The 112,227-nt window shown below is 30.4% G+C and carries 138 protein-coding genes, 4 tRNA genes and 1 other RNA gene (1 of these 143 only partly in view); 81 read left to right on the forward strand and 62 right to left on the reverse strand.

The window, feature by feature from the left end; translation table 11 throughout:
• The 5 genes in view from hisH to wecB are tightly spaced (at most 43 nt apart) and all read left to right on the forward strand, a layout consistent with a single transcriptional unit that may run on beyond the window.
• Positions 1-73, forward strand: partial view of an imidazole glycerol phosphate synthase subunit HisH gene (gene hisH / locus HA145_RS07255; RefSeq protein WP_209128526.1) — the end only. The gene continues 575 nt to the left of window position 1, outside the view; the window shows 73 of its 648 coding nt (coding positions 576-648); its start codon lies off the left edge, out of view; it ends in the stop codon at positions 71-73.
• Complete coding sequence (locus HA145_RS07260; RefSeq protein WP_209128527.1) at positions 73-843, forward strand: AglZ/HisF2 family acetamidino modification protein; 771 nt, start codon at positions 73-75, stop codon at positions 841-843. The genes hisH and HA145_RS07260 overlap by 1 nt, the downstream gene beginning before the upstream one ends.
• A gap of 43 nt (positions 844-886) precedes the next feature.
• A complete protein-coding gene (locus HA145_RS07265) occupies positions 887-1,771 on the forward strand; it encodes a dTDP-4-dehydrorhamnose reductase family protein (protein ID WP_209128528.1) in 885 nt (294 codons plus the stop codon).
• Positions 1,772-1,774: 3 nt separating this feature from the next.
• On the forward strand, positions 1,775-2,791 hold the full coding sequence (locus HA145_RS07270) for a polysaccharide biosynthesis protein (protein ID WP_245151825.1): 1,017 nt from the start codon (positions 1,775-1,777) through the stop codon (positions 2,789-2,791).
• Positions 2,785-3,933 (forward strand): non-hydrolyzing UDP-N-acetylglucosamine 2-epimerase, encoded by a 1,149-nt coding sequence (gene wecB, locus HA145_RS07275; protein ID WP_209128529.1) that lies wholly within the window; start codon positions 2,785-2,787, stop codon positions 3,931-3,933. Before HA145_RS07270 ends, wecB begins: the two co-directional genes overlap by 7 nt.
• A 40-nt stretch (positions 3,934-3,973) precedes the next feature.
• Here the strand turns inward: wecB and HA145_RS07280 are convergent, their stop codons facing one another.
• From HA145_RS07280 to HA145_RS07315, 8 genes are all read right to left on the reverse strand, one after another.
• On the reverse strand, positions 3,974-5,461 hold the full coding sequence (locus HA145_RS07280) for a polysaccharide biosynthesis protein (RefSeq protein WP_245151826.1): 1,488 nt from the start codon (positions 5,459-5,461) through the stop codon (positions 3,974-3,976).
• A gap of 486 nt (positions 5,462-5,947) precedes the next feature.
• Complete coding sequence (locus HA145_RS07285; RefSeq protein ID WP_209128530.1) at positions 5,948-6,619, reverse strand: PIG-L deacetylase family protein; 672 nt, start codon at positions 6,617-6,619, stop codon at positions 5,948-5,950.
• Positions 6,616-7,872 carry a class I SAM-dependent methyltransferase gene (locus tag HA145_RS07290; protein WP_209128531.1) on the reverse strand — a complete coding sequence of 419 codons (1,257 nt, stop codon included), beginning with the start codon at positions 7,870-7,872 and terminating at the stop codon, positions 6,616-6,618. Before HA145_RS07290 ends, HA145_RS07285 begins: the two co-directional genes overlap by 4 nt.
• On the reverse strand, positions 7,856-8,293 hold the full coding sequence (locus tag HA145_RS07295; protein WP_209128532.1) for a hypothetical protein: 438 nt from the start codon (positions 8,291-8,293) through the stop codon (positions 7,856-7,858). The genes HA145_RS07290 and HA145_RS07295 overlap by 17 nt, the downstream gene beginning before the upstream one ends.
• 74 nt (positions 8,294-8,367) lie before the next feature.
• A complete protein-coding gene (locus HA145_RS07300; protein WP_209128533.1) occupies positions 8,368-9,312 on the reverse strand; it encodes a Gfo/Idh/MocA family oxidoreductase in 945 nt (314 codons plus the stop codon).
• A gap of 1 nt (position 9,313) precedes the next feature.
• Entirely contained in the window at positions 9,314-10,345 is a 1,032-nt protein-coding gene (locus tag HA145_RS07305; RefSeq protein WP_209128534.1) for a hypothetical protein, read from the reverse strand.
• Positions 10,314-10,949: a DapH/DapD/GlmU-related protein gene (locus tag HA145_RS07310; RefSeq protein ID WP_209128535.1), complete on the reverse strand. Its 636-nt coding sequence runs from the start codon at positions 10,947-10,949 to the stop codon at positions 10,314-10,316. Before HA145_RS07310 ends, HA145_RS07305 begins: the two co-directional genes overlap by 32 nt.
• A 38-nt stretch (positions 10,950-10,987) precedes the next feature.
• On the reverse strand, positions 10,988-12,199 hold the full coding sequence (locus HA145_RS07315) for a glycosyltransferase family 4 protein (RefSeq protein WP_209128536.1): 1,212 nt from the start codon (positions 12,197-12,199) through the stop codon (positions 10,988-10,990).
• A 159-nt stretch (positions 12,200-12,358) separates the two neighbouring features.
• Between HA145_RS07315 and mnmA the strand changes: the two genes are divergently transcribed.
• A complete protein-coding gene (mnmA, locus tag HA145_RS07320) occupies positions 12,359-13,516 on the forward strand; it encodes a tRNA 2-thiouridine(34) synthase MnmA (RefSeq protein ID WP_209128537.1) in 1,158 nt (385 codons plus the stop codon).
• Here mnmA and HA145_RS07325 read toward each other — a convergent pair.
• Positions 13,513-15,000 carry an acyltransferase gene (locus HA145_RS07325; protein WP_209128538.1) on the reverse strand — a complete coding sequence of 496 codons (1,488 nt, stop codon included), beginning with the start codon at positions 14,998-15,000 and terminating at the stop codon, positions 13,513-13,515. The two genes, mnmA and HA145_RS07325, sit on opposite strands and share 4 nt — an antisense overlap.
• 85 nt (positions 15,001-15,085) lie before the next feature.
• Between HA145_RS07325 and HA145_RS09640 the strand changes: the two genes are divergently transcribed.
• The 3 genes from HA145_RS09640 to sodX all read left to right on the forward strand — a co-directional run bounded on the left by HA145_RS09640 (position 15,086) and on the right by sodX (position 16,612).
• A complete protein-coding gene (locus tag HA145_RS09640; RefSeq protein WP_209128539.1) occupies positions 15,086-15,658 on the forward strand; it encodes an FKBP-type peptidyl-prolyl cis-trans isomerase in 573 nt (190 codons plus the stop codon).
• 78 nt (positions 15,659-15,736) lie between these two features.
• Positions 15,737-16,210 carry a superoxide dismutase, Ni gene (gene sodN / locus HA145_RS07335; protein WP_209128540.1) on the forward strand — a complete coding sequence of 158 codons (474 nt, stop codon included), beginning with the start codon at positions 15,737-15,739 and terminating at the stop codon, positions 16,208-16,210.
• A 9-nt stretch (positions 16,211-16,219) separates the two neighbouring features.
• A complete protein-coding gene (gene sodX, locus HA145_RS07340; RefSeq protein WP_209128655.1) occupies positions 16,220-16,612 on the forward strand; it encodes a nickel-type superoxide dismutase maturation protease in 393 nt (130 codons plus the stop codon).
• Here sodX and HA145_RS07345 read toward each other — a convergent pair.
• From HA145_RS07345 to HA145_RS07360, 4 genes are read right to left on the reverse strand one after another with little or no spacing between them, the layout of a single operon-like run.
• Positions 16,571-17,242: a hydantoin utilization protein A gene (locus tag HA145_RS07345; RefSeq protein WP_209128541.1), complete on the reverse strand. Its 672-nt coding sequence runs from the start codon at positions 17,240-17,242 to the stop codon at positions 16,571-16,573. The genes sodX and HA145_RS07345 overlap by 42 nt on opposite strands.
• A gap of 55 nt (positions 17,243-17,297) precedes the next feature.
• Positions 17,298-18,185, reverse strand: a complete 888-nt coding sequence (gene trpC, locus HA145_RS07350; RefSeq protein ID WP_209128542.1) for an indole-3-glycerol phosphate synthase TrpC — start codon at positions 18,183-18,185, stop codon at positions 17,298-17,300.
• A gap of 12 nt (positions 18,186-18,197) precedes the next feature.
• Positions 18,198-19,637 carry a dihydrolipoyl dehydrogenase gene (gene lpdA / locus HA145_RS07355; protein ID WP_209128543.1) on the reverse strand — a complete coding sequence of 480 codons (1,440 nt, stop codon included), beginning with the start codon at positions 19,635-19,637 and terminating at the stop codon, positions 18,198-18,200.
• Positions 19,630-20,517 (reverse strand): TrmH family RNA methyltransferase, encoded by an 888-nt coding sequence (locus HA145_RS07360; protein ID WP_308789011.1) that lies wholly within the window; start codon positions 20,515-20,517, stop codon positions 19,630-19,632. Before HA145_RS07360 ends, lpdA begins: the two co-directional genes overlap by 8 nt.
• Before the next feature lie 163 nt (positions 20,518-20,680).
• Between HA145_RS07360 and murA the strand changes: the two genes are divergently transcribed.
• The 4 genes from murA (at position 20,681) to HA145_RS07380 (ending at position 25,084) form a co-directional block, all read left to right on the forward strand.
• Positions 20,681-22,051: a UDP-N-acetylglucosamine 1-carboxyvinyltransferase gene (gene murA, locus HA145_RS07365; protein WP_209128547.1), complete on the forward strand. Its 1,371-nt coding sequence runs from the start codon at positions 20,681-20,683 to the stop codon at positions 22,049-22,051.
• Between the two features lie 526 nt (positions 22,052-22,577).
• A tRNA-Leu gene (locus tag HA145_RS07370) sits at positions 22,578-22,659 on the forward strand.
• Between the two features lie 5 nt (positions 22,660-22,664).
• Positions 22,665-23,840 (forward strand): aspartate aminotransferase family protein, encoded by a 1,176-nt coding sequence (locus HA145_RS07375; RefSeq protein ID WP_209128548.1) that lies wholly within the window; start codon positions 22,665-22,667, stop codon positions 23,838-23,840.
• 11 nt (positions 23,841-23,851) lie between these two features.
• On the forward strand, positions 23,852-25,084 hold the full coding sequence (locus HA145_RS07380; RefSeq protein ID WP_209128549.1) for a bifunctional folylpolyglutamate synthase/dihydrofolate synthase: 1,233 nt from the start codon (positions 23,852-23,854) through the stop codon (positions 25,082-25,084).
• Here HA145_RS07380 and HA145_RS07385 read toward each other — a convergent pair.
• Positions 25,081-26,436, reverse strand: coding sequence for an FAD-binding oxidoreductase (locus HA145_RS07385; RefSeq protein ID WP_209128550.1), 1,356 nt, complete (start codon positions 26,434-26,436; stop codon positions 25,081-25,083). The genes HA145_RS07380 and HA145_RS07385 overlap by 4 nt on opposite strands.
• A 39-nt stretch (positions 26,437-26,475) precedes the next feature.
• Positions 26,476-27,711 (reverse strand): amidohydrolase family protein, encoded by a 1,236-nt coding sequence (locus tag HA145_RS07390; protein WP_209128551.1) that lies wholly within the window; start codon positions 27,709-27,711, stop codon positions 26,476-26,478.
• A gap of 130 nt (positions 27,712-27,841) precedes the next feature.
• On the opposite strand from HA145_RS07390, the gene HA145_RS07395 reads away from it, so the two are divergent.
• The 6 genes from HA145_RS07395 (at position 27,842) to ftsZ (ending at position 32,894) form a co-directional block, all read left to right on the forward strand.
• Positions 27,842-27,914, forward strand: a tRNA-His gene (locus tag HA145_RS07395).
• Between the two features lie 72 nt (positions 27,915-27,986).
• Positions 27,987-29,381, forward strand: coding sequence for a tRNA (N6-isopentenyl adenosine(37)-C2)-methylthiotransferase MiaB (gene miaB, locus HA145_RS07400; protein WP_209128552.1), 1,395 nt, complete (start codon positions 27,987-27,989; stop codon positions 29,379-29,381).
• 12 nt (positions 29,382-29,393) lie between these two features.
• Positions 29,394-30,461, forward strand: a complete 1,068-nt coding sequence (locus HA145_RS07405; protein ID WP_209128553.1) for a D-alanine--D-alanine ligase family protein — start codon at positions 29,394-29,396, stop codon at positions 30,459-30,461.
• A gap of 10 nt (positions 30,462-30,471) precedes the next feature.
• Positions 30,472-30,882: a hypothetical protein gene (locus HA145_RS07410; protein WP_209128554.1), complete on the forward strand. Its 411-nt coding sequence runs from the start codon at positions 30,472-30,474 to the stop codon at positions 30,880-30,882.
• Positions 30,879-31,598: a cell division protein FtsQ/DivIB gene (locus HA145_RS07415; protein ID WP_209128555.1), complete on the forward strand. Its 720-nt coding sequence runs from the start codon at positions 30,879-30,881 to the stop codon at positions 31,596-31,598. Before HA145_RS07410 ends, HA145_RS07415 begins: the two co-directional genes overlap by 4 nt.
• Positions 31,599-31,778: 180 nt before the next feature.
• On the forward strand, positions 31,779-32,894 hold the full coding sequence (gene ftsZ, locus HA145_RS07420) for a cell division protein FtsZ (RefSeq protein ID WP_209128556.1): 1,116 nt from the start codon (positions 31,779-31,781) through the stop codon (positions 32,892-32,894).
• 17 nt (positions 32,895-32,911) lie between these two features.
• Here the strand turns inward: ftsZ and ffs are convergent.
• Positions 32,912-33,008: signal recognition particle sRNA small type (ffs, locus tag HA145_RS07425), an RNA gene on the reverse strand.
• Between the two features lie 46 nt (positions 33,009-33,054).
• Here ffs and panB point away from each other — a divergent pair.
• A complete protein-coding gene (gene panB, locus HA145_RS07430) occupies positions 33,055-33,828 on the forward strand; it encodes a 3-methyl-2-oxobutanoate hydroxymethyltransferase (RefSeq protein ID WP_209128557.1) in 774 nt (257 codons plus the stop codon).
• Here the strand turns inward: panB and hemW are convergent.
• Entirely contained in the window at positions 33,821-35,044 is a 1,224-nt protein-coding gene (gene hemW, locus HA145_RS07435) for a radical SAM family heme chaperone HemW (protein WP_209128558.1), read from the reverse strand. The genes panB and hemW overlap by 8 nt on opposite strands.
• A gap of 95 nt (positions 35,045-35,139) precedes the next feature.
• On the opposite strand from hemW, the gene HA145_RS07440 reads away from it, so the two are divergent.
• The 7 genes from HA145_RS07440 to HA145_RS07470 all read left to right on the forward strand — a co-directional run bounded on the left by HA145_RS07440 (position 35,140) and on the right by HA145_RS07470 (position 40,212).
• Positions 35,140-36,249, forward strand: a complete 1,110-nt coding sequence (locus tag HA145_RS07440; RefSeq protein WP_209128559.1) for a PIN/TRAM domain-containing protein — start codon at positions 35,140-35,142, stop codon at positions 36,247-36,249.
• Between the two features lie 40 nt (positions 36,250-36,289).
• Positions 36,290-36,952 carry an ATP-dependent Clp protease proteolytic subunit gene (locus tag HA145_RS07445; protein ID WP_011376956.1) on the forward strand — a complete coding sequence of 221 codons (663 nt, stop codon included), beginning with the start codon at positions 36,290-36,292 and terminating at the stop codon, positions 36,950-36,952.
• A 26-nt stretch (positions 36,953-36,978) separates the two neighbouring features.
• Positions 36,979-37,590 carry an ATP-dependent Clp protease proteolytic subunit gene (locus HA145_RS07450; protein WP_002807795.1) on the forward strand — a complete coding sequence of 204 codons (612 nt, stop codon included), beginning with the start codon at positions 36,979-36,981 and terminating at the stop codon, positions 37,588-37,590.
• Positions 37,591-37,700: 110 nt separating this feature from the next.
• Positions 37,701-38,690, forward strand: coding sequence for a ketol-acid reductoisomerase (gene ilvC, locus HA145_RS07455; protein ID WP_209128560.1), 990 nt, complete (start codon positions 37,701-37,703; stop codon positions 38,688-38,690).
• Positions 38,678-39,700: an adenosylcobinamide-phosphate synthase CbiB gene (gene cbiB, locus HA145_RS07460; protein ID WP_209128561.1), complete on the forward strand. Its 1,023-nt coding sequence runs from the start codon at positions 38,678-38,680 to the stop codon at positions 39,698-39,700. Before ilvC ends, cbiB begins: the two co-directional genes overlap by 13 nt.
• A 51-nt stretch (positions 39,701-39,751) precedes the next feature.
• Positions 39,752-39,997: a chlorophyll a/b-binding protein gene (locus tag HA145_RS07465; RefSeq protein ID WP_209128562.1), complete on the forward strand. Its 246-nt coding sequence runs from the start codon at positions 39,752-39,754 to the stop codon at positions 39,995-39,997.
• A gap of 2 nt (positions 39,998-39,999) precedes the next feature.
• Positions 40,000-40,212, forward strand: coding sequence for a hypothetical protein (locus HA145_RS07470; RefSeq protein ID WP_209128563.1), 213 nt, complete (start codon positions 40,000-40,002; stop codon positions 40,210-40,212).
• On the opposite strand, the gene HA145_RS07475 is transcribed toward HA145_RS07470, so the two are convergent.
• From HA145_RS07475 to HA145_RS07490, 4 genes are all read right to left on the reverse strand, one after another.
• Entirely contained in the window at positions 40,207-40,464 is a 258-nt protein-coding gene (locus tag HA145_RS07475; protein WP_209128564.1) for a hypothetical protein, read from the reverse strand. The genes HA145_RS07470 and HA145_RS07475 overlap by 6 nt on opposite strands.
• 56 nt (positions 40,465-40,520) lie before the next feature.
• The gene (locus HA145_RS07480; protein ID WP_209128565.1) at positions 40,521-40,766 is read right to left on the reverse strand and encodes a hypothetical protein; all 246 of its coding nucleotides are present in this window, start codon (positions 40,764-40,766) and stop codon (positions 40,521-40,523) included.
• Positions 40,767-40,820: 54 nt separating this feature from the next.
• Complete coding sequence (locus tag HA145_RS07485; RefSeq protein ID WP_209128566.1) at positions 40,821-41,132, reverse strand: hypothetical protein; 312 nt, start codon at positions 41,130-41,132, stop codon at positions 40,821-40,823.
• Between the two features lie 138 nt (positions 41,133-41,270).
• A complete protein-coding gene (locus tag HA145_RS07490) occupies positions 41,271-41,546 on the reverse strand; it encodes an HU family DNA-binding protein (RefSeq protein ID WP_011132955.1) in 276 nt (91 codons plus the stop codon).
• 628 nt (positions 41,547-42,174) lie between these two features.
• Here HA145_RS07490 and HA145_RS07495 point away from each other — a divergent pair.
• Positions 42,175-44,208 (forward strand): glycogen debranching protein, encoded by a 2,034-nt coding sequence (locus HA145_RS07495; protein WP_209128567.1) that lies wholly within the window; start codon positions 42,175-42,177, stop codon positions 44,206-44,208.
• Between the two features lies 1 nt (position 44,209).
• Here the strand turns inward: HA145_RS07495 and HA145_RS07500 are convergent.
• Positions 44,210-44,280, reverse strand: a tRNA-Gly gene (locus HA145_RS07500).
• Between the two features lie 112 nt (positions 44,281-44,392).
• On the opposite strand from HA145_RS07500, the gene HA145_RS07505 reads away from it, so the two are divergent.
• From HA145_RS07505 to plsY, 5 genes are read left to right on the forward strand one after another with little or no spacing between them, the layout of a single operon-like run.
• Entirely contained in the window at positions 44,393-45,739 is a 1,347-nt protein-coding gene (locus tag HA145_RS07505; protein ID WP_209128657.1) for an MFS transporter, read from the forward strand.
• A gap of 9 nt (positions 45,740-45,748) precedes the next feature.
• The gene (locus HA145_RS07510) at positions 45,749-46,504 is read left to right on the forward strand and encodes an MlaE family ABC transporter permease (RefSeq protein ID WP_209128568.1); all 756 of its coding nucleotides are present in this window, start codon (positions 45,749-45,751) and stop codon (positions 46,502-46,504) included.
• Positions 46,505-46,508: 4 nt separating this feature from the next.
• The gene (locus HA145_RS07515) at positions 46,509-46,913 is read left to right on the forward strand and encodes a DUF3119 family protein (protein WP_209128569.1); all 405 of its coding nucleotides are present in this window, start codon (positions 46,509-46,511) and stop codon (positions 46,911-46,913) included.
• Positions 46,914-46,948: 35 nt separating this feature from the next.
• Positions 46,949-47,965 (forward strand): DUF3086 domain-containing protein, encoded by a 1,017-nt coding sequence (locus HA145_RS07520; protein WP_209128570.1) that lies wholly within the window; start codon positions 46,949-46,951, stop codon positions 47,963-47,965.
• Positions 47,966-47,970: 5 nt separating this feature from the next.
• Positions 47,971-48,564, forward strand: a complete 594-nt coding sequence (gene plsY / locus HA145_RS07525) for a glycerol-3-phosphate 1-O-acyltransferase PlsY (RefSeq protein ID WP_209128571.1) — start codon at positions 47,971-47,973, stop codon at positions 48,562-48,564.
• Here the strand turns inward: plsY and pyrF are convergent.
• The 3 genes from pyrF to HA145_RS07540 are packed head-to-tail and all read right to left on the reverse strand — an operon-like array spanning position 48,548 to position 50,864.
• Positions 48,548-49,276 (reverse strand): orotidine-5'-phosphate decarboxylase, encoded by a 729-nt coding sequence (gene pyrF / locus HA145_RS07530; RefSeq protein ID WP_209128572.1) that lies wholly within the window; start codon positions 49,274-49,276, stop codon positions 48,548-48,550. The genes plsY and pyrF overlap by 17 nt on opposite strands.
• A gap of 6 nt (positions 49,277-49,282) precedes the next feature.
• A complete protein-coding gene (tyrS, locus tag HA145_RS07535; protein ID WP_209128573.1) occupies positions 49,283-50,521 on the reverse strand; it encodes a tyrosine--tRNA ligase in 1,239 nt (412 codons plus the stop codon).
• 19 nt (positions 50,522-50,540) lie between these two features.
• Positions 50,541-50,864 (reverse strand): DUF1825 family protein, encoded by a 324-nt coding sequence (locus HA145_RS07540; RefSeq protein WP_002807348.1) that lies wholly within the window; start codon positions 50,862-50,864, stop codon positions 50,541-50,543.
• 150 nt (positions 50,865-51,014) lie between these two features.
• On the opposite strand from HA145_RS07540, the gene HA145_RS07545 reads away from it, so the two are divergent.
• Both HA145_RS07545 and HA145_RS07550 read left to right on the forward strand, forming a co-directional pair.
• Positions 51,015-51,626: a hypothetical protein gene (locus tag HA145_RS07545; protein ID WP_209128574.1), complete on the forward strand. Its 612-nt coding sequence runs from the start codon at positions 51,015-51,017 to the stop codon at positions 51,624-51,626.
• 24 nt (positions 51,627-51,650) lie between these two features.
• Positions 51,651-53,123 carry a leucyl aminopeptidase gene (locus HA145_RS07550; protein WP_209128575.1) on the forward strand — a complete coding sequence of 491 codons (1,473 nt, stop codon included), beginning with the start codon at positions 51,651-51,653 and terminating at the stop codon, positions 53,121-53,123.
• A gap of 11 nt (positions 53,124-53,134) precedes the next feature.
• Here HA145_RS07550 and msrA read toward each other — a convergent pair whose 3' ends face one another.
• From msrA to purC, 7 genes are read right to left on the reverse strand one after another with little or no spacing between them, the layout of a single operon-like run.
• The gene (gene msrA / locus HA145_RS07555; protein WP_209128576.1) at positions 53,135-53,737 is read right to left on the reverse strand and encodes a peptide-methionine (S)-S-oxide reductase MsrA; all 603 of its coding nucleotides are present in this window, start codon (positions 53,735-53,737) and stop codon (positions 53,135-53,137) included.
• A gap of 16 nt (positions 53,738-53,753) precedes the next feature.
• Positions 53,754-54,932: a lipid-A-disaccharide synthase gene (lpxB, locus tag HA145_RS07560; RefSeq protein WP_209128577.1), complete on the reverse strand. Its 1,179-nt coding sequence runs from the start codon at positions 54,930-54,932 to the stop codon at positions 53,754-53,756.
• A complete protein-coding gene (gene lpxA, locus HA145_RS07565) occupies positions 54,929-55,771 on the reverse strand; it encodes an acyl-ACP--UDP-N-acetylglucosamine O-acyltransferase (protein ID WP_209128578.1) in 843 nt (280 codons plus the stop codon). Before lpxA ends, lpxB begins: the two co-directional genes overlap by 4 nt.
• Positions 55,772-55,775: 4 nt before the next feature.
• Entirely contained in the window at positions 55,776-56,234 is a 459-nt protein-coding gene (gene fabZ / locus HA145_RS07570) for a 3-hydroxyacyl-ACP dehydratase FabZ (protein ID WP_025923447.1), read from the reverse strand.
• 17 nt (positions 56,235-56,251) lie between these two features.
• Positions 56,252-57,088 carry a UDP-3-O-acyl-N-acetylglucosamine deacetylase gene (lpxC, locus tag HA145_RS07575; protein WP_209128579.1) on the reverse strand — a complete coding sequence of 279 codons (837 nt, stop codon included), beginning with the start codon at positions 57,086-57,088 and terminating at the stop codon, positions 56,252-56,254.
• Positions 57,089-59,227, reverse strand: coding sequence for a BamA/TamA family outer membrane protein (locus HA145_RS07580; protein WP_209128580.1), 2,139 nt, complete (start codon positions 59,225-59,227; stop codon positions 57,089-57,091).
• A 46-nt stretch (positions 59,228-59,273) separates the two neighbouring features.
• Positions 59,274-60,002, reverse strand: coding sequence for a phosphoribosylaminoimidazolesuccinocarboxamide synthase (purC, locus tag HA145_RS07585; protein WP_209128581.1), 729 nt, complete (start codon positions 60,000-60,002; stop codon positions 59,274-59,276).
• 136 nt (positions 60,003-60,138) lie between these two features.
• Here purC and purD point away from each other — a divergent pair, with 136 nt between their 5' ends.
• Both purD and HA145_RS07595 read left to right on the forward strand, forming a co-directional pair.
• Positions 60,139-61,470: a phosphoribosylamine--glycine ligase gene (gene purD, locus HA145_RS07590; protein ID WP_209128582.1), complete on the forward strand. Its 1,332-nt coding sequence runs from the start codon at positions 60,139-60,141 to the stop codon at positions 61,468-61,470.
• 4 nt (positions 61,471-61,474) lie between these two features.
• Positions 61,475-63,541, forward strand: coding sequence for a HAMP domain-containing sensor histidine kinase (locus HA145_RS07595; protein WP_209128583.1), 2,067 nt, complete (start codon positions 61,475-61,477; stop codon positions 63,539-63,541).
• Here HA145_RS07595 and kaiC read toward each other — a convergent pair.
• The gene (gene kaiC / locus HA145_RS07600) at positions 63,538-65,067 is read right to left on the reverse strand and encodes a circadian clock protein KaiC (protein WP_209128584.1); all 1,530 of its coding nucleotides are present in this window, start codon (positions 65,065-65,067) and stop codon (positions 63,538-63,540) included. The genes HA145_RS07595 and kaiC overlap by 4 nt on opposite strands.
• 69 nt (positions 65,068-65,136) lie before the next feature.
• Positions 65,137-65,454: a circadian clock protein KaiB gene (gene kaiB, locus HA145_RS07605; protein ID WP_011376985.1), complete on the reverse strand. Its 318-nt coding sequence runs from the start codon at positions 65,452-65,454 to the stop codon at positions 65,137-65,139.
• Between the two features lie 143 nt (positions 65,455-65,597).
• Between kaiB and rplU the strand changes: the two genes are divergently transcribed.
• Together rplU and rpmA are read left to right on the forward strand one after the other, a co-directional pair.
• Positions 65,598-66,035 (forward strand): 50S ribosomal protein L21, encoded by a 438-nt coding sequence (gene rplU, locus HA145_RS07610; protein ID WP_209128585.1) that lies wholly within the window; start codon positions 65,598-65,600, stop codon positions 66,033-66,035.
• A gap of 9 nt (positions 66,036-66,044) precedes the next feature.
• A complete protein-coding gene (rpmA, locus tag HA145_RS07615; RefSeq protein ID WP_209128586.1) occupies positions 66,045-66,305 on the forward strand; it encodes a 50S ribosomal protein L27 in 261 nt (86 codons plus the stop codon).
• Here the strand turns inward: rpmA and HA145_RS07620 are convergent.
• A complete protein-coding gene (locus HA145_RS07620; protein ID WP_209128658.1) occupies positions 66,298-66,972 on the reverse strand; it encodes a class I SAM-dependent methyltransferase in 675 nt (224 codons plus the stop codon). The two genes, rpmA and HA145_RS07620, sit on opposite strands and share 8 nt — an antisense overlap.
• 142 nt (positions 66,973-67,114) lie before the next feature.
• On the opposite strand from HA145_RS07620, the gene truB reads away from it, so the two are divergent.
• Positions 67,115-68,038, forward strand: a complete 924-nt coding sequence (truB, locus tag HA145_RS07625) for a tRNA pseudouridine(55) synthase TruB (protein WP_209128587.1) — start codon at positions 67,115-67,117, stop codon at positions 68,036-68,038.
• 3 nt (positions 68,039-68,041) lie between these two features.
• On the opposite strand, the gene HA145_RS07630 is transcribed toward truB, so the two are convergent.
• Positions 68,042-69,217, reverse strand: coding sequence for a SpoIID/LytB domain-containing protein (locus HA145_RS07630; protein ID WP_209128588.1), 1,176 nt, complete (start codon positions 69,215-69,217; stop codon positions 68,042-68,044).
• A gap of 88 nt (positions 69,218-69,305) precedes the next feature.
• On the opposite strand from HA145_RS07630, the gene rnz reads away from it, so the two are divergent.
• A complete protein-coding gene (gene rnz, locus HA145_RS07635; protein ID WP_209128589.1) occupies positions 69,306-70,244 on the forward strand; it encodes a ribonuclease Z in 939 nt (312 codons plus the stop codon).
• A 74-nt stretch (positions 70,245-70,318) separates the two neighbouring features.
• Complete coding sequence (locus HA145_RS07640; protein ID WP_209128659.1) at positions 70,319-70,879, forward strand: pentapeptide repeat-containing protein; 561 nt, start codon at positions 70,319-70,321, stop codon at positions 70,877-70,879.
• A gap of 9 nt (positions 70,880-70,888) precedes the next feature.
• On the opposite strand, the gene HA145_RS07645 is transcribed toward HA145_RS07640, so the two are convergent.
• From HA145_RS07645 to serA, 4 genes are all read right to left on the reverse strand, one after another.
• A complete protein-coding gene (locus tag HA145_RS07645; RefSeq protein WP_209128590.1) occupies positions 70,889-71,257 on the reverse strand; it encodes a hypothetical protein in 369 nt (122 codons plus the stop codon).
• Positions 71,258-71,334: 77 nt separating this feature from the next.
• Positions 71,335-71,634 (reverse strand): ferredoxin, encoded by a 300-nt coding sequence (locus HA145_RS07650; protein WP_011376994.1) that lies wholly within the window; start codon positions 71,632-71,634, stop codon positions 71,335-71,337.
• Positions 71,635-71,762: 128 nt separating this feature from the next.
• Positions 71,763-72,680: a 50S ribosomal protein L11 methyltransferase gene (gene prmA / locus HA145_RS07655; RefSeq protein WP_209128591.1), complete on the reverse strand. Its 918-nt coding sequence runs from the start codon at positions 72,678-72,680 to the stop codon at positions 71,763-71,765.
• Between the two features lie 17 nt (positions 72,681-72,697).
• The gene (serA, locus tag HA145_RS07660) at positions 72,698-74,284 is read right to left on the reverse strand and encodes a phosphoglycerate dehydrogenase (RefSeq protein WP_209128592.1); all 1,587 of its coding nucleotides are present in this window, start codon (positions 74,282-74,284) and stop codon (positions 72,698-72,700) included.
• 99 nt (positions 74,285-74,383) lie between these two features.
• Here serA and HA145_RS07665 point away from each other — a divergent pair, with 99 nt between their 5' ends.
• From HA145_RS07665 to HA145_RS07690, 6 genes are all read left to right on the forward strand, one after another.
• Positions 74,384-74,950 (forward strand): hypothetical protein, encoded by a 567-nt coding sequence (locus HA145_RS07665; RefSeq protein ID WP_209128593.1) that lies wholly within the window; start codon positions 74,384-74,386, stop codon positions 74,948-74,950.
• Positions 74,951-75,742 (forward strand): photosystem II S4 domain protein, encoded by a 792-nt coding sequence (locus tag HA145_RS07670; RefSeq protein WP_209128594.1) that lies wholly within the window; start codon positions 74,951-74,953, stop codon positions 75,740-75,742.
• A 49-nt stretch (positions 75,743-75,791) separates the two neighbouring features.
• A tRNA-Val gene (locus HA145_RS07675) sits at positions 75,792-75,863 on the forward strand.
• 67 nt (positions 75,864-75,930) lie between these two features.
• Entirely contained in the window at positions 75,931-76,548 is a 618-nt protein-coding gene (locus HA145_RS07680) for a methyltransferase family protein (protein WP_209128595.1), read from the forward strand.
• Entirely contained in the window at positions 76,541-77,092 is a 552-nt protein-coding gene (locus HA145_RS07685; protein WP_209128596.1) for a pyridoxamine 5'-phosphate oxidase family protein, read from the forward strand. Before HA145_RS07680 ends, HA145_RS07685 begins: the two co-directional genes overlap by 8 nt.
• A 74-nt stretch (positions 77,093-77,166) precedes the next feature.
• Positions 77,167-77,340 carry a hypothetical protein gene (locus tag HA145_RS07690; RefSeq protein WP_179852410.1) on the forward strand — a complete coding sequence of 58 codons (174 nt, stop codon included), beginning with the start codon at positions 77,167-77,169 and terminating at the stop codon, positions 77,338-77,340.
• Here the strand turns inward: HA145_RS07690 and HA145_RS07695 are convergent.
• Positions 77,332-77,883, reverse strand: a complete 552-nt coding sequence (locus HA145_RS07695) for a DoxX family protein (RefSeq protein ID WP_209128597.1) — start codon at positions 77,881-77,883, stop codon at positions 77,332-77,334. The genes HA145_RS07690 and HA145_RS07695 overlap by 9 nt on opposite strands.
• Before the next feature lie 135 nt (positions 77,884-78,018).
• On the reverse strand, positions 78,019-79,173 hold the full coding sequence (locus HA145_RS07700) for an FAD-binding domain-containing protein (RefSeq protein ID WP_209128598.1): 1,155 nt from the start codon (positions 79,171-79,173) through the stop codon (positions 78,019-78,021).
• A gap of 276 nt (positions 79,174-79,449) precedes the next feature.
• Here HA145_RS07700 and HA145_RS07705 point away from each other — a divergent pair, with 276 nt between their 5' ends.
• Both HA145_RS07705 and HA145_RS07710 read left to right on the forward strand, forming a co-directional pair.
• A complete protein-coding gene (locus HA145_RS07705; protein WP_209128599.1) occupies positions 79,450-80,199 on the forward strand; it encodes an NAD-dependent DNA ligase in 750 nt (249 codons plus the stop codon).
• Positions 80,200-80,307: 108 nt separating this feature from the next.
• Positions 80,308-81,237, forward strand: a complete 930-nt coding sequence (locus HA145_RS07710; RefSeq protein WP_209128600.1) for an oxidoreductase — start codon at positions 80,308-80,310, stop codon at positions 81,235-81,237.
• On the opposite strand, the gene HA145_RS07715 is transcribed toward HA145_RS07710, so the two are convergent.
• Entirely contained in the window at positions 81,232-81,498 is a 267-nt protein-coding gene (locus HA145_RS07715; protein ID WP_209128601.1) for a hypothetical protein, read from the reverse strand. The genes HA145_RS07710 and HA145_RS07715 overlap by 6 nt on opposite strands.
• A gap of 52 nt (positions 81,499-81,550) precedes the next feature.
• Between HA145_RS07715 and murD the strand changes: the two genes are divergently transcribed.
• Together murD and HA145_RS07725 are read left to right on the forward strand one after the other, a co-directional pair.
• The gene (murD, locus tag HA145_RS07720; protein ID WP_245151828.1) at positions 81,551-82,996 is read left to right on the forward strand and encodes a UDP-N-acetylmuramoyl-L-alanine--D-glutamate ligase; all 1,446 of its coding nucleotides are present in this window, start codon (positions 81,551-81,553) and stop codon (positions 82,994-82,996) included.
• 120 nt (positions 82,997-83,116) lie between these two features.
• Entirely contained in the window at positions 83,117-83,431 is a 315-nt protein-coding gene (locus HA145_RS07725) for an MATH domain-containing protein (RefSeq protein WP_209128602.1), read from the forward strand.
• 14 nt (positions 83,432-83,445) lie between these two features.
• Here the strand turns inward: HA145_RS07725 and HA145_RS07730 are convergent, their stop codons facing one another.
• The 6 genes from HA145_RS07730 to HA145_RS07750 form a co-directional block, all read right to left on the reverse strand.
• Entirely contained in the window at positions 83,446-84,177 is a 732-nt protein-coding gene (locus tag HA145_RS07730) for a pirin family protein (RefSeq protein ID WP_209128603.1), read from the reverse strand.
• Between the two features lie 87 nt (positions 84,178-84,264).
• Positions 84,265-84,393: a hypothetical protein gene (locus HA145_RS09645; protein WP_011863480.1), complete on the reverse strand. Its 129-nt coding sequence runs from the start codon at positions 84,391-84,393 to the stop codon at positions 84,265-84,267.
• An 83-nt stretch (positions 84,394-84,476) separates the two neighbouring features.
• Positions 84,477-85,013 carry a DUF1643 domain-containing protein gene (locus tag HA145_RS07735; protein ID WP_209128604.1) on the reverse strand — a complete coding sequence of 179 codons (537 nt, stop codon included), beginning with the start codon at positions 85,011-85,013 and terminating at the stop codon, positions 84,477-84,479.
• Positions 85,010-85,495 carry a DUF2214 family protein gene (locus HA145_RS07740; RefSeq protein WP_011863482.1) on the reverse strand — a complete coding sequence of 162 codons (486 nt, stop codon included), beginning with the start codon at positions 85,493-85,495 and terminating at the stop codon, positions 85,010-85,012. The genes HA145_RS07735 and HA145_RS07740 overlap by 4 nt, the downstream gene beginning before the upstream one ends.
• Positions 85,496-85,582: 87 nt before the next feature.
• Complete coding sequence (locus HA145_RS07745; protein ID WP_012008249.1) at positions 85,583-86,332, reverse strand: GAF domain-containing protein; 750 nt, start codon at positions 86,330-86,332, stop codon at positions 85,583-85,585.
• Positions 86,333-86,448: 116 nt separating this feature from the next.
• Complete coding sequence (locus HA145_RS07750; RefSeq protein WP_209128605.1) at positions 86,449-87,681, reverse strand: NAD(P)/FAD-dependent oxidoreductase; 1,233 nt, start codon at positions 87,679-87,681, stop codon at positions 86,449-86,451.
• A gap of 184 nt (positions 87,682-87,865) precedes the next feature.
• On the opposite strand from HA145_RS07750, the gene HA145_RS07755 reads away from it, so the two are divergent.
• A complete protein-coding gene (locus HA145_RS07755) occupies positions 87,866-88,102 on the forward strand; it encodes a hypothetical protein (RefSeq protein ID WP_025946337.1) in 237 nt (78 codons plus the stop codon).
• A gap of 140 nt (positions 88,103-88,242) precedes the next feature.
• Positions 88,243-89,115 carry an EamA family transporter gene (locus HA145_RS07760; protein ID WP_209128606.1) on the forward strand — a complete coding sequence of 291 codons (873 nt, stop codon included), beginning with the start codon at positions 88,243-88,245 and terminating at the stop codon, positions 89,113-89,115.
• Between the two features lie 197 nt (positions 89,116-89,312).
• Here the strand turns inward: HA145_RS07760 and HA145_RS09650 are convergent, their stop codons facing one another.
• A complete protein-coding gene (locus HA145_RS09650; RefSeq protein ID WP_012008254.1) occupies positions 89,313-89,447 on the reverse strand; it encodes a hypothetical protein in 135 nt (44 codons plus the stop codon).
• Positions 89,448-89,567: 120 nt separating this feature from the next.
• Between HA145_RS09650 and HA145_RS09590 the strand changes: the two genes are divergently transcribed.
• Together HA145_RS09590 and HA145_RS07770 are read left to right on the forward strand one after the other, a co-directional pair.
• Positions 89,568-89,843, forward strand: a complete 276-nt coding sequence (locus HA145_RS09590; protein ID WP_209128607.1) for a cupin domain-containing protein — start codon at positions 89,568-89,570, stop codon at positions 89,841-89,843.
• Between the two features lie 91 nt (positions 89,844-89,934).
• A complete protein-coding gene (locus HA145_RS07770; protein WP_011863490.1) occupies positions 89,935-90,105 on the forward strand; it encodes a hypothetical protein in 171 nt (56 codons plus the stop codon).
• Positions 90,106-90,168: 63 nt separating this feature from the next.
• On the opposite strand, the gene HA145_RS09655 is transcribed toward HA145_RS07770, so the two are convergent.
• Entirely contained in the window at positions 90,169-90,300 is a 132-nt protein-coding gene (locus HA145_RS09655) for a hypothetical protein (protein ID WP_257008698.1), read from the reverse strand.
• A 281-nt stretch (positions 90,301-90,581) separates the two neighbouring features.
• Between HA145_RS09655 and HA145_RS07780 the strand changes: the two genes are divergently transcribed.
• The 3 genes from HA145_RS07780 (at position 90,582) to HA145_RS07790 (ending at position 91,954) form a co-directional block, all read left to right on the forward strand.
• A complete protein-coding gene (locus HA145_RS07780) occupies positions 90,582-90,764 on the forward strand; it encodes a hypothetical protein (protein ID WP_209128608.1) in 183 nt (60 codons plus the stop codon).
• A 620-nt stretch (positions 90,765-91,384) separates the two neighbouring features.
• Positions 91,385-91,549, forward strand: a complete 165-nt coding sequence (locus HA145_RS07785) for a hypothetical protein (protein ID WP_209128609.1) — start codon at positions 91,385-91,387, stop codon at positions 91,547-91,549.
• Between the two features lie 69 nt (positions 91,550-91,618).
• Positions 91,619-91,954: a DUF805 domain-containing protein gene (locus HA145_RS07790; RefSeq protein WP_209128610.1), complete on the forward strand. Its 336-nt coding sequence runs from the start codon at positions 91,619-91,621 to the stop codon at positions 91,952-91,954.
• An 11-nt stretch (positions 91,955-91,965) separates the two neighbouring features.
• Here HA145_RS07790 and HA145_RS07795 read toward each other — a convergent pair whose 3' ends face one another.
• Positions 91,966-92,283 carry a restriction endonuclease subunit S gene (locus HA145_RS07795; protein ID WP_209128611.1) on the reverse strand — a complete coding sequence of 106 codons (318 nt, stop codon included), beginning with the start codon at positions 92,281-92,283 and terminating at the stop codon, positions 91,966-91,968.
• 210 nt (positions 92,284-92,493) lie between these two features.
• Between HA145_RS07795 and HA145_RS07800 the strand changes: the two genes are divergently transcribed.
• From HA145_RS07800 to HA145_RS07810, 3 genes are all read left to right on the forward strand, one after another.
• Entirely contained in the window at positions 92,494-92,631 is a 138-nt protein-coding gene (locus HA145_RS07800) for a hypothetical protein (protein WP_209128663.1), read from the forward strand.
• A 161-nt stretch (positions 92,632-92,792) separates the two neighbouring features.
• Positions 92,793-92,948, forward strand: a complete 156-nt coding sequence (locus tag HA145_RS07805; protein ID WP_209128612.1) for a hypothetical protein — start codon at positions 92,793-92,795, stop codon at positions 92,946-92,948.
• 83 nt (positions 92,949-93,031) lie between these two features.
• On the forward strand, positions 93,032-94,138 hold the full coding sequence (locus HA145_RS07810; protein WP_209128613.1) for a fatty acid desaturase: 1,107 nt from the start codon (positions 93,032-93,034) through the stop codon (positions 94,136-94,138).
• A gap of 3 nt (positions 94,139-94,141) precedes the next feature.
• On the opposite strand, the gene HA145_RS07815 is transcribed toward HA145_RS07810, so the two are convergent.
• Positions 94,142-94,294: a hypothetical protein gene (locus HA145_RS07815; protein ID WP_209128614.1), complete on the reverse strand. Its 153-nt coding sequence runs from the start codon at positions 94,292-94,294 to the stop codon at positions 94,142-94,144.
• Between the two features lie 429 nt (positions 94,295-94,723).
• Between HA145_RS07815 and HA145_RS07820 the strand changes: the two genes are divergently transcribed.
• On the forward strand, positions 94,724-94,885 hold the full coding sequence (locus tag HA145_RS07820; RefSeq protein WP_209128664.1) for a hypothetical protein: 162 nt from the start codon (positions 94,724-94,726) through the stop codon (positions 94,883-94,885).
• 123 nt (positions 94,886-95,008) lie between these two features.
• Here HA145_RS07820 and HA145_RS07825 read toward each other — a convergent pair whose 3' ends face one another.
• The gene (locus HA145_RS07825) at positions 95,009-95,149 is read right to left on the reverse strand and encodes a hypothetical protein (protein WP_209128615.1); all 141 of its coding nucleotides are present in this window, start codon (positions 95,147-95,149) and stop codon (positions 95,009-95,011) included.
• Between the two features lie 564 nt (positions 95,150-95,713).
• On the opposite strand from HA145_RS07825, the gene HA145_RS07830 reads away from it, so the two are divergent.
• A complete protein-coding gene (locus HA145_RS07830) occupies positions 95,714-96,880 on the forward strand; it encodes a fatty acid desaturase (RefSeq protein ID WP_209128616.1) in 1,167 nt (388 codons plus the stop codon).
• 117 nt (positions 96,881-96,997) lie between these two features.
• Positions 96,998-97,159: a hypothetical protein gene (locus tag HA145_RS07835; protein ID WP_209128617.1), complete on the forward strand. Its 162-nt coding sequence runs from the start codon at positions 96,998-97,000 to the stop codon at positions 97,157-97,159.
• A 51-nt stretch (positions 97,160-97,210) separates the two neighbouring features.
• On the opposite strand, the gene HA145_RS07840 is transcribed toward HA145_RS07835, so the two are convergent.
• Positions 97,211-97,828, reverse strand: a complete 618-nt coding sequence (locus tag HA145_RS07840; protein ID WP_209128618.1) for a DUF938 domain-containing protein — start codon at positions 97,826-97,828, stop codon at positions 97,211-97,213.
• A gap of 576 nt (positions 97,829-98,404) precedes the next feature.
• Between HA145_RS07840 and HA145_RS07845 the strand changes: the two genes are divergently transcribed.
• A complete protein-coding gene (locus HA145_RS07845; protein WP_011132751.1) occupies positions 98,405-98,512 on the forward strand; it encodes a high light inducible protein in 108 nt (35 codons plus the stop codon).
• Positions 98,512-98,652, forward strand: coding sequence for a high light inducible protein (locus HA145_RS07850; protein WP_209128619.1), 141 nt, complete (start codon positions 98,512-98,514; stop codon positions 98,650-98,652). Before HA145_RS07845 ends, HA145_RS07850 begins: the two co-directional genes overlap by 1 nt.
• A gap of 614 nt (positions 98,653-99,266) precedes the next feature.
• Here the strand turns inward: HA145_RS07850 and HA145_RS07855 are convergent.
• On the reverse strand, positions 99,267-99,473 hold the full coding sequence (locus tag HA145_RS07855) for a high light inducible protein (protein ID WP_025900842.1): 207 nt from the start codon (positions 99,471-99,473) through the stop codon (positions 99,267-99,269).
• Between the two features lie 1,000 nt (positions 99,474-100,473).
• Here HA145_RS07855 and HA145_RS07860 point away from each other — a divergent pair.
• Positions 100,474-101,679 (forward strand): LptF/LptG family permease, encoded by a 1,206-nt coding sequence (locus tag HA145_RS07860; protein WP_209128661.1) that lies wholly within the window; start codon positions 100,474-100,476, stop codon positions 101,677-101,679.
• A gap of 71 nt (positions 101,680-101,750) precedes the next feature.
• On the opposite strand, the gene HA145_RS07865 is transcribed toward HA145_RS07860, so the two are convergent.
• The 3 genes from HA145_RS07865 to HA145_RS07875 all read right to left on the reverse strand — a co-directional run bounded on the left by HA145_RS07865 (position 101,751) and on the right by HA145_RS07875 (position 103,731).
• On the reverse strand, positions 101,751-102,335 hold the full coding sequence (locus HA145_RS07865) for a DUF1543 domain-containing protein (RefSeq protein WP_209128620.1): 585 nt from the start codon (positions 102,333-102,335) through the stop codon (positions 101,751-101,753).
• Positions 102,336-102,420: 85 nt separating this feature from the next.
• A complete protein-coding gene (locus HA145_RS07870) occupies positions 102,421-102,564 on the reverse strand; it encodes a hypothetical protein (protein WP_209128621.1) in 144 nt (47 codons plus the stop codon).
• Between the two features lie 690 nt (positions 102,565-103,254).
• Positions 103,255-103,731, reverse strand: a complete 477-nt coding sequence (locus tag HA145_RS07875; protein ID WP_209128622.1) for a carbon storage regulator CsrA — start codon at positions 103,729-103,731, stop codon at positions 103,255-103,257.
• Between the two features lie 198 nt (positions 103,732-103,929).
• On the opposite strand from HA145_RS07875, the gene HA145_RS07880 reads away from it, so the two are divergent.
• Positions 103,930-104,310 carry a DoxX family protein gene (locus HA145_RS07880; protein ID WP_209128623.1) on the forward strand — a complete coding sequence of 127 codons (381 nt, stop codon included), beginning with the start codon at positions 103,930-103,932 and terminating at the stop codon, positions 104,308-104,310.
• Between the two features lie 32 nt (positions 104,311-104,342).
• Here the strand turns inward: HA145_RS07880 and HA145_RS07885 are convergent, their stop codons facing one another.
• Complete coding sequence (locus tag HA145_RS07885; RefSeq protein ID WP_209128624.1) at positions 104,343-104,537, reverse strand: hypothetical protein; 195 nt, start codon at positions 104,535-104,537, stop codon at positions 104,343-104,345.
• A 285-nt stretch (positions 104,538-104,822) separates the two neighbouring features.
• Between HA145_RS07885 and HA145_RS07890 the strand changes: the two genes are divergently transcribed.
• The 9 genes from HA145_RS07890 (at position 104,823) to HA145_RS07925 (ending at position 110,651) form a co-directional block, all read left to right on the forward strand.
• Entirely contained in the window at positions 104,823-105,209 is a 387-nt protein-coding gene (locus HA145_RS07890) for a DUF3804 family protein (RefSeq protein WP_209128625.1), read from the forward strand.
• A 2,178-nt stretch (positions 105,210-107,387) separates the two neighbouring features.
• Entirely contained in the window at positions 107,388-107,591 is a 204-nt protein-coding gene (locus HA145_RS07895; RefSeq protein WP_209128626.1) for a hypothetical protein, read from the forward strand.
• 76 nt (positions 107,592-107,667) lie between these two features.
• Complete coding sequence (locus HA145_RS07900; protein WP_179852253.1) at positions 107,668-107,823, forward strand: hypothetical protein; 156 nt, start codon at positions 107,668-107,670, stop codon at positions 107,821-107,823.
• Between the two features lie 263 nt (positions 107,824-108,086).
• Positions 108,087-108,227 carry a hypothetical protein gene (locus tag HA145_RS07905; protein ID WP_002806251.1) on the forward strand — a complete coding sequence of 47 codons (141 nt, stop codon included), beginning with the start codon at positions 108,087-108,089 and terminating at the stop codon, positions 108,225-108,227.
• A gap of 97 nt (positions 108,228-108,324) precedes the next feature.
• Positions 108,325-108,450, forward strand: coding sequence for a hypothetical protein (locus HA145_RS09660; RefSeq protein ID WP_257469990.1), 126 nt, complete (start codon positions 108,325-108,327; stop codon positions 108,448-108,450).
• A 238-nt stretch (positions 108,451-108,688) separates the two neighbouring features.
• Entirely contained in the window at positions 108,689-108,841 is a 153-nt protein-coding gene (locus HA145_RS07910) for a hypothetical protein (protein WP_209128627.1), read from the forward strand.
• A gap of 202 nt (positions 108,842-109,043) precedes the next feature.
• Entirely contained in the window at positions 109,044-109,190 is a 147-nt protein-coding gene (locus HA145_RS07915) for a hypothetical protein (protein ID WP_209128628.1), read from the forward strand.
• Positions 109,191-109,267: 77 nt separating this feature from the next.
• Positions 109,268-109,786, forward strand: a complete 519-nt coding sequence (locus HA145_RS07920) for a hemagglutinin (protein ID WP_209128629.1) — start codon at positions 109,268-109,270, stop codon at positions 109,784-109,786.
• 22 nt (positions 109,787-109,808) lie between these two features.
• A complete protein-coding gene (locus tag HA145_RS07925; protein ID WP_245151829.1) occupies positions 109,809-110,651 on the forward strand; it encodes an LOG family protein in 843 nt (280 codons plus the stop codon).
• On the opposite strand, the gene HA145_RS07930 is transcribed toward HA145_RS07925, so the two are convergent.
• Both HA145_RS07930 and HA145_RS07935 read right to left on the reverse strand, forming a co-directional pair.
• Positions 110,644-110,787: a high light inducible protein gene (locus HA145_RS07930; protein ID WP_209128631.1), complete on the reverse strand. Its 144-nt coding sequence runs from the start codon at positions 110,785-110,787 to the stop codon at positions 110,644-110,646. The genes HA145_RS07925 and HA145_RS07930 overlap by 8 nt on opposite strands.
• Entirely contained in the window at positions 110,787-110,903 is a 117-nt protein-coding gene (locus tag HA145_RS07935; RefSeq protein WP_308789012.1) for a high light inducible protein, read from the reverse strand. Before HA145_RS07935 ends, HA145_RS07930 begins: the two co-directional genes overlap by 1 nt.
• Positions 110,904-111,222: 319 nt before the next feature.
• On the opposite strand from HA145_RS07935, the gene HA145_RS09665 reads away from it, so the two are divergent.
• From HA145_RS09665 to HA145_RS07945, 3 genes are all read left to right on the forward strand, one after another.
• Positions 111,223-111,345, forward strand: coding sequence for a hypothetical protein (locus HA145_RS09665; protein ID WP_280634270.1), 123 nt, complete (start codon positions 111,223-111,225; stop codon positions 111,343-111,345).
• A 108-nt stretch (positions 111,346-111,453) separates the two neighbouring features.
• Positions 111,454-111,720, forward strand: coding sequence for a hypothetical protein (locus HA145_RS07940; RefSeq protein ID WP_209128632.1), 267 nt, complete (start codon positions 111,454-111,456; stop codon positions 111,718-111,720).
• A gap of 61 nt (positions 111,721-111,781) precedes the next feature.
• Entirely contained in the window at positions 111,782-112,042 is a 261-nt protein-coding gene (locus HA145_RS07945) for a hypothetical protein (protein ID WP_025932146.1), read from the forward strand.
• Positions 112,043-112,227 lie beyond the last annotated feature (185 nt).

A 112,227-nucleotide genomic window follows, 5' to 3' on the forward strand; every position in this document is an offset into this window, starting at 1 on the left:
AGTACAATTTCACCCAGAGAAAAGTCATCATTCAGGAGAAAAACTATTAGAAAATTTTGCTAAATTAGTTTAATGCTTAAGTCTCGAATAATACCTGTCTTATTAATTCATCGTGGAGGATTATATAAATCTATCAACTTTAAGGATCATAAATATATAGGGGATCCACTAAATGCGGTAAAGATATTTAATGAAATGTACGTTGATGAATTAGTAATATTAGATATTGATGCTACTAAATTGGAGAAACCTCCAAATTACAAATTAATTCAGAATCTTGCAAAAGAATGCAGGATGCCAATTTGTTACGGCGGAGGGATAAATAATACTCAACAAGTAGAAAGAATCATCCAATTAGGGGTAGAAAAGGTTGCGATTAGTAATGCTTTAATTAATAACCCTAGACTAATTTGTGAAGCTAAAGATAAAGTCGGGAGTCAAAGCCTGGTAGCAGTTCTTGATATCAAAAGACATGGTTTATTAAATAAAAAATATTACATATACAAAAACAATGGTTCAATAAAGACAAACTTAGATATTTTAGAATTCTCGAAAAAACTAGAATCCTATGGTATTGGTGAAATAATATTAAATTCTATCGATAATGATGGTAAACAAATAGGATACGATTTCGAAATGAGCGACTCAATCATACCGCATTTAAATATACCAATTACCCTACTTGGTGGGGCAGGTAACTTCTCTCACCTTCATCAAGCTAACAAAAAATACGGTATTATTGGTCTTGGTGGTGGAAGTATTTTTGTGTTTAAAGGAAAATATAGAGCAGTTTTAATTCAATATCCTAATGAGGAAGAAAAAGATTTAATATTAACTAATTAAATAAATCATCTTAAATTTGATCTACCGAAAATATAAATAAAAAATGTCAATATCTAATAGTATAAAAAAAGAGGGGAAAACTATATTAGTACTTGGTGCGACAGGAATGTTAGGGAATGTAGTTTTTAGATATTTATCAAGTAAAGAATCATATAAAGTTTATGGTTCAGTTAGATCGGCCACATCAAAACTATTATTTAAAAAAATTCTTAGAAAAAATTTAATTTCTGATATTCATGTTAATTCTGATAAGAAAATTGCTGATTTATTTTCATTAGTTAATCCTGATATAGTTATCAATTGTATTGGTGTTATAAAACAATTAGATCACAGTTCTAATGTTCTTGAAGTAGTTCCTATAAACTCATTGTTACCCCATAGATTAGCTATCTTATGCAAAAAGAAGTCTATAAGATTAATTCACTTTAGTACTGACTGTGTATTTTCTGGAGAAAAAGGTAATTACATAGAATCTGATAATCCTGATCCTAAAGATTTATATGGAAGGAGTAAACTAATTGGAGAAATAGATTATCCTAATTGCCTAACTTTAAGAACATCTATAATTGGGCCTGAGTTAAACGCTTCAAAAAGTCTTCTTTGTTGGTTTCTTAAAGAAAGTGGAACAATCAAAGGATATGTCAAAGCAATATTTTCTGGTTTACCCACTGTAGAAATAGCTAGAATCCTTTGTGAATATATAATTGAAAATAACTTATCAGGGATATATCACTTGTCAGGAAATTCAATAGATAAATATAGCCTGCTTAATCTCATTGCAAAAACATATAATCACAAAGTCAAGATCGTACCAGATAATAGAATAGTTATTGATCGTTCATTAAATTGTGAGAAATTTAGAAAAATTACTGGATATGAACCTAAGACATGGGATGATCTTATAGAGTCTATGAGAGAATTTAATTAAAAATTGGAAATATTTACTGAAAAAAAATTTTTAATAACTGGTGGAACAGGTTCATTTGGATCTATAGTAACCAAAGAATTATTAAAATATCCAGTAAAAGAAATTGTAGTTTTCAGTAGAGATGAATTGAAGCAAGAACGTTTACGCCTAGCTTTAAAAAATGACAAAATTAAATATTTTATTGGCGATATAAGAGATTACTCATCTATTGACTTAGCAATGAAAAATATAGATTATGTTTTTCATGCTGCTGCTTTAAAACAGGTGCCTTCTTGCGAGTTTTTCCCAATGGAAGCAGTAAAAACAAACATAATCGGCACTGAAAATGTTCTAAACGCAGCCTTACAAAATAATGTATCAAAAGTTGTTAATTTAAGCACAGATAAAGCAGTTTACCCTATTAATGCGATGGGATTAACAAAAGGAATTATGGAAAAAATAATGATGGCTAAAGCAAGAAGCTCTTCTGGAAATTTGCCATTATTTTGTGCAACTCGTTATGGGAATATAATGGCCTCACGAGGTTCAGTAATTCCTCTTTTTGTGGAATGTATCAAGGCCAAGAAGCCTATCACAATTACTGATCCATCTATGACCAGATTTCTAATGTCATTAGATGATTCTGTTGATTTAGTCTTTGAAGCTTTCAAAAACGCAAAACAAGGAGATATATATATTCAAAAATCTCCAGCTTCAACTATTGGAGATTTAGCCAAGGCCTTACTAGAGATTTTTGACGTTGATTTACCAATCAAGATTATTGGAACTAGACATGGTGAAAAATTATATGAATCATTGCTTTCTAGAGAAGAAATGGCTAAATCAATTGACTTAGGAAAATATTACAGAATACCGCTTGATAATAGAGACCTAAACTACGAAAAATATTTTATAAAAGGTCAAGAATCTTTTAGTGTTTCAGAAGATTATACCTCTCATAACACTGATAGGCTAAGCATTGAAGAAATTAAAAAAATTTTACTTAATCTAAGTTTCATTCAACAAGAAATTAAATGCTAAAAGTTATAACAGTTGTAGGTACTAGACCAGAAATTATCAGATTATCTAGAATAATCCCAATTTTGGATAAATATTGCGATCACACTTTAGTGCATACAGGTCAGAATTATGATTACGAATTAAATCAGATTTTTTTTGATGAATTGCAAATTAGAAAGCCAGATACATTTTTAAATATAAGTAATAAATCTTTAGGGCAAGCAATAGGAGATTTAATAATAAAATCCGAACAACTATTTAAAGATGTAAAACCTAACGCATTATTAGTCCTTGGAGATACAAATAGTTCATTAGTAACAATAATTTCGAAAAGGATGAAGATCCCTATTTACCATATGGAAGCAGGTAATAGATGTTTTGACTCTAATGTCCCTGAAGAAATAAATAGAAAAATAGTAGATCACTTATCAGATTTTAACTTGGTTTACACTGAACATGCCCGAAGAAATCTATTAAGGGAAGGGGTTCATCCGAGGTTTATATACTTAACTGGATCTCCAATGAGAGAGATTATAGATTATAACCTTCAAAGAATTGTATCCTCAGATATTTTAAATCAACTTGAGCTAAAGGTAGGAGAATACTTTCTTGTGAGCCTACATAGAGAAGAGAATGTTGATAATCAGAAAACCTTGCAAAAACTTATTATGTTACTTGAAGAAATAGAAAAAATATTTAAATTAAAAATTATAGTTTCAACCCATCCACGAACAAATAAAAGAATGGATTCTTTAGGTTTTAATAATAAAAATAAAAATATTCATTTTCTTAAGCCCTTCGGTTACTTTGACTATAGTAATTTGCAATTAAATTCTCAATGCGTTCTATCAGATAGTGGAACAGTTAGTGAAGAGTCAGCTATCTTAGGTTTTCCTGCAATAACTCTCAGAAATTCTATGGAAAGACCAGAGGCTTTGGATTCGGGAACTATATCTCTAACTTCATATGATGTTGAAGAGGTTGTTCAAAATATAAAAATTGCTATTCAACATCATTCAGAAAATAAAAAAAGAATAACTACTGTACCCCATGAGTATCAAATAAAAAATACTTCCCAAATTGTACTAAAACTTATCCTGGGAACTGCAAAAATAAGCAGCAAATGGTTAAATATTGATGATTTCAATAGATATGACTTCTAAGTTAATTTTTAGTTTTCAAATATAATACTTACAAGGTGCATTAATTATCGATGATATTTACATTTTTCCATTCTTTAACTAAGTCGGACAGTACTATCAGAGAATTTTCTAAATCCTGTTTCTTTATTGAGTCTTCTAATATATCTAACTTACTAAATAAGAATTCATTTTCTAAATAATAGTCATTAGCAATAAAAATTAAAGGATTTTCAGTCGAAATAGAATCTCCATTGATTAGCAATTCTTCATACAATTTCTCACCTTTTCTAAGACCAGTGCATACTATTTCAATATCACCATTTGGATTATTATTATCCTTTATTTTTAATCCAGCCAATTCAATCATTAATTTAGCTAAATCTTTTATCTTGATTGGATCTCCCATATCTAATAAAAATATTTCACCTCCATCTTTTGTTAGGGTTGAAGCCTGAAGGACAAGCTCAACAGCCTCAGAGATAGACATGAAATAACGAATTATATCTGGATGAGTTAAGGTAATTGGCCCACCTTCAGAGATTTGTTTTTTAAATAAAGGCATTACAGATCCTGACGATCCTAAAACATTACCAAATCTAACCATTGAAAATTTTGTATATTTTTTTTCGTCGGATCCTAAATTTTTTAATTTATTTGCGTATCCCTGCACAATAAGTTCAGATAATCTTTTAGATGCACCCATTACATTTGTAGGTCTTACTGCTTTATCAGTTGAAACAAAAATAAATTTTCGTACTCTAAAATTTAAACATGCTTCACATAATAATTTTGTAGAAAAGACATTGTTAAAAATTCCTTGAAGAGGATTGATCTCTACAAGAGGTACATGTTTATATGCAGCAGCATGAAAAACAATTTTTATTTTATTAAGTAAAAATAATTTATCCAAAAGAGATTTATCAGTTGCACAACCAAGAATAGAAGAGATTTCAACACTAGTATTAAATTTATTTTTTAACTCTTGATCTATTTCATAAAGACTTGATTCATTTCTTTCCAAAAGTAATAATTTTTTTGGGGATAATCTTAAAACTTGTCTACAAAGCTCTGAACCAATTGAACCGCCTGCTCCGGTAATTAAAACTACAGAATCACGAATATCAGTACCGATAATTTCTTTACTTATTGGGATTAAATCTCTACCTAAAACATCTTCAATTGCAATATTCTTTAATCTGCTAATACTATATTTACCGGTTGTTAAATCCTTTATTGAGGGTACAGATAAAACTCTTAAACCTTTATTTTTTAGAAAGTCAATTTTTTCTCTTAAAACAGATTTACTTAAAGAGGGAATAGCTATTAATATTTGATCAATATCTACCTTAAAGTTATCTATTTTTGATGGAGGTAAAATATTTTTTCCATTAATCTGTCTTTTCCAAAGGTGATCTGCATCGTCTAAGAAAAAACAAATTTTATAATTTGGATCCTCACTTAAATAATTTGACAATTTAACACCTGCTCTACCAGCACCGTAGATTGCTACATTAGTAACTTTTTTATTTTTTTCGCTATTTATTAACAAATCGCTTATTAAAAACCTACAAGAAAAAGTTAATATACTAATTAAAATGACCATCAAAAGCCATACATTAATAGATGGATTTGGGAATCTAAAAATATAATTTAAAGTACAAGTTATTAATATAATAAAAATGTTCCTTTTTACATATGTATAAGGAGTTCTTCTATTTAAATATCTACTTATACTTTTATATTGTCCTGAGAACAGATAAACAAAAATACCTATAACTGGTAATGTATAAATAATTGCCTTATATTCGATTAACAAATATGTAAAGGATTTAGAATCGCTAATATAAAAACTAAGGCTGAAAATAACTGAGAATACTAATAATATAAAATCTATAAAAACAATCAATATCCTTCTTTCTAAAAAACCGATCGAATAAATTCTTTCTAAAGGGTTAATATACAAAATTCATCGTATTTTTTCGTTATTTTAATATAGATGACGCGTTAACATGGGATTTTAAACCTTAAAAAATATTCATATTATCATCCTAACAATCTTAAATGCCTCAGCATATTCACATCCATTTTGGCTTCCTCTAAAACGTGCAAGTGATTTACAAGCATCAGTAGATCTTGAGTCAACATTAGTTAATTGTGATTTATAAGCAGATAAGGCCTGAATTTTTTTTTCAATATGATCACTTATGTCTATAAAAACTTCAGGGCAAAATTGAGGTTCGATTCCGGGGACATTCCAATGAGTTTCCGATAAGGTTTCATAGCTAAAAACTAACTTAGGAAAATATTCTCCAACTGGTCTACAAGCCACAACAGAAGCATCAAATATAACCCTATGATCAATATGCCTATCAGGATAAGGAATAAAAACAACATCTGATTTACTATCAGATATAAAGCTTGCAATCAACTTATTTAGTTCTGAGACTGGTTTTTGATGAACAAACGTAGCAGGTATAGATCCAAATTGATATTCATCTACTCCCAATAATTTAAATGCTATTTTGGCTTCTTCAACTGTTCTTTCGTAAGATTCCTTAGGATAAAGAGGTGGCAAATGTCCTGATACAACCAATATTCTTACTTTACATCCGTAATTCGAAAATCTTGCAATCGTCCCACCTAAAGCTATAGTTTCGTCATCTGGGTGTGGCGCTATTACAGAAATTATTGAATTAGAATTTATCACAATACTTTCTCCTTGTATTCAGGCAAAGGGACAATACATTTTAATTTCCAATCAACTATTTCTTTTAGCTTCTTAATAATATCATCAGCAAAATTCCAAGCAAATATTATTATAATGTCTGGCTTTCTAGATTTCAGTTCATCTAAAGAAAAAATAGGAATAGAAGCTCTTGGAGTATATCTTCCTACTTTCAGTATATTATCTTCAATTAAGTAAGAAACTTCATTTTTAGTTAGCTTTGATAAGTGAAGTAATAAAGTGACTTTTGTGGGAGCTCCATATCCAGCAATTTCACAACCTTCTTTTGAATATAATAAAACTTTTTGATTTAATAATTTCATGGTTTTATCTACATTTCTTCTCCAAGAATTAAGAAAATCACTGTGATAAAGGATTGATTTATTTTCTAAAGATATAAATTCTAAAGCTTCTTTGGTAATAGAGCCTTTTCCTGTTTTTCTTGTCTCAATACGGAGACTACCCCCTTGCATTTTATTTGTAGTGATATTTACAATTTCAAAACCTAACTTAGTTAAGTAATTAACTAATGGGCTGGCATGATGATAATCTAGGTGTTCATGATAAATAGTATCAAAAAGCTTATTTTCAAGAACATTTCTAAAATATCCTATCTCAAATACAAAACTGGAAGAATCCTTTAATAACTTATAAATGTTCTTAAATACACTATCAATCTCATCGATATGAGCTAATACATTATGAGATGTAATAAAATCCACCTGTCCATAATTCTTCAGTATTTCATTAGTAACCTCATCAGTAAAGAATGAATTTATAGTATTAATATTATTTTTATTAGCTATCTCAGCCGCATAGCTAGCGGGATCAACCCCCAAAACATTACAGCCTAACTTTTTAAAATATTGCAACCCTAAACCATCATTAGATCCAACATCTAAGACAAGTGAGTTTTTGCCCAAAGAAAACCTTTTTACAGCCCATTCAGCATATTGCTTAATATGTTCAATAAAAGAGATTCCTACACTACTTAAGTAAGTGTAGTTTGTTGCGTATAACTTTTTTGGATTAACTGATGTACTTAATTGAAAATGATTACATCGCGAACACCTTTTAATACTTAATGGATAAGCATCGGCACTAGCCGCATCTTCACTATTTTCGAGAAGATTATTGCCTAGAGGTATTAATCCAAAGTCAACAAAATTATCCAAATTAGTTGAATTGCATAATCTACAATTCTTTATTTCAACAAACTTATCTGCTTCGAGCATACTTTTCAAGAAATTCCTGTATGTTCGAATCATTTAAAAAACTTACTCGTGTAGTATCTGCTTCATAAGTTTCCTGATCTCTAGGGAAGCCACTACTTACAACAAGAGATGTAAACTCTGGGAAATAACATCCATGAATTTCATTTGCTGGGCTCAAAATTGTATCTCCTTTTAAAACTTTAAAATATCTAACTTCTTTCGAACCTATAGGTTTAAAAAAATAATCAATAGAACCCTCTAATACATACATAAAATGAAAATCAACTTTATGAAAATGATTTGATCTTATCGATCCTTTGACACTATCTATAATAGAAACATTCTGTACTGGATAATCAACTATTGAAGTTATATTTCCTCTTGCATCACTATCTCGTTCTACACTTTTGAATAACTTTGATTCATTAGGAAGTTCAAGCACAGTTAATGATTTTTTTTTTAATTTTACAGAACTAATCTTTCAAAAAATATAAATGTGTAATCATTTTAATATAGTTAATTTGAAGGTAAGTTAACTTGTTTTGATAGTTTTTGCAGAGTTTCTGTAACTTGTATCATGTTATGGAATCTAGTATTTTGTGTCTTACACCATTGATTTCTTGAGATTAAAAAAATTTTTTTAAAACAATTCTCTTCTATTACATTTCTAATTTTAATATTATTATTCATATTAATAGTTAATTCCCTTTTACCCTTTCTTCCATAATAAAAAGGACTTAGTTGAATAAAATTATCATTTTTATAAATTATTTTAATGTAATTAGAATAATTGTTACCCAAACCAAACTCACAACTAAAAGAAGTATGATTATCATTTAATTTTTTAGAATAAAAAAAATATTTATTTAGATTTTTATCGGTCTCAATTTCAACTTCTCTGAGATCAAAACCTGATTCTGAAAGAAAGTTCAGTGGGTAACAGCCTATATCAGCCAACAATGAGGAAGATAGAGATTTTTCATTTCTAAAAGTCCCTAAAGGAATACTTGGAATAATAAATTGTGATCTTATTGATTTAATTTTATTAATATCAAATCGTAAATTATTAATGAAAATATTCACTATTTTATTTTGCAAATACATCATCATCTCAATTAACAATACTTTTTTTGATTTAGCAATCTGAATTAGGTCTTGTAATTCAGAAGAATCTATAAAACATGGCTTTTCTACCATTACATCAAATCCAGCTAAGAGAGCAGCCTTAGCTTGAGAATAATGATATTTTGGGGGCGAAGATAAAATATATAAACAATTAGACTTATTGTGGGGAAAAGATTCACTAATAGAATAAAAATTATTTTTTATGTTATTTGCATTATTGATTTGCGATGATACCGTTGAAATTTGGTTTAAATCATAAAGTTCAACAAGAATTGGGAGCAATTTAGTTTTTGCATGATTTCCTAAACCTACCAAGCATACCTTTGGCCATGGCATATTAACCTTCATGCTTTTTGCCATCTCCAAAAAAGTATTCTTTCTCTACAAAGAAAAACCTTAAAAGCAAGTAATTTATGGGAGTGATAAAAATAATAGAAATATACATAGCTACGTAATCATTCATAAAATTTCTTAGTAGAGACCTACTTAATAAAACAACAAATAAATTAACTGGGACAGGTAAGAGGTAACTATAGTTTTGATTACAAATTTCCATTCTTTGATATAAATGAAGGTAATTTCTAATTAATAAATTATGCGAACATTTTATTCTTAAACAAATTACATAAAAAACGTCAAATACTGGTAAAGCTATTAACGCAAACAAAGAAAAAAATATTTCAGGAGAAATAACATAAGAGAACATTAAAAGCGTCAAGAATAAAAATGCAAATAAAAAACTTCCCGAATCTCCGATATATATACAATTAGGTCTGCAATTTAAAATGGCAAACCCAATTGATATTCCTAATAAACAAGAGCCGATTATATCGAAAGCTCTTAAATTTTGTTCATTAAATATAATTAGAATTAAGCCCATTAAAAATATTAAAGAAGACATATTTAAATTAGAACCATCGTAAAAATTACTAACATTAACTAAAACCAATGAGGAGATCATTAAAATACAAAAAACAATTAGATAAAAAGATGGGAATTTATTTAAGAAGTCCAAACCAATAGGCATATTTATAAGTAGAGTTATCGTTATTGAAGTTATAACCATTCGAATAAAAGGACTCAATTCAAATAAATCGTCCAAATAATATATTAAGGTCATTAATACAATTACTATTAGGCTTGGAAGAAAAAGGGAAATATAATTATCAGTTTTATAAGTATAAATAGATATAAAAAATATAATACTTGCAATTGATCCAAAACCTTTTGGTACTCCATTTTTCCTAGTAAATTTATGTATTCGTGTATAAGCTAAAGAACATAAGAAGGTAAATAATATATTTAACGGAATAAGTTTAAAAGCCAAGTCCATTAATTTATCTTCTACGTTGAATAAAAAGTTGATCATTAGCCAAATTTTTTGTAACTACGCTAGCAGCAGCTATTTTAGAGTTTTTACCTATTTTTATTGGACTGATTATCATAGTGCCAGAACCTAACAATACGTTTTCTTCGACAATAGAATTTCGATGAGTATTTCCGTCGTAATTACAAAATACAACTCCAGCTCCAATAATAACGTTATCTTTTACATGCACATCACCAAGAAAAGCTTGATGAGAAATTTTTACATTATTACCAATTTTACTTCTTGCCATTTCAACGTGGCTACCAATAATACAATCATTCGCAACTATAGAATTATCCCGTAAGAAACAAAAAGGTCCAATAATATTTTTCTTACCAAGAGAACAGTTTCTTATAATAGAGTAGGGTCTAATATTAGTTTCCTTATTAACAAATACATTTTCAAGAACAGATCCACATTCAATAATCACTCCGTTAAAAATACTTGATTCACCCTGAAAGTATGTATTTGGAGATAATGTAACCTCACCTAATAATCTAACAACGGCATTATTATGAAGGTAAATTGAGTCTAATTGAAATTTATTTCGAATAGAAATTGAATCATAAAAAATTTCTTCTCTATCAAAATAAATTGTTTTCATAAAAAATAATATGTGATCACATAATATCCAAAGGTTATTTATTTGCAACGATAGTTCAATATGACATCTGACCACTTTTGTAATATTATTTCTGGAGAGAAGTTCTCATTGTAAGCATTTATTGCAGCCTTCTTATAACTTTTTTTCCAAGATTGATCACTATATAATTTTTCTATTAAGTTAGCTAGCTTCTTGTGCTCTTTAAGAGAAACGACAAATCCACATTTTTTACTATTAATAATTTTAGCTAAATCACTTTCTTTTTCTATAAGCGCAATAATAGGAACTCCCTGCTCCAAGTATGTCATTGTTTTACTAGGGTATGCATATTTATACAAATTTTCTGAAAGAGGTACTAAACCAATATCAGCTTCCCTAATTAGTTCTTTAGCAGATTGATGATCTATCTGATTTATAAATGTGACGTTAGTATTCAATTTTTTGCTTAATTTAAGAAGTTTACTTTTTAATATCCCGTCACCAAGCAGGATAAGTTCCACATCTGAACTTTTAATCAAAGAAAAAGCTCTTAAAACATTTTCAAGTCCCTGAAATCTTCCAATATTTCCAGCATAAATAATCTTAAAAGTACTTGGGTTCAATTTTTTTGAAAGATTATTTTCAGAATTAAAATCTTTAATGGTAAGACTATTAATGATAGTGAAATTTAACTTTTTCTTACTACTAAACCTTTTAATTATTGATTGCTTCATAGATTCTGAATGCACAATCACAGGAGAGGCCTGGGAACATGTCCACTTATCTAATAAAAACATGGTTTTCACAACAATTGGATTGGATAAAATACCAGTTAAAATTCCAATCTCTGGATTTATATCCATGCAATAGTATATGAATCTTGAACCTATTATTTTTGATGCTATTGCGGAAAAGAATGCTGTTACAACAGGAGGAGTAGTCGTACAGATGACAATATCATATTTTTTAAATATAGATTTTAAAGTTACAACTGCTCCCATAAAAAAAGCATTAAATATTCTTGGCAAACCAGAATAACTCTCTTTTATTAGAGTTAATCTATGAATGTTTAAATTAGTATTTCCGTCAAAAAGTTTAAGTTTTTCTCTTGAAATTTTAAATTGATATCGCTGAGGATAACTAGTTACAATATCAACCTCATCAATTCTACTTGATAAGAAACGAGCTAAATTATATAAAATTTCTGAGCATGAAGATTTATCAGGGGAGAAATACCGATGGACAATTAATATTTTTTTTACTTTTCCCATTTAACTTTAAATATTCTGTAGTGATTAATAAAAATGAAAGATGATTCTTTAACTTTATAAAAATATCTCTTATTTATTTAATATTCTAATTGTTGGACATCCAAAATCATTCATAATTAGTACAAAGCAATTGAAGTACTGTTCAAAAATTAAACTTCCATGTTAAAGACACAAAAGAAAAAAAATTTAGAGAACTTTTTTTCTTCTAATAATAAAACTAAAAAGAAGAAAAATATTATTGTAGGTCTTTCTGGTGGTGTAGATAGTTCCCTTTCAGCTGCTCTTCTTGTAGAAGGGGGCTGGAATGTTGAGGGACTAACTCTTTGGCTAATGAAAGGACAAGGCTCCTGTTGTTCTGAAGGATTAGTAGATGCTGCTGGTCTTTGTGAAGATTTGGGAATTAATCATAAAATAATAGACTCAAGAGAAATTTTCGAAAGAGAGGTAATCAAAAAAACTACTGAAAGCTATGAGAAAGGATTCACTCCACTTCCATGTTCGATGTGTAACAAGAATGTGAAGTTTGAAGAGATGCTTAATTACGCAATAAGCAAAAAAGACTTTACTCATATTGCGACCGGACATTACGCAAGGATAAAAAAATCATCTTATGCTGAAAATCTTGATTGCAAAAGCTTTGTATTTAAAGACATCCTTCTTCTCAGAGGTGCTGACGAAAACAAAGACCAAAGTTATTTTCTTTATTCTCTTTCTCAAGAAGTACTAAACAGATTAGAATTTCCTCTTGGGGAAATGAAAAAAGAAGAAACAAGAAGGGAAGCCCTCAGATTAGGCCTTAGAACTGCTCAAAAACCAGAAAGTCAAGATTTATGTTTAGTGGAGCATTATGGATCAATGCAAAATTTTATCGATAAACATATTGAACCCAAAGAAGGAGAAATTATTCATGTAAATGGTAAAGTCCTTGGAAATCACAATGGAATACAGCACTTTACGGTAGGCCAAAGAAAAGGTTTAGGCATTGCTTGGCCTGAACCACTATATGTAAAAAGTTTAGACAGGGTGAAAAACATAGTTTATGTAGCAGATAAAAGTGATCTATTTAATAGAGAAGCAATAATTAGTAAGGTTAACTGGGTTTCAATCGAAGAACCTAAGCAAGAGATAGAAGTAGAAGCTCAAATCAGATATAGAAGTCATCCAGTAAAAGCAACTTTAATTCCTTTAAAAAATTCAGATAATCCAACTAAAACATTTAAATTAATTTTTGAAGAAAGTCAAAGTTCGGTAACGCCTGGACAAGCTGCAGTTTTTTATAAAGGAGAAATTTTATTAGGTGGTGGATTAATTAATTAATTAATTTTCCAAAAGATATTTAATCCCATAAACAATATAAACAAAAACAAAATAGGTTTATCTCCAAATTTTGTATAGAAAGTCTCTTCGGATGAAAAATTAGGGAAAACTAATTCATTTTGCTCAACATTTAAATCTAGCATTTGAATTATTTTTCCATCATCCTGAACTAAACCCGAAGGGCCTGTGTTTGATACAAGTAAATTATCTTTCTTATTTTCAATACTTCTTAATCTAGCCAAAGAAAGGAATTGATAATACAGCTTAGTTGGATAGGGATCTAAATTTGCTGCAGTTATTATAAGTTTTGCACCGCTATTAATAGCCTTTCTTATTTTCAATCCATCACTAATTTCGTAACAAATCGCTACTGCTAACGGCGGTGTAAATTTAGGATCAAAAAATCTTGACTCAGAACCTGGTTGAATTCCTCCTACTGCAGATAATCCTTTTGAAAAGCTATCTAGGAATCTAGGCATTTTTTCACCTAATGGAACAAGTCTATTTTTATCTACAAAAGAGGTAAAAGATTTATCTCCAACTTGAAATCCGAGTAAAGAACTTCTCAACCCATTGTTGGAATTTCTGAAACCTCCTGCCAAGGTATTAATCTTAATGCCTTTAGATAAATAAAAATTATTAGATAGAGTTCCTTCAGGAGCAACAAGAAGTTTTGCTTGATTGGCTAAAGCATATTCTTGAGCGATAGATTGTTTTTCTTTAATAAACTCATCATCTATTTTTAATTTTTCTCTTGTTGGGATATTTGTTTGCCAAATAGCCACAGGAAATTCAGGATTTCTCTTTATGGGATTTGTAAGACCCCCAAATAAATGTAAGAAAATAATTATCAAAAGTCCAGAAATAAATATTTTTTTAAAATGAAGTTTTCTTATCCATCTACCGTGAATAAAAAAAATCCAAAATCCAATCAATATTTGTAATACGCATAAACCACTTGCACCAATCCATCTTGCCAAACCAGCAAGATAAATATCACCCGGGACTAGACTTTCACCTAAACCTATCCAGAAAAAAGGTGTTTGAGAAAGTATCAATTCACCAATCCCCCAAGTCAAAGATAAAAAAAATACTTTTAAGGTTAAAGGCATAATTTTCATTTTAAAAATATCCTCTTTCCAGAGAATCATTTCAACTAACAGCCCCCATAAATAAACTAATAACCCGCCGCAAAAAGCACAAAATAACAATACTGAAATAGCAATTATTAAACTTGCAAACCATGAAAAGCCTAGCCATGTCAATGGATGAAGATCATATAACCATGAATGACTTATCAAAACAAAGAAAAAACCCCACCAAAAGTTTGCTATTTTCCTTTCACTTCCCTCCCATAAAATAAATAAAGAAATAGGCATAAAAATCAGCCAAAAGTGAGTTGAGACTGAAATTCCTCCTAAAATTCCACCTAAACAAGGGTTAAAATATTTTCTTAAACTTTTAATTTGAATCGGGATTAACAATCTAAAATTACGAAATTAAATTTATAATCACGCATATATTCTACCTTTATTCTGTAAACTTAGTTTAGTAACTTTCAAAATTTAAGTGAGAGAAGTCTTTATTAGTTTTGCAGTTTTCGTTTTTTGTGTTTCATTAACTATTTTCAGTCAATTTAATTCACCACAAGTTGTTAATGCTGCAGAATCAGAAACTGAGTTAATTCAAAAAACACCTTTTGCAAAATCATCAAATGTTTCAAATAATAATTTATTTGAGCTAGACCCATCAGATCCAAATCCTATTCTTTTCGCTATGGCAGAAGAAACACAATCAGAAAGCAATTCAAGGACTACAGAAAGTGGTCTTATAATTTCGGATATCGTAAATGGGGAAGGAGATGAAGCTATTGCTGGACAAACAGTTACTGTGAATTATACAGGAACCCTAGAAGATGGAACACAATTTGATACCAGTATTGGTAGAGCTCCATTCAGCTTTCCCTTAGGTGCTGGACGAGTAATAAAAGGTTGGGACGAAGGTGTCTCTGGAATGAAAGTTGGAGGTAAAAGAAAATTAACAATACCTCCGGAACTCGGATATGGATCAAGAGGGGCAGGAAACGTTATTCCCGCCAATGCAACTTTGATATTTGAAGTTGAATTATTAAAAGTCAATTAAATTAAGTAAGAAAAATATTTAAGACTTTTCAATTTAGTTAATCTCCAAGTAATATATATACATCACCAATTATTTGAAATGTTAAGTAAATTCATCAATTCTTTTCTAGATAAAAAATCCCCAATACCAGTCCATGCTCACTGCGATGGCCCTTGTGGTGTTTATGATCCAGCATCTACTAGAGTTGCTGCTGAAGCAGTTTTATCAATGACAAAAAAACTTATTGCATTAGAAGCTCCTTCTAGCACTGATTCAGCAGAGTGGGCCACTTACAGTAATACATTTTCTAGATATGTTGCAGTTAAAGAGGAGCAAGCAAAAGAAACAAAGAAAGAAATTCTAATTTTGTGGACAGATTACTTTAAACCAGTTCACCTAGAAACTTATCCAGACTTACATGAAACCATTTGGAAGGCTGCCAAATTATGCAGTGCATGCAAAGTTAATATTGATTTAGCTCAAGCCGAAGAACTAATGAGTTATGTAGAAAAGATACATAATATTTTCTGGGCTTCAAAAGGAAGAACAGACGCTTTTGTAAAAGCTAGTTAATTTAGAATTATTTTCAAAAGTTTTTTTGATTTTATTTTATTTTTTTTAGGCTTAAGAAAAACCGCGATTGTTAGTGGTGAATCGATGTTTCCTAACCTAAAAGAAGGAGATATTGTATTTTTTAAAAAATATAAAAAGAATAAATCAATACTTAAAAATCGACAAATAGTTATTTTTAATCATCCAATTAAAAATAAAAACCTAATAAAAAGGATAAATTCAGTAAATCAAAATAACGTTGAGGTTATTGGCGACAATATTGCATTTAGCGAAGATAGTAATAAATTTGGATTAATCAATAAAGAAAAAATAATTGGGATTGTCACCTCTAAATTAATTATTCCTAAATTAAATAATTTTTTAATTCAAAAAAACAGAAGCACTTCTTTGAATCCAAAATAATCCCAAAGAAAAGGAAAGCCCTCCTGCTAAAGCTATTAATCTTTTAATAAATTTTTGACTTGCTTTAAAGGTGGTAAAAGATATTAAACAAGTAAAAAGATTCATACTTATGAGTGAACCAATCAAATATGAAATCAAATATAAGCAAGCGCTTGTTAAAGGTAGTGCTAAAGCAGGAAGAACTGCAAGAAAATGTGAACCTCCAGCTATACCGTGCAGCAAGCCTAAACCAGTCAAAGCATGTGAGTGCTTATTATTATTTTTTTGTTCCTTAACATGAAAGTGAAAGTGACGATGGGCAATTCCATTCTCATGCTTATGGGAATGCGAGTGGATACTTAATTGAAAAGAATTTTTTATAGCAAATACTCCAACAATTAGAAGTGAAATTCCAACTAGGAATTCGGCAATACTAGAAAATTTGTTTAATGGCGTAATATCCTTAATAAAAATCGCTAGAAAAGCTAACAAGAGGACTCCTGAAGAATGTCCCAAGCCCCATGAGAAACTATTTTTAAGAGCTTTTTGGGGATTATTAATAGCTGCTGGTGCCATTGCAATTAGATGATCAGCGCCACTAACTACATGCACAAATCCTGCTACTATACCTGTTAAAATTACAGCCTGCATATATATTCAGTACAACTCTTTTTATTCAATTTTATAGCACGATTTGAAGTCAATATTAAATTGAGTTAAATAATTTCTTGAACGATTGTTCAATATCACTTTCTCTCATAAAAGTTTCACCAATTAATACTCCCTTGATTCCAATAGATCTAAGCGATTCTAAATCTTCGGCACAATTAATTCCGGATTCACTTATGGGAATAATATTTTGTTTTAAAAATATATCTGCATACGTATGCATCAATTCTTTTGATGTTTTTAAATCAGTTTTAAAAGTCTTTAAGTCCCTATTATTTATTCCAATCAAATTAAAAGATTTTAACTTTAGAATCCTTTCTAATTCATTAGAGTTATGGACTTCAACAAGAACACTCATCTTTAAATTATCAGCTATTTTCTTTAAATAAATTAAATCATCATCACTTAAAATCGCAGCGATTAATAATATTGCATCAGCACCAGATACCCTTGCTTTATAAATCTGATAAGCAGAAATAATAAAATCTTTGCAGAGTAGAGGCAGATTAGTTGATTTCCTTACAGTTTCGAGAATTTCATAACTACCTTGAAAAAACCTTTTATCGGTTAGTACTGAGATACATGATGCACCTAATCCTTCATAACAAATTGCTATATTTTCAGGGTTAAAATCTTTTCTAATAACTCCTTTACTCGGACTAGCTTTTTTTATTTCAGCAATAACTCCTGGTTTTATTTTTGACTCCAAGATATTTTTGTAAAAATCTTTGGGAGTAGGAAGTTTTTCAATCTTTTTGATGAGATCTTCTAAAGAGACTATTTTTTTAAAATTCTTAATTTCAATATCCTTGTGCCATACAATTTCTTCCAAAATATTTTTTGCTTGTGCTTCTCTATGAGGTACAGCATATTCTAAGTTTTCTACCCTTACTGTTGGATTTGGTGGCCTGCGTCTTATCTCCATTAATTTTAGATATTATTTTATTTGAGAAGCCGCCTGTTTGTATGCGACCTCAACTACCTCACTAAGAGTGGGATGAGTATGAACTTCTTTAGATAATTCAATTACATCCTGGTTCCTTGAAATAGCGTTCGAAATTTCTTGAATTAAATCAGCTGCATGTAACCCAAAAATATGAGCACCTAATACTTTCCCATTATCTTTATTGAAAATCAACTTTAGCAATCCATCACTCTCCAATTCAGCCAATGCTTTTGAATTAGCCTTAAAGAAACTTTTGACGACTCCCAAAGTGAAATTTTCGTTTACAGATATCTCTTTAGCTTCAGCCTCAGAGAGACCAACTGAACTTATCTCAGGGTGAGTAAAGGTTGCTGCAGGGATACTGTTATAGTTTATTTCGACATTACCGCCGCAAATATTATCAACAGCAATAGTACCCTGCGCTGCAGCTGTATGGGCAAGCATAAGTTTGCCTGTTACATCTCCAACAGCCCAAATGTGAGGTATTATTTTATTACCATTCTTAACTCTCATTTGATCATCTACAGGAATGAAACCTTTTACAGTTTCGATCCCAACTGACTCAAGATTTAGGTTATTACTATTAGGACTTCTGCCAGTTGCAACTAGTACCGCGTCAACTTCTAAAGTTTCTACAACTTCCTTAGATTTTGCATCTGTCAGTTCTATTTTTACAGGACATCCAGGTGTTATTTTTGTTGCGAAGACATTTGATTTTGTGTCTATATCTCTTGCTTGAATAAGATTCTTCTTGGCAATTTTAGTGATGTCTGGATCAAATGTAGGCATAATATTTTCCAAAGCCTCTATCATGGTTACCTCACAACCAAGCGCGGTATAAACATCAGCAAATTCTAGTCCTATATATCCGCTTCCAATAATTGCTATCCATCTTGGAAGCCACTCAAGTTTAACCGCATCATCACTAGTAAATACAGTCCTATTATCCAAAGTTATTCCACGGGGCACAAAAGGAGAAGAACCAGTTGCTATGACGATATTCTTAGATGTAAAAATTTTATCAATTCCGTTTTTATCTCTTACACCTACTTTTTGATTTCCTGCAATTCTGCCAATGCCCAAAATAATTTCAACTCCACTCCTTTTAAGAGTTTTTGTTAAATTTTCTCTAACATTTAAAACTAAATTATTTGCATGATCTGCAATTTTTGATCTCTCGAACCTTACTGGGGAAGCATGAATACCAAATTTAGCTAAATGTTCATAATCAGCTATTTCTCTAACTTTTCCACTTGCAGCCAAAAGAGCCTTAGATGGGACACAACCCTTGTTAACACAAGTACCTCCCATATCAGAAGATTCTACTATTGCGACTTTCAGTCCCTTGCCAGCAGCATGTTTAGCGGCATCAAAACCTCCATATCCTGCTCCTATTACGATTAAATCGAAATCAAAACTTGAATCAGTCACTTTTTATTTTTTTATTAGATGTGAATGCGACTCTTTTTCGTTCTAGTAATAACGGAACTGCAACACAAGCCACATTCAATGATTCTACAAGCTCACTATGCGGAATTGTAATTGTTTCATTAAAAGCTTCTTGAATTTTTTTATGAATGCCTTGACCTTCATTACCCAAAATCAAAGCAGTAGACTTAGTCCAATCAATTTCCCAGTATGGTTTTGAATGTTTTTTTGAGCTTTTATTAAAGCTACTAGTGGAAAAAATCTTAAATCCTTCATTTGATAATTCAGATAAAGACTTTAATAAAGAATTTATTATTTCTTCTTCAGTACCCTCATATCTTTGAAATGGGAGATTAAAGACCGCGCCAGTTGATGCTCTTAATACTTTTTGGCTTAATGGGTGCGCACCTCCAGCTAAAAAAATTGCATCAACACCAGCAGCTAAAGCAGTTCTAAAAAGATTACCCATATTCCCGGGATCTTGAATCCTATCTAGAACAAGAACAAAATCATCTTTACTATTGAATTCATAATTAGGTATCGATGAAATTTCTACTAATGCTGCGATGCCATCTGGATTAACTGTTGAAATTGCTGAAGCTAAAACCTCTTCTGAGACCAAAGTTAATAATGATTCATCAAACTTTTTGCTAAGAATTGGGTTCTTTTTTAGCCATTTTTCAGTAACTAAAATTTTGGAGGGAGAATTTCCAGACCTCAGCAATTCCTCAATAAGATGAGTACCCTCTATACAAAAATAATCTTTATCTTTGCGAGAGGATCCTCTTTTAAAAGATCTAAATCTTTTAACTAGATTATTGTTTTTACTAGTTATTTTTAAAAAAGTATTTTCTATGAGTAATTTGAAAAATTCGTTATCAATTATATTTTAATTACATAAATATTTTGATTAATTATTTATTAAATTTTTATTTCCCAAGAGATCAAAAAAATACATTTTCACTTTTAATTAATATTCAAGACGTTACATAGGGTGGACTTACTAATTTTCGTTTGTCATCATGAATCTAATAAATTAAGTCTTAATGATTTGCGTAAGCAAAAAGACGTCATATCTTAAATCACAAAATTTAAAGATTTTTGGCCAAGGCAAATTAAATGGAATCGTTGAAATAAGTGGTGCGAAGAATTCGGCCTTAGTTTTGCTTGCCGCATCATTACTAACTAATGAAAGAATAGTTCTTCAGAATGTTCCTCGCCTTACTGATATTGAAAAAATGGCTAATATTCTTAGAAATTTAGGGGTTAAAATAATAGAAAAAAACAATAAATTAGAGATAGATTCACAAAATATTTCTATTAAAGAACTTCCATATGAACTTGTTAATGGACTAAGAGCAAGTTTCTTTTGTATCGGTCCACTATTAAGTAAATTTGGAGAGGCTAAAGTCCCTTTACCTGGAGGGTGCAATATTGGTTCAAGGCCAATAGATGAGCACATTAACGGGCTTAAAGCACTAGGAGCGGAAATTCTTATTGAAGAAGAAATTGTCAAAGCAAATATAAAAGGAGATAAAAGCAGATTAATTGGTACCGATATCAAATTAAAGTGCCCAAGCGTAGGAGCTACTGAAACTTTAATAATGGCCGCATCACTAGCGGAGGGAAGAACTACGATTGAGAATGCTGCAAGAGAACCTGAAATTCAGGATTTATGCCAAATGCTAAATAAAATGGGGGCAAAAATTTACGACTCTGGCAAAGAAAAAATAATTATTGATGGTGTTAATAAGCTGTGTGGTTGTACTCATAAAGTAATTCCAGATCGAATAGAAGCTGGCACTTTTTTAATAGCTGCTGCGGCGACTTCCTCTTCGATAACAATTGCTCCTGTAATTCCTAATCATCTTGAAGCTGTCACGAATAAGCTTCAAGAGAGTGGAAGTAAAATTACTATTAAAGGTAATTCAATTACAATCAAGGGTAATAAGATCGAAGGGGTAGATATTGAAACAGCTCCTTTCCCAGGATTTCCAACTGATTTGCAAGCACCATTTACAACTTTAATGGCAATCGCAAATGGTGAATCAAAGATAACTGAAACAATTTTCGAAAACAGAATGAACCATGTTCATTTACTTAACAAAATGGGGGCAAATATAAAATTAAATAAAAATATAGCTTATATCAAAGGTGTTAACAAAATTAAGGGGATGGATCTAATTGGATCTGATTTGAGGTCTTCAGCTGCATTAATAATTGCTGGGATCATAGCTGAAGGTAATAGTAGGATTTATGGTTTAGAGCATTTGGATAGAGGTTATGAAAATTTTGAATCAAAACTAAAAATATTGGGTATCAAAATAACCAGAGAGTTTAGCAAAAAAACATTAACAAATAAGGAATTTAAGACCAGTTCAGACCCTGCAGATATTCCTCGATATAAAGCTGCTTAAAATGCTAAAAGCATAAGAGTTATTAAATATTTAAACATAAGCAATATTGATAAGTGAAATACAACCTAAAAATATGATGAACAACACTAAGAAGCGACTAGACCAAATTTTATTTAAACCACTAATTTTGAGATCATTCATGCCCATGTTCCGCCATTAGATCCAAATGCTGTCAAAATAGTGACTACAATGAAAAGATAGGGAACGAATTGTAAAGATAATTTTTTTGCTTTAACTTTGGACATTTTGTTTTTTCTTTTAAATATAACATAATATTACTGAATATGAAGATTTGTCCTCAAATATAAGTTTTTAAATGGACATTTGCTACAAAGTTGTTTCATATATGTAAATAGTAAAATTTAATCTTATTTATTGCCCGCAAATTCAATAAATATAATTCTATGTTTTTAACGAAAAGATTATCTATTAACAAACGTCATCTTGAGCACTGTTCCTTGACCAAAACAATAGTCAATAATTTGATTTTTGTTATAATAAAAAAGTTCATTTTTGCAAAAGCCTTGGGAGCGTGGTGGAATTGGTAGACGCACCGCACTCAAAATGCGGCACCTTCGGGTATGTCGGTTCAAGTCCGACCGCTCCCACTTTGATGAATACTTATAGTAGATTCGATATATCTTTCAAAAAAGGAAAAGGTTGTTGGCTATGGGACAAAACAGGTAAAAAGTATCTTGATGCAGTCGCTGGCATAGCAACTTGTAGTCTTGGACATAGCGACAGAGTTTTAAGAAGAAGGTTATCAACTCAACTAAGAAAAATTCAGCACATTTCCAATCTCTACAACATTGAAGAACAAGAACAATTAAGCAGAACTTTAACGAATATGAGTTGTGCCAAAAGTGTCTTCTTCTGCAATAGTGGTGCGGAAGCAAATGAATCAGCAATTAAATTAATTAAAAAATATGGTAATACAACAAATAAAGGTAAAGAATCAATTATTCTCGCAGCAGAATCCAGCTTTCATGGAAGGACGCTGGCAGCATTGAGTGCCACTGGACAGCCCAAATATCAAAAAGGCTTCGAACCATTGATTCAAGGGTTCAAATTTTTTAAATTTAACAATTTTGATTCGGTAAAAAAATTATTTGAAGAGTGTGAAAATAATAACCAAAAAATTTCAGGAGTTTTAGTTGAACCAATACAAGGAGAAGGTGGCGTAATTCCTGGAAGTAAATTATTTTTTAAAAACCTTAGAGATATATGTGATAAATATAATTCTCTTCTGATTTTAGATGAGGTTCAAAGTGGAGTAGGTCGAACTGGGAAAATGTGGGGTTATGAGAATTTAGGAATTGAACCTGATGGATTCACCCTTGCTAAAGGATTAGGAGGAGGTCATCCAATTGGAGCATTATTAGTCAAAGAAAAAGCCAACATTTTTTATCCAGGAGATCATGCAAGCACATTTGGAGGGAACCCATTCGCTTGTAAAGCTGCCCTAACTGTATTAGAAGAAATAAATAGAAGAAATCTTATCAATAATGTTTATCTAAGAGGGGAACAATTAAGTGCTGGATTTGAAGAATTGTCAAAAAAATTTCCAAATATTATTAGCGGGAAAAGAGGTTTGGGTTTAATACAAGGTCTTATAATCAATGAAGATTATGCTGATGCAAAAAACATTACATTAAAAGCTTTTGATAAAGGGTTACTGGTAGTTCCGGCAGGAGGAAACGTTGTAAGGATTGTTCCACCATTAGTTATATCTCGAAGAGAAATTAATATTCTTTTAGATAAGCTAAATTTAATTTTTGGAGAGTTATAGAAATTTAAATTTTGAAAAAAGCAAATTTAAAAACTTTTGAATTATTATCACCTAAACATGAAAGGGAAAATATCAAGTTAGGTTTATCAAGAATTAAAAAAGCACTTCAAGAACTTGGTAATCCTTGCGCAAATATTCCAGCGATACAAATTATTGGAACCAATGGGAAAGGATCAATTGCGGCATATTTAGAAAGTATACTTTTTGAAGCTAAAAGGAATTTTGGAGTTACGACATCTCCTCATCTTTTGGATGTATGCGAGAGGATTAGAGTTAATAAAAAAAATATTAATAAAACTGATTTTGAAAAAATCTATAGATTAATAGAAAAAAATTTTTCAATATTTGAATTAACTCCTTTTGAAAAAATCATTTGCTGCGCACTAAATTTTTTTGACCATCAAAAAGTTGAATTACTCATTCTTGAAGCTGGGTTAGGTGGACGATTAGACGCGACAACAGCCCATAAATATAGACCAATCATTGCTATTGGAAATATTGGCTTAGACCATAAAGAATTTCTTGGAGATACGATTGAAAAAATTGCCAAAGAGAAATTAGCAGTTATTGAAAAAAACTCAATTGTCATCTCATACAATCAAAATAGTCAAGTTGAAAATTTAATAACCAAAAAAGTTAAAGAGGTAGGAGCAGAAATTATTTGGAAAGATTCAATTTCAAACAGCTATGAGATTGGATTAAAAGGAATTTTTCAAAAGCAAAATGCCTCAGTAGCTGTTGGAGCAATTGAAGCACTGAATAATTTGGGATTTAATATAAAAGAAAAACACATATCTGAAGGTCTTAAAAAGACAACTTGGAACGGAAGGCTAGAAATAATAAATTATTTCAACAAAGAAATTCTTGTAGATTGTGCTCATAATTATCCTGCTGCAAAAGCACTCTCTAATGAGCGAAGCAATTGGGAGAATGAAGATAAAGGAATTTATTGGATTTTAGGTGTCCAAAGACAAAAAGATATTTACGCAATATTAAAAACACTTCTAAAGAAAAATGATCGCTTATTACTTGTTCCAGTTCCAAACCAACCTAGTTGGCAATTAAACGATCTCTCTCAGATTAAAGAAATTGACTTTCAAAAAACAATTGAATTTAAAACATTTGAACTTGCCATTGAGTATTTATTTTCCCTGAAAAAATGGCCACCTAATCATCCTGTTCTGACAGGTTCTATTTTTTTAGTTGCTGAATTTATTAAATTTGCGAATAAACAGAAATGTTAATTTTTAAATTGTTCTTTCACTTCCCAACCTTCCAATTTCCCTGGATTTAATAGTCCTTTAGGATCAAATCTTAATTTCGCTTTTACTTGATCTGCATCCACCACTCCGAGACCTCCGCCTTCAACTGTTAAAACATGAGGATTAAAAATAAACGCACCAAGTTTCTTGCAATCTTCCATTATTTCTTCTAATTCTTCTAACCCATTCCACTTTAATACAGGTAAAGCAGCTAATCGCGGTGATCCTTGTTGAGAAACTGCCTCTAAATGCCAAAGAACTTTTTTACCCCATTTTTTTCTCAAAAAATTAATTAATTCTAGTTCATCATTTAGTGGCAAAAGCATCTGTAAATACGTCCAATTTTTATCCCTAGACCTCATATGAAGAGTTGTATGATTCCATACGACTTCAGAAATTCCATTAACGAGTTTTTCTTCTTCCCCAAGGAGGGTAAATTCAACTTTGAATTTTTTACAAATCAACTCGATCGTTTTTGTTCCTCCAAGAGTAGATTGAATTAATATCTTGTGACTTCTAGAATTACTTTTAAACCATTTTGGCATTTGTTCTACAATTTCTTCTTCAAGAATTGCTCCTAGTTTCAGATCAATTGCGGCGCTTGTAAGAGTTTTTAATATTTCTATTGTTTTTTCAAATTCAATACAGTCGATAACTATTGAATACCACTTACGTTTGATATCAGTAGCAAGTAATAAAGAAGTAATTATTCCATTAGTCCCATAAGCATGATTCAAAGGTTCGGATTCTTCAGCATCAAATTTTAATAAATCAGGTTTTTCATTAATTGTCACTGCCTCTAAACCGATAAGATTCCCTGGATCTCTTAAAAATCCCCACCTAATGGACCCAATACCTCCTGACCCACCTGCAATAAAACCTCCAATTGTAGCTGTTTTCCAAGTACTAGGAAGCAACCTTAATTCCCTTCCATATTTTTCTAATTGTTTATTCAAATCTCCCATGAGACATCCAGACTGTACTTTCACAAAACCTGTATCTGGATCAAATTCTTCTAACTTATTAAAGTGACTCATCTGCATTACAACTCCTTTAAACAATGGAACAGCTTGTCCATAATTGCCTGTACCTGAACCCCGTAAAGTAAGAGGGATAGAAAATTCCCAACAAATTTCTGCTACTGCCTTTACTGCTTTGTGATCACTAGGTCTTACCACCAAATCAGCAATACATTCGTCTAGTCTTTCAGTAAGGATTGGAGAGTAGTTATAAAAATCTTTTGAAAGTCTTTTTACGTCGGATTGGCTTTCAATAATCTCTAAGTTTTTGACCTCCTTAAATTTGTCTAAAAATTTAAGACTATTTGATGTCATTAAATAAAATTTCTTGCGTTGTATATATAAATTAGTCGATTAGCAATATAAATCGCCTTTTATATATACTTTTCTCTTTAAGTTAGTCGAAAAAATATCTGCCCATTTTTGTGCATCCAGAATTACAAAGTCAGCAGGGCAACCCTTTTTAATTAAACCATCCCATTTTAAATTTAATAATCTGCTTGGAGCTAAAAAAATAGAAGATATAGTCATTCTCTCCCAGGGATTTAGTTGAAGCATAGGTATCGAGCAAGACAACATATAAAAAGGATCAAAATTACCAAAAGGGTACCAAGGGTCTTGAACATTATCACTACCCAGAGATACATCCACATGTGATTTTTGTAATTGCTTTATTGGCGCAACTGGTCTTTTTAATGATGTAGTTTTATTACTTCGATTGAGCAGCCAAAAATTTGTCAGGGGTAAAGCTATAACTTTAATATTTTTCTCAGCCATTTTTTCTCCTAAATATAAAATCTCTCTATGATTTAGATAAATAAGACTACTCAAATGACTACAAGTGATCGGAATACTATTAATCTTTAAATTTTCGATTGTTTCTAATAAAACTTTTATTCCTGCTCCAGGCTCAATAATTGACTCATCTATATGCAAATCAATTTCTAATTTATATTTACTCGCAAGAAGAAGCATCTTTGCGAGAAATTTGCTTGTATTTTTTTTATTGAAAGGCGGTACAATAACACCTCCTAAAATGCCTCCATTAGAGGAAAATATTTTTGCTAACTCTTCTCCATTAGAAGTATCCCAAAATTCCAATGGAGCTAGAGCAACGAATTGTAAAGTTAAATCAGATGCAAATTTTTTTTGTAATTTAAACAGTTCAATCCAAATATCAATAGATTGACTTTTGTATGTATCAATATGACTTCTAATAGCTCGGTATCCATTTTGTATGGCAAGTTTTAATGATTTCTCAACTCTTTCAAGAACCTTATCTGTAGTTCTAGTTTTATGTTCTTCAAGATTTACTGATAATGCTCCTCCATAGTTTGATTCCAGATTAGGAAAGTCTGCCCATATAAATGATTTATCAAAATGCGAATGAGTTTCAACAAATCTTGGGAATAAAATATTTTTTGGTTTTGAAACTTTATTTTTTAAAGGCTTTAACTCAGAAACATATCCATCCTCCCAACTAATGGAGACTGAACATAAATCCTCTACATCAATAATGAGGTTATCTATATCTTCTATTAAACAAAGGCTTCTGGGAATTAGAACCTCAGCTGTGCCAGAATTACTCAAATTTTTAAAATTTTCTTTTATTTTAAATCATAAGAAAACTTTACTGAATTAGAAAATAATTCAAATTTCGCCAAAAGATAAAAATTACTATGAAAAATAACCCTTGAGTTGTTAAATTTATAAATATGAGGCGGGCGTCGCCAAGTGGTTAAGGCAGCGGCTTGTGGCGCCGCTATTCGGGGGTTCGAATCCCCTCGCTCGCCCTCAAAAAAATTGCAGAAAAATTTTTTAACTTGTAATTTTGAATTAAAGAATCATAAAAAATTCCTAGTAAAGTGCTAACAAAAACAAAACCAGACGAAAAAATTTTTCAAAATAATTCAACTACTGGCAGTTATTGGATAACCACATTTGGATGCCAAATGAACAAGGCTGATTCTGAGAGAATGGCTGGGACATTAGAGAAAATGGGATATACCAGAGCAGATAACGAATTAAATGCCGATTTGGTCTTATACAATACATGCACAATAAGAGATAATGCGGAGCAAAAAGTTTATAGCTTTCTAGGAAGACAAGCAAAAAGAAAGCACAAAACACCTAGCTTAAAACTTGTTGTTGCAGGTTGCCTTGCTCAGCAAGAGGGAGAGTCCTTACTAAGAAGAGTCCCAGAACTTGATCTGGTCATGGGGCCTCAACATGTAAATAATCTTGAGAATCTTCTGGGTAAAATTGATTTAGGAAATCAAGTTGCTGCAACAGAAGAAACCTACATTTCTGAAGACATTACAAGTGCAAGAAGAGAAAGCTCTATTTGTGGCTGGGTGAATATCATATATGGATGTAATGAAAGATGTTCATATTGCGTAGTCCCCTCTGTCAGAGGAAAAGAGCAATCAAGATATCCAAATGCAATAAAAAGTGAGATCCAAAAATTAGCTGATGATAATTTTAAAGAAATTACTCTTTTAGGGCAGAACATTGATGCTTATGGTAGAGACCTTCCAGGAACTACAAAAGAGGGGAGAAAAGAGAATACCCTAACTGATCTTTTATATTATATTCATGATGTTAAAGGAATTAGCAGAATAAGATTTGCTACTAGTCATCCAAGATATTTTTCAAAAAGGTTGATTCAAGCTTGTTATGAACTTGATAAAGTTTGTGAACATTTCCATATTCCCTTCCAAAGTGGAAATGATGAAATTTTGAAGCAAATGTCCAGAGGATATACTATCAAAAAGTATAAAAATATTATCGAGAATATAAGATCATTAATGCCAGATGCATCAATCACAGCTGACGCAATAGTTGCTTTCCCAGGAGAAACCGAACAACAATATCAAGATACATTAAAGCTGATATCAGATATTGGCTTTGATCAAGTAAATACAGCAGCATATTCTCCAAGACCAAATACGCCTGCAGCAGTTTGGTCGAATCAACTTTCGGAAGAAGTAAAAAAAGCTAGACTTCAGGAAATTAATGCTTTGGTTGAGAAAACTGCTAGGAGTAGAAACCAAAGATACATCAACAAAATCGAAAGAGTTTTAATTGAGGGTTTAAATCCAAAAAATTCCTCTCAAATTATGGGTAGAACTAGGTCAAATAGATTAACTTTCGTAGAGATTCCAAAAAACATCAACTTTAATTTTTCATTGGGAGATGAAATTAATGTCAGAATAAATGAAGCAAGACCTTTTTCTTTAACAGGTGAACTTTATTTATAATTTTTTTTCTAAATGATCGGGGTAAATAAAAAATGTATTGGGTTAATATTTGGCGGGAATTCCAATGAACATGAAGTATCGATATCCTCGGCAAAAACGGTTTTTAGAGCCTTTAATTCAAAAATAAACAAACAACGCTTTAATCTTAAAGCCTTCTATATAGACAAATATGGAGATTGGATTAATAGTGATCTCTCAGAAAAAATCCTCATTGGGGAGACTGAGAATATTACAACAAAACAACAAGGAATTACTAATCGAGAAAAAATTAACTTTTTAGACGGTATTGAATTTCAAAATATTGATGTTTGGTTTCCTCTTTTGCATGGATTTAATGGTGAAGACGGATCAATTCATGGCTTATTGAAATTTACTCAAAAACCTTTAGTCGGATGTGGAATTGTAGGCTCTGCATTAGGAATGGATAAAATTATAATGAAGACAATTTTTTCTAACCTCAAACTTCCACAAGTTAATTATCTAGTTTTTCAGAATGAAGATCTCAAGAATAAAGAAGTCAAAAATAGGATGATTAATAAGATTTTAAAAAAATTAAATTTTCCTATTTTTGTTAAACCATCTAACTCCGGATCCTCTCTTGGCATCTCAAAAGTCACAAATAAATCAGAAATATTACAAGCAATAGAAAAGGCATGGGAAATTGATACAAGAATTTTAGTAGAAGAAGGTTTAGAAGCAAGAGAAATTGAATGCGGAATAATTGGAAAATCAAAACTCTTAACCTCTGAAATAGGCGAAGTAAAGTACGAAAGTGATTGGTATGATTACGATTCAAAATATAACTTAAATAATAAGATAACTATCCCAGCCGAAATAAATTCTAAAGTCGCTGAACAAATTAAGAATATTGCTATTCAAAGTTGCAGAGCTCTAAATATTTTTGGTTTTGCAAGAGTAGATTTCTTTCTAGAAAAATCTTCAAATAAAGTTTTTTTAAATGAAATAAATACAATTCCTGGTTTCACAAAAAACAGTATGTTTCCAATGCTTTGGAAAGCTTCAGGTTTAAATATTGAGCAACTTGTGGCTAAACTGGTAGACATATCTCTAGATTTATAATTCAAATAAAATGTTGCATGGACTTCTTTGGTTACCATTACTATTAATCTTCGTTTTATTAACTGCTTTGGGATGGTTAGAGAGAAGAAGGCAAAATCTTTTTAGGAGCTGGGCTAACGGTTCTGAACTTTGTAAATTAGATAGTTCAGGTGCAGCTTTTTTAAAAGATGGAGAATTAAAATGGAGCGCATTTGAGGCTGGTAAGTTTGAAGAAAAAGAAAGTTTCACAATCAAGAAACTAGAATTAGTTGAATTAATGGCACTAACTTCAGGAGAAGCTCCTCTAACAAATGAATCCCAAGGGAAGTGCAGGTTGAGACTAGTAGGTGGAGGGAAAGAGATGGATGTACCATTTTCAGATGCAGAACAGGCAAGAGCATGGATGGAGCAATTGATGGAAAAAGCTCGATGTGATTTGTGAAAAACCCAAAAAAAATTAAAAATAAATTCTCTTTATTTCTAATTTTATTTACCACAAGTTTAATAAGCCTAAAAACCCTAAAAGAGGTCAATATAAGCGACATTAGGATCTCTGGTAGTAAATTATTATCACAGAATGATTTAGTGAAAAATTCATCTTTAAAATTGCCAATCAGGTTAATTTTTATTAGAACTAATTTTTTAGAAAAAGAGTTAAAGCAAAATTTGTCGCTCAAGCATGTTTCAGTAAGCAGACATATATTTCCCTTTGGTTTGAAAGTTTTTGTTAATACTAGAACTCCGATAGCTTACGGCGAAAAAATATTTAATGATGAAAAAATATTAGGTTTTATTGATAAAGATGGGGTTTTTATCAAAAAACAAAATGCAGACAATACAAAATTTACCGATTTAACTGTACGAGTTTTTGGTTGGAAAAGAAAATTTAAAAAAGTATTATCTGAAATTTTAATTTCACGAGAGAAATATGAATTTGAGGTCGTAAAAATAACTTTTTCACCCAGTGGATTTCTAACTGTTGAGGAAAAAGATTTAAAAACAATATTTTTAGGATTTAACCCTAATTTAATCACTTATCAATTACAGATAATCAATAATCTAAAAAATGAATACAAGAAAAATAACTTTTCTGAAAAAATTGATAATATTGATCTTACTGATCCAAATAAACCAAAAATAAAAGTGTTCAAACCCTAATATTTGAGATTTGATTTTGAATAATTTTTTTTAATTATTGTAGTGTTGATGTGGGTTAAGCATATAAAACAAAATATTTAATAAATAAATATTTTAAGGTTTTTCCTCAACAAATTCCTACAGATGAGCTTAGTAAGTTCATAATGCACCCAATACTAGTATTAGATCCCTAATTAAGAGATGAGCTTCGGTAACAATCCAAACTTTGATCAATCGAGAGAAATCCTTCCAAGCCAAAACGCCAAAATAGAAGTAATTGGTGTAGGCGGAGGCGGAAGTAACGCTGTAAACAGAATGATTGATAGTAATCTTGAAGGCGTTTCATTCAGAGTTCTCAATACTGATGCTCAAGCCTTACTACAGTCATCTGCTCAAAGGAGAGTCCAATTAGGTCAAAACTTAACAAGAGGACTAGGAGCTGGAGGTAATCCAAGTATCGGTCAAAAGGCCGCAGAAGAATCCAGAGATGAGCTGCAACAATCATTAGAGGGTGCTGACTTGGTTTTTATAGCAGCTGGAATGGGTGGAGGTACTGGGACGGGAGCAGCCCCAGTTGTCGCTGAAGTAGCAAAGCAAAGCGGTGCATTAACAATTGGCATAGTAACTAAACCCTTTTCTTTCGAAGGGAAAAGGAGAATGCGTCAAGCAGAAGAAGGAATTGCAAGGTTGGCAGAAAATGTTGATACTCTTATTGTCATCCCTAACGATCGGTTAAAAGAGGTTTCATCGGGCGCCTCTATTCAAGAAGCATTTAGGAATGCAGATGATGTTCTAAGAATGGGAGTCCAAGGTATAAGTGAAGTAATAACCCGCCCAGGCGAGGTTAATCTTGACTTTGCTGATGTCAGATCAGTCATGACAGAAGCTGGTACAGCTCTTCTTGGGGTAGGTATTGGTTCTGGCAGATCACGAGCGATAGAGGCTGCTCAAGCAGCAATTAATAGTCCATTATTAGAAGCAGGAAGGATTGATGGTGCAAAAGGTTGCCTTGTGAATATCACTGGAGGGAGAGATTTAACCCTTGATGATGTGAACTCAGTAGGAGAAGTTATTAGCGATGTTGTAGATCAGGATGCGAATATAATCGTTGGTCAAGCAGTGAACGAAGACATGGATGGTGAGATACAAGTCACCGTAATTGCAACTGGCTTTGATACAAACCAACCATTGAAGCAACAAAGAATAAGAAATAGATTATCAAATCAATCTTTTTATAGTGATTCGAACAACAAAGATACTGGAGCGAGTATTCCAGAATTTTTGAAATTAAGGCAGAATAAAAAAGATATAAATTAAAAGTTAAATTAAACTAAGGTGACTCGGTTATCTCGCCTGCCTCAAGCATCCCTTGTGGCTGCTACCTTCCGGTCCTGACCAGGTTTAGGCGTTAAAACCGCGAAAGGCCGAGTCAGTATTATATTAGCAATTCTTGATTAAAAAAGATACATAAATTCTCATGTTGCCTTCAGATCTCATCAAATATAAAGAGAAATCTCAAAAGATTATTGCATTAACTGCATGGGACTCAATATCTGGATCTATTGCAGAACAAGCTAATGTTGATCTTGTTTTAGTTGGAGATTCACTAGCAATGGTGTGTTTAGGATACAAATCCACATTGCCGTTAACTTTAGAAAACATAATCTACCACACTAATGCTGTATCAAGAGGGTTCAAAAAAGGAATTGAAGAACAACCTTTGGTGGTATCAGACATGCCTTTTTTGACTTATCAATGCGGAGATGATAAAGCTGTAGAGTATGCAGGAAAAATAATTCAAAGTACTTATGCAAAAGCTGTAAAGGTCGAAGGAGCTGAGCCAGAAATACAAAAAGTTATTTCAAGGTTAATTAGAATGGGAATCCCTGTTATGGGGCATATAGGACTTACACCACAAAGCTATTTAAATCTTGGATTAAAAAAACAAGGCGAGAGCTTAGAAAGCCAAGAAAAAATCAAAAGAGAAGCTTCGATACTAGAAAATTTAGGGTGTTTTTCAATAGTTCTTGAACATATTCCTGAGTTACTTGCTAAAGAAATACAAAACGACTTAAAAATTCCCACAATAGGTATCGGTGCAGGTAAATATTGCGATGGGCAAGTAAGAGTTACTGCTGATTTGCTGGGTCTCAGTGATGACCAACCACCATTTTGCCAACCCATTATTCAAGGGAAGAAATTATTTAAAGATAAATTAAAAGAATGGATAGAATCTGAAAGACTTAACTAATCTCATCCCACCATTTGAACATAGAAATAAGAATTTGATTGCTAAGCTCCATACCTTTTGGATTACTTAAAAAGAACCTATAACCCTTTCTAACTAATAATCCACTCTCAAGATATGTTTCCCATTTTGCAAGCAATTTTCTTAAATTACTTTCAAATTTTTTATTCCCCCAGTTTTGTTCTTTAAAAACTTTATGGATATCTAGACCCTCTCTAAGTCTCAACCCCAACATTATTTTCTCATCCAAATCTTTATAAACAAAATCTTTATTAATGAGTGATGAATCTAAATTTAGTTCGCATTGTCTGATTACCCATTCTTTATATTCCTTACTAACTCTTGGTCTAGTTAACTTTTCCCCCCAAGGCGAACTAGTAGAACCTTGACCAAAACTCCACCAGCCTAATCCACTCCAATAAACTCTATTATGTCTGGATTGATGACCAGGGAAACAATAGTTTGAGATTTCATATCTTGAGTAGCCTGAGTTCTTTAAGATTAAATGAGTTAATTTACTATTTCTAAAAGCCTCTTCATCATTTGGAAGTTTTAATTTCCCTGAATTAACTAATTTCTGAAAAACAGTGCCATTTTCAATATTTAAATCGTAAATGGATATATGTGGTGGTAAAAAAGTTATTGCTTTTTTTAAGTCATCTTGCCACTCTTTAAATCCACTAAGTGGCAAATTTTGAATTAAATCAAGGCTCCAGCTTATTATTGACCCAGAATCGTGGACTCTTTTCAACCATAAACAAGATTTTTCAGCATCCTCTCTCAAATGCCGCCTACCCGCGTTTTGCAGTATCTGATTATTAAAACTTTGTACTCCGAGGCTAAATCTATTGATCCCAGCATTTATGAATCCATTAAGGTCATCTTGATTAAAACTTGCTGGGTCAACTTCCATAGTTATTTCAGCACCATAGTCAATTCCGTAATTTTCTTTAAAAATGTCAATTATTTCTTTGATCTGTTTAGGATCCAAAATTGATGGTGTGCCACCTCCTAAATAAATTGTCGAAAGAGGAGATTTATCTTTAATTGACAATATTTCTTTGTATAAAAAGTGTAAATATTCTTTAACAGTTTTGCTTCCATAACCTTGTAAAGTTTCAACTTTGTTTCCAAGTGGAATAACTGCAAAATCACAATAAAAACACCTCCTATGGCAAAAAGGAATATGTACATAGGCACTTCTTGGAAACTTATTCATAATCTAGATACATTTTTAAGCTCCAAAAAAGCATTTAGGATCGAAAAAATAAGATCCTTATTTACTCAATTAATAAATCCTAGTAGATTATAGATATGACAGATGCCTTAGTATTAATTTTATTTGTATTGTCTGGAGCTGCCTCAGGATGGCTTGGAGTTGATTTATTGCCAGTAGACATCCTTAAACAGGTATCTAATGTAGAAGGTTTTAGAATTGTTTTAGCGATAATTGGTTTATTTATAGGATTAGCCGCAGGTTTTGTATTTCTTCAACTTAGAAAGACTTTTCTTGATCAAATAAGGACAATGCCTACAGACTTATTAATAAGTAGGTCAGTTGGCTTAATTTTGGGATTACTTGTAGCAAATCTCCTACTTGCTCCAATACTATTAATTCCTTTCCCTAGAGAAGTCTTTTTTGCAAAACCCTTAGCAGCAATATTAAGCAATATTTTCTTCGGAGTTCTCGGATATAAGTTAGCAGATACCCATGGAAGGACATTATTGAGATTATTTAATCCAAATAATACTGATGCATATTTAGTTAATGAAGGCATACTCCCTGCTGCAAGTCCAAAAATTCTTGATACCAGCGTGATTATTGATGGCAGAATAAATGGCCTATTAAGTTGCGGATTGTTGGAAGGACAATTAATTGTTGCTCAAAGTGTAATTGATGAATTACAAACTTTAGCTGATTCAAGTAGTAACGAAAAAAGGTCTAAAGGCAGAAGAGGTTTAAAATTATTGAAAGAATTAAGAGATTTATACGGTAGAAGACTTGTAATAAATCCGACAAAGTATGAAGGTAATGGGGTAGATGAAAAACTCTTAAAAATTACTGAGGATATGACAGGAACTCTAATTACGGCCGATTATAATCTCTCGCAGATTGCGGAAGTTAAAGAATTAAAAGTCATGAATTTGAGTGATTTAGTCATTGCTTTAAGACCAGAAGTACAGCCAGGTGAATCGCTGAATATAAAAATCGTAAGAGAGGGGAAAGAAAAAATGCAGGGTATTGGATATTTAGATGACGGAACTATGGTTGTGATTGATGAAGCAAAAAATTTCGTGGGAAGCAGATTAGATATTATTATAACGGGAGCACTACAAACTCCTACTGGAAGAATGGTCTTTGGAAAACTTATAAATAATCCTGAGTCAAACAAATCTTTTAAATCTCCAGCGACACAGGGCTAAATATAGCTAGAATCAAATCAATAACAATTTTGTGATACAAATGACTGTATCTGCTCCTTATTACGGCGAAAACACCGTCATGAGGACCCCACCCCCTGATCTGCCCTCTCTTTTACTTAAAGAGAGAATTGTCTATCTTGGTTTACCATTATTTTCAGATGATGATGCGAAAAGACAATTAGGTATGGATGTCACTGAGCTAATCATTGCCCAACTTCTTTATCTAGAATTTGAGGATCCAGAAAAACCTATCTATTTCTATATAAATTCAACAGGGACAAGTTGGTACACAGGTGACGCTGTCGGTTTCGAAACAGAAGCTTTCGCTATATGCGACACAATAAGCTATATAAAGCCTCCAGTACATACAATCTGTATCGGACAAGCGATGGGAACAGCCGCAGTTATCCTTTCATCTGGCACTAAGGGACAAAGAGCTGCCCTCCCGCACGCCTCTATCGTTTTACATCAACCTATAAGTGGAGCAAGAGGTCAAGCAACAGATATCCAAATAAGAGCTGAGGAAGTTTTGAAAAATAAAAAGTCAATGCTGGAAATTCTATCTCGAAATACTGGGAAGACTATCGAAGAACTTTCTAAAGACTCAGACAGGATGAGTTATCTCAACCCTCAAGAAGCTTTAGATTATGGAGTTATAGATAGAATACTAACAAGTCAAAAAGATTTACCTAATAAAATTTAACTCTCACAAACAACTACTTTAAAATCATGCCAATAGGAACACCAAGCGTGCCTTACAGACTTCCAGGAAGTCAATACGAAAGATGGGTTGATATATATACAAGACTAGGAGTAGAAAGGATTCTTTTTCTTGGACAAGAAGTTAACGATGGTATTGCAAATAGCTTAGTTGCACAAATGCTTTATCTTGACTCTGATGACAATTCCAAACCTATCTATCTATACATAAATAGCCCAGGAGGATCAGTGACTGCCGGCTTGGCTATATATGACACTATTAAATATGTAAAAAGTGATGTTGTAACAATATGTGTAGGCCTAGCAGCCTCTATGGGTGCGTTCCTTTTAGCTGCTGGAACCAAAGGTAAAAGGGTTGCTTTACCCCACAGTAGAATAATGATTCATCAACCCCTTGGAGGAACATCTCAACGTCAAGCAAGTGATATTGAAATAGAGGCTAAGGAAATTTTAAGAATTAAAGATATGTTAAACATGTCTATGGCCGATATGACAGGACAATCATTTGAAAAAATCGAAAAAGATACTGATAGAGATTATTTTCTAAGCGCAGAAGAGGCAAAAAACTATGGTCTGATTGATAGAGTAATCACTCATCCAAGCGAAGCCAATCAATCTTAAATTTTCTAAATAAATTCTTTAATTTTCATTTTTAAATTAATAATTTGTTGGTTTATTTACACCTTTAATGTCTAAAATATTAATTATCAAATGAAAAGAAGTTACAACTAATGACCCAACTCTTTTACGACACAGATGCAGATCTAAGTCTTTTACATAATAAAACAATAGCGATAATAGGATATGGTTCACAGGGACATGCACATGCCTTAAATCTTAAGGATAGCGGTATGGATGTAATTGTAGGATTATATAAAGGAAGTAAGTCTGAAAGCAAAGCTATTAGCGATGGTTTACAAGTCTTTAGAGTTTCTGAAGCTTGCGAAAAAGCAGACTGGATTATGATTCTCCTTCCAGATGAATTTCAGAAAGATGTTTACCTTAAAGAAATAGAACCAAACTTAAAGGCAGGAAAGATATTAAGTTTTGCTCATGGCTTTAATATTAGATTCGGACTTATCAAACCTCCTAGTTTTGTGGATGTTGTAATGATTGCTCCAAAAGGGCCTGGACACACTGTTCGTTGGGAATATCAAAATGGTCAAGGAGTTCCAGCGTTGTTTGCAGTAGAGCAGGATTCTTCCGGAAGTGCAAGATCATTGGCAATGGCTTACGCAAAAGGGATTGGAGGAACTCGAGCTGGGATACTTGAGACAAATTTTAAGGAAGAAACAGAAACTGATTTATTTGGCGAACAAGCAGTTTTATGCGGGGGCTTATCAGAACTCGTTAAATCAGGCTTCGAGACTCTTGTAGAGGCAGGATATCAACCAGAACTTGCATACTTCGAATGTTTACATGAAGTCAAACTAATTGTTGATCTAATGGTGAAGGGTGGCTTATCTCAAATGAGAGATTCAATTTCCAATACCGCAGAATATGGAGACTATGTAAGTGGCAAAAGACTTATTAATAGTGATACGAAGAAAGAAATGCAGAAAATTCTAAAAGATATTCAAGATGGAACTTTCGCTAAGAATTTTGTGGAAGAATGCGATAAAAACAAACCCTTAATGACAAAATTAAGAGAAGAGAACTCAAAACATGAAATTGAGAAAGTAGGTAAAGGTCTACGCTCGATGTTCAGTTGGCTGAAATAAACTTATTTTTAATATTTCTTGGATCTATTGGTTTTGATTTATTGATTGGCGACCCAAGATTCTTAATCCATCCTGTTCAAATAATTGGTTTTTACATAAAAAAAATATCTAATTACCTCATAAATAATTTTGGAGGAAATAAAAAAATTTTATTTTGGGGCGGTTTCATTGTTTCTATATCCACTATTGGGATAAGTTTTAGTTTTGGAAAATTGATAGAACTCAGTTATGTGCAATCAAGAAATCATTTTTTGGGTGGATTTTTAATTTTTTTTGGACTTTCAAGTTGTATTGCAACTAAGGGACTTATTTCAAGTGTGAAAGAGATTGCAGAGCTAATAGAATACAAGGAAATTAATGCCCAAAATAAGAGCCTAATCCAAGAGAAGGTACAAAGAATAGTCAGTAGGGATGTGAGTTCATCTTCTATAGAACATCTTTTGAGATCAAGTACCGAGAGTCTTACCGAAAATTCTGTTGATGGAATATTTGGGCCATTATTGTGGATTTTTATTGGAATTGTTTTTATGAAGTTTTCAATTTTTTTCCCAGGGCCTTTGTCGCTTGGCTTTTCTTATAAAGCAATAAGTACTTTAGATTCAATGATAGGTTACAAATATGATTACTTTAAATACTTAGGTTTTTTCAGTGCAAAAATCGAAGATATTTTTACGTTTATTCCTTCAAGATTAGTTTTAATCACGCTACCTTTAGTTAGTACCAAAGTTAATCAGTATAAATCAATCATAAAAAAAAGTTATCTAGATGGTAAAAAATATGATTCTCCTAATGCTGGGATTTCAGAAGCTATATTTGCCTATATTGCCGGCGTTAAATTAGGAGGAAAAAGTAAATATAAAAAAGAAATTATTGAAAAGCCAATAATCAATCCGACTGGAGATAGTTGCACTAGAGAGAAAATTAAATTAATTTGTCAATTAATTTTGAGATTACAATTTTTATGGATAATAATTTTTTTCGTCTTAATTTTTTTATTATCTCGAGTTTAATTTAATGATAAATTAATATAAAAATTATTAATATAAACAAAAAAGGATTCTATGCAAGAAAAAGACTCTCCAATGGAAAACCAAAATGATGATTTTACTAATAAATCATCAACTGATAATGAATACTCAAAATGGGTAGACAATAAGGGGGATGAAGTAAAGAATGTTTTTGGATTTAATAGCAGCGCTGAGCTTGTGAATGGTAGAGCAGCTATGATCGGATTCTTGATGCTCATATTAACAGAGTTGGTTTTTAGCGGTAGACCAGTGACTGCCTCAATCTTTGGTATCAATTAAATATGGAAGAAAAAAAAACTAATTCAATAAAAGTAATCCTATACATATCTGTATGGGTAATAATTTGGGGAACATTTGGTTCTTTCATAGATTATCCTCTTTATAAAAATAAAATTTACTTAGAGGGAAGCATATATCAGTATCTTACTTTCACAATTACAGCAATAATATCAATAATAAGTGCAAAGTTTTTTTATAAGAAATTTGATTTATAAAAATTTGTACCTAAATTTCTTAATAATTTTAGCTGGTTCTTTTTTGCCATTTGACTCGTAAAGTATCCACTGATGTGTCTCAGTATCATGATCACAACCATAATCTCCAGATAGGTTATCGTAACTTGAAAGCGATGAATGACAATTCTGATCTGCCTCAAAAGCAGAGTCATAACCTGTTAAAAAATATATTAAAGATAGAAGGGTTACTAACAAAAAAAATAATTGAAAAACTAAATTTACTACCTTCATAAGAATTTCTAAAATTTAAATATATCATTTAATAAATTTTTTAGATCTAAAAATATTTAACGACCAACATTAAAAACAAAGTCATGGAATTCTTGATTCTTTAAATAAAGGATGACTAGCAATATTAAAGTCATATTTAAACCTATTACTATTGATCCAAAAATATTTATTTGTTTTTTACCTGGCAAAGTGTAAGTAAATTTCTTACCTTTAAGAAAACCTGCTAAACCTTTTTTTTCTTTTTTTGAATCCTTTATTTCAGTATCATTTTCAACTTCATTATCGGAGAAACCTTTGACCATTACAAATTAAAATCCAAATTTATAATATTCCAAAAAAATAAAATTTTTCTATAATTAACAATTTTTAATCACATATGGGATCATAAATGAAATTCTCTCATTTGAGTAATTTCTAAAAAAATAAGCTTCAATTATTGCCGACTGCATCCCCAATAAACTTGATTGACATTTGAATCTATTTTGGTCAAATACAACTAACTGAAGTTTTTCTATTTCAGAAACTAATTCTTTACAAACTTGGGTTTGCGAATCTTTAATACAATCACTAGATTCTTTTAAAATCTTTGATTTTATTGGTATTGCTTCTGCCATAACAAAATTAGATACAAATAAAAATTTTAAGAATAAAAAAGTTAAACGTTTCATTACTTCTTAAGACTTCATCATTTGTGATACCTTGTTAAGAGTTTTGGTCATTGAGCTAATAGCATTTTATTGAAATTAAAAAAAAAGATGCTCTTTTAGAGCATCTTTGATATTTAAGAAAGAAATAGGTTAAAAAGTTTACCCTTGAACTCTATCCTTAAAAAGCTTACCTGCTGAGAATGTTGGAACTCTTTTTGCAGGTATTGCTATTTTTTCGCCTGTCTTAGGGTTTAATCCCTGTCTTGCAGAACGATCTCTTGGTTCGAAAGAACCAAATCCTAGTATGGAGACTTTTTTGCCTTCCACTACTGAATCAACAATAGTTTCAATAGCCGCATCAACAACTAGAGAAACATCAGTTTTTGTGAGCTCAGTACGAGCAGCAACAAGATTTACTAAATCAGCTTTGTTCATTGAATTGTTTGTAAAGCAGAGATTCAAAAGAGATGAGTTTTAATCAAGTCTAAAAACCTCGAACTTGCACATCATATGGAGCAAATACGAATACGGCAACCGAAAATGCTGGCGGCGCAAAGCTTTATACAAATCTGGGGGACATTTTTAGCTTTATTTTTTAATTTCATAACCGCACACTTTTCTTAAATTAAAAATAATATCTATATCTAGAAAACTGCTAAAACCATTGTCACCACTGGTTTTAGTCTTCAAAAATATAACTTAATTTAAGTAGAGAGAAAAACGTCTAAAGGTAACGTAGGGAAGAAATTGAAGTATTTATTATATTTTATTAATTTTCAGATATATTTCCTTCTCATCACATGAAAAAGCATTATTTGTATTTTGGAATCAAGAAATATCTTATTTTCTAATTATTAAACTTTCTCTCTAAATCATTCTATGCACTGCGCAGATGGATGGATGAATTGCAATAAATTAGAAAATTAATACTCTCTAAGATCTAGTAAAGTTGATTAGTGAAACCTTAAATTTGAGTTTTTTTTTTAATTTTGGATCTATTATTCAAATATAAGTAATTTGAATAAATTAACCCAATATTTAACTAATCAATGATAAAGAGAAAGTGACTCATATCAATAAAGGTAAACCATTCCCTTTGGGAAGTTCTCTAACCTCACAGGGCGTTAATTTTTCCTTAATAGCCACAAATGCAGAATATGTAGAAATCTTATTGTTTGAGCGAGAAGACTCTATTTCTCCAAAAACTATATTTAAATTAGCTCAGAACCATAATACTGGTCCCTACTGGCATGCGGAAATAAAAAATCTAAATGAGGGTTGTATCTATGCTTTTAGGATAAAACAAAAAAATAATGAAATTAATAATAACTATGAAAAAAAAGTATTACTTGATCCATGTTCAAGGGGTATTACTGGATGGGGAAGTTATAAAAGAGACAATGCATTAAATACTCAAGAAAATACCAATTCTTGTCTCAAAAGCGTTGTTTGCGATAGAAAATTATTTAATTTTAAGGATTATCCAAGACCGAAACATTCTTGGGAAGAAATAATTATTTATGAACTCCATATCAAATCCTTCACTGAATCAACTGATAAAAATGGAAGTTGTTTCAAAAAGTTTTTAAAAAAAATTCCGTATCTCAAAGAACTCGGCATTACAACAATTGAATTACTTCCAATTTTTTGTTTTGATCCATCTGATGCACCAAATGGTTTAGAGAATTTTTGGGGTTATAGTCCAATCAATTGGTTTACCCCTCATTTTGAATATCTTTCAAATGAATCTGCCGAAAAGAATAGAGAGGAATTTAGAAGATTAGTAGAGGAATGTCATAAAGCAGATATTGAAGTCATCTTAGATGTTGTGTACAATCACACCTCTGAGGGAGATTCTCATGGACCTGCAATATCTTGGAAAGGGATAGATGAAAATCTTTATTACTTTATAGGAAAAGATAAAAATTATCAGGACGTCTCTGGTTGCGGAAATACTATTGCAGCAAACAGAGGATTAGTTAGAAAACTAATAATTGAATCATTAAAGTGTTGGGCGAGTGAATTTGGAGTAGATGGTTTTAGATTTGATTTAGGAATTGCCCTATCAAGAGGAGAAAATCTTTCGCCACTCGAAAATCCTCCAATTTTTGAGGATATAGAATGTGAGCCAGAACTTATCGATATCAAATTAATAAGTGAACCATGGGATTGTGGTGGTTTATATAAATTAGGTGATTTCCCATCTAAGAATACTTTCACTTGGAATGGTCATTTTAGAGATGACTTGCGAAGATTTTGGAAAGGGGATAAAAATACAGCTTGGAATATGAGCGATAAAATAAAAGGTTCTCCATCGATTTATAAAGAAGATAATATTTTACCAAAATCAATAAATTTTATTACTTCACATGATGGATTCACTCTAAAAGATTTAGTAACTTTCAATAGAAAACACAATTTTGCCAATAGAGAACAAAATAGAGACGGTGATAACCATAACAATTCTTGGAATCATGGTACAGAAGGACCAACCACAAACTTATTAATTAATGATTTAAGAAAAAGACAACAAAAAAATCTTATTCTTAGTTTACTTATCTCTAAAGGTGTTCCAATGATACTTATGGGTGATGAGATAGGAAGGTCACAAGGCGGTAACAATAATTCTTGGTGCCAAAATAATTTATTGGGCTGGATGAATTGGGAACATGGTCAACAAGATTTGGAATTATTAGAATATTTTAAATACGTTATAAAAATCCGAAAAAAGCTAATAAACATTTTTAACCCATCATTCTTACCTAACAATCAAAGCAATGAAAATAATCCAACATATCATTGGCATGGAACCAGTTTAGATAGCCCTGATTGGAGTAGTTGGTCTCACACAATTGCTTTTAGCATTAACAAAGGCAATACTAATCCCCTGGTCTGGATAGGTTTAAATGCTTATTCAAAAAGCATCGATTTTCCTTTACCAAAATGTAAATATAATTGGTTAAAAGTTATTGACACAAGCATAACTGAGATTTTTAAACCCTTAACTATTAATGAAAAATCTGTTTCAATAAAGAGTAGAAGCTCCTTATTAATCATTTCAGAAGAAGTATTTGGGGCAAAAAATAATATATTCTAAAAGCGGGCGGCGGGAATCGAACCCGCATCTTCAGCTTGGAAGGCTGAGGTTTTACCACTAAACCACGCCCGCATTAAGTAATAGAATTACCATTGCAATAATACATTATCAAACAATCAACAAAGTAAAAAGATTGGAAAATTCACACTCGAAAAAAAATATTACCAGATCAACAACAAGATTAATGTTCTCTTATGGGCTAGGAGATGCAGGCACTGGTTTAGTCGCAACGCAATTTGGTTTTTTTCTGTTCAAATTCTTTATTTCTGCTGGTTTACCAGTAATAATTGCAGGTTCACTATTAATGTTAATAAAGATATGGGATGCAGTAAATGATCCGTTAATTGGATGGTTAAGTGATCGTACCAAATCAAGATGGGGACCAAGAATCCCTTGGATGGTAGCAGCATCTGTTCCTCTTGGTTTCTCTCTAGCTGCGATATGGTGGACACCCACTGGCTCCGTATTAACTAAGACCATTTACTTTGCGATAATTTCTATAGTCGTGATGACTGCTTATACAAGTATTAATCTTCCTTTTGCAGCTCTATCTACTGAAATTTCTGAAAAAACATCAATAAGAACAAGACTAAACGCATCTAGATTTACTGGCTCAATAATTGCAGGACTAACTGGCTTAATAATTGCTGGAGTTGTATTAGGTTCTGAAGTATCAGCAAATAATGAATATTTTTTAATGGGTAAAATAAGTGGATGTATCGCAGTTGCTGCAACATTAATTTCTTGTTGGGGATTAGCTCCATACGCAAAAAAAGCAAGAAGGCCTTCAGGAAAAGTTGAAGCTATAACACTTCAATTCAAAAGGATCTTCAGAAATAAAAAATTTCTAAAAGTTATTACTCTTTATATTCTTCTCTGGTGCGCCTTACAATTGATGCAAACAGTAGCGTTAATCTATGTAGAGGATGTACTGAATGTACCAACATATATTGCGAAGTGGATCCCAATACCTTTCCAAATTAGCGCTTTAGTGGGATTACAAATATGGACCAGAGTATCAAATAAATTGAATAGAATTTCAGCTTTAAACTATGGAGCGATCATTTGGATTATTTCATGTACGGCAGCTTTATTTTTACCTTCCTTATCAAAAATTTCAGGAGTTGGAGATAATTTATTCCTGAATACCAGTAACTTATTCCTGTTCATTCTTTTAATTTTCATAATCTGTCTTATTGGCATTGGAGCTTCAACTGCTTTTCTTATCCCTTGGTCATTACTTCCTGACGCAATAGACGAAGATCCAGAGAAACCAGCAGGATTATATACTGCTTGGATGGTACTTATTCAGAAGATTGGGATCGCGTTTAGTGTTCAATTATTAGGATTTTTGTTGTATTTATCTGGTTATCAATCATGCTTTGTTGATAAAGATAGTCTAAATATTGTGGAAAAATGCTTCTCAGCACAATTAACTATTAGATTGTGTATAGGTTTTATACCTTCAATATTGGTAATAGTTGGTCTTTTAATAATGAGAAAATGGGATCAGAAAATAATTACAAACTAATATAAAGATATGTATTACCCTAATTTTTTTAAAAGACTTCTTAGCAGCTTCATCATTGGCGGGCAAGCAATTAATTTTATCTTTAGAGGTAAAATTTCCAAAAATGATCTGTTTGACCAACTTATGGATTCAGGTCCTGGAAGTTTGTTAATTGTATTGATTACAGGAATTGCCGCAGGGACAGTTTTTAATATTCAAGTTGCATCACAACTTACAAGTATGGGGGTTTCGAGTGAAATTGGAGGTTTATTAGCAGTAGGCATGGCGAGAGAAATGGCTCCTCTTCTAACTGCTACTTTAATGACTGGAAAGGTTGCCACTGCCTATGCTGCTCAACTAGGCACTATGAAAGTGACAGAGCAAATTGAGGCAATAACAATGTTAAAGACCGAACCAGTCCAATATTTGGTAGTCCCAAGGTTACTATCGATGGTAATAATGTCACCAATACAATGTCTTTTGTTTTTATCTGTAGCTTTATGGAGTGGACAAATTTGGAGCACGATTTTTTATAAAGTTCCTCCAATAGTATTTTGGACATCTGTAAGATCAGGTAATGTGAGCTTAACTAGTACGGACTTAACTTCAATGTTAATAAAAGCAGTAGTCTTCGGATTACTTATTTCAATTATTGCTTGTGGATATGGACTAACCACTAAAGGTGGTCCCAAAGAAGTTGGAACAAGTACAACAGGTGCGGTTGTAATGACTCTCGTTACTGTATCTTTAATGGATGTATTACTAACACAAATTTTATTTGGATAATTCTATGTTCAACACTAAACAAAAAAAAGAAGAGCCAGTCATAATATCACCATCATTCCAATTACCAATTATTTTAATATTTTTAAGTTTTATGCTTTTATTTTTAAATATTGGTTCTTTGCCAACAATAGTTTTTGCTTCTTTTAGCTTTTTTTTATTACTTCAATCATTTACCTTAAGAATAAAAATAACAAATGATGATTTTATCGTTTTACAATTAGGAAAAGAGATTAGAACTTTTCCATTCAAGAACTGGATATCATGGAAATTCTTTTTCCCTGTAATCCCTGGTATTTTTTATTTTAGAGAAAAGTCTAGCCCTCATTTATTACCAATATTATTTAATCCAAAGCAATTAAAAGATGAGCTCATAAAAAAAGTTGACTCCCTGGAAATTAAAAATTCCTAAAATTTAGTATTTGCTTAATCATCAAAATTATTTAAATGGCCAATAAAGAAATTTCTAACAATATTCCTGAGAAGGAATTAATAACAGATAATTTGATGTCAGATGATCAAACCAAACAACTTAATAAAAAAGATACAACGCAAGATAAAAAAATTGCCCCGAAAAGCGATAAATCAACTAAATCTTTTGATGAAATTTCTAATGAAATTTTTAGAGATCTCGTTTCAAAAAAAGACTCTTTAGTTAAAGAAATAAAAGAGTTAGAAACAAAAAAAAATGAAATAGAAAAAGATATTGAGTCAAATTTTAAAGGACAATCAGATAATATTGCTAAAAGAGTTAAAGGGTTTCAAGAGTACTTAACTGGAGCTTTGCAGAATCTTTCACAAAACGTAGAGAAACTTGAATTAGTTTCTCAACCAATAATCGTAAAGCCTTCTCCCCTTGATGATAATGATAAAAAGCAAAACAATAATACAAATAATATAGTTAATGTTCCCGCTCTTTCTGAAACATTTAAGCCAGATGAAGAGATTATAAAAAGTTGCTTTTCAATTTTTACAGAGCAACCTGACTTTTATGCAGAACCTTGGAAATTAAGACGGAGTCTTGATTCATCAGATATAGAAATTATGGATGATTGGTTCTTCAACATGGGCGGAAGAGGTTCTCTTGAAAGTAGAGGTTCTCGACAAAAAAATGCCTTGTTATCTGCTGGTTTAATATCTATTCTTGGGGAATTATATGGAGATCAGTTTCAGACTCTTATCTTAGCTTCGCAGCCTGAACGATTAGGTGAATGGAGAAGAATTCTTCAAGATTCACTTGGTCTCACAAGGGATGACTTTGGACCTAATAGTGGGATTGTTCTTTTTGAAAGGCCTGAAGGTGTCATCGAGAGAGCTGATAGATTAGAAGCGAATGAAGAATTGCCATTTATTATCATTGATGCAGCAGAAACCTCTGTTGAAATTCCAATACTTCAATTCCCATTATGGGTTGCATTTGCTGGTTCAGATAATGAAATTTACGATGATCTTGAACTAAACTAAACTTTATGAATATCTTAATAATTTTTGCAAGTTATCTTTTAGGATCATTTCCGACAGGTTTTTTAATTGGAAAATATCTCAAAAATATAGATCTAAGAACTATAGGTTCTGGATCTACAGGTGCCACAAATGTCTTAAGAAATGTTGGGAAATGGCCAGCACTTTTTGTATTTATCATTGACGTTGGGAAAGGCCTTATTGCAGTAAAAATTGCTCAATATTACACAGATCAAGGATTAATAGAAGTTATAGCAGGGATATCAGCTATTTCAGGACATATTTGGCCAATATGGCTTAGAGGTAAAGGAGGAAAAGCTGTTGCAACTGGATTAGGTATGTTTTTAGCTCTTTCTTGGAAAGTTGGGCTCGCATCTCTTGGTATTTTTTTAATAGTCCTAACAAAAACTAAATTTGTTTCTTTATCCAGTATTTCAGCTGCAATTTTACTTCCTATTTTTATGTTTTTTTACCTAAGTAAATTTATGCACTCATATTTTTTTATAAGTTTAATTGTGGCATTATTAGTAATCTGGAAGCATAGAACAAACATAACAAGATTGCTTAAGGGAGAAGAATCTAAAATTAATCAGAATCAATAGATTTAAATATTTCTATTAGAGCTTTATTAGGATCTATAGCTTTTGATATTGATCTACCAATGACTAACTTAGAAGCGCCATTATCTATAGCTTCATGTGGAGTCATAATTCTATTTTGATCATCTTTACTCTCAATATTTAATCTTATGCCGGGTGTAATAATTTCAAAATTATTCTTATAAATCGATCTCAACATTTTTACCTCCCAAGGGGAACAAACACATCCATTTAATCCAGCATCAAAGGACAATTTTGCAAGTCTCAATACATTTTCTTCAATTGAATTATTTCTATCAAGATCAGTTTGAAAATCTTTAAGAGAAAAGCTTGTTAAAACAGTTATTCCTACAACAATTGGAGGTTTAACACTTACTGAGGCGGCTCCTTCTAAAGATGCTTTCTTTGAATCCTTAAGGGCTTTTAGACCTGCAGAAGCATGAATAGAAATTATATCAACTCCTAATTTTGAAACTTGGAAACATGCAGCACGCATGGTATTTGGAATATCATGAAATTTTAAGTCTAAAAAAATTTTTTTATTTAAACCTTTTAATATTTCAATAACTCTTGGACCTTCCCTAACAAAAAGCTCTAAACCAATTTTCACCCACTTTATATTAGGACATTTTTCCAGAAGTAATTTTGCCTGACTTACATCTAATCCATCAATTGCCAATATTATTTTATCTTCTGAATTAAATCTTTTATTCATCAATTTTCAGTTTTCAAACCTCTTAATTATTTTTTTCCCAATTTGCAAAATTTTACCTTCCAAATCATTTTTTGAATTAAAAACTAAATCAGGATTTATTACTTTCTTACTATCAATTTTTACACCCCCACCTTTAATAGATCTTTTGGATTCGCTGCTAGATTTGAAAAGTTTTAGAGCACTTAACAAGTAAAAAAACTTTACTGGAAAAACTACGTCTTTTAAGGAAATCTCAGGAATTTCTCCAACTTTTTCTTTGTGTCCAAGGAATAATTTTTCACAGTTTGATTGCGCCTTTAATGCTTCTTCAGCCCCATGGAATAAAGAAGTAACTTCTAAAGCCATTCTTCTCTGTGATTCACGAGGATTTGAGTTTTCAAGAAAACTCAAATCTAATTCAGTAAGTAATTCAAAATAGGTAGGTATTATATTATCAGGTACTTTTTCTAATTTTGAATACATTGAAAGAGGATCTTCAGTTAACCCGACGGTGTTAAATTCAGATTTACTCATCTTCTTAATTCCATCTAGACCTGTCAAAATTGGCAAGAGAACACCAAATTGAGGGTCTTGTTTAAAATGCCTTTGAAGATCTCTTCCTATTGCAATATTAAATTTCTGATCTGTACCTCCAAGCTCAATATCCGATTGAACAATTACCGAATCGTAACCTTGTAATAATGGATATAAGAATTCATGCAAAGCAATTGGAACTTGCGAAGTGTACCTTTTATTAAATTCCTCCTTAGCTAGCATTTGACTAACTGTTGCACTCCCCATTAATTCAATTATCGAATTAAGGTTTAATTCTTTTAACCATTCACTGTTATATCTAATTTCTATTCTATCTTTTGAATCAAAATCTAAAATAGATTCATTAGCTGGCTTTCCCATCCCTAATTGGGTTAAGTATGTTTTTGCATTTTCCTTAACTTGTTTTTCCGATAATTGAACTCTTGTTTTGTTTTTTCCGGTTGGGTCTCCAATTTGAGCAGTAAAATCCCCAATAATTAGAACTGCAATATGTCCATTATCTTGGAATGCCCTAAGTTTTTTAAACAATATGCTGTGCCCAAGATGAATATCTGTTCCAGTTGGATCGATCCCGAGTTTAATCCTTAATTTTTTATTATTTTTTTTTGCATGATCAATTATCTCCGAAAAGGTTTGATCTGTTCCCTTAATTGGAAAATATTCTTCTATTCCTCTTGACAACCATGATGGCAATATTAAATTATCTGACATGAAGCTTTAACAGTTAAATTTAAGAAGTTTTATCGAGTTCATCCTTCATTCTTATTAAGGTTTTATTCATTTGATCGAACATTTGATCAGGAGTAATCCCAAATTGACTTAATTGTGTCTTTAATTGTTCTACTGTCATTTTTGCTTGAAAATCCTCAGACAATTCAAATCTCTTCATAAAAACCTTATAACGATCCATAAGTGATTCCATTTTTTTTATAAACATTTTTTTCCCTTCTCTGTCAAATTTTCCATAATCAGAACCGAGTTTCATAAGTTCCTGGTAATCTGTAAAAAGCTTTTTGGCTTCTTCTTGAACGATGTCTGACTCAAAAAATCCCATTTCTATTTTTTACTTCGCAAGATTAAGGCTCAATTACAAGATAACAAGAATCTTTTAAATTGATTAGAACATTAATAAATTTTAGTTTATAAATAATTCTTTGATTTATATTTTTTCAGAATTAAATTTAGTAGACATGTTTCATACATATTGGAAAAATTTAACGTAAATAATATTTCAAACAAAAATAGACAATTTGAATTATTTGGTTCAAATGTAAATACATCAATTAATTTTCAACACGCAAATAATCTAAAAATCAAAGGCAAAATCCTAACTGAATGGAGAAATAGAATATACAATCACCAATTCAAAATTTTAAAAGATATTCACAATAAAACTTTGCACCAAACAAGTCTTCCTATAAATACAATTTCCAATGAAAGAAAAATTGATCCTTTTTCCTTGCAGCCATTATCATTGAACTTTTGGAGAACCAATCAATATATACACAATGGTCCAGCAATGTATTTTGTAATTGACTCGATGGAGAATTCTAAAATAATCCTTTATATAGGAGAAACAAATTCAGCAAATAAAAGATGGAAGGGAGAACATGACTGTAAAAATTACCTCATGAACTATAAAGAAGCACTAACTCATAACAAACTCTCAAGTCACCAAGATATTCGTTTCTTCTTAGATGTCCCTAAAGAAGTTAAATTAAGACGTAAATTAGAACAGCAACTGATATATTTATGGTTACCACCTTTTAATAAAGAAACTCGAGATAGGTGGGCAACTACTTTCACAAACAACTAAAAATTAATTAAATCAATTTAACAAATGCAATTTTCCACATTCCAAAAAAATCTAGATAACTGGCAAGGTGCTTCATTAATTTTTGGAGTTTTAGAAGAAGAAATTGCAAGCCAACTTGAAAACATAAAATTTGTTATTGACCCAAAATTATTACTAAAAAAAGTTACTCAAAAAAAATTCAAAGGAGAAAAAGGAAAAACTTTAAGCTTAGAATTTTTAGATCAAAAATTAGAAACTTTAATCATAGTTGGTCTTGGCAAATCAAAAGACCTTAATAAAAGTGATGTAGAAAACTCTATAGGAAATCTAGTTAGGAAAACTGTTGATAAAAATGAAAAAATCAGCATCTTGCTACCTTGGGAATTTATAAATTCACAAATAGAAATTAATCAAATAGCAGAGTCAGTTAGATTATCTGCCTATAAGGATAATAGATTCAATAAGAAAAAAGATGAAAAAAAAGTTCTTAAAGAAATAGAGTTTTTGAATTTAAAAAAATTTGAGAATATTAGCTTTGAAGAGACGGCACAAATATGTGAAGGTGTAGAGCTAGCTAGAAGACTTGTAGCAGCCCCTCCAAATAGCCTAACGCCTCAGGAAATGTCTATACAAGCTTCTCTAATAGCAAAAGATCATGGTTTGGAAGTGAAAATTTTAGAGGCAAAAGATTGTGAAGATTTAGGAATGGGTGCATATTTAGCTGTAGCAAAAGGTTCTGATCTAGATCCTAAATTTATACATCTTACTTTAAAGTCAGAGGGGCCTATAAAAGAAAAGATTGCTCTAGTTGGGAAGGGTTTAACCTTTGATTCTGGAGGATACAATCTGAAAGTAGGAGCATCTCAAATTGAAATGATGAAATATGATATGGGCGGAAGCGCTGCAGTTTTAGGAGCAGCAAAAGCACTTGGTGCAATAAAACCAAAGGGATTAGAAATTCATTTTATTGTGGCATCTTGCGAAAACATGATAAATGGATCTGCAGTACATCCTGGAGATGTAGTTAAAGCATCTAATGGTAAGACAATTGAAATAAATAACACAGATGCAGAGGGTAGACTCACATTAGCTGATGCTTTAACTTACGCATCAAATTTAAAACCGGATTCAATAATAGATCTCGCCACTTTAACAGGAGCTATTGTTGTTGCATTAGGGAATGATGTAGCTGGATTTTGGAGTAATAATGATAATCTAGCAAATGAGCTAAAAGCTGCATCAGCCCAATCTGGAGAAGAATTATGGCAAATGCCTTTACAAAAATCTTATAAAGAAGGTTTGAAGTCTCATATAGCTGACATGAAAAATACAGGTCCAAGAGCAGGTGGCTCAATAACTGCTGCTTTATTTTTAGAAGAATTCTTTGATAAAGAGATTAAATGGGCTCATATTGATATTGCTGGGACTTGTTGGACTGACAAGAATAAGGGGATTAATCCATCAGGTGCAACAGGATTTGGAGTTAAAACTCTTGTTCAATGGATTAAAAATAAATAACTATATTTCAATTATTCATTCCAAAGATTTGTTGATCTAGCATTATCGCCCCATAATTTATCCAACCTCTGATCTCTCCCACATGAGAATCTATAGAACTTATATTTTAATTCATTTCTCTCAGCGAAATCCTGATGATATTCTTCAGCTAACCAAAATTGACCTTTTGATTTTAGTTCTACAGATATTTTTTCTAATGGCATACGCAATTCATTAGAGGCCGAAACAATTGCATTTATGGCATCACTTTCCTCGGTGGCATCTTTAAAAAAAATCACTGGCCTATAAGAATCTCCACGATCACAAAATTGACCCTTACCATCCAGAGGATCAATATTTCTGAAATAGAGCCTAAGTATCTCGGGTAAAGTTACCAATTTGGAATCATAATTAACCAAAACCACTTCCTGATGTCCTTCATGATTTTCGTATGTAGGATTTTGTAAATCTCCGCCTGAATAGCCACTTTGTACAAAATTTATCCCCTTTAATGACTCTAAATCATGTTCTAAACACCAAAAACAACCCCCTGCAAGAATCAATTCCTCTGCAAAAGCATTCACAGGGTTAATAATTATTAAAAGAGCAATTAATAAAGGTAAGAAATATTTCATTTTTTTATTATAAAGTTCAAATAATAGAATTAATAATCTCTTTAGCAGCTCTCTGGACTACGCCCTTTTCTCCTAATTCTTTTTTTAGAAAAGCATAACCTTTTTTAATTTTTATATTTTCTGACTTCCCTTCAAGAATTCTACAAGATTTATAAAAGATTTTCTTTTCGACAAAGTCTCTTTGTACAAATTCAGGGATGATTAACTTATTAACTAACAAATTTACAGGGGAAATAAATTTAACTTTGAAATTGAGAATTTTTTTTGCAATAAAAGCAGTTACCCTACTTACTCTATAACCAACAATCTGTGGGATTCCATATAAAGCTAATTCCATATTAACTGTCCCAGATTTACAAAGCGCAATTTTAGTGAGGGAATAAATATAAGGCTTTAATTTTGCACTATCTTTTTGAGAAATCACAAGTCCTTTAACTTGATATTTTCTAAAGGCTTTTTTGAATATTTCATCAAAAGCATCCCGACAGGAAGGAATGAAGACAACCAAACTTGGATATTTTTGTTGTAATTTTTTAGCCGCTCTCATAAAAGTAGGTAATATATATCGCAATTCTTGAGGTCTTGATGCAGGCATTAAAAGTATAATGTTTTGATCTGGGCGAAGGTTCAAAATATTTCTGGCATCCTTCTTTAGAGGAAGTTTTTTTGTTAAATCAATCATCGGGTGTCCAACCCAAAAAACATTTCCGCCCCTCTTTTTATAAAATGCTGCTTCTTTCTTGAAAATTGCAAAAATCTTATCTGAAAATTTAATTAGATTCGTTGTAGTATTATTACCAACTCTCCAAGCCCACTCTTGAGGAGCAATATAGTAAAAAATTGGAATTTTAGTCTTCGATTTTTTTAATTTTGTACCAATTTTTATATTGGGTCCCATATAGTCAATCAAAATTAAGCAATCAGGAGGATATCTTTTTAGTAATTTATAGAACCTTTTTTGAATTATTATTGTTGGAATAATAAGAGGTAAAGCCTCCCAAATTCCAATTGCACTAATTGATGTAGTATCTTGAAGAATTTTTACACCTTCTTTCTTCATCCTTTCCCCGCCTAAACCGCAAATTTCTAAATCTATAGATTTTTTTTTAGCTTCATCTAATAATGCTTTTGATAACAAGCTTCCGTGCAAATCTCCAGAGACTTCTCCAGTACTTATAAATATCTTTTTTTTCATACATTCACTACAGGCATTGGTCCTCGTCTTTCTTTAGATATTGACTCTTTTAAAAAACTACATAATCTTGAAGATGAAATATCTAATTCTCCTTTCATTACTTTTTCTAATGAATTTGAAATCGCATCATTAGATTTAAAAAGTATATTCCAAGTACTTTGAAGTAATTTTAAGTCAAAATCTTTATTTTCTATTAAACCACTTCTCTTAATTCCAATTCTATTTAAACCTCTCAATCTTCCTGGATGCCCTTCGGCCAAACAAAAAGGAGGTACATCTCTATCTACTCTAGTCATCCCTCCAATCATTGCTAAATATCCAATATGTACAAACTGATGAATACCTAAACAACCACCAATAATAGCTTTATCTTCAATCTTTACATGGCCTGCAACTTGAACACTATTTGATAAAACTATCCTATTACCAAGTTCACAATTATGGCCGATGTGAGTGTAAGCCATCAACAAATTATTATTGCCAATAATAGTTTTTTCTCCTTCATCAGTTGCTTTATTTATAGTTACACATTCTCTGAAAGTATTATTATCTCCAATAATTACTTCAGTAGGGGCCCCTTTATATTTAAGGTCCTGTGGATCAAGACCTATAAAAACACTCGGGAAAACTTTATTATTTATACCAATTTGAGTTTTTCCTGAAATAACAGCATTCGGTCCTATTACGGTTCCTTTCCCGATTGTCACATTAGGACCGACAATAGCTCCTTGAGAAATAGTAACCCCATCATGTAATTCGGCACTGGGATCAACAAAAGCATTTGGGTGCACTTTTACACCACTAAAGCTTGCTCCTAATTCAGTATTTTTATTATCCATATCCCTAATCAACTAATGAAAACATTAATTCTCCAGCACAAACTAACTTCCCATCAACATGCGCCTCACCTTTAACCTTACCAAATCTTTGTCTTTTAATAGATAATAACTCACAAGAAATTATCAGTTGATCTCCAGGCACAACTGGTTTTCTGAATTTAACATTATTGATTCCAGCAAAGACGAAAAGTCCTTTAGGGAGATCGGGCATTTGCGTTACAATAATTCCACCAACTTGAGCCATTGATTCAACAATAAGAACCCCAGGCATCAAGGGTCTTTCCGGAAAATGTCCCTGAAATTGAGGCTCATTAATAGTTACATTTTTTACTGCAACAGCTCTTTCCCCAGGGATATGCTCTATTACTTTGTCCACAAGAGCAAAAGGATATCTGTGAGGTAACAAACCTAGTATGTGCTCAGAGGAAAGTTGATTATTTTCACTGGATAATTTCTTTTCCAAAACAATTAAAGATAAAGTTAATTTTTTAGGGATGAGGCCAATAAAGCATTTAAAGAATGTGATCCTTTATAAACTATGATTTGAGCCTTAGGTAACCCTACCAAAGCCAAGTCCCCAATTAGGTCTAAAATTTTATGTCTTATTGGTTCATTATCAAATCTTAATGGTGGATTAACCCATTTATCCCCGTCACAAACAAGGGCATTTTCCAAACTTCCGCCTTTTATTAATCCAAGTTCATTTAACTCTTGAAATTGATCTTTAAAACCAAATGTTCGTGCAGGAGCAATCATTTCAACAAAACTTTTTGGATTTAAATCAATCACATAAGTTTGATTCCCAATTGCTTTATAGGCAAAGCTTATAGTGGATATAATTGTAGTTTTTTCAGAAGGAGTGGCTGCTATAACTGAGTCTTCTTTATTTAAAATTATTGATTTATTTATCTCTCTAAAGAAATTATCTGGTCTAGCTGCCTTTTTTATCCCTACTTCTTCAAAATCTCTAACCCACTGGATTGCCGATCCATCTAAAAGTGGAATCTCTTTTCCATCAACCTCAATATGTATATAACTTAGCCCGCACCCTGCCATTGCAGATAATAAATGTTCAATGGTATATAAATTTCTGCCTCCTAATTTAACAGCTGTACAAAGCATCGTACTTCCAATTAAATCTTGAGTCAGCTTAAAAATTTCATTTGGTTTATCTTTAAAAGAAACATAATATCCTTCTTTTTCGTATGAAGAAATCCTAACTCTTGTTTTTTCTCCACTATGAAGACCTATACCTTCCTTGGAGATCACGCCAGCCAAGGTATAGCAGGAATCATAATTAGTTGGCCAAGAAAACACTTAAAACTTCCATCCAACTCCTAGTGTATATCTCCAATCCCCACTAAGGTCCTTACTTGCGACATCTAATCTTAATGGCCCAATTGGCGTTTTTACTCCAATTCCTCCACCCAATGAATAGCCAGAACCTGATTTCTGCAACAATTTACCAGGTTTTCCTGGTACATCCTCTTGAGAATCTAAATCACTACCTGCATCAGCAAATAAAGCTCCTGATATCATTCGCCAAACAGGGAATCTATATTCTACAGTTCCCTCCACAAAACTTTTACTTACAGCTAAATCACATGATCCCCAACCTCTGACAGATGATGTTCCTCCCATGCAAAATGCTTCATAAGGAGGCAATTCTCCGATAATAGTTCCAGCCTTAAATTGAAAACCGATTGCTTGAGGACAATCTTGGCTGTCATAGTTATTAGTCCTGCATGCTTTAGTTAAATTTATCAATTTTGTAGGGACAAAAAATGAATAGGAAGCTAATAATCTATTAAAAGTAGGGGAATTTTTACCCATTGAAAAAAACTGTTCACTCCCAAAAGCTAATTTATTTCCTGAAGTTGGGTTTACAGAATTATTCAAATTATTTCTTGATGTACTAGCAACAACACTTACTAATGTATTTTCTTCAGGGCAAGATCCATCATTTGGAGTAAATCCAATACAGATAATATCACTTATATTTTCTTTGGTTGTAGTTGGGGTAATATCACCATAAGGTTTTTTATTACCACTACCATCTATCATCTCTACTTTCTTAAAATTCATTCCTGCTAACACTCGCCATTTAGCGACTTTAAAGGGATCTCCACCATTGAGTGGCCTTGAGAAAGAAAATCCGCCTCCAGTTTTTTCTAAAACTATAGATGAAAAAGTATCGGAGCTTGATGGTGTTTGATCATCTACAGCATATATTTTCCCATTCTTCTCACTTTTAAATTCTTGTGGATAATCTCTACTTAGAAATATATTTGTTCTAAAAGAAGTTTTATGAATATCGCCTTTAATCCATGGGTCAGTTAAAGAAAAATTATAAGTTGTGGAATATTCTCCAAAATTAAGATTTAGATTAGTTGACCAGGCCCTACCAAGAGCATTTGTTTCCTGCAGACCAATTGAAGCAAATATCCCTGAACTATTGCTATAACCAAGACCACCTGTTAATGATCCTGTTCTTTGCTCACTTAAGTCTAAAAAAATTATGACTTGTCCAGGGTTTGAATTATCAGGGCCCAGAGATACCTTTACATCATCAAAAAGTGATGTGGCATATAGTCTTTTGATATCTGCTTCTAAAACTTTTCTGTTAAATATAGTCCCAGGTTGAGTTCTTAGCTCTCTTTTAATAACCCAATCTTTTGTTTTTCCTTTTCTAGGTTTTCCATCAATCATAGGTTCTCCATCAGAACCAGGGAATCTCAACTCAATATCTGATATAATTCCCGCGCTAACATTTAAAGATACTATTCCTTCATCAGAGATTCTATCTGGGCCTGAAATTCTAACTAAAGAGTACCCTTTTTTTTCATAACTTTTTTTTATTGTATTTATTTTATTTTGCAATTCATTTAGGTTAAGAGTTGTACCATAATAATTTTTAAAAATACTATCTATGTATTCATTAGAAATTAAGGAGTTTTTTGGCTTGATTTCTACTTTCTTCAGAATCGGATTAGGCACTACATTTACAATTAGCCTCACTCCTAATGGTCCATCTTGAGACTTTATATTAACTCCTGAAAACCAACCACTAGCATATATTGCATTAAGGTCTTGATTTAAAATTTGATTATTAATAATACTTCCTGGTTTTATACTCATAGAGTCATATGCAGCCAACTCAAGTTTTCTACCCTCAGGGTTATTTTCCCAACCCTTGATTATTATTTCTGAGATAAGAACGTTTTCTTGATTAATATTTTCCTTTTTTTCTGCAACAAAGACATCTTTCTCTTGTTCAATATCAAAACTATGAAATAAAACATTGTTAAACGTATTTATTTCTGAATTTGTGAATGATTGCTCAAAGTCATTTTGCAAATACTTGGCAGCTAATTCTGAATTATTTGATACCACCATCAAGGGAGGTAGAGCAATATTTGTGAAAAACTTACTAATTTTTAAAAAATGTTTTTGCATAGTATTTTTTTATTATTGAAAATGAAGCAAAACTTGTTTAAGTTAATTAAATAAAATTGTTTATTCTTTGGTTAATTTCACTATAAGCCTCAATTAACCCACCTAAATCATTCCTAAATCTGTCTTTATCCAGACTTACAATTGTATCACTTTTCTGATTGAGATCCCACAATCTACAATTATCAGGACTTATTTCATCTCCAAGTAATATGTTATTTTGAAAATCATAACCAAACTCCAACTTGAAATCTACAAGTTGAAGCTTAATATTTTTAAAAAACTTTTTCAGGATTTCATTTATCTTTATAGTTAGATCTATTATTAATTCTAAATCTTTAGAGCTTATTATATTCATTAACGCAATCCTATCTTTTGTAATTAAAGGATCATTAAGTTCATCGTCTTTAAAATAGATATCGATTAATGGTTTTGCCAGGACAGTGCCAGATTTAATAGAAGTTTGTTTACACAAAGAACCATAGGCTGTATTTCTAAGAACAATTTCTAATGGAATTATTTTTATTTTTTTTGCAATCATTGTATATTCATTTTTAAGTTCAAGAAAATGAGTTGGGATACTATTCTTCGTAAGAATTTCAAAAATTCTTGCACTTATTAGGCAATTAAGTTTACCCTTTCCTTCAAATTTAGCTTTTTTCAAAGCATTAAAAGCAGTTGCATCATCTTTAAATTCGATTACTACTTTGTCTGCATCATTATGAGAAAATACTTTTTTTGCTTTACCTTCATAAATCAATTCATGTTTATCATTCATTAATTTAAGACCTCACGAGATTACTAAAAGTAGGATTTTTAATTAACATAATTATTAGAGATCAACTTATTAAAAAGGTTTATTTCATTTTAACTGATTTTTCATCTAAACCTCATAGCCTTCAAGAAACAAATTAATGAGTATTAATTCAAAAAATTTTAAGAGCCTCAGTATATTAGAAAATATTTTAATAATTGGAAATGGAGGAAGAGAAAATTCTTTAGCTTGGGCAATTCAAAAAAATGAATTAGTCAAAAAAATTTATTTAATCCCTGGTAACGCTGGATCAGAAAGAATAAATAAATGTGAAAGAATAAAAATCAACATTAATAATCAAACTGATTTAGTAGAAAAGCTTAATTTTTTAAAAATAGATTTAATAGTAATTGGACCAGAAATACCATTAGCAAATGGTTTAGCAGATTTACTTCGAAAAAAAGGCTTTAAAGTATTTGGCCCCGGGAAAGATGGCGCAAAATTGGAATCAAGCAAATCTTGGGCTAAAGAATTCATGAAAGACGCAAATATCCCAACTTCAAACTTTTGGAAAGTTAATTCTCTAAAAGAAGCCAAAAAAATTATCCAATCATCAACCATACCGCTTGTAGTTAAAGCAGATGGTTTAGCTTCAGGTAAAGGCGTTTTTATTCCTGATTCAAAAGATGAATGTTTAAGAGCAGCAGAATCAATCTTCAATGGTAAGTTTGGCAATTCTGGAAATGTTATAGTTCTTGAAGAAAAAATTGAGGGGCCAGAAGTTTCAGTTTTTGCTCTATGTGATGGACAGAAATTTATATTACTACCAACTGCACAAGATCATAAACGTCTCAAAGAGAAAGATAAAGGTCCTAATACTGGAGGCATGGGAGCTTATTCTCCTGCCCCATTATTAACAGATGATTACCTAGATAAAATAACTAAAGAAATAATTGAACCAACTATAAATGAATTAAATAAAAAAAATATCGATTACAAAGGAGTAATTTATTTTGGATTAATGCTCACAAAATCAGGGGCAAAAGTTATAGAATACAACTGCAGGTTTGGAGATCCAGAATGCCAAACAATAATGCCTTTGATGGATAAAAGTTTTGTATTTCTTTTAGAAAAATGCGCAATGGGAAAATTAACTGGTTCTGAAAAAATTGATACTCCTGATAAGTTAAGTGGTTGTGTTATTGCTACCTCAAAAGGTTATCCAAACAAATATAAAACTGGTTTTCCCATATCAATAGGCAAGATTGATGCAACTGATTGCCAGATTTTTGACTCGGGTACCTGTTTTAGCAAAAATGGGGAATTACTTACTGATGGTGGGAGAGTTCTGAGTATTGTCTGTCAAGATAAAGATTTTGATCGGGTTTTTGATAAAGCATACAAAAATTTAAAAGAAATAGATTTTGATGGTATCTATTTTAGAAATGATATAGGTCATCAAGTTAGAAAAAACTTTTCAACAGAGAATTAAGCTTATGGATAATGCCAATAATCGAAATAACATAGAATATGACATTCCCGATAAAAATGATACTAATAACTATTATTGGATTAATAGACTTCTTTCATGGTGGAGTGGGTTTAGTTTAAGAACGAAATTATTAGCAATAGCAACTCTGGTTGTAAGTCTCCTTATGACAGGAATTACATTTTTTGCATTAAATAGTATTCAAAGAGATGCAGGAATGAATGACACAAGATATGCTCGAGATCTTGGTTTATTGTTATCGGGGAATGTAACAGAATTAGTAGCTAATGACCAAAAAAAAGAAATTTCTAATGTAGCTGAAAAGTTTTGGAGATCAAGCAGAAACCTACGTTATATATTTTTTACTGATGCTGAAGATATAGTTCAACTTGGGATACCAATTAGCGCTACTCCAACAAGCCCAGATAGTCAGTTCCAGCTAACTAGAAAGCTAAAACTACCCTCTGAATTAAAGAAAAGACCTCAATTTCCTCTGGTTAGGCAGCACGTTACTCCTCAAGGTCAAGTAACTGATGTATTTGTACCGATGCTGTGGAAAGGTAAATATCTTGGAACTTTAGCCTTGGGAGTAACACCTAATAAGAAAGCGTTAGCAAGTGCCGCATTAACAAGAGAATTGACGATAGCAGTTTTTATCTCTATTTGGGTTTTAGTAATATTAGGGGCAGTATTCAATGCGCTTACAATCACTAGGCCTGTAAGGGAGTTGGTGAGAGGTGTTAGGGAAATTTCAAAAGGGAACTTCAAATCTAGAATTTCTTTACCTATGACAGGAGATCTAGGAGAACTTTTGAATGGATTCAACAGAATGGCTACTCAACTAGAAAATTATGACGAGGCGAACATAGAAGAACTTAAAGCTGCTCAAATCAAGCAGCAATCTTTAATAGCCACTATGGCTGATGGCGCAATATTGTTGGATTCCCAAGGAAAGATTGTACTTACTAATCCAACAGCAAAAAGATTATTTCGTTGGGAAGGTAGATTCTTAGAGGGAAAATATTTTTTAAATGAAATACCCGAAATTTTATCTAATGATTTACATACAAATATTGAATCCATTTTAAACAGAGAAAAAGAGAAAGATGATCTAAGGTTCAGCTTAGGAGAACCAGCGAGAACTTTAAGGATTGTCCTGCAATCAGTATTAGATACAAACAAAGTAGAATTAAAAGGTATTGCGGTTACAATTCAAGATCTAACTAGAGAGGTAGAATTAAACGCAGCACAAAATAGATTTATTAGTAATGTTTCACATGAGTTAAGGACACCACTTTTTAATATCAAAAGTTATGTAGAGACCTTACATGATTTAAAAGATCAGCTATCTAATGAAGAACAACTAGAATTTCTGGGAATTGCCAATTCAGAGACTGATAGGCTAACAAGGCTTGTAAATGATGTATTAGACTTATCCAGATTGGAATCTGGTAAAATAATTCAACTCGAGGAAATGGATATAAAACCAGCAATAGAACAGACTCTCAGAAATTATAGACTAAACGCTACTGAAAAAAATGTTTCATTGGCACACGATATAGAGGAAACTATTCCTTCAATTCTTGGAAATTTTGATCTTCTTTTACAAGTTTTTGATAATTTGCTGGGTAATGGATTGAAATTCAGTCCGAAAAACAGCAACCTGATGATAAGAGCTTATACTTGGCCAGATTCCTGTCCAGCTTTTCCTCCAAGTAATAAAAATAATGAGGCGCCTCAATGTGAGTTAGTTTCACCATTGCCAAAAGTAAGAATTGAGATTGCTGATACAGGGTCTGGAATATCTCAAGCGGATCAAGAGAAAATCTTTGACCGTTTTTATAGAGTTGAAAATGCTGTTCATACAGAGCAAGGAACAGGTTTGGGGTTATCTATTGTGAGAGGAATAATTGAAAAACATGGTGGGGAAATAAGAATGGCTAGTGAATTAGGAGTTGGGACAACCTTCTGGTTTGATTTGGCATTGGCACAATCTGATAAAGATGAATTATTAACCCAAAGTATCAATAATTCAGATACTTTTTCAAAATCTGAGGTAAGTGAAATTATCTAATTAGTATCTAATCCTTTAAATACATTTTGGACATTCTGATCAGGAATAACCCTATGGGGAGCACCACTGAATATCTGTTCAAAGTTAGAAAAAGAATCTTTTATTTCAGGACCTCTGCTAGTGATAATAAATTCTCTAATTCGTTTATCATGCCACGATCCACGCATTTTAAAAACATTTAAAGCTCTAGCCATCTCTCCTTTTATTTCGACATATTGAAGTAACAATATAGTATCTGTAATTGTTGAGATATGGGAATCAGTAATAGAATGACTTCCCATGAATTCTTCTGCAGTATTAGTAAAAAAGCCCGCTATCTCTTCTTGTTTTGTATAACCAGTGACGGCAATTACAAACTGTCTAAATGCATTCAAACTTACCCCTCGGGCTAATGCCGAGAGAGAATCTATTGCCATTCTCTTTGGTTTAAATTGATTAATTTGCGTTTTTATTATTTGCAAGTGATCTTCCAAACCAGTTGATTCAGGATATGCACAAATAATTTTTAATAACCCATCACTTTCCATTTTTTCAAAGTCTATTCCCCAACTAGTAGCATTTCTAAGCAATTGAGCCCTAGACTCTTCATATGCAAAAAGTATTGCTCTTTCATTGTTGTTATAGGCATCTTCTACAAATTTTGATACAAGCATTGTTTTACCTGTACCAGTAGCTCCTGTTGCGAGGATAATAGAATCTTGAAAATATCCACCACCACACATATCATCAAGATCTTTAACTCCAGAGCTAATCCTAATATTTGAAGATCTTTGCGTAAGTCTCATAGCACCAAGAGCAAAGACACTTATACCATCATTACCCATAGTGAATGGATATTCGCCTTTCATATGCACAGTTCCTCTTAACTTCAAAACTTCTAAAGTTCTTCTTCTCTTTTCTGACTCTAAAACATTTCTTAATAAGACAACATTATCAGATACAAATTCTTCTACTCCATATCTTGCAATTGGTCCGTAATCATCAACCCTTTCTGTGGTCATAACTGTTGTCACACCTATTTCTTTTAATCTTGCTATCAATCTAAATATTTCTCTTCTAACAACATAAATGGCATCATATTGTTGAAAGACAGCAGTTATAGAATCTATTGCAACTCTTTTAGCCTTATATTTTCTAATTGCATAACTAATTCTCTCAATCAAACCAGATAAGTCAAAGTTACCTGCAACATCCTGACCATCAGGGTCAGGAGAAGCATCTAGGATAAAAAGTTTATTTTGATCAATTAATTCTTGTAAATCCCAACCAAAACTTGCAGCATTTCTAATGATATCTAAAGGTGACTCCTCAAATGTGACAAAGATACCAGGTTCATCAAAGTTACAAATTCCATGGTGTAGATATTGCAAAGAAAAAACAGTTTTACCAGTTCCTGATGTACCACTAACGAGTGTGCTTCTAGATACAGGTAATCCGCCCCTACAAACATCATCAAAGCCTTCTATGCCAGTAGGCAATTTTTGTACTTGCATTTTATTTGATTTGCCAAATTTCTTATCTTTCATAGTTTTTTCTAAAGAAACCAAAATAAAAATAAATTCAATTTATTCTTAATTTTAAAAGTTTTCTATGTGTTACTTATCACCACTATATTCAGTTTCAGTTAATTCATCAAAAAGTAGATCTAAACCAATTAAAACTTTCTCTCTATCAGAGAGATCACCAATTATTCTTCTAACTGGTGGAGGTAAAATTTTTGCTAAGGTTGGGGTAGCCAAAATCTTATCTTCCTCTGCAAGTTGTGGTTGCTTAAGTACATCAATAACCTTCAAGGCATAAACCCCTTTAAATTCATTTTCTAAAATTTCTCTTAAAGTATTTAGTGCTCTCATTGAATTAGGAGTATTTCCAGCTACATAGAGTTTTAAAATATATGTTTTTCTTGCGGCCATTGTTATGGTTCCTGAATTGATATGAGAGAATTAAAATAACCCTTGACTTATTACACTACAAAATAAGAAAATAGACAAATCCTTATGATTGCTCGTTTGGCTTAATCAAATTTTAAATTTGAGCCTAATAGCGTCTTCTTTTTATGACAAATTCTAAAAACTCCTCGAACAATTCTAAAAGCAATGAATTGTATGCAATAGCGGAAACTTCGGGTCAACAATTTTGGTTCGAAGTTAACCGATACTATGACATAGACAGGTTAAATGCAAAAGAAAAAGATAAGATAATACTAGAAAAAGTTTTACTTTTAAAAGACAAAAATTCTATTACTGTTGGGAAACCATACGTTAAGGATGCAAAAATTGAATTAGAAGTAGTCTCACATAAAAGAGATAAGAAAATTCTTGTATACAAAATGCGTCCCAAAAAAAAGACAAGAAAAAAGATGGGACATAGACAAGAACTTACAAGGGTTATGGTAAAATCCATTAAAATAGGTAAGAGTGCTCCTGAGTCTTCTTCTAAAAAGGAAACTGTCAAAAAGGAAACTAAACCAAAATCTGAAAAATCTACAAATTAAAAATTTCTCATGGCACATAAAAAAGGAACAGGCTCTACAAGAAACGGAAGAGATTCAAATTCCAAGAGACTTGGTGTGAAAGCATATGGAGGAGAAAAAGTAACTGCTGGATCAATTTTAATTCGCCAAAGAGGTACATCCTTTTTACCAGGGGTCAATGTCGGCAAAGGTAAAGATGACACACTTTTTGCACTCAAAGAAGGAACTGTAAGTTTCGAAAGTATTAAAAGAAATTTAAGAAATAGAAAAAGAGTTAATATAGTTATCTAATTTTCTTATAAGCTCTTGTAGTTATAAGAATGGGATGAAATACCTCTAAAAATTTTGATTGAAGAGTCTCAAAAAACTTTTCTACAATTTGACCATCGTCGATATGAAAAGGATATTCATTCTTATCTCCTTTATAGAAATACCAATTAAACAGAGCTATAGAATTAATATCCATAATCTCACTGAAATTATTAATTTGAGAAGCTGGATCTGCAAGATGTTCCAATACATCAAGACAGACTATAGTATCAAATTTCAATATTTGTGTATCTTGAATTGACTTGCAAAAAGTAATTTTTTTTTCGACTCCTAATTTCTTAGCCCTGTATTCAACAAAATTTCTATTTGTTTGATTAATATCTACAAAAAAAACATGCTCAACTTTTGAAGACATAGCGTTTGCTAAGGCATGTGTTCCAATACCTCCTCCAAAATCCAAAACCAAATCTCTAGAAAATCTCTGCTGAAGTTTTAAAGTATCAGCGATGTAGTCCCTGCTTGTGATATGCCAAGCAGCTAAATCAGCTACATGCCTTTCTCCAACAATCTCAGTATAAAAATCTGAAACATCATTCAAAGAATCCCCAGGATGTGAATTTGCTAAATTCATTTTTGCATTTGCAAGGAATCCATCTAAATCACATTCTCTAATAGATAAATATTCCATTAAATGTGATTTCAAATTAAAAGCATTGTCTAAAAACTCTTCTAAAATATATTTATTATCTTTCAATTTCTTACCCTAAATTTCCAATAACAAAATCATAGAATGGTTATAAATCTTTCTCAAAGTATTCTTAATATTAAAAATGGAAACTAAAGATGGATTTTTAGTAATTAATAAAGATAAAGGCTGTACCTCGCATGATTGTGTTAAACAAATTAGGAAATTACTAAATACAAAAAAGGTCGGCCACACTGGAACTCTTGATCCAGAAGTTGTAGGAACATTACCAATCGCTATAGGCAGTGCAACAAGATTTATTCAATATCTTCCTCAGGATAAAACTTACATAGGGGAAGTTAAATTAGGGATAAGAACTAACACTGATGATATTCACGGAGAAATAATTAAGCAAAAAAGTTGGCCTAAAATCAGTGATGAAAAATTAGATCAATACTTAAATAGATTTAGAGGCATTATTAAACAAATTCCCCCGAAAGTATCAAGTGTGCACGTCAATGGTGAGAGAGCTTATAAAAAATCTTTCAGGAATGAAATGTTTGAACTAGCACCAAGAGAAGTAAAAATAGACGAACTTACTTTAATGAAATGGGACCAAATAAATGGAATCATAGAAATAAAAATAAAATGTTCAGCTGGCACATATATAAGAGCAATTGCAAGAGATTTAGGAGAAATTCTTAATTCTGAAGGTTGCCTTCTTCAACTAAAAAGAATTTCAGCTTGTGGCTTTGATGAACAAAACTCAATTAAAATATCTGATATCGAAAAAGAAAAGGGGGAAATAAACTGGCAAAATTTTATTATTCCAACAATTTCTGCTCTTAATCACATTTCATCATTTGTCTTAAGTAATAAAGAACAAATCAATTTTTGGCAAACAGGAAGAGCAATTAAAGTTGATATTAATCACTTCCAGGAAAGCAAATTTTTTGACTATGAAAAACCCATAAAAGTAATAGATAAAAAACAAACGCTACTTGGGATAGGCTTCTTAAATAAAGATCAATCTAATTTAAATCCAAAATTAGTACTTAATGCTAAATAACTTCTATAGGTACTCTTTTCTAAAAGGTTTAATCTTCACACCCCTATAAAAATACTTTAATATTCTCTCAGCTTTTTGGCCTCTAGACGCCAGATATTTAGTACCCCATTGACTCATTCCTACTCCATGACCTGAACCCTGCCCAAAAACTATCAAACCCTTTTTTATAGGAAATTTATTGTTTAATTCTTCCTCAAAAAATTTAAATCTCACAAAATTACTATTTAGGCCTAATCTTTTTCTTAAAACCACCCCAGACATTTGATCAGAACCATAAGCCCCAATAATTTTTACATTTTTCACCCTCCCCGTGCTTGTAAAATCTAGAATCTTTATATCTCTTAAACCTCCAATCTTGGGAAATAAATTTGTTAATTCATTACTCGATAATTTTTTTTGCCATCTAAATTTTGGATTATTTTGATCAAAATCTTTCACACTTGATAAATATGGGTATTTATTCTTCCATACATCTTGACTGTTTTCTGTCATTCCACCTGAGCTGCTATGGAACAAAGCATTAATTAATTTATTTTTATAGGTCAAAACTAAAGATCTTGTACTCTTAACGGCTCTGATAGTTTTATGAGTTCTTGACTCCAAACCGTTATAGACTTGATTTCTCTGGGTTGAATCTATATCAAATAAATTATTTCCCTTTTGCTTTAAAGCATAAGTTCTGGAGGCAATTGCTTGTGCTTTTAATGCTTCAATGGGCCATTTTGTTGGCATCTCAGAACCCACCACACTACTTAGGTATTTTTCTATTCCTAAAACATTCACTACCAATACTTCAGATTCAAGTACAAAGAGATTAAGCTTACCAGAAAACCTCTTCTGACCTACCCATATACCTCTTCCATCAGAAGATCTAACTTGAAATTGTTGATTATTTTTTAAATCATATTTTTTTTGTTTATTTTTATCAAAATATAAAATTTTTCTATCTTTCTCATTTTTCAAAGTTAAGCCTTTTATTTTTTTACTTGAAAAAAATTCCCCCTCTATGGTTAAAGGAATTGATCTATCTGATCTGATCCTTAAATTATTATTTTTTGATATCAAAACTCTAATTATTGGCTCTCTAAATGCAAAAACACTTTCACTCTGAAAAACACAAATAAATAAAACACTTATCAGATAACATTTACTATAGAAATTTTTAGATTTAAGTATCACTTTGTTTAAAAACAAATGCTTAATTTGCCTTAGTTTGACTATAAGTCTAAATTTAATCCAGATATAAAAATAAAAATATTATAAATAAGTGAATATCACCTTTTTAGGAACAAGCTCAGGAGTCCCATCCTTAACGAGAAATGTTTCTTCACTAGCACTCAAATTATCGCAGTCATCAGAAGTTTGGCTTTTTGATTGTGGAGAAGGAACGCAACATCAAATAATGAGAAGCAATATTAAATCTTCACAAATCAAGAAAATATTTATTACACACATGCATGGGGATCATATTTATGGTTTGCCTGGACTTTTGGCTACCTTAGGTTTATCAGGAAATAGTGAGGGAATTGAAATTTACGGCCCTTCAGAGTTGCAAAATTTTATAAATTCAGCACTTAAAAGTAGTTTTTGCAAATTATCATTCCCATTGCATTTTGTGGAAGTTGAAAATTTTGCATCAAAAAATAAAATTCTATTTGAAAACAACAAAATAAAAGTAAATTGCGCCTCCCTTAAACATAAAATACCCGCTTATGGTTATAGGGTAAGTGAAAAAGATAAGCCAGGTATATTTGATATCAAAAAAGCACAGTCTCTAAAAATAGCACCTGGACCAATTTATTCAGAACTGCAACAAGGTAAAAAAGTCGTATTAGCGGACGGGAGGTCATTTGATGGGAAAGAATTCTGTGGACCGCCTAGAGAGGGAGAAAGTTTTGTTTATTGCACAGATACAGTCTTTAGCGAATCAGCTGTTTCACTTTCGAAAAATGCCGATTTACTCGTTCATGAGTCGACTTTTTCAGAAGAGGATGAAAGCATGGCCTACGAAAAATTACATTCCACAACAATCATGGCTGCCAAAACAGCATTATTATCTAATGCAAAAAAATTAATTATTACTCATTTAAGTCCAAGATACACCAACAAAAATGCAATTACGCCAAGCGATTTGCTTAAAGAGGCTCAAAAAGTTTTTCCGAATACTCAGCTTGCAAAAGATTTTCTAACGGCAGAAATAAAATAAACTGCAACAGTTCGTGAGAAGAAGGGTCGTAAATGACCAACCCATGGAATAATAGTCTTAGGTTTTCTATATTGATGTTGATCGAAATGGTTTCTATTTTTTCATCACTACATGAGTCTTGTAAAAGACTATTTATTTTTCTTCCGTTAATTATTGGTTTAATTATTAATCCAATCTCTGCAAACGCACTCTATCCTAGTGATCCTTCATCAGTTGACGTACTAAAAGATGATCTTCACGGTGCCGACCTGCATAATACTGAATATGTTAAATATGATTTATCTAATCAAGATTTAGGGGAAGCTAATCTTCAAGGCGCGTATATGAGTGTAACAACTGCAAAAAACTCTAGTTTTAAAGGCGCCAATATGACGGACCTCATTGCTTATGCAACACGCTTTGATAATGCTGATTTTACAGATGCAAATCTTACTAACGGTGAGCTAATGAAAAGTGTTTTTGATGGAGCAATTATTGATGGAGCAGACTTTACTGATGCAAATCTTGATCTTTCTCAGAGAAAATCATTATGTGAAAGAGCTAGTGGAACTAACTCTCAAACTGGAGTTAATACAATAGATAGTCTTGAATGCACTGGCTTAAAAGGTTACATGCCTCCAAAGCCAAAAGCATAATATTTAAAGCTAGCTAACTTCATAAGGGAAGATATTACCAGGTTCTTTTGAACCTGGTTTTTTGCTATACCACCATTCTTGTATATCAGAAGAAAATTTCTTTGAAAAAAGAGTTATAACTGTATCAACAGGTTTAGATCCAGGCTCCAAAATCTGTACTGAGTAAGATGGGCATTTTCTTGAAGCCATATCAGCAACGAACCTAGAACCAATTCTTCTCCAACTAGGCTCCTTACTTCTCCAAGCAAGCCTTGAACAGGGCCAGGGTAACTCTTCCCTATCATAAAGTCTGCAACATGGTCCTATTACCTTATAACTGTACTGACCTCCATAACTTGATTTAACACTGCCAGTCTTAAAAAATTCAAATTTATTCATTTACAAAAAAAGCCACCTTCATAGAGGGTGGCAGAGAAATAATAAATAATCAACTTATAAAAGTTAATTTTTTATAATTAATACAATTCTTCCTCAGCATGAGTTGTAATTGTTACATCTGATGTTGGATAGGCAACACATGTAAGAACAAAACCAGCTTCTAGTTGGTCATCATCCAAGAAGCTTTGATCTGATTGATCAACACTACCTGAAGTAACTTTTCCGGCACATGTCGAACATGCTCCAGCCCTGCAGGAATAAGGAAGGTCGATACCTTGTTCTTCAGCTGCATCGAGGATGTATTGGTCATCGGGAACTTCGATAGTTGAATTGAGACCTTCACCTTCGCTGATGAGTGTAACTTTGTAAGAAGCCATTTAAATAAAAAATTGTTGGTAATTAATACCTATCAAATACATTTTTAACATCGATTAGGTCGATATGTGAGATTTTGAAGTAAAAAATGACACAATAAAATGTATGAAAGAGTATGCATAAGAAAAACTTATGCTTTGGTTGAATCGCTGGCTTTTTGCGCAGAAATGCAAGCCCAATCTTTTCTAGTTGATACATCCAATAATTTCAAGTCATTCTGAATTAATATTTTTATAATTTCATCCTTTTGTGAATTCAGAATTCCACTGAAAATGACTTCCCCATTGTTTCTCAAACACTTATAAATATTTGGAATCATTCCTTTTATTACTTCAGCAAGAATATTGCATAAAACAAAATCAAATTGTTTGAGTTGATTTGTTAAAATTACCTCATTAAATGACCCCAAATATGTATGTAAGTTGTTTAAATTACCAAAATTTAGTTGGAAATTAGATTTAGTTGAATTTATAGCTAAATAATCATTATCCACTGCACAAACCTCTTTAGCACCAAGCAATCTTGCGGCGATACTCAAAATCCCGCTACCACTCCCAATATCTAATATCTTTTTATCAGAAAATAAAATATTTTCCATTTTTTCCAAGCAAAGATAAGTCGAAGGGTGACTTCCTGTACCAAAGGCTGCTCCAGGATCAATTTTTATAATTTTTTTATCTTTAAATTTTTCATTTAGATTTATCCAACAAGGCAATATTAAAAAATGATTTCCTACTAATTCAGGCTCCCAATATTTCTTCCAGCTTGTCAACCAATCCTCCTCTTTAATTATACTCCAGTCAAAAAATTGATTCTTAGGGGCATTGATGTTTAGGAGTTTGCTAATTATTTTTTCAAAACCACGCCTAGAGCTCTCGCCCCAATCATCGACTGGAAGCCATATATTCACCTCTTTTTTATTTGCATTTTTAAAAAAATATTCAAATGAAAAACTAAATATTCCCAGCTCATTTAATTTCCAAATAATAATTTCTTCTGAATCACTTTCTATCAGAAAAGTTAGTTTATACCAATCTTTAATTGCCATTAATAGAGCAGGCCTTTTTATAAAGTAACTGGATTAGCCTTGGTAATTCCCTCAACTTCAATAATGGTATCAAGCAACTTATTAGGAATTGGATCATCAATACTTAGAACCATAACAGCTTCTCCTCTAACAATTTTGCGCCCAACTTGCATTGAGGCAATATTTACATTGTTACTACCCAATAAAGAACCAAGCTTGCCAATAATACCAGGCATATCCCTGTGCCTAGTAACCAACATATATCTGCTTGGAGATACATTAACAGGATATTGATCAATACTAATAATTCTTAATTCCCCATCAGCAAAAATGCTACCTGCTACGCTATGGTCGCCATTATCTCCATAAGTAGTTAATTGAAGCGATCCACTAGCAAATTCAGGTCTTGCCTCATCTTTACTCTCGACTACTGAAATACCTCTTGAACCTGCTTCTAGCGAAGCATTTACATAATTGATCCTATCTCCCAAAGCTTTACTTAGAAGCCCTTTTAGACTAGCTATTATTAATGGCTGGGAAGGATGTTGAACAAATTCGCCTTGAAGCTTCACCTCTAGTTTTTGAATCTGTCCACCTGAAAGCTGGCTTATAAGCAGACCCAATGTTTCAGCTAACTGCAAATGAGGTTTTAGACTATCCATAATATCAGGGCTCAAACCTGGTATGTTTACTGCAGTTCTCGCAGATAAACCAAGCAAGACATCTCTGATTTGTTCTGCAACGTCAACAGCTACATTTTCTTGTGCTTCCCGAGTAGATGCTCCTAAGTGAGGGGTAAGGATAAGATTCTTTTCAACCTTCAAAAGTGGTGAATTAGATTCCAAAGGTTCTTTTGAAAAAACATCTACTGCAGCCCCTCCAATCAATGATTTATTTAAAGCTTCTGCTAATGCTGCTTCATCAATCAAGCCTCCTCGAGCACAATTAATTAATTTTGCGCTACTTTTCATACTTTTAAGCACCTCCATGTTTACTAAATTCTCTGTCTCAGGCGTCCTAGGCAAATGCAAAGTTATATAATCTGATTGTTGGAATAAATCCTCTAGTTCAGAAAGTTTAACTTGTATTTGTTGAGCTCTTTCAGTTGAAACAAAGGGATCATATCCGTAAACTTCCATTCCTAATGCATTAGCAACTTTCGCTACATGAGCACCAATTTTCCCTAAACCTACTACACCTAATTTTTTTTTGTAAAGCTCATTCCCAACAAATTTCTTTCTTTCCCATTTACCTAACAAAGTACTACTATTAGCGATTGGAATATGTCTAGATAAGGCCAACATCATAGCTATAGTATGTTCAGCAGCAGCTATCGTATTACCCCCTGGAGAATTAACAACAAGAACTCCTTTTTGCGTAGCGGCCTTAACATCTACATTATCAACTCCAACTCCTGCTCTTCCAATAATTCTAAGCTTACTTGAAGAGTTAATAATTTCTGCAGTCACTTGAGTACCAGAGCGAATCATTAAAGCATCATAATTTCCAATAATGGAAGCCAACTCAGAGTCTGAGATTCCTATCTTCTGATCAACCTGAGCAACTTGAGAAAGAATATCGATTCCAGATTGATCAATTGGATCTGTAATGAGAACTTTTGTCATTTAAGATTGGTTCTTTAATCTTTTACTTTAACTTAATCTATAGTGTATGTATCTTAATTTATTAATTTGAATAACACACAAACATTTGAGGATTGAAATTTGACAAAAAGTATTGTGATATTTGAAGACATTGACAAATGTGTGCAGCTATTTGATGTTTTCAAAGAAAAATCAGTAATTCTCTCTGAAGCTATTTTGATCCCACCAATAAGTGAGAAAATATCATCAGACGAAACAGAATTGCTAAATTCGAAAGCAAATATCCTATTCAAATCTCAAAATTTTGAAGATATAAGAATCTTAAATCCTAAACTTGATAGAAAGATCAGACAAAAAGATATGAGTAGATGGCTAATGCCATTTGGGTTTATAGCTGGAATAGCTTTTTCTAATATGACAAATTTATCTACCTTCAGTTTTCTTCGTTTAAATAACATCGGTGAATCATTAATTGGAGGTCTTTTAGGAATGGGTTCAGGATATTTAGGAAGCATTGTTTCTTCTGCAAGTATCAACATCAATAGAAATAAAGAGTTAAGAACAATTATTAATTTTAATAAAGAGGGTAAATGGCTTGTTCTACTTGAAAATCAAATTGGAACTGAATTACCTTGGGCTTTGATAAAACAATCACAAGCAAAAGATATAATTTTTTTAGAAGGCTAAATGATTGACTTAAAAGAATTATTAATAAATTCAAACTATAAAAAAGAAACTGAAGAATTAATAAATATTGCTAACTTAGCTTACAAACACTGGGAAACTTATTGGACTGGGTTTAATTCAACTTATGTTTGCGAAGAGATACTAAAAGATTTTGAAAATTTAAATGATTTCAAATTTTTTATTTATGGAGGATTCAGCTCTTCTCAAAGATCTAGAATAGCTTGCTTTAGAGGAGATAATATTCCTGAAGAGGATGCGATAAAAAGTAATTTTCCAGCACAAGGGATAAAAATTATTGGCAATTTTTTATTTGATAATGCTACACAAGACGACTTTAGATCCCTCTTAATTGAGAATGGGGTAAATAAAAAAAAAATAGGAGATATATGGACTACTGGCGATAGGGGAGCACAAGGGATAATTGATAACTTAGACTTTAACTATTTAAATGAAGAGTTTTTTTATTTGAGAGACGTAAAAGTAAAAATTAATTTAGTTGATATAAATGAATTACAAATACCTTCTGGAAGATCAAAAAAACTTGTCAATACAGTAGAAGCTTCAACAAGATTAGATGCTATAGCCTCAGCTGGCTTTAGGGTATCAAGAACCAAAATCATTGAAAGGATAGAAAATGGAATGCTCACATTAAATGGAAGCAAAGTTAATAAGCCAACTATTCATCTAAAAATTGGCGACAAACTAGAACTTGAAAATAAAGGATTTATCGAAATTATAAATTTAGAAATAACCAAAAGAGAAAGATGGAAAGTTAAATTACTTAGAAAATGAAACGCAACCTGCTATTTTCTTATAAGGGGAATTAAAAATTCTTCAATTTGGGCGATTAGCTCAGTGGTAGAGCACTACCTCGACACGGTAGTGGCCACTGGTTCGAATCCAGTATCGCCCATTAAAACTTTTGATGACCTAGGTTATATCCACAAAAAATAATTTCATTTTTTAGATTATTAAAAAAGATGAAACTTAATCAAATAATTAATCTACATAAGGGCCTCACTGCATTTGTAGTTGTAGGTCTTATGATTTTTTTTGATAATTTTACGATCGCTCCGTACGTTTATTTAGCTCTGCATGGTACTTATGGATTCCTTTGGCTTCTAAAAGAAAAGATATTCCCAGATCCTTATTTTAAAGAAAAAATCAATTTTTTAACTTCAGTTACTGGTTTTATTTTCCTTGGAAGTTACTGGGTAGCTCCCTACATTCTTATCTCATCACAGAAATCTGTTCCAAATATCGTAATAGCTGCATCTGTATCTATAAATATAATTGGTGTATTTTTACACTTTGCTAGTGATGCCCAAAAATATTTTTCTCTTAAATTAAAAAAAGATCTAATTAAAGAAGGATTTTTCAAAAATATTAGGAATACAAATTATCTAGGAGAAATACTGATTTATCTATCATTCGCTATACTTTCAATGAGTTTCATACCACTAGTAATTCTTGCAATATTTTTCTCTATAGTTTTTCTACCAAGAATGATAAAAAAAGATAAATCGCTCTCAAAATATGATTCATTCGAAGAATACAAAAAGAAAAGTGGTCTTATATTGCCAAAATTAAATGCCTAATAACAACTTACCCAGTTGGAGGCAAGATTTAAAATCTTCTAGAAAAAAAGAGGGCAAATCACCCTCTAATAGATGGATACAGCTAGCAACAGTCAGCGAAGAAAATGAGCCAAGATTAAGAACTGTTGTTTTCAGAGGATGGCATAAAGATAGTTCAATGATTATTTTTACAGATAAAAGAAGTGAAAAAATTGGGCATTTAAAATCTAACCCTAATGCAGAAATATTATGGTTCTTTTTGAAAACCAAGTCACAATATAGATTCAAAGGAAAAATAAGTGAATTAAGTGATAACAAAAATTATTGGGATTTATTATCAGAAAAATCAAAATCTTCTTGGTTTTGGGGATCTCCTGGAGAGAAAATAAATCCAAAAGTCCAATCTACTTATGAAATATTATCCAATCTACCCAAGTCAGAAAATTTTGTAGTTCTAAATTTTGAAATCGATTCAGTAGATCTTCTTAAATTAAAACAGCCTGTTCATAAACGATATCTTTGGGAAAAGATTAATAAATGGGAAAAAGTTGAAATTAATCCTTAAATATTTCTAAATTGTATATTTAGGTTGAAAAACATATACTGATCAGTCAGTTTTAAAAAAGAAGTATTATTCATATGAATTTCTCAGAAATTCCTGAAAACCCTTTTATTTTTTTATCTTGGGTTACTGCTATAGGACTGTTTATAAGTCTTTCTGAAGCAACTATTAAGATTAAACTCGAGAAGAGAAACAGTTATCGCAAAAGGTTAGAGCTAATAAATAACCTTTATCCTAAAAAGTTAGCTTGAAGTATCCGAGAGTATGTTTGCTTGCAGAAATTGAAACAAACCGCCTTTACTTGTTTCTTGTTTAACTTCAACTTTCTTAGAAGATTTTGATTTTGTTGAAGGTATAATTTCGGCTTCATCTTCCGATTTCAAAATTCTGATAATGACTTCATCTAGAGAGAAATTACCAGGTCCTGTTAATGCAATTGAAGTTGCTGAAGCGAAATATAAAAGTAAAAGCTCTAGTAAAAAAATATTAAAACCTGAAGTAACAAGTGCGTGATATATAGCTACAGAAATTGTTCCAACAATTGCCAATGCTCCGAATCTTGTGGCCAAGCCGATAATTAATAACCAACTACCACCTATTTCTGAGAATGCAGCTATGTATGATAAAAATATTGGGAATGGGAGATGTAATGGTCTTACAAAAGCATCAGCAAAATTTTCTATATTTGCTAATTTCTCATAACCGTGATGAATAAGAACAGTTCCAGTTATAACTCTAAGAATTAATAAAGCAGTATCTTTGCTAAACGACTTGGTAAGAATTGTTGAAAGCACTATAAAAAAATTATCCTTAAGTAAAAATAACTAGTCACAGTATCCATCGTGGATTAAAGAGCAAAAGTCGCACCTAAATAAGTATTTATACTTACGTACCAAAGGGGTTTTTTTCTGATTAGGAATTCAACTAAGTTAAAAATTATTTTTTGAAAAATTTTCTAATATTCTCTGATTTATTTTTGGAATATTTTCTTTAAATTTAAAAAACCCTCTTTTAGCAAATTTCCAAGCAAATAAATCTTCATCCCTTACAAGATTAAAAATTTTTTTATGGTGTAAATTTTTAAACTCAGTTATGAAATCATAATTTTCTCCCACTCCAGGATAAATAATGTCTATTTCGTTAGTATTTTTAAAAGTATTTTCCAATGAATAAGGATCAATCTGTTCAACATTATCAAACTGCTCTACAAATTCAGAGACCAAATCTTGTTTAAATTTCAAAACAGATTCAGACAATTTAATTTGTCTTTGTTCATTTTTTAAAAGAATAATAAATACTTTTTTGTAGCTTGGAAGTAAATTTTTAAGGGTTGCAAGGTGCAAATCATTTTCAAACATAATCAGATTATCTGATTTAGGATCCATATCATTTTTATAAATCTCATCTTCAAATGGTATTTGGTTAGATTCTTCAAGAAAAATTTGTTGATTACTTATTTTTTCTACATTAAATCTATTATTTGAAAACTTTCGGAGGTTTGATGATGAAAAAAGATATTGTTTTCCCTTCGTTTGCAATCCTCCGACCCATCTCCAGCTAAGGAGATTAGATGAAGCATCTCCATCAAAAAGATATTTAAAGAAAAACTTTGCTCCCAATTGCCATGGGAGGCCTAAATTAAATATCCAAGTACTTGCAAACCACATTCTTGTATGGTTATGCAAATAGTTATACTGCTTTAATTCATGGACCCAAGAATTAAAAAAATCTAATTCTGTATTGCCATTAATTGCACTTTCATATAGCTCATAATCAAAATCAAGATTGTTTTCTAAAATAAAATTTCTCCAAACTTTAGGTCTATTTTCCATCCACCCTTTCCAATAAACTCTCCAAAATATTTCTTCAACAAATTTAGTTGAATTTTTGATTTTGTACTTACTTTTAATATCATGGATCAGATCATATTCGGATAATATTCTATGAGTAATGAAAGGCGATAATTTTGAAACTGAACTTTCGTTATTTGGCCCAAAATCAAAATTTCTTAATTTTGCATAATCATTGATTTTGTATTTTGCAAAATTTTCCCAGGTATTTTGAGCTTTTAATAAAAATGACATTTTCTCATAACTTTAAAAAATTTTTTTTTGTATTGATAGAAATTTCAAAAATTTTCCTTCAAATTAATCCTTAAATTTTCTATTTCACTTTTAAGTAAATATGTTTGGTTGAAGTATTTAATTTAAACGCCTTATAAGTACATTTTATACTCTTAAATCACTCTCTGCGTAGGAGGATATTTAGTGGTCAATTACTTTTTAGATCTAATTTTAATTTTCAAATCTTCATTTAAATGATTTTTTCTAAAAGATTTTTAAATATTTATCAAAATTATTATGAATAATTTATTAGTGAGAAATGTTAAGTATATAGATGAACAATACAGAATAGGTGAAGGCATAATTTCGGATGATGCATTTAAGCAACTTGAAAAGCTCTTTATTCCTGTTGATCCAGAGCCTGACTACTTTAATCAAAAAAATAATAAACTTTTGCCAAAATTAGCCAAAGAAAACTATAAAGAATTTTTGGAAAGTTTATTAACAAAAACAAGATTAAGCATTCAACCAAAAATTGATGGCTGTGCTATTGCAATTAGATATGTAGATGGCAAGTTTAATAAAGCTATTACAAAAAAAGGATTTGATGTCTCAAGCAAAATTAAACAAATTAAAAATGTCCCCGATTGTATTCCTATCAAACGAGATTTTCAAATTAGAGGTGAACTATACGCTACAAACCAAGTTGCCGGCATTTCCAAAAGAATTACGAGAAAATACCTCAATGATAAAAATGGGATTGGAGAAAGTCTCCGCTTTTGCTGTTTCCAAATACTTAATGGAAGACTTAATCAATACGAAACCCTTAACTATCTTAAAAAATGTGGCTTCAGCACCCCTGACAGTTACTTCACAAATAATACAAGCGAAATCCAAATATATAAAAAAACTTGGTTAGAGAAAAAAATATTTGCGAAATATCCAACTAATGGGATAGTTATAAAAATAAATAGTAGGAAATTACAGTTACTGAGAGAGAAAAGTTTATCTCAAAATAAGGAATGGCAATATGCAATTGAAAAATAATATTAAATAGTACCTTCAAAAAGAGCTCACGATACTGACTTCCAGTATTTACAGTGGAAGAATAATTAAATTTTGGTTAAATTCCAAAGCAATTTGCAGGATTACTAAATGACTGCCACTATTTCTAGACCTAAAATCTCTAACTGGGAAACATCTAATATTCCAAACCTTACAGGCAAAACAGCTCTAATTACTGGTGCGAATAGTGGTCTTGGATACTACACTGCAAAGGCCTTTGCAGAAAAAAATGCTCATGTTGTTATAGCTTGTAGATCGCTTGAAAAAGCTAAACAAACTATCAAAAAACTCAAAGGTTTTAATCCTGAAGGATTATTTACACCTTTAGAATTAGATTTGTCAGATTTAAACAATATTGTTCAAGTTCAGTCCAAAATTTTTGATAATTTTGAAAATTTGGATTTACTAATCAATAATGCAGGCATTATGCATCCGCCTAAAACTCTTAGTGCCCAGGGATATGAAATACAATTTGCAGTTAATCATCTAGCTCACATGCTTTTGACCCTAAAGCTACTTCCAATTATTGAAAAAAAAGAAGAATCTAGAATAGTGACGGTTACTTCTGGAGCACAATTTTTTGGCAAAGTTGGTTGGAAAAATCTTAAAGCTGAGAACTATTACAACAAATGGGAATCTTACTCTAATAGCAAATTGGCAAATGTAATGTTTGCTTTGGAACTAAATGAAAACTTAAAGCACAAAAATATACTTTCTTTAGCTGCTCACCCAGGAATTGCAAAAACAAATCTCTTTACTGCTCAAAAACCTAACCCTAGTCCATTAGAAATTTTCTCCTTGGAATTATTTAGCCCTATTTTTCAAACTGCTGAGATGGGTGCTTTACCTCAACTTTTCGCAGCTACTTCACCAGATGCAAAAGGCGGTGACCATTATGGTCCTAGATTTAATTTCAGAGGTCATCCAAAACTATCCCCTACTTCTCCTTTCGCTATGAATAAAAAAGAAAGAAAAAATTTATGGGAAAAAAGCCTTGAAATACTTAGTAACTTCTTATAAATTTTTCATTTTTACTAACTTTAGAAAATACTTCAAGATATGTAATTCACTCTCTGAGAGTTTCATAAATTCTGTTAAGGCATCATAATTTTTTTCATCAATTTTTTTTGACAATTTAATAAAACTATCATGGTTTTCATTAACAAAGCGCTCAGCAATCTGAGACGGAGTTAAACCCTGTTCAATTAATTCACCTGGAGCATTTTTCTCCCACTTTTCATAAAACCAGGAGAACCAATATTTTGAAGTATTTTCTTCCATTAATTAAATTTTCTTTGGCAAATTCTATAAATACATAAGAAAGATCTCATAATTGAATTACCCCTTAAACACAATTAATATAAATGCAATTATTAATTTAATGATAGATAATCATTCTAGTAAAGAAAATATTAATCTTGTAATTGGATTAGGTAAATCTGGATTTTGGGCTGCCAAGTATTTGAGAAGCATCAATAAGAGAGTAATTGTTTGGGAAAGTAAAGATGGGATAGAATTCTTAGAAAGAAAAACAGAATTAGAAGAGCTTAATATACTAGTTTCTCTGAATAAAGAATTTGTATTTGAAGAAATTCAACCTTTTGTAAAAGAGATCGAATCTGTTGTTGTAAGTCCATCAATACCTTATGACCACATAACTATTATTGAATTAAAAAAAAAGGGAATTAAAGTAATTGGAGAAATTAATGTTGCATGGGAAATTTTAAAAGACACAAATTGGATAGGTATTACTGGCACTAATGGCAAGACTACTGTTACTCATCTATTAAGCCATATACTCTGTGATACTGGATTATATGCTCCTTTTGCTGGAAATATTGGTACACCTTTATGTAAATATGCTCACTCCAAAAAACATGAAAAAATTGATTGGGTTGTAGCTGAATTAAGCAGTTATCAAATAGAAATATCTCCAGAAGTAAAACCTAATATTGGAATATGGACAACCTTCACAGAAGATCATCTTGAAAGACATAAAACACTTGAAAACTATTTCAACATAAAAAAAAGCTTGCTAGAAAAATCTGATTTTAGAATTTATAATTATGACGATAAAAACCTAAGAGATCACTACGGTTCGCTATCAAAAGGGCTTTGGATAACAACTAGTTTCTATAAATCAAATATTATTCAATGCGATTATTGGATAGATGATCAAGCATACATTGTTGAGAGAGGACAGAAATTATTCAAACTTGAACATTTTTCTTTAAAAGGAATGCATAATCTACAAAATCTTTTATTGGCAATTGCAGCAGCAAGAAAAGTTGGATTATCTGGGAAGAAGATTAAAGATTCTTTATCTAATTACAAACAATTACCCCATAGGATGGAAACAATTTATAAAAATAAGGATCTGGAAATAATTAATGATAGTAAAGCTACAAATTTTGACTCTTCTATTGCAGGAATAAGTTCAATTGAAGGTCAAATAATAGTCATTGCTGGGGGTAGATTAAAAGGGAATGAATATAGTGAGTGGATAAAAGTTTTAAAGAAAAAAGTTAAATGTGTTTTCCTTTTCGGAGAAAGCTCAAAAGTCCTAAAAATGGCGCTTATTAATGAAGGATTTAAAAAAAATATTTTTGAATTTTCAGAACTAAAAGAGCTTTTAAATTTTGTTTTTCATTATTTACAAAATAATAAGGTTGGAACATTATTATTCTCACCTTCATGCTCTAGTTTTGATCAATTTAAAAATTACGAAGAGCGTGGAGATTATTTCAAGAAACTAATAAGTGAAAAAATTAAAGGTTAGTAAATCCATTTTTTGTTCAAGTATCATTTCGTAATTTTCAGGTCGGTCATCACAACCGTCTCCCCTCTAGCAAATATTCACTTATTTAGTTAGATTTTGACTATAAATTAACTACTAGCAATGAGTGAATCTAACAATTTACCTCAAGCAATAAGCCATAAAAAATTAAGTAACTTGATGCTTAAAGCACAAAAGGATTCTCATTTTTCTGACGAATTAGCAGAAATAGAAAGCCCCGAACAAAGAGAATTTGAAGAGTTAATAAACAATTGGGAAGCTTCAACTAAGAAGGTAGTTAATGAGTTATCAAAAAGAAAAGATAATTTACTAAAAGATAAATCACCAAATTCCTTAATTGCTCTTGGTGCTATGGAAGTTCATCTCAACATGGCTTTGCAAGCCTTAAATGCATTTAATAAAGGGGTTGATGGGTAAAATTAAAATATAAATTATAAGTAAGGCATCGAAAATAAGAGAAAATCTAGTTCTTTTTCAGTATCTATAGAGACATCATCATAATAATCAACTTCAAAACCCAAGCCATCTCCAGATTCGAGACATACATTTAGATTAGAGTCTTTACTTTTTAATAAAAGATTACCTTCTATTATTTGTATCCAATTATATTTATCGATTTTTAATGGCAATTTTTTTTCTTTAATTGGCTTATATTTACAACGCCATAAAGAGATACTTTGATTTAGAAAAAGCTTATTATTTTTACCGTCTTTGTAATTAAAAATAAGATTATCCCACAACTCTTCATTTAATGAAATTTGATCATATCGGGGTTTGATATTTTCTTTTTGAGGGTATATCCAAATCTGGAACAACTTACAGGTCTCATTTTCTTCATTCTTCTCGCTATGAGAGATTCCAGTACCTGCAGACATAACTTGTACTTCATCTTTGTGAATTTTTCCAAGATTATCTAACGAGTCTCTATGAGTTATTGCTCCTTTTGTTACAACAGTAATTATTTCCATATTTGCATGAGAATGTGTATTAAATCCTGCATGAGGAGAAATAATATCTTCGTTTATAACTCTAATTTTCCCAAAATTATCCCATTTTGGATCTCTATGTTCTGCGAAAGAAAATGAATGCCTCGAATTTAGCCATTCTCTAGTCGATCTAAATCTTTCTTGAGATTTCCTTATTTTAATTATTTTCAAAGACATAAATACTAAGAAATAAATATGGTGTATTTGTGTAAATTAAATATTTTTGAAAATTATAAATTATTAATAAGTGAAATTACTTTTTATTTATTTGTTAATTTTGCTTTGTGCTTTATTTGCTTTATTAATTATTTTTTTTGCTTCTTCTCTTGTCGAACATTTTTCTGCCTCAACGTTTAAGTTTTTTAGTTTATTTAATTGCTTTGAAATTTTCATACAAGTTTAAATTACCAAGTAGAAATTAACACATATTTAATGGAATAGCTAAAAATATTAGGTTTGCATTTGAACCTTAGTACCTAAAAATAAGATTGGAGGATGGAATTATCTGAACAATATAAAGGATGTATTGGATTATCTTTGATTGTTTTTTTAATAAAAAGCGGTCCAAGAGAGTTATCAAAATTATTTTTCCTAATTAAATTATATTGCATTATTTTTTTTGCTATTTTTTTATTTCTATTTAGAAATTTCCCTTTATTTCCCCAACCTAACCATAAATCACAATTTTTATCTTCAGACCAGTGTTTTAAGTTTTTATAAATATGATTGTTGTTTAGATAACCTACAGGGTTTTTGTGATTAAAAAGTTTCTCTGGTTTGCTTGAAATAAGAGCAAATAGATTGATTAATTTTACTTTGCCGTAATTATTATTTTTAGAAATTTTGATTATCTTTTTTGTTGTATTATCTAAGAAATCTTCATCCGATAATGAGGGATTTAGACCAATAAAGATAATTTCCTTTGTAGATTTAGAAATCTTATAACTTAGACTCCATCTATATAATTTGTTAGCACTTATTAAACAATTTCTTTCTAGAAATAAATTTCTCAACCTAAACCTACACCTCTAGCCATAAGAGTGGCAAACAAGGGTATTGTTGCAAAGCCAACTAATTCAGTAGTAATGATGAGTCTGAACCTCTTAACTAGATTCTCAGATATTTCAGGTAATTTATTCTTACTTAATGGAATAGCCCATAAGATATATGTTGTTGTTGGGTATAAAGAAAGTAATCCCACCAGAATGTAAAGAGAAACCTTTATCCAAAACACAGGGTTACCTGTATAGAAATCACCTCCTTGACCAAAATACTTAACACGCAAAATCCCAGTAACTAATATTGCAACTCCTGCCAAACCATAAACCACATCTGCAATTATCATTGAGATCGTCTCATTTCTATTAAGACCTACTTTGAGAGTCAATCTTTCAAACAAAAGAGAACCGAAACACAAAATAATTCCTAAATAATGAACATATGCTACTAATGCACTTTTAGCAATTTCACCTGTTAATAAAGTTCCTAATAACATGTTCAAGTCAAAATTTATACAATCCTAACCACCAAATGAAGAATTTGTTTAGAAATAAATTAATAACTTAAAAGCAAGGTATTAAATCTAAGACTCTAAATACCTTTTCTGGCCATCTTCAAAAAAATCCTTTTTATTCCATACTTCGATTACATCTGGGAAGTGTTTTTCCATACAATTATCACAAACCCCATGACTGAATCTAATATCACTAATTTTCGAAAGATATTTTTCTAAATGCATCCAATCGCCCTCCTTATTTTTCACTTCTCTGCAATATGAACATACAGATAAAATCCCTTCCTGTTTATGCAAATTAGACAATGCATCTAGCAAATTTAATGACTTTTTTCTAAGCTCTAAAAATGAAACTATTTGCTTGGATAATAATTCCATAATATTGAATTGTTGTGTAGTTAGATTTCCTGGCTTTCTATCTATTACACAAAGAGTTCCAAGCTTATTACCATCACTATTTCTAAGGGGAAAACCTGCATAAAAACGAATCTTTGGGTCTCCAGTTACCAATGGATTATTTATAAATCTTTCATCTTGGAAAGCATCATGAATAATTAATGGACTATTTTCTTTTATTGCATGTGTACAAAAAGACCAATCCCTTCTAGTTTCTGATATTTGAAGTCCTATTTTGGATTTAAACCATTGTTTATCTTTGTCTACCAAAGTCATTAAAGAAATAGGCACATTACAGGTTGTAGCCGCAATTTTTGTAATATCGTCATAACATGATTCTGGCTTGGTTCCCAAAATCCTATATTCTGCTAAAGCTTTTAATCTTCTTTCCTCTTCTTCTTTTTTTGATACAAGATTCTGCATTAATCTTCACCAATAATTAAAACTTTAAAATTAAAGTTTCTTCAAAAAACTTTTTCCCTCTAATACTTAATAAAAAAAAGATAAACTTATTGATTTGTTACTTATTGATTAGTTACTTAATGTTTTAACTTTGACACTGCCATCCCAGCAATCCATCCACTTGTCCAACAATGTTGGAAATTAAATCCACCTGTGATCCCATCAACATCTAAAATTTCTCCAGAAAAAAATAATCCTGGACAAATTAAGCTCTCCATACTTTTAAAATTCACTTCATTAACTTTTACGCCTCCAGAAGTAACAAATTCCTCTCCAAATGGTCCTTTGCCCGAAATTATATATTTGTCCTTCATTAGAATATTTATCATTTTCTCTCTTTCATCCGCTAGTAAATCAGCCCACTTTTTCTCTTTATCAATACCTATTTTATTTAATAAAAAAATCCATAATCTTTTTGTTAATAGTGGAACAGGTCTACTGTTAATTAGATTAACCTTCCCTTTATTTAATCTTAAATATTTAACTTTTTCTTCTAACTCCTCATAACTTAAAGCAGACCATTTAATGATTAGATTAAATTTATATTTTTTGCTATAAAGTTCCCTTGCTGCAATTGATGAAAGTTTTAATACTGCTGGTCCACTAAAACCCCAATGAGTTATTAGTAAATCGCCTCTATTTTGAAAATTCTTATTATTTAATTCAATTTCTATATCTATTCCCTTTATCGATACCCCACTACATTCATCCAAATTTGGTTCTTTTGTAGAAAAAGTAAAAAGCGATGGCACAGGTTTAACAATATTATGTCCAAGATTTTGAGCTAATTTATATCCGCTTGGATTACCTCCAGTTGAAAGAATAATATTTTTTGAAGCTACCTTTGCTTTCTTAAGACTAAAAATATTGAATATATTATCTGGAGTTTTTGAAATTTCTTTTACAAAAAATTTTGTTAATATTTCTACGTTTTTTGATAAAGCACTTTTTCTCAAACAATCAATAACATCTGAAGAAGAATTAGACACTGGGAATACTCTTAGATCTTCCTCAATTTTTAATTTTAACCCTTTTTTCTCAAACCAATCGTATACATCTCCAGCAGCAAAACGATTAAATGATTCCAAGAGCTTAATTCCACCTCTCGGGTAATTCTCAATTAGTTCATTCGGTATCCATGTCGCATTAGTGACGTTACATCTTCCCCCTCCACTAATCCTTACTTTCTCCATAAGTTTTGAAGTGCCTTCAAGAATTATTATTCTTTTAACTCCATTTTCAGCAGCAGTTATTGCTGTCATGAAACCTGCTGCACCGCCTCCAATAACTGCCAAATCAAAAGGTTCCAAAAACTTATTATTTATTATGCTTCAATCTGATAATAGCAAGGAGTTACAAAGAAAAATTACTCCAAAAACCATAAAAAATAAATAAAAAACTTAAAAACTACATAACAAATAGCTGCAATTCAATAATTTTTAAATTTCTAAAAAAATCAACGCAGTCGTTATTTTTATGCTTTAACTTGATTAAATGAGTCTAATATTTTCTTACGTTAAATATTCTGAGGCCAGTTTTCCTATGACTGGTCAATATACTGCTCTTCTTTTAATAACTTCTGTTATTTGGGTTCTACTTTGGTTTGGATATAGACAAAATAAGATAAATGATGAGATCAAGAAAAAAGAAAAAGAAGAAAGAATTAATGCGAAAGTTCAAAGAAGAAAGAAGTTAGAGAGTTTGTACCCTACAAATAAAAAAACTGTTTAAAATTGATTATTTTAGAAAATATGACAAAAAATAATTTCAAATCACTAATTCAGTACTTACCAGGGATTTTGATTCTTATTTATGTATTCTTTTTAGCATTTACTCAATTTATAAAATAAAATTTCTAAAAATTATTCGTTTTGATTGGAATCCTTTCTGCTTTTGGAGCTGCTACATCTTGGACATATGCGTGCTTTATTTGGCGCGCGCAAACTCAAAAATATAAATCAATAGATATTAATTTAACAAAAAATATAATAGCTTTTTTAATTTTTATACCTGCTTTTATCAATCTAAGTTCTACAACTACATTAAAAAACATATTTATACTACTAATTAGTGGAATAATAGGTATTGGTTTAGGTGATACTTTCTATTTAAAGTCACTACAAACAATTGGTACAAGAAAAACTTTATCTATAGAAACTCTTTCTCCGTTAATGGCAGCTTTGTCAGGAGAATTTTTTATTAATGAAAATTTAACAACTAAATCATGGGTTGGAATAATTATAGTAACGATTGCGCTATTCATAATTCTAAGAAAAGGTAGCGATTTTAAAGAGGAAAACTCATCTTTCTCAGAAAAAAATAACTTTAAGATTTTTGCTTTTCCTTTTTTATCAGTTTTATGTGCTGTTCTTGGAGGTCTTTTATCAAGGATGGTTTTCCTTCAAAGCAATTTATCTCCTTTCCTTACAACTGAAATAAGATTATTAGGTGCAATAATTTTTTTGATTAGTCTAAAAGGATTTAAGATTAATTTTTTCTTAAAAAACATAGAAAAAAAACAAAAAAAAAAATTTTTGCTTTCAATACTTCTTGGAACAAATATAGGAATATTGCTACAACAAGTTGTTTTTAAAACCCTTCCCATAGGAGTAGGATGGGCTTTATTAAGCACATCTCCAGTAATTTCCTTATTTTTTGCTAAGAATGAGGAAAGAGAAATTACCAAAAAAATAATATTTTTTACTTGTTTTTTATTTTTTGGCTTGACACTAATAATTCTTTAATCTCAGTGTTAATGTAAAAAATACTCATGTTAATAGAAATCAGATTAAATAAAATTAGCCTATAAACACTCAGAACCAATGAAAATTTTAAAGAAAAAAAGACTCGGCACAATGGAGGTTTATGTAATTTTTCTAAGCTGTATTTATGCAGGCTTTATAGGTTATAAATCTCTCTTAAATGTATTATTTACTTGAAATTAATTAATTCTTTCTAATGATTTAATCAACTTACCTCCATCTTGGTCATCATCATCGTTAGAAGCAAAAAATAAAAAAAATATCCCTAGAGAAGCTATAGATAGCGAAATTGACAATACAGAAAGCTCATCCATAAATTAGAAATTTTTTTTATGATAAACGAAAAAAAATAAAAGACAGTAAAGAAATACACATTCTAGAAAATAAGAATTTCTTTTATTTGTAAAATAAAAAAATATATCCGAACTATTTTCGTGAAAGTTCTAATATCTTCCCCCTGTAGTGCAAGCGTAATAATTCAGTATGGAATAAAAAGTTGGCCTATTTGGGAATGTGAGCCAAGCAAATTTCAATGGAATTACGATGATAGGGAAATTTGCTTAATTATTGAAGGTCAAGCGAAAATAAGTACCCAAAACGGTGACATTTACGAGATTAAAGCTGGAGATCTTGTTGAGTTTCCTGCTGGACTTAACTGCGAATGGGAAGTAACCAAAAGTATTAAAAAACATTATCGATTGGGTAGCTAAATTTAAGAAAAAAGATTTTTTCTTCTTTACTGTTAAGACAATGTAGATAAAATATGGTTAATAAATAATTTTCAAGAAGGAAACTAATATTATGCCTTTTACTGATCAAGAATATTTTGAGGTTATTGAAAAAAACGAAATAGTAAAAAAGGCTTTTGAAAATATTAAGCAAATTTGCATTGATTTACAAAAACAAACAAATTGTCCTGAAGAGGATCTAAAAGATTTTCTTGAATTTATTTCTAAACAATGGAATAAGTAATAATTAACAAGCCTTTTAAAAACTAAATTAAAATTTCAATTTAGTTTTCTGACACAATAAGTTCTAATCTAATTCCTTTTTTGGTTTTGTATTGATACTGGAAGTTCCCTTAGCAGCAGAAACGAAGAAAAAGAAGCCTACAATTCCTGAGATACCAAATATCGCAGCCAAAGGATCAAAAGTAAAAGAAAACATAGAATTTATAAAATCAAGATAAATAATAGTTTTTGAATCAAAATTGTACAATTATTGTTAAGTATAAAAAATAACAATCGCGCGATTCATTATGTCATTATTAGTTTCTCAGTAGGTTTAAGAAAATTATTATTCAAATTGATTTTAAGAATTAAAATATCAATACATACCAAAGATCTATTCGTAGGACAGAAAAAGTTTTTAAAGAATATTTATAGAAATATTGAATCCCCCTGCCCTAAGGATCCACAATTATTGTTTCTTTAGATTAGTATCAATCTATGACAGAATTTTACACAGCTTCTTCCTCAGTAAGTCCTATTACGGCGATATTATGGTGTCTTTACCCAATAGCTGTTCTTGTAATTATTGAGTTACTTCTTGGAGGCGGGTTTGATGATGACAATAACGACGATCAAGATGGTGGAATGTTGATACCTGCCTACTCTAAATCAAACGTTTGAAAATATATTAAATTTTAAATTACAAACTTTTAAAAAAGTCCAGTAAATTGACTATTAATTTCGATACAACTCTTTTTTCCCTAATAATACTAACTATTCTTATTATATTTTCTCTTTCCTCGCTTGTCTTAAGGACCCTCAAAGAAGGTAGAAAGGCTTTAACAGAAATTAATAAGGATAGATTATAAATATCACAAATAAAATTTAACAATATAGTAATTTTCCCTAAATTTATTAAAAACTTAGATTTATAAGTTTTAAAACTAAAAAATATATTCCCTATATATAAAAACTTTTCCTTATAAAAGTTTTGGGAAATCATAAAAAACTCAAATAAATACTAGAATTTGTATGATTACTAAGTTAAACAATTACCAATCCATTGATATACCTTTTTTGTGAAAGGCCTTCTATTAGTAATTACTTTAATAAATAAACATGCACCTAAATTCTTTACTTTATATTTGCTCTATATCTTTATTCATTTATATAATGGCTTTATTTTGGAGAGACTTACCAAATCAAAAAAAGTAAATAAATAAATAATTAATATTAATTTTGTTGCTTATCAAAATAAATTTAGTTATTAATTTAATATTGGATTTCATTTTTTTACATAAATGCTGAAAGAATCTTTAAATAACAATAATAAAAATATATTCCCAGAATCTACGAGTATTGCAAAAGAAAAGATGATTTGCAAAGACGGATTCTGTTCATTACCAAATCAAGATGAGATCGCAAAAAAAGATTCAAATGATATGAATTTATTTGATCCTATTTAGTAAATAAATAACATTTTGATAAATTGAAGATTAAATTGAGAATGGTAAATTCATTAAATTTTTTAATTAATGCTTAATAAGCTTTTAAATTCATATAAAGAGTTTTGGATTAAAGCTACAGAATTTAACGGATTCACATCTCGATCGGACTGGTGGTTAGTTCAATTAGCGAATTTTATAATTTCTTTCCTAACTATCCCAATATTTTTAAAAACTTTTGGTTTCAACGCTTATGGAATAGTTTGTATCATTCCTCAAATAGCTATTGATATTAGAAGAATCAGAGATTTTGGAAAAGATTGGAAATGGATCTTTATTAATTTAATACCTATCTTCGGGTGGATCTTGTGGTTTATCTGGTTAGGCTTTGGCAAGACTGGTAAAGGAAAAAATAAACTTATATAGAAATTAACTTTTTAATTTTTTCTTTTTTTAAAATCTACATATCTTATCTTATTTCTTAACTCTATTTGTTTTTCAAGCATTCTAAACACATGCATCTCGCATTCGGTTAATTTAAGAAACTGATCGAGTGTATCTTTATCTTCCTCATCAAAATTCTCGAAAACTTCTGAGATAGCAATCTTATTAAGAGAAATAAAATCCTCTGCGACATCTAGTGGGTTCTTACCTGAGTCGAAATCCTGAAAAGCTTCATAAGAATTAAGTTCTCTCGTTAACCATTTAAACCATGGTTCATTTTTATTATATTTTTTATTAATGATTTTTTTCATGAAAAAATATTTACTAGTTTAATCATTATTAGTTATTCATTCTTTGACAGCTGTAAAATTACTTATTTTTAAAATTAATTAAATATAAACCTTATTTATTTTTTGAAAAAATAAATAAATTAATTACCTATAAAACATGGTAAAGAATAAGTATTTATCATTCATTGTTTTGTTTATAAGATAGTTAGGATTGAATTTTATTGAAGAACATTGTCAATTCCATTTTATGACTTACCTACATCTCCAATTTTAATAATTGGTGCTCTTGGTATTGCAGTAAGAATAGCAGTTTTTTTTGTTTCTTATCAGAAATATTTTAGTTCGCCTTTAAACAAAGAACTTCCATAGAAAAAAAGACTTAATTAAGGAACAAAAACTATAAATTAAAGATTAAAAAAAATAGAACAAGATTTAAAAAATTTATAAAAATTACTTTTTTATAGATGACTTAATAATCTCGAATTCAAGATCTTAATTTTTTAATCGAGAATTATGGTCTATAAGGAGTTATGGATAAAGATCATCTTATTGAGTTAATTTCTAATAGCCTGCTTTACGATAGTAAAGACTCTGAATCAACTAGGAATCTTAGTGATTTTAAAAATTACTTAGAAAGGTTAAATCTAGAACAATTGAGAACTATGTCTAAAGAATTTATTCTTTAGTATGATGTAAAAAAATATTTTATTATCTATAAAATAATCAATACTTTTTAGAATTATTATTTCACAATATAAATTAGAGAAATATGCCCAAAGTTAATAGAAGTAGTTTTTTAATAAAGCCATTTCTAAAAAGAAATAATTTTAGAGCTTTCTTGCAAATTGCTTCTACCATATTCCCCATAATTTGTATTTGGTTAATTGTCTACCAAATACTAAATCAACCTTTTTCATCATTGATAAAAGGTTTTTTACTGATACCTATCATTTTTCTTCTAACTCTATTCTCATCTAGAACATTCTCATTAATGCATGATTGTGGTCATAATTCTCTTTTTGCAAAACGGAAATTAAACCGCTTTTTTGGATTTTTACTTGGCTTAGTTAATGGAATTCCCCATAAGTCATGGTCTATTGATCATGCATTTCATCATAGAAATAATGGGAATTGGGAAATTTACAAAGGTCCGATAGATGTTTTAAGTCTTGAAGAATATAATAAACTTACAAAAAGAGAGCAAATATTTTATAAAGTAACTCGAAACTGGTTGATGCTTTTCCCTGGCGGTTTTTTTTACTTAGTTTTAAAACCTAGATTAGGACTTATTATTATTATTTTTAATTTCACTAAAGATGTATTGGAAGAGATTTTTATCAAAATAAAAAACAGAGAAATTTCTAAACTTTTAGCTATAAATTCAAGAGTCAAACCACCTTTTTCTGATTATGGAGATAATTTTAGTGAACTATGTGAATTAATTATCAATAACATAATAGTAATAATAGGGTGGTTTTTTATGTGTAAATGGTTGGGGTTAGTTTTTTTCTTATCATTTTATTCATTGGTATTAACCTTATCAGCAGCAATTTTAATATGTGTTTTTTTCGTTCAACATAACTATGAAAATGCATATGCTAAAAATTCAAAAAATTGGGATATTATTGATGGAGCGATTTTAGGTAGTAGTAATTTAGATATCCCTAATTGGCTAAATTGGTTTTTAGCAGACATATCCTTCCACAGTATCCATCATCTTTGTGAGAGAATACCAAATTACAACTTACGTGCTTGTCATAAAGCAAATATTCATTTACTCCAAAAATCAAAGTTCTTAAAATTAACAGATTTTCCAAACTGCTTCAAATATATTATTTGGGATAATAAAAATGAAAAATTAATTCCAATAAGTTAATACCTAATTCAACCTTCTTCTCAATTTTCTTTTTAGTGGAATACTGCTATATGCATGAGTACCAATAGATGGAGGCAAGTCATTCTTTAAAGGATGCATAAATGCATTTGCCATACTCTCTAACATTTTCGAAAGCCAATTAATTACTGAGTTCATGTGAAAATCTAAAAGTGTACCTTTATATCATCTAACTAAATTTTTGAAAAGTAAATCAGTCTTTATGCTGATTTTTTTAAAGATTGCCTTATAAAATAATTCTAAATAGTAAAATTTATTATTTCCTTTTATCTTTTAAAAAAGACTATAACTGCTTTTTTAAAGGTAAATCCAAGTACAATATAGATTTAGTAAATAATACTTATTTTTTCTAATTCACTTAATAAATCAAATAATTGAAGATAATTTCGTGCTATATCTCTATTCCAAATAAATCTAACAATATTATGAATGATTCATTTGCTTCTACCAATCAGAATACAGAAATAGATTCTATTAATTCATATTTTGAGTGTATTACTGAATGCAGCATTGTAGATGGTCATAAAGAATGTATTACTCGTTGTTTAGAAATTCATTTAAAGGGGGGTGATCAAAATTAATAAAAAAAATTCACCACAAAGAAAAACAACTTTAAAATGGAACTCGAATGGAGAGCTTTCGGAAATTGATATGTTAAGAATTTTAGAAAAGATATCATCTGATGATCTCAATCAATGTGAATTAACGTGTGATTATGATCAATTTTGAAATTAATTATTTCTATATTTTTTAAAAATTATTAATTACGCAAAAAATTTTGATATTAATCTCATAAAAATATTTCTATTAAAATTTATAAAATTTTCGTAAGATCATTATTTTTTTTTCAAATTAATTTTCAAAAAGCCTATCTTTTTTTAAGAAAATTTTACTAATTTCTTTTTTTGTTAGTTGAATCGGTTTTACTAAACCTGAATCGCCATGAGTTGGACAATAATAAGTCATAAGCATCCACTTTTTTTCTTGATCCATAAGTAATCTTTAATCTGAATAATTATCAAGTAAATAGGACGAATTATGAAAAAGCTGATGTTTTTTAATCTTTTTTTCTTTTTTACTTAATAATTTATAAAATTTTGAATCTATTCTCACTAAATAGATATAAATACGCATGACTTTTAAAAAAAATCCTGCTATCTATAAATAAATTCAAAATTATTCATGTCTTTAGAATCTATATTGATGGTAGTCGCTCCAATTTGTCTTTTTACAGTAGGAGTCATTGTTTTGCCTATTCTAGTAAAGCCACGTAAACAATCTGGTTTACCTAAAAGGTATATACGCGGTCTTTAAATTAATTAAGCTTTAAAGAAGAGCAAAGATAATCAGCATAAAAAAGAATTAAATAGATAAAAAAAGATTGTAATTAAAGAGAAAAAAAATGTAAGACACAATAATTTTATTTGAAGATGAAATTAAAATCGTAAAAACTTTATCGAAAGAAAATTTATAAATTCTTTTCATTATGAGATCCTGTGATGGATAATAAGATATATAAATTCACTTTTATTTAACAAAATTATTAACAAAAAAAATTTGAGTAATATAAAATTTTCAGGTCTCAAAGGCCAAGCGCTTGTAATAGAGGATCAAGATATTCCAAGCATAAAAGAATTTCAGGATGTTATCCCAGATCACTATTTTAAGTGCAATACCAAAACTTCTCTGAGGTATCTTTTACAATCATCTTTAATCCAATTATTAGTAGTTGGGATAGGTTTATCTATTCCATTCACCTCAAAAATGATCCCAATTTGGATTATTTACGCATTACTATCTGGTACCACTGCAATGGGATTCTGGGTAATTGCCCATGAATGTGGGCATGGAGCATTCTCTAAAAACAAGACATTGGAATCTATAACTGGTTATTTACTACATTCATTACTTCTAGTACCTTATTTTTCTTGGCAGCGTTCTCATGCAATTCATCATCGATTCACAAATAACATAACTTATGGAGAAACTCACGTCCCTTTAGTTATTAAAGGAAATGGAGTTACAGAAAAAGTTGGAGGAGTGAAAGAATTACATTTTTCAAATTCTTTAGGTAAGAAAAATTACGGAATTCTTCAACTTGTTTTACATCTAATATTTGGCTGGCCTGCTTATTTACTTACGGGAAGTACAGGAGGTGTTAAATATGGAACTTCAAATCATTTTTGGCCAATTAAACCATTTTCTAAAGCATTATGGCCATCAATATGGGCCAAGAAAGTTTGGATATCAAATATTGGTGTAGGTTTAACATTATTAGGCATTATTTATTTAGTTTTCAAGTATGGATTATTTCCAGTAATTGCTCTCTATTTTGGTCCTTTATTAGTGGTTAATTGTTGGTTAGTAGTTTATACATGGCTTCATCATACAGATTCAGATGTACCTCATCTTTCAAATACGGAATTTTCCTTTATGAGAGGCGCATTTCTATCTATTGACAGGCCTTACGGTAGAATACTTAATTTTCTTCACCATAATATAGGTTCTAGCCATGTCGTTCATCATGTATGTCCAACGATCCCTCACTACCATGCAAAAAAGGCAACTGTCTTAATTAAAAAAGCCTTTAAAAAAGCATATCTTTTTAATCCTGATCCAATACACAAAGCTCTATGGAATATTGCTTGCAACTGCATTGCTGTTAAGTCAGACATTAAGAGAGGAAGATATATATGGCAATCTTCATACAAAATGGTGGATTAAAAACACAATAAGCCTCAATTCTTTATCACATTAATTTACACAAATCTGAAAAGAATATAAAAGAATTAGCAATAACTAATTTTTCATCTTAGAAAATACTTACAATTTTAAAATCCTATGAGTGGTGACAACTTGCATGGCAAGCAGCCTATTAAATTTTATTCTGAAAAAATAACACTTACAAAAGTTGAATTGTTAGAAAGACAATTGAGTTTAGGAGAGAAAATTTTAGATTTAGATCAAAAGCATAAAGAATGGAGCAAAAAACTATCTGGTTGATCATCTAACATGATGAATTTGAACGACTTATTTATATTTGTATTTGAGTTATCAAGAAACTTTTCTGAAAATTATTGAAAAATTATTTGCAGGCATCCTAATAATATCTTCTTGAGAAAAACCATTTTTCTTACTCTCATCGCAAACCTCCTCAAGATTTTTAATACCCCAAAGATCATTTTGCATTTTCAATGAATTATCGAAAAAATAATTACTTTGACTTGTATGTTTATTACAAATTTTAAAAGGCCCATACAACATCAAAAATTGTCCCTTATTGAGTAATTTTCCTGACTCTTTAAAGAGCGCTACAGCACAAGACCACTGTGTTACATGAATCATATTTATAGAGACTATTCCTTGCAAGGAATGAGCTAATCTCAATGGAATTTTCCAAGGTATTTTTTCTACATCAATCTCAAGAGGCTGGGGCATTTTCTTAGTTAAGTTTTCATACTTAATCCAAGCACTTATACTTTTTCTATGAACTAACTCTAGATCACTTGTTTGCCAAATTATTCTAGGAAAGCGTTTTTGAAAAACCACTCCATGTTCACCGCTGCCACTCCCGATTTCCAATACTGAACCTTTTTTTATGATTCTCGATAGTACATCACCAATGCAGTTTCTGTTTCTTTGAGTTGCTGAAAAAAAAAGTCTATTATCCAAAATTTAAAAAAATTGGGCACTTCAATACAAAGAATAATTCTTAAATCCTGTTTTATCTAATCTTTCTCAATTTTGGAGATTTAAAAAACATTATTTTAAGACTAAAAAATAATATAAAAATAGTAAGAGCAGGCAAGATATAAAGTATTAAATCGGAACTCATCAGAGAAGGAATCCTTCCAAAAATTAAATGCATGTAGTAAGTCGAGAATGACATAAATTCATATATATCTAATTTATTAATAGCAATTATTTGAATTCTAAAAACTAATCTTATTCAAAAACCAAAAATTCTCAAAAAAGAGTCAGCCTGTATCCCTACTAGCTGACTCTCATAACATATTAATTTAAATTACCTCTAAATGAGGGTATACCTCTTAAAAAAAAAGGTGAAAAGCTTATATTTTTTTTTCAAATTAAAAAAAATCAGAACAAAAATTAAAACAATACTAAAGTATATTACGATACACATATGTAGCATTTTTTAAAATTTTCTGACAAAACAAGGAAAAATCACTCATTATCTTTACACTTTTAAATAATTATGTTATATTTGTTAACAATTACATTAATAAAATGACTCCAGAAGCAGAACGTTTTAATGGTTGGGCAGCAATGTTAGGCTTCGTAGCCGCAGTTGGCGCTTACGTAACCACAGGCCAAATTATTCCTGGCTGGTTCTAATGAAAAATACCGAAACAAAAATTGTAGAAAAAGAAAAAATTGTTGCTGAAAAGCTCAACGGTAGATTCGCAATGATAGGCTTTATTGCTCTAATTGGAGCATATTTAACAACAGGTCAAATTATTCCTGGCTTTATCTAAATTAATCTTTTATCTTTTTAAAAAGCCTAATTTCATTTAATTAGGCTTTTCTTAATGGAATTTTTTTGATAATAATTGGTTTTTATTAATTGCGGTTTGAATAATCCTATTTGCAACAAAAAAGTGTGTTAAAAATCAATATAAAAACACTATCTTATTTCTAAAAATTAGATTCAAAGATTTTTTTGTTAATTTTAAAATCTATATTCCCTGGAAACAAATCAAATTAAGAAAGTTTATTAGAAACAATATGAAAGAACATAATTTTTCTTCCCATAAAGCTAAAAAGGAAAATGATTAATATAAAAAACATTTTTAAAAGAAATATTAATTTGATTATTTTTTCTCCTTTAAAAATTAAATTTACTTGTTAAAAGATGCTATCTTTATCAAGATATTTCGAGGATTTAATGAGAGTAAAGCTTGAACCAGAGACAGCATTTATTGGCAAAAAATTTGCTTATATATTTCTAGGAATAATATTTAGCTTGAATGCCATAACTTTTATCTGGTTTTTCTTATTTTCAAATTTAAAATAAAATCTAGATCTTTCGTTTAAAAGTATTAATTAATATAAATTAAACTAAAAGTCTATAAAAACAATTACTTAGAAACTAAAAAATTCCTGGAATGATCTGTCCAGTTGTTACATAAGCACCTAATAATGCAACGAAACCAACCATAGCCCATCTACCGTTTACTTTCTCTGCATTTTGAGGATATCCATCGTAAGAAACAGTTTCATCAATGTAAGGCCTAGTCTCTGATGGGAACATATTCTGCCTTCCACCTGATTCTGTAGTAACTCCTGATTTTGTCATTAAAAAGATAATAATTGTTAACTAAAGTAACACAAATATTAACTTATGTAAACTTAAATCTCTAATAATTTTCCTCTAATTATTTACTTTATGGATAAATATGTGACATTTCTGTTTAAAAAAATTAACAAGCCTCATTTTAAAATCACTTTTTATTATCAAATTCGCAATCAATTATAACTTATAAGCATTTATACTCACAGTAAGTAATTTTACTTAGTAGAATATTTGTAGCATTTAGGAAGTGCTTAGCTGGTTAAATCAAAAATCTGAATTAACTAGATCGTCATGAGCTTGCCAGTGGGATACTTGCAGGCTCTTTCAATTTTAAAAGCAAGCAAAGTTACTAGGCATACAAATAATTATTTAACCTATAGAAAAAAATCTTAGAGATAAAAACTTATGTCAAAGATTTATTTATTTGCTAAATAAAAAATAGACTTAACAAAATTCATGTCTTTAGATTTTATTCTCATACCATCTTGTATTTTGATTATCCTTTTTCTTTTAAATCGAGAAAATATGATCTACAAAAAAAATCAAAAGGTTAAGTAGTATAGTTTTTTTTTAAAAAGAGTTAAATACTAAAGATCTAGAGTGCGTACAACTTATTTTTTTCCTTTAAATAATAGATTTCAAAACAAATAGCTTAATAAAGTTTGAAAACCTTAGAGAATTTAGTAGAGAAACTATACTAACTTTTTTCTTAACATTAATTTATCCCAATATAGTTTTGCATTATTAATTTGATTTAATTTTTGTTGGCAGTGTATGCAATTGCATTCGTATGTGAAATTTTTATTTTTCATGCTTTAACTCTTTTTTTTAAAGAAACCAAATTTCTTATTTTATTGCAAGTGTTAATAAATTATTTTTCTAATTTTTTATTGAAATTTAAAGAATTAAAATATTTTTCTTAACTATGAATTTCATATTGGTTTCTAAATCATTGATATTTTATAATATTAAAAAAGGCAGTAAAAAAACAAATAAATCTCTTTTGAAACTTTCAGATCAATCACTAATTAAAAAAACCATTAATAAAATAATTTCTCCTTGGTATTTACTTCCCTTAATAGATAGATGGATATTAGGACAAATAATACCTCCCATGATATTTGCAATTTCTGCTTTTACAGTTATTTCATTATCAGTGGGGGTAATGTTTGATCTTATAAGGAAAATAGTTGAATTTGGTTTACCTTTATTTTTAGCTTTAAAAGTTCTTTTTTTTAGTTTACCCAGTTTTTTAGTCTTATCGTTCCCAATGGCAGTTTTACTTTCAACATTATTAGCCTATGGAAAATTATCAAGCAATTCTGAATTGCTGGCATTGAAATCTTTAGGTATAAAAACTTTAAGAATTATTTCTCCAGCTATTGCTCTTTCAATATTTATGACAGGATTAACTTTTTACTTTAACGATAATCTAGTTCCTGCGAGTAATAAATTAGCTGAAACGACATTAAGAGCAGGAATAGGAAGTTCTTTTAGCGCAGAACAAGGAAAAGATAATATTATGTTTTCAAGATATGGTTCTAGGATAAATTCATCAAATAATAAACCAACAAAAATAAATACTTATCTTACTCATATATTTTATGCTTCATGGTATGAAAACAATATTATGGAGGGAGTTACAGTTTTAGATTTTTCCAGAGAAGATTTTCAACAAATCTTAAAGGCAAAGAATGGAAGATTTGATAAAAAAAGTTCTTCTTGGATATTTTCTGAAGGGAGTATTGTATCAATTGATCCAAGCGGACAAACTACAAATATTCAATTTAAAGAGTATACATATCCATTTGTGGAAGGACCTATGGAGCTAGCAAAAGTGCCTAAGGATGCAAATGAAATGACTTTAAAGCAGGCTATACAAGCAGAAAAGATTTATGAAAAAACAGGAAATTTGAAGGAAGTAAGAAGAATAAAAGTCCGTATTCAAGAAAAATTCACTCTACCTTTTGCATGCTTGGTATTTGGTTTAATAGGAAGCAGTCTTGGATCTAAATCTAATTTAAGATCTTCAAAAAGTCAGGGATTTGGATTGAGCGTAATTCTTATATTAATTTATTATGTTATGTCATTTTTATTTAGTTCGTTCGGAGTAAAAGGAATTTTACCTCCAATTTTTGCTGCATGGTTACCTGTCTTAATTTCTCTGGGAGGTGGAATTTATTTATTAAGAAAATCAAGTTCCTTTTAATATTTTAAGCACATAAATAAGAATATAAATATTTAACAAATTTCTTTTGCCTGTAAAAGGTTCTTAGATCTTTATTCCCCGTCTATTTTTTGATAACCGTACCAATCAGGAAAGTTGTTTTCTTGAATAAATTTATTTTCTGGAGTTAATTCTATTTGCCAATTACCTATTTTTTTTATTTGTTCACAATTATCACAACTAATTATCATTTCTAAAGAAGCAAGATCATCTTTATGCTTTTTTTTACAACCAATAAGCCATTTAGATTTAGCTATATTTTTTGCCTCTAATTTAGTTGAAGCTGTAACCAATCCAAACTCATGTTTTTCCTGCATGGAAGTTGGATTATAGCCTCCAATATTGACAAACCATAAATAATTTTTTGCCTTATTTTTTTTTACTAATTGCTTTTTATCTATTTTATCTTTTTCAAAATATTTTAAATTAATCTTATAGCCATCTATATATTTTATTTTTTTATAGCTATCAATATGCAAACCTTGTAGAGATCCAAACCAATCCTTTCTTAAAGTATCGTATGTATCCTCAATTTTAGATCCAACAACCCATCTAACATCATGTAGTTCAATATTAGCTTTTTCTGCTCTACCTCCAAGCACAACCAAATAAAGAAAATTATTTTTTAATTTTTTCACTTTTAATAAATAAACTTAATTTAAACTTTAATTTGAATTTTTAAAATTTACCTTATAGATTATTTTTACTAATTCAGAGATTCTGTTAATTAAACCAACCTTTTTTCTTTTCTTTAACTTTTGGTGAAGTCTGAATCTTAGTCTCTTCATCTACTCTACCTTTAATAATCATTAAGGGTACTATTGCCCATAAAGCTAAAAATAATATCCAAAATAGGTAAATGTTCATACTATTAAAAAATCAATAAAATCATAATAAAATTAATTAAATATGATTCGTGAGTTTCTTTCTAAAGTTCTAATTTAGATGTATAATCAAAAATTTATTTTTAATGAAAGCTGTAAAAATTATCTAATAATTTTCATATGAAAATTAGGTTCCTAAAAGAATTTTAAAAAGTATAAATTAGAAATTTTTTTAGGTAATTAAAATAATCGCACTATACAAAACCACTGCTTTGCTTCAGGATAAGTAGAGTGCATTCTTATAATGACACGATAAAATTATTTTCGTGAATATTTTAAATCAACCTAATTTTTATATAAAATTGATTTAGCTTAATCAAAGATGATTGAAAAAATGTGATTTATGTCATAAGCCAGATAAAATTCATTACAGAGTTAAATCCATAATTCATAGAGACTGGATTTTTTGTTGTAAAGAATGTTGGATTGTAATTTCTACACATAATGATTATTCCTACGGGGGCACAAGAAAGTCCAAATAAAAAATTACACTTCACTAAAAAAATTACCAAAAATAAACTTAAATTTAATAGCAAAAAAAATAATTTATTCTTTATCAATGTTTGGACTTGTAATCATTTTGGGATTACTATTATTTTTTATTTCGAAATCTAAAAAAATGAATCGACCATAACAAATAAATCGATTTCATTTGAGAAAAGATTTTAATTTTCTAAAAAAAATCATTAATTTCTTTTTTTATAGATTTATATTCTAAATTAATTTCTTTAATAAATTCATCTACTTCTTTTTTAGTATTCTTATATTCATTTATTTTTTGTTTGGTTTTCTCGTAGAAAATGGATTCAAATTTTCCTGGACTTACCTCCTCAATCCAATATCCTGCTAAACAATAAATTTTATTTGGAACAAAATTTATAATAAATAATTTTTTGGATTTTTTATATTGATCAATTATCTTATTGGCAAAATTACCATTAGTTTTATTAGTCCCAAATAGAGCAATATCTTTTGCTAAAGACTTAAAATTCTTCGATAGATTCTTTCTTTTTTCTAATGTATTTCTAGAAATTATTTTTTCTAGAGAATAACAATAATCGAAAAAATTAGTATTTTCTTTTTTTGAAGGATATATAGTTATGAGTGAACTTAAAAGTAAAACAGAAGTTAAAATAAATTTTTTAAACATTTTTATTTTAATTAAATTTATCATTTCATAAATATAAAAAGAGAATTCATAAATTACTATTAATAACCTTAAAAAGATTCACATTAATTAAAAAGATTTCTATTAATTAAGCTAAACCTCTTTGAGAAAAATTTAAAAGTATTTCGGACTAATAAAGTATTTATCAAATGCATAAAATTTTTTTCTTATAATAAGATTATGAAAAATTCTTTTTTGAAAAATAAAAGTATCAAATCTTTTTTAGATTTTTTTTCAAGATTATCAATTTCTGCAATATTTATCTCAGCAATACCAAGCAAAATAAATGATTTTGAGAGAACAGTTGAATATATTTCTTCAAAAGGGATTCCTGAACAATTTGCATCTATTCTTCTAGTGGGAGCTATTATATGTCTTATCTTGGGCTCTGGATTTTTTATATTTGGAGAAAATCAAAAAATCGGTTCAGTCTTTTTATTACTATTTATTATTCCAACAACAATAATTTTTCATTTATTCCCTTTTCATCAAAGAGCAGTATTTATGAATCTCGCATTGATAGGCGGATTAATTATTACTGCAATAAGGGAGCCAAAATAAATAATTTAAATAAAGAAAATTAAATACAATTTTTATTTTTTCTCTCTTAATTCTGGGAAGCAATTTGCAATATGAATTAATTCATAAACCTCTTTGCTATCGTATTTTTTATTCGGAATTCCACTTCCCACCTCTATACCTCTCTCTTTCATCTTCTTTAATATCAGTTTTTGTCTTTGCATACTTGACATAGACTTAAATCTTTTAGTTCGTTCTTCTTTATTCACTAGATCTTAATTTAGTTAAACTTTATTGTTATGGTTATATCAATTAGCGATTCATTAAATAAGTAAGAAATCCAGTAAATGTAAGTAATTTAAATCCAATAAAGAAAGGCAAATATTTTTTGAACTTTTTGCCAACGGGCAATAATTTGTTTAATGAATTGATCATGTTTTATATTAAAAATCTAATTATTTCGAATATACTAACAAGTTTTTTAGAATTATCCCATTTTGATTTGTACATTTTAAATAGTAGATCTAAACTAGAAGGGTTATTTCCCTTTTTTTATGAATGATAAAGAAACAATAATTTCATTATTAAATGAGTTTGCCAATCCAAAAAAAATGGCCTCATTTTTTATTGACAATGCGACTCCAGATTTTTTATTCATAAGACCGAGTGGTAATCCTATAGATGCGAAAGGGTTCGAACAAATGATTACTGGTCATATAGTTCAAGAAAAGGCAGAAATAACCAAAATTCACCGATTCGAATTTTTAAGCGACAACATAGTAATGTGCATTTTTACACTAGGTTCAAAATTTACTTATAAAGGGACACCTAATGATGACTTACCAACAGTTACGTCAATTTTTAAAAAAGTAAATAATGTTTGGAAAATTCACTGGATGCAAAGATCTACAGGAAATTCGGATTTATCTTTATGGGATTAGAAAAGTTAATAGCTCTTTTAATGGTGCTACTACTTGTAGGTAGCTCTTTTATTGGTTTAATTTTTATTTTATAAAATAAATACATCGATTAAAGAATACTCAGTAACTATTTCTTTTTTTAGAAAACAATTGCTTCTTTTATGCTAAGTAATTTGATTTTCAGGTAAAAATAAAAACTTTAGAAAGACTAACGCCTATATCTAAAGCCAATAAAGCAATTAGTAACTTACTCATTTTTTAGAACTCTCAACTATTTTTTTGTAAAGTTCCTCAGAAATAGGTTGCATAACCTTTTAAAAATCTAGTTACAAATTAATTATTTTAAAATTAATTTCTCGTTACAAAATATACGAATATATGAATTTTTAAATAGGCAAAAAATATATTCAATATAAGTAATTCTTATTAAGTATTAATAAATACTTAACCCAAAAACGTCAATAAATGTTCAAATTTTTTTTAAAATTAGAAATCTTATTTCAAGTAAATAGATCCTCTATAAGTAAGCTTTATAATCTTTTCTTCTTGTTTTCTACAATATACGAATGACTTTCCATTGAAATACATGTTTACCATGTGCAGCTCCTTAACTTGCTCAAGTCCCCGTCCTATGGCTTGAGTCGTACTGCGGTCTATCAGATGGTAGATCGGACGATTTTGTAGTATTCACTACAATCTCTTTATAAAGTATTTATACTTAGATGTCAATAATTAATAGAAACTAAACTTCAATTTAAATTTAGATTCTGCTCTCACAAACAACCTAAAAAGAATATAAAACATATAACTACGAGTAACTCCCATAAAAACTGAAACAAATGCTAGAACTACACAAATAGGGCAATGTGGGAATCCCATTATTTATTTTCCAATATAAATTTTAATTCAGCCTCTGCATTATAAATATCAATTCTTCTCTTAAGTAGTTTAAAAAATTTAATTATTTTTATCACAATTAAACCTTCTCTAGGCATCAATAATAATATTATTCTTAGAATCAATATATCAATAAGCAAAAATACTGAATCAATTGATATAACTAATGTTTGTAATATTTTTATACAATAAACAACACCGACATTTGCTCAGATACTCTTGATCAATTAACCAATAAAGGTTAATTCAGAATTGAATATAATAATTGGAGATCTAGTTACCTTGCAGTGCTATTTTTCTTTTGCTAAAAAAATAGAGCGGGCTAAAGTTCAATACTCCACGAGGATTTAGTCCGCTACCTAAAGCCTGAGAGTGCAAATTTTTCTTAATTAATATGCAACTATGCTTTATGAGGTAAATATCTTGATTGCGCAATAAATTTATTTTGTATATTGCTATTACACTAATGATGAGTTTATTTAAATTAATTACTAAATCCTCGTGGAGAAAGCTTTAGTAAATTTCTTTTACTGGTTACTGATAAGATCAGCCGAATCTCATTATGGAGAATCATTTGTATCTGTAGAAGTTCCATCTAATTCCATAAAAAGTTTTTCTTGATTTTAGAAAGTTTTTAATACTTAAATTCATAGCTTTCTGAAAATTAAATAACTAATTTGATTTAAGTTGGTTAATTATCTCTATTGCAAATAAAGATAAGGTTGTTAATCTTGCACTTAAAGAATAAATTTAATTTCTTAAACTGATGCAATTTGATCATTTAAATTTCAATAAAGATGATGGCCTCATGTCCATAGAAGATTTAAGGGCTTTACGACTTCGAAAAAAGAAAATTGAAAGTGACAAGAAAGCTAGAAAGTATATCCTGGATATAAATCAAAGATATAGAAAAATAAGTACCCGCAAAAGTAATAACTTTTTAAGGAATATGAACCATTTTTAAAAAGGCCGCATAAATTGTTAATCTAGATTTTTTAATTTGTTTAACTTTGCAACTTTCAGAGTAAGATTTTAATGGTGTTTCTTTGGAAGAGTTTCACCAAGAGGGGTCAATTTTTGGCCCCTTCTTTGCGGAGATATTTTTTAATTGAAACTCGTTATAAAATTAAATTAATACTTTCCTAGAAGGCGAAAGTGATATAAATCTTTTGTTAAAAGTTTTTTATTACCACTTAATGAAAACTCTATATCTTCAACTAAATCCAGTTATTAAAAAAACAAAAGTTTTAGCTTATGGACCATTTCCCATAATTTATTGAATTTTTTCATTTGCGATTTTTAATGGCTTCACCTACAAGTTGGGAATTCTACAAAGAAGTTGAAACTAAAACTCTATGGGTCAATATTTGTACCCAAAATTTAGAAGTAATAGCTATTTCGATCAATAAATGGTGGAAGACAAGATATCCAGCATACAAAATCAGAATAGTTTCTAAAAAAGAATTTGAGCTAATAAAAATGCAAGCTAAGAAAAAGGAGCAATAAAATTATTCTTTGGTAAATATTGATGCTGAATATTTAATTTTTGCAGCTATTATAAAATCAATAAATTAAAGAAAAAATGAACTCTGCATTTGCAAAAGTCTCAAATTTGAAAGTTAACAGGGCTTCTAAAATAGCTATTACTCTCGCATCATCAACTTTCTTTTTATATGCCTTGGGCCAAGCACCAATTTTTAAAAATATTCTTGCAGGTGCCTTCTCTTGCTCTGGCTAAATAAAATACTGTTTTTTTAGAGAAGCTAAAAGCTAAAATAGACTGTGATTGACAGTTGATCTAAACTTAGAGGGATAAACCCTCTTTTTTAATGATTAATAGATTTATTTTTGAAAAGATAATGACTCTTCTTATTTCTCTTTTCAGCTGATGAATATTTCCCCGCACCTATTAATTGATGCTGTGATATTAAGCGCTGCCCTTACGATAACTTTGGTATTAAGAGCAAAAGGTAATGCTGCCAGAAAAGAAAAAGAAAATAAATGATTACTAAAGAAGAAGAAAAAGAATTTAAAAAACCTAAATTATATAGATTTTGGAACTTTCTTATTTATGGAAGTTCAATAGCTATTGGAGTTTTCTTAGTTTATTTATATTCTGCTTATGTCTTTATAAATAAATGACTTACATGTACGGCATAGCGATTACTTATGGGGTTGTGAGTCTTCTATTGCTTGGTGGGTTTGCATACTTTACTTTTAAAATGAAACGCTAATTTTTATGTCCTCTTCAATGAAAGATTTCTTAGATAAATTTTTTGATTTATGTAGAGAATATCAACAAGAAATTCCACCTCAAAAGATGGCTGAGATTTTAAGAGAATATGCAGATAGATTAGTTGAATAATAGATACTGGCAGACCTGAGAAAGTATTAAGAGAATATAATCTCTAAGCAAAATTTATACAAATTTTATTAAAGTTAGAATAAAATTTTTGAAGATATTTTCCTTGAAGTCATTGATAATTTGAGATTTTTTTTTGATCCTTAATCCGTACAATTTTGTTCCTCTTACCGCACACATACAACTTGAAATTAACTATTCAAATGAATTAGAACATAGTTGTAGGTAAGGGGTAAGTCTTATGGCACTAAATGACACATTTACTATCCAAGAAATTAATTTGGATAAAAAAGACCTTTCATATGACAATAAGCTCATAGAAATTGAAGCTTATTGGAATAACGAATGTACAGAACATCCTAGTAACAACCATTGCAAGATTTTTTGTGATTAAAATTTTAACTTTTAGGTATTCTTACGCTTGATTTTTACATAATACCCGTACTAAAGAATAATCAGATAGAAAGGAGGCCAATCAAATGACTAATTTAGGTATAGAGATTTTATTTTGGACAATTTTAATTTCTTATTTGGGATTAAGGTTTTCGCAAACTTGGAATGGATTCAAAAAACAGTATTAATTAGGAGAACAGAAAATGAAACTACAAACTCAGTTCACGGTTCCAAACAAAGAATTAAAAGATCTTGATTATGTTGAGAAAGTGGATTTTTTAGAAAAAACTTTAAATAAAGAATGCATAGATTATCCAAATCAAAAAGATTGCTTGGTTTGTTGCAATTAAAAATCAAGAAATAGTTGTTTTTTAAAAGTAAATAATTTTTTTAGTATTTATAAATTTTATAAAAGGGAGTTAGCACTATGGAATTAAGATTCTTCCCAATAAATGTTTTTAGAGAGACTCCAAAAGTCACATTTTTCGATGCAGGCATAGAAAGTTCTAATGGTTCTGATGTTGTGATCCATTCTGGGGAAGCTATATCCCCTCCAGATGATTTAAAAAATGAGCAATACTATGTTCACAATCATCAAATTGACCACAATCTAGTTATCACCGGGGAAAGGACATTTGTTTTAATAAATCCTTCCTGGGATGAGCCTCATCATGTGATTTATTTAAATAGATCTATGGGAGCATTAGAAATTCCTAAAGGAACTTATCACAGATCAATCTCAGGGAAAGAAGGTAGTATTGTCTTAAATCAACCCAAAAGAGATAAATTTTTTGATCCTGCCAAAGAATTTATCCCACAAAAATTAAACAAAATTAATTTAATTAAGGCCAGGAAGAGTCCACCTGTTTATTGGATTTACGAAAATAGCAAAATCAAAAGAGTCTATTTTAATCCTCTAGAAAAAAAAGTTAAAACTCTTGTTTGAAATGAAAAAAACGAAAAAGCATATGTCGCATAAAATTAATAATTTTAAAAACCTGAATTTAATTATTAATTCTGATACTTATAAATTGGCTCACGAAGATATTGGTTTACTTAGCCGAAATGAAATGCGTGGAGTCAGAATGCTTCTTGAAATTACTAAACCAGATTTAATCCTTGAAGAAAATAAAATTCTTTCAACCATAATTATTTTTGGAGGCGCAAGTATTACAGAAGAATCAAATACAAAAAAGAGAATTGAAAATATAAAAGAGTTAATTAAAAAAAATCCTAAATCTATACTTCTAAAACGAAATTTAAATAGATTAGAAAATTTGCTTCTAATTAGTCATTACTATCAATCTGCAAAGGAGTTTTCTAAACTTGCTTCAATTAGTAATCAAAATAAAAACTGTAATTCTCATGTGATTGTGACAGGTGGGGGGCCAGGAATTATGGAAGCTGCTAATAGAGGTGCATTTGAAGCAGATTGTAAGTCTATAGGGTTAAATATCAGTCTCCCTAATGAACAAATCCCAAATGCTTTTATAACTCCCGGTCTTTGCTTTAAATTTAATTATTTTGCATTAAGAAAGATCCATTTTGTTATGCGATCAGTAGCTGCTGTATTTTTTCCTGGAGGTTTTGGAACACTAGATGAATTATTTGAACTATTGACACTTTGTCAGACAGGCATGAAAAATAAAATCCCAATCATACTTTTTGGTAGAAATTATTGGGATAAGATAATAAATTTCGAATACCTAGCTAATCTTGGATTAATTGAAGATGAACACTTAAATCTTTTTGAATATGCAGACACTGCATCAGAGGCATGGGAAATTATCAAATCATCAAAAATTAAATGATTCCGGGTACAATCTGACCAGTTGTTATGTATGCTCCAACAAGAGCAATTAGACCAACAAGAGCAAATTTGCCATTTAAATTTTCTGCTCTTATTTTTTGAGGATCAATATTTCTTGATTGATTTTTATTTTCCATTAAAAAACACCAGGGATAAATTGACCAGTTGTTAAATATGTTCCCACTAAGATCATGAAAGCCATCATTGCTGGTCTTCCAATGGCTCTGTATAGAAACTTTCTTCGACTAATAATGTTCGATAAACTAAACAAAACGCTTTGGATTAAGCTGACTTTCGAAAAAAGTTAACAAAATGCCATACCAGCACCATTCCAGCAGCCCTGTTTCCCGCAAATTATAGACTATGACTGAACCTAACTACTGGCTAATGAAAAGTACACCCGTCTAGCTATAACTGCGATCTCAAGGAATCGTAATTTTTTACTCAAACTTTATTCAAACTTTTAGGGATTGACAGTCGATCTAACCTCGACCCTACTTTTTTAGATAAAGTACCTATATTTTCTTATTGATTTAAAAGTTATTATTTTTGCAAATAACAGGATTAAAAAAATGATGAAACTTGCAATCATTTTCTTACCAATTGTCTTTGCACTTATATGGGCTTTGTTTATTGGGTTAAGAATAAATAAAGTAGAAAATAGAGATGGAAAGAGAAAATTAATTAATTATTAAAAATAAGATTTAAATATAGAAGTCTTCTTCCATCCTTCCTCTTTCTTGCATTTTTTTTATATCTTCGTAAGTATGCGTATATAGGCTTTCACATAGGGGTTAACGATAATGAAAATTCCAATCAAAATGATGAAAGAAATTAGAGAAAGTGGGTACGATAAAAAGCTTGTATATACCTACATAAAAGAGCTATTAGACAGCGATAAAGAAATTCAAGAAAATAACAACCTAGAGCTTATAGACAATTACTTATTAGATAAAAATTTACAAGAACCTGCTCCTGAGATGCTTATGGCAGCAGAGCTTTTAGACGATTACTTATTAGATAAAAGATTTATGAGAGAACTTGAAGATGAAGAATATGATGCTGCTTAAAAATAACTATTAAATACGATTGACAGTCGATCTAACATAGAGGGATAAAACCATCTTTTTTATGAATACCTTAATAGTTTCTACTTTTGATTGTTCTTTTGAAGATTTTGATAAATTTGTAGCCGATTTCCATGAAAAGGAGGGACATAAATATGTCGAAGAATATGAACTCATCAAGGTAAATGACCATAAAAGTCACTTGATACTTAAAGTCAAAGATTTAGAAGGATTTGCTGCTGCTACAAGTACTCCAGAGATGAAAGAGTGGGATAAAGAAAATGGTTATAAAGACATTTGTTATTCACTAACTCCAGTTGAATAAATTGAAACGCTTACTAAGATATGATGTGGTCAGATGATTAAAGATTTAATTAATCATGATTAAATCAATCTTAAGGATTCATGCAAAATATTCGAGACCGATTACTTTGTCTATACGACAGTTCTGGTGATCGACTCGACCAAGGTTGACCAATTAGATCTTCACTAACCAATGGTCTGCAACAC

It is taken from the genome of Prochlorococcus marinus XMU1411 (genome assembly GCF_017696075.1).
Classification (GTDB): domain Bacteria; phylum Cyanobacteriota; class Cyanobacteriia; order PCC-6307; family Cyanobiaceae; genus Prochlorococcus_A; species Prochlorococcus_A marinus_V.

What these genes read in the sequence shown, in the direction of transcription:
- HA145_RS07260 (WP_209128527.1), top strand. Translation starts at nt 73, where the DNA reads ATGCTTAAGTCTCGAATAATACCTGTCTTATTAATTCATCGTGGAGGA.
- HA145_RS07265 (WP_209128528.1), top strand. Translation starts at nt 887, where the DNA reads ATGTCAATATCTAATAGTATAAAAAAAGAGGGGAAAACTATATTAGTA.
- wecB (WP_209128529.1), top strand. Translation starts at nt 2,785, where the DNA reads ATGCTAAAAGTTATAACAGTTGTAGGTACTAGACCAGAAATTATCAGA.
- HA145_RS07290 (WP_209128531.1), bottom strand. Translation starts at nt 7,872, where the DNA reads ATGCTCGAAGCAGATAAGTTTGTTGAAATAAAGAATTGTAGATTATGC.
- HA145_RS07300 (WP_209128533.1), bottom strand. Translation starts at nt 9,312, where the DNA reads ATGCCATGGCCAAAGGTATGCTTGGTAGGTTTAGGAAATCATGCAAAA.
- HA145_RS07305 (WP_209128534.1), bottom strand. Translation starts at nt 10,345, where the DNA reads ATGATCAACTTTTTATTCAACGTAGAAGATAAATTAATGGACTTGGCT.
- HA145_RS07310 (WP_209128535.1), bottom strand. Translation starts at nt 10,949, where the DNA reads ATGAAAACAATTTATTTTGATAGAGAAGAAATTTTTTATGATTCAATT.
- HA145_RS07315 (WP_209128536.1), bottom strand. Translation starts at nt 12,199, where the DNA reads ATGGGAAAAGTAAAAAAAATATTAATTGTCCATCGGTATTTCTCCCCT.
- mnmA (WP_209128537.1), top strand. Translation starts at nt 12,359, where the DNA reads ATGTTAAAGACACAAAAGAAAAAAAATTTAGAGAACTTTTTTTCTTCT.
- sodN (WP_209128540.1), top strand. Translation starts at nt 15,737, where the DNA reads ATGTTAAGTAAATTCATCAATTCTTTTCTAGATAAAAAATCCCCAATA.
- HA145_RS07345 (WP_209128541.1), bottom strand. Translation starts at nt 17,242, where the DNA reads ATGCAGGCTGTAATTTTAACAGGTATAGTAGCAGGATTTGTGCATGTA.
- trpC (WP_209128542.1), bottom strand. Translation starts at nt 18,185, where the DNA reads ATGGAGATAAGACGCAGGCCACCAAATCCAACAGTAAGGGTAGAAAAC.
- murA (WP_209128547.1), top strand. Translation starts at nt 20,681, where the DNA reads ATGATTTGCGTAAGCAAAAAGACGTCATATCTTAAATCACAAAATTTA.
- HA145_RS07375 (WP_209128548.1), top strand. Translation starts at nt 22,665, where the DNA reads ATGAATACTTATAGTAGATTCGATATATCTTTCAAAAAAGGAAAAGGT.
- HA145_RS07385 (WP_209128550.1), bottom strand. Translation starts at nt 26,436, where the DNA reads ATGACATCAAATAGTCTTAAATTTTTAGACAAATTTAAGGAGGTCAAA.
- HA145_RS07405 (WP_209128553.1), top strand. Translation starts at nt 29,394, where the DNA reads ATGATCGGGGTAAATAAAAAATGTATTGGGTTAATATTTGGCGGGAAT.
- HA145_RS07410 (WP_209128554.1), top strand. Translation starts at nt 30,472, where the DNA reads ATGTTGCATGGACTTCTTTGGTTACCATTACTATTAATCTTCGTTTTA.
- ftsZ (WP_209128556.1), top strand. Translation starts at nt 31,779, where the DNA reads ATGAGCTTCGGTAACAATCCAAACTTTGATCAATCGAGAGAAATCCTT.
- panB (WP_209128557.1), top strand. Translation starts at nt 33,055, where the DNA reads ATGTTGCCTTCAGATCTCATCAAATATAAAGAGAAATCTCAAAAGATT.
- hemW (WP_209128558.1), bottom strand. Translation starts at nt 35,044, where the DNA reads ATGAATAAGTTTCCAAGAAGTGCCTATGTACATATTCCTTTTTGCCAT.
- HA145_RS07440 (WP_209128559.1), top strand. Translation starts at nt 35,140, where the DNA reads ATGACAGATGCCTTAGTATTAATTTTATTTGTATTGTCTGGAGCTGCC.
- HA145_RS07445 (WP_011376956.1), top strand. Translation starts at nt 36,290, where the DNA reads ATGACTGTATCTGCTCCTTATTACGGCGAAAACACCGTCATGAGGACC.
- HA145_RS07450 (WP_002807795.1), top strand. Translation starts at nt 36,979, where the DNA reads ATGCCAATAGGAACACCAAGCGTGCCTTACAGACTTCCAGGAAGTCAA.
- ilvC (WP_209128560.1), top strand. Translation starts at nt 37,701, where the DNA reads ATGACCCAACTCTTTTACGACACAGATGCAGATCTAAGTCTTTTACAT.
- HA145_RS07465 (WP_209128562.1), top strand. Translation starts at nt 39,752, where the DNA reads ATGCAAGAAAAAGACTCTCCAATGGAAAACCAAAATGATGATTTTACT.
- HA145_RS07470 (WP_209128563.1), top strand. Translation starts at nt 40,000, where the DNA reads ATGGAAGAAAAAAAAACTAATTCAATAAAAGTAATCCTATACATATCT.
- HA145_RS07475 (WP_209128564.1), bottom strand. Translation starts at nt 40,464, where the DNA reads ATGAAGGTAGTAAATTTAGTTTTTCAATTATTTTTTTTGTTAGTAACC.
- HA145_RS07480 (WP_209128565.1), bottom strand. Translation starts at nt 40,766, where the DNA reads ATGGTCAAAGGTTTCTCCGATAATGAAGTTGAAAATGATACTGAAATA.
- HA145_RS07485 (WP_209128566.1), bottom strand. Translation starts at nt 41,132, where the DNA reads ATGAAACGTTTAACTTTTTTATTCTTAAAATTTTTATTTGTATCTAAT.
- HA145_RS07490 (WP_011132955.1), bottom strand. Translation starts at nt 41,546, where the DNA reads ATGAACAAAGCTGATTTAGTAAATCTTGTTGCTGCTCGTACTGAGCTC.
- HA145_RS07505 (WP_209128657.1), top strand. Translation starts at nt 44,393, where the DNA reads ATGTTCTCTTATGGGCTAGGAGATGCAGGCACTGGTTTAGTCGCAACG.
- HA145_RS07510 (WP_209128568.1), top strand. Translation starts at nt 45,749, where the DNA reads ATGTATTACCCTAATTTTTTTAAAAGACTTCTTAGCAGCTTCATCATT.
- HA145_RS07515 (WP_209128569.1), top strand. Translation starts at nt 46,509, where the DNA reads ATGTTCAACACTAAACAAAAAAAAGAAGAGCCAGTCATAATATCACCA.
- HA145_RS07520 (WP_209128570.1), top strand. Translation starts at nt 46,949, where the DNA reads ATGGCCAATAAAGAAATTTCTAACAATATTCCTGAGAAGGAATTAATA.
- plsY (WP_209128571.1), top strand. Translation starts at nt 47,971, where the DNA reads ATGAATATCTTAATAATTTTTGCAAGTTATCTTTTAGGATCATTTCCG.
- pyrF (WP_209128572.1), bottom strand. Translation starts at nt 49,276, where the DNA reads ATGAATAAAAGATTTAATTCAGAAGATAAAATAATATTGGCAATTGAT.
- tyrS (WP_209128573.1), bottom strand. Translation starts at nt 50,521, where the DNA reads ATGTCAGATAATTTAATATTGCCATCATGGTTGTCAAGAGGAATAGAA.
- HA145_RS07540 (WP_002807348.1), bottom strand. Translation starts at nt 50,864, where the DNA reads ATGGGATTTTTTGAGTCAGACATCGTTCAAGAAGAAGCCAAAAAGCTT.
- HA145_RS07550 (WP_209128575.1), top strand. Translation starts at nt 51,651, where the DNA reads ATGCAATTTTCCACATTCCAAAAAAATCTAGATAACTGGCAAGGTGCT.
- msrA (WP_209128576.1), bottom strand. Translation starts at nt 53,737, where the DNA reads ATGAAATATTTCTTACCTTTATTAATTGCTCTTTTAATAATTATTAAC.
- lpxB (WP_209128577.1), bottom strand. Translation starts at nt 54,932, where the DNA reads ATGAAAAAAAAGATATTTATAAGTACTGGAGAAGTCTCTGGAGATTTG.
- lpxA (WP_209128578.1), bottom strand. Translation starts at nt 55,771, where the DNA reads ATGGATAATAAAAATACTGAATTAGGAGCAAGCTTTAGTGGTGTAAAA.
- HA145_RS07580 (WP_209128580.1), bottom strand. Translation starts at nt 59,227, where the DNA reads ATGCAAAAACATTTTTTAAAAATTAGTAAGTTTTTCACAAATATTGCT.
- purC (WP_209128581.1), bottom strand. Translation starts at nt 60,002, where the DNA reads ATGAATGATAAACATGAATTGATTTATGAAGGTAAAGCAAAAAAAGTA.
- purD (WP_209128582.1), top strand. Translation starts at nt 60,139, where the DNA reads ATGAGTATTAATTCAAAAAATTTTAAGAGCCTCAGTATATTAGAAAAT.
- HA145_RS07595 (WP_209128583.1), top strand. Translation starts at nt 61,475, where the DNA reads ATGGATAATGCCAATAATCGAAATAACATAGAATATGACATTCCCGAT.
- kaiC (WP_209128584.1), bottom strand. Translation starts at nt 65,067, where the DNA reads ATGAAAGATAAGAAATTTGGCAAATCAAATAAAATGCAAGTACAAAAA.
- kaiB (WP_011376985.1), bottom strand. Translation starts at nt 65,454, where the DNA reads ATGGCCGCAAGAAAAACATATATTTTAAAACTCTATGTAGCTGGAAAT.
- rplU (WP_209128585.1), top strand. Translation starts at nt 65,598, where the DNA reads ATGACAAATTCTAAAAACTCCTCGAACAATTCTAAAAGCAATGAATTG.
- rpmA (WP_209128586.1), top strand. Translation starts at nt 66,045, where the DNA reads ATGGCACATAAAAAAGGAACAGGCTCTACAAGAAACGGAAGAGATTCA.
- HA145_RS07620 (WP_209128658.1), bottom strand. Translation starts at nt 66,972, where the DNA reads ATGGAATATTTATCTATTAGAGAATGTGATTTAGATGGATTCCTTGCA.
- truB (WP_209128587.1), top strand. Translation starts at nt 67,115, where the DNA reads ATGGAAACTAAAGATGGATTTTTAGTAATTAATAAAGATAAAGGCTGT.
- HA145_RS07640 (WP_209128659.1), top strand. Translation starts at nt 70,319, where the DNA reads ATGTTGATCGAAATGGTTTCTATTTTTTCATCACTACATGAGTCTTGT.
- HA145_RS07645 (WP_209128590.1), bottom strand. Translation starts at nt 71,257, where the DNA reads ATGAATAAATTTGAATTTTTTAAGACTGGCAGTGTTAAATCAAGTTAT.
- HA145_RS07650 (WP_011376994.1), bottom strand. Translation starts at nt 71,634, where the DNA reads ATGGCTTCTTACAAAGTTACACTCATCAGCGAAGGTGAAGGTCTCAAT.
- prmA (WP_209128591.1), bottom strand. Translation starts at nt 72,680, where the DNA reads ATGGCAATTAAAGATTGGTATAAACTAACTTTTCTGATAGAAAGTGAT.
- serA (WP_209128592.1), bottom strand. Translation starts at nt 74,284, where the DNA reads ATGACAAAAGTTCTCATTACAGATCCAATTGATCAATCTGGAATCGAT.
- HA145_RS07670 (WP_209128594.1), top strand. Translation starts at nt 74,951, where the DNA reads ATGATTGACTTAAAAGAATTATTAATAAATTCAAACTATAAAAAAGAA.
- HA145_RS07680 (WP_209128595.1), top strand. Translation starts at nt 75,931, where the DNA reads ATGAAACTTAATCAAATAATTAATCTACATAAGGGCCTCACTGCATTT.
- HA145_RS07685 (WP_209128596.1), top strand. Translation starts at nt 76,541, where the DNA reads ATGCCTAATAACAACTTACCCAGTTGGAGGCAAGATTTAAAATCTTCT.
- HA145_RS07690 (WP_179852410.1), top strand. Translation starts at nt 77,167, where the DNA reads ATGAATTTCTCAGAAATTCCTGAAAACCCTTTTATTTTTTTATCTTGG.
- HA145_RS07700 (WP_209128598.1), bottom strand. Translation starts at nt 79,173, where the DNA reads ATGTCATTTTTATTAAAAGCTCAAAATACCTGGGAAAATTTTGCAAAA.
- HA145_RS07705 (WP_209128599.1), top strand. Translation starts at nt 79,450, where the DNA reads ATGAATAATTTATTAGTGAGAAATGTTAAGTATATAGATGAACAATAC.
- HA145_RS07710 (WP_209128600.1), top strand. Translation starts at nt 80,308, where the DNA reads ATGACTGCCACTATTTCTAGACCTAAAATCTCTAACTGGGAAACATCT.
- HA145_RS07715 (WP_209128601.1), bottom strand. Translation starts at nt 81,498, where the DNA reads ATGGAAGAAAATACTTCAAAATATTGGTTCTCCTGGTTTTATGAAAAG.
- HA145_RS07725 (WP_209128602.1), top strand. Translation starts at nt 83,117, where the DNA reads ATGAGTGAATCTAACAATTTACCTCAAGCAATAAGCCATAAAAAATTA.
- HA145_RS07730 (WP_209128603.1), bottom strand. Translation starts at nt 84,177, where the DNA reads ATGTCTTTGAAAATAATTAAAATAAGGAAATCTCAAGAAAGATTTAGA.
- HA145_RS09645 (WP_011863480.1), bottom strand. Translation starts at nt 84,393, where the DNA reads ATGAAAATTTCAAAGCAATTAAATAAACTAAAAAACTTAAACGTTGAG.
- HA145_RS07740 (WP_011863482.1), bottom strand. Translation starts at nt 85,495, where the DNA reads ATGTTATTAGGAACTTTATTAACAGGTGAAATTGCTAAAAGTGCATTA.
- HA145_RS07745 (WP_012008249.1), bottom strand. Translation starts at nt 86,332, where the DNA reads ATGCAGAATCTTGTATCAAAAAAAGAAGAAGAGGAAAGAAGATTAAAA.
- HA145_RS07755 (WP_025946337.1), top strand. Translation starts at nt 87,866, where the DNA reads ATGAGTCTAATATTTTCTTACGTTAAATATTCTGAGGCCAGTTTTCCT.
- HA145_RS09650 (WP_012008254.1), bottom strand. Translation starts at nt 89,447, where the DNA reads ATGGATGAGCTTTCTGTATTGTCAATTTCGCTATCTATAGCTTCTCTA.
- HA145_RS07770 (WP_011863490.1), top strand. Translation starts at nt 89,935, where the DNA reads ATGCCTTTTACTGATCAAGAATATTTTGAGGTTATTGAAAAAAACGAA.
- HA145_RS09655 (WP_257008698.1), bottom strand. Translation starts at nt 90,300, where the DNA reads ATGTTTTCTTTTACTTTTGATCCTTTGGCTGCGATATTTGGTATCTCA.
- HA145_RS07780 (WP_209128608.1), top strand. Translation starts at nt 90,582, where the DNA reads ATGACAGAATTTTACACAGCTTCTTCCTCAGTAAGTCCTATTACGGCG.
- HA145_RS07785 (WP_209128609.1), top strand. Translation starts at nt 91,385, where the DNA reads ATGCTGAAAGAATCTTTAAATAACAATAATAAAAATATATTCCCAGAA.
- HA145_RS07790 (WP_209128610.1), top strand. Translation starts at nt 91,619, where the DNA reads ATGCTTAATAAGCTTTTAAATTCATATAAAGAGTTTTGGATTAAAGCT.
- HA145_RS07795 (WP_209128611.1), bottom strand. Translation starts at nt 92,283, where the DNA reads ATGAAAAAAATCATTAATAAAAAATATAATAAAAATGAACCATGGTTT.
- HA145_RS07805 (WP_209128612.1), top strand. Translation starts at nt 92,793, where the DNA reads ATGGATAAAGATCATCTTATTGAGTTAATTTCTAATAGCCTGCTTTAC.
- HA145_RS07810 (WP_209128613.1), top strand. Translation starts at nt 93,032, where the DNA reads ATGCCCAAAGTTAATAGAAGTAGTTTTTTAATAAAGCCATTTCTAAAA.
- HA145_RS07815 (WP_209128614.1), bottom strand. Translation starts at nt 94,294, where the DNA reads ATGAACTCAGTAATTAATTGGCTTTCGAAAATGTTAGAGAGTATGGCA.
- HA145_RS07825 (WP_209128615.1), bottom strand. Translation starts at nt 95,149, where the DNA reads ATGGATCAAGAAAAAAAGTGGATGCTTATGACTTATTATTGTCCAACT.
- HA145_RS07835 (WP_209128617.1), top strand. Translation starts at nt 96,998, where the DNA reads ATGAGTGGTGACAACTTGCATGGCAAGCAGCCTATTAAATTTTATTCT.
- HA145_RS07845 (WP_011132751.1), top strand. Translation starts at nt 98,405, where the DNA reads ATGACTCCAGAAGCAGAACGTTTTAATGGTTGGGCAGCAATGTTAGGC.
- HA145_RS07850 (WP_209128619.1), top strand. Translation starts at nt 98,512, where the DNA reads ATGAAAAATACCGAAACAAAAATTGTAGAAAAAGAAAAAATTGTTGCT.
- HA145_RS07855 (WP_025900842.1), bottom strand. Translation starts at nt 99,473, where the DNA reads ATGACAAAATCAGGAGTTACTACAGAATCAGGTGGAAGGCAGAATATG.
- HA145_RS07870 (WP_209128621.1), bottom strand. Translation starts at nt 102,564, where the DNA reads ATGAACATTTACCTATTTTGGATATTATTTTTAGCTTTATGGGCAATA.
- HA145_RS07875 (WP_209128622.1), bottom strand. Translation starts at nt 103,731, where the DNA reads ATGTTTAAAAAATTTATTTTAACTTCTGTTTTACTTTTAAGTTCACTC.
- HA145_RS07880 (WP_209128623.1), top strand. Translation starts at nt 103,930, where the DNA reads ATGAAAAATTCTTTTTTGAAAAATAAAAGTATCAAATCTTTTTTAGAT.
- HA145_RS07890 (WP_209128625.1), top strand. Translation starts at nt 104,823, where the DNA reads ATGAATGATAAAGAAACAATAATTTCATTATTAAATGAGTTTGCCAAT.
- HA145_RS07895 (WP_209128626.1), top strand. Translation starts at nt 107,388, where the DNA reads ATGGCTTCACCTACAAGTTGGGAATTCTACAAAGAAGTTGAAACTAAA.
- HA145_RS07900 (WP_179852253.1), top strand. Translation starts at nt 107,668, where the DNA reads ATGAACTCTGCATTTGCAAAAGTCTCAAATTTGAAAGTTAACAGGGCT.
- HA145_RS07905 (WP_002806251.1), top strand. Translation starts at nt 108,087, where the DNA reads ATGATTACTAAAGAAGAAGAAAAAGAATTTAAAAAACCTAAATTATAT.
- HA145_RS09660 (WP_257469990.1), top strand. Translation starts at nt 108,325, where the DNA reads ATGTCCTCTTCAATGAAAGATTTCTTAGATAAATTTTTTGATTTATGT.
- HA145_RS07910 (WP_209128627.1), top strand. Translation starts at nt 108,689, where the DNA reads ATGGCACTAAATGACACATTTACTATCCAAGAAATTAATTTGGATAAA.
- HA145_RS07915 (WP_209128628.1), top strand. Translation starts at nt 109,044, where the DNA reads ATGAAACTACAAACTCAGTTCACGGTTCCAAACAAAGAATTAAAAGAT.
- HA145_RS07920 (WP_209128629.1), top strand. Translation starts at nt 109,268, where the DNA reads ATGGAATTAAGATTCTTCCCAATAAATGTTTTTAGAGAGACTCCAAAA.
- HA145_RS07925 (WP_245151829.1), top strand. Translation starts at nt 109,809, where the DNA reads ATGTCGCATAAAATTAATAATTTTAAAAACCTGAATTTAATTATTAAT.
- HA145_RS07930 (WP_209128631.1), bottom strand. Translation starts at nt 110,787, where the DNA reads ATGGAAAATAAAAATCAATCAAGAAATATTGATCCTCAAAAAATAAGA.
- HA145_RS09665 (WP_280634270.1), top strand. Translation starts at nt 111,223, where the DNA reads ATGATGAAACTTGCAATCATTTTCTTACCAATTGTCTTTGCACTTATA.
- HA145_RS07940 (WP_209128632.1), top strand. Translation starts at nt 111,454, where the DNA reads ATGAAAATTCCAATCAAAATGATGAAAGAAATTAGAGAAAGTGGGTAC.
- HA145_RS07945 (WP_025932146.1), top strand. Translation starts at nt 111,782, where the DNA reads ATGAATACCTTAATAGTTTCTACTTTTGATTGTTCTTTTGAAGATTTT.